The 113,186-nt window shown below is 65.3% G+C and carries 120 protein-coding genes (2 of these 120 cut by a window edge); 36 read left to right on the top strand and 84 right to left on the bottom strand.

Going from position 1 to position 113,186, the window contains the following annotated elements; genetic code table 11:
* The 21 genes from HBA99_RS08795 to HBA99_RS08695 all read right to left on the bottom strand — a co-directional run.
* Positions 1-298: the beginning of an MlaD family protein gene (locus tag HBA99_RS08795; protein ID WP_064408424.1), read on the bottom strand. Its footprint begins 902 nt before the window's first position; the window shows 298 of its 1,200 coding nt (coding positions 1-298); it begins with the start codon at positions 296-298; its stop codon lies off the left edge, out of view.
* Positions 295-1,440: an MlaD family protein gene (locus tag HBA99_RS08790; protein WP_070951231.1), complete on the bottom strand. Its 1,146-nt coding sequence runs from the start codon at positions 1,438-1,440 to the stop codon at positions 295-297. Before HBA99_RS08790 ends, HBA99_RS08795 begins: the two co-directional genes overlap by 4 nt.
* Positions 1,440-2,549, bottom strand: coding sequence for an MCE family protein (locus HBA99_RS08785; RefSeq protein WP_070951232.1), 1,110 nt, complete (start codon positions 2,547-2,549; stop codon positions 1,440-1,442). Before HBA99_RS08785 ends, HBA99_RS08790 begins: the two co-directional genes overlap by 1 nt.
* Entirely contained in the window at positions 2,546-3,562 is a 1,017-nt protein-coding gene (locus HBA99_RS08780; protein WP_070951233.1) for an MCE family protein, read from the bottom strand. Before HBA99_RS08780 ends, HBA99_RS08785 begins: the two co-directional genes overlap by 4 nt.
* Complete coding sequence (locus HBA99_RS08775) at positions 3,563-4,630, bottom strand: MlaD family protein (protein WP_070951234.1); 1,068 nt, start codon at positions 4,628-4,630, stop codon at positions 3,563-3,565. It lies immediately after the preceding gene.
* The gene (locus HBA99_RS08770) at positions 4,627-6,069 is read right to left on the bottom strand and encodes an MlaD family protein (RefSeq protein ID WP_109494310.1); all 1,443 of its coding nucleotides are present in this window, start codon (positions 6,067-6,069) and stop codon (positions 4,627-4,629) included. The genes HBA99_RS08775 and HBA99_RS08770 overlap by 4 nt, the downstream gene beginning before the upstream one ends.
* 67 nt (positions 6,070-6,136) lie before the next feature.
* Positions 6,137-6,931, bottom strand: coding sequence for an MlaE family ABC transporter permease (locus tag HBA99_RS08765; RefSeq protein ID WP_109494308.1), 795 nt, complete (start codon positions 6,929-6,931; stop codon positions 6,137-6,139).
* A gap of 62 nt (positions 6,932-6,993) precedes the next feature.
* Complete coding sequence (locus HBA99_RS08760; RefSeq protein ID WP_412457871.1) at positions 6,994-7,722, bottom strand: MlaE family ABC transporter permease; 729 nt, start codon at positions 7,720-7,722, stop codon at positions 6,994-6,996.
* Positions 7,723-7,859: 137 nt separating this feature from the next.
* A complete protein-coding gene (locus HBA99_RS08755; RefSeq protein WP_109494124.1) occupies positions 7,860-9,521 on the bottom strand; it encodes a fatty acyl-AMP ligase in 1,662 nt (553 codons plus the stop codon).
* Positions 9,518-9,760 carry an acyl carrier protein gene (locus tag HBA99_RS08750; RefSeq protein ID WP_030095215.1) on the bottom strand — a complete coding sequence of 81 codons (243 nt, stop codon included), beginning with the start codon at positions 9,758-9,760 and terminating at the stop codon, positions 9,518-9,520. The genes HBA99_RS08755 and HBA99_RS08750 overlap by 4 nt, the downstream gene beginning before the upstream one ends.
* A gap of 13 nt (positions 9,761-9,773) precedes the next feature.
* Positions 9,774-10,544: an ABC transporter permease gene (locus HBA99_RS08745; RefSeq protein ID WP_046253249.1), complete on the bottom strand. Its 771-nt coding sequence runs from the start codon at positions 10,542-10,544 to the stop codon at positions 9,774-9,776.
* Positions 10,541-11,479 (bottom strand): ABC transporter ATP-binding protein, encoded by a 939-nt coding sequence (locus tag HBA99_RS08740; RefSeq protein ID WP_070951236.1) that lies wholly within the window; start codon positions 11,477-11,479, stop codon positions 10,541-10,543. The genes HBA99_RS08745 and HBA99_RS08740 overlap by 4 nt, the downstream gene beginning before the upstream one ends.
* 2 nt (positions 11,480-11,481) lie before the next feature.
* Positions 11,482-12,234 carry a hypothetical protein gene (locus HBA99_RS08735; RefSeq protein WP_070951237.1) on the bottom strand — a complete coding sequence of 251 codons (753 nt, stop codon included), beginning with the start codon at positions 12,232-12,234 and terminating at the stop codon, positions 11,482-11,484.
* Positions 12,231-12,749: an SRPBCC family protein gene (locus HBA99_RS08730; RefSeq protein WP_046253246.1), complete on the bottom strand. Its 519-nt coding sequence runs from the start codon at positions 12,747-12,749 to the stop codon at positions 12,231-12,233. The genes HBA99_RS08735 and HBA99_RS08730 overlap by 4 nt, the downstream gene beginning before the upstream one ends.
* On the bottom strand, positions 12,746-13,456 hold the full coding sequence (locus HBA99_RS08725; RefSeq protein WP_070951238.1) for a hypothetical protein: 711 nt from the start codon (positions 13,454-13,456) through the stop codon (positions 12,746-12,748). The genes HBA99_RS08730 and HBA99_RS08725 overlap by 4 nt, the downstream gene beginning before the upstream one ends.
* Positions 13,453-14,961, bottom strand: coding sequence for a pyridoxal phosphate-dependent decarboxylase family protein (locus tag HBA99_RS08720; protein WP_070951239.1), 1,509 nt, complete (start codon positions 14,959-14,961; stop codon positions 13,453-13,455). The genes HBA99_RS08725 and HBA99_RS08720 overlap by 4 nt, the downstream gene beginning before the upstream one ends.
* A complete protein-coding gene (locus HBA99_RS08715) occupies positions 14,958-16,313 on the bottom strand; it encodes an aminotransferase class III-fold pyridoxal phosphate-dependent enzyme (RefSeq protein WP_070951240.1) in 1,356 nt (451 codons plus the stop codon). The genes HBA99_RS08720 and HBA99_RS08715 overlap by 4 nt, the downstream gene beginning before the upstream one ends.
* Positions 16,310-17,368: a fatty acid desaturase family protein gene (locus HBA99_RS08710; protein WP_070951241.1), complete on the bottom strand. Its 1,059-nt coding sequence runs from the start codon at positions 17,366-17,368 to the stop codon at positions 16,310-16,312. The genes HBA99_RS08715 and HBA99_RS08710 overlap by 4 nt, the downstream gene beginning before the upstream one ends.
* Positions 17,365-18,345, bottom strand: a complete 981-nt coding sequence (locus HBA99_RS08705) for an NAD-dependent epimerase/dehydratase family protein (RefSeq protein ID WP_070951242.1) — start codon at positions 18,343-18,345, stop codon at positions 17,365-17,367. The genes HBA99_RS08710 and HBA99_RS08705 overlap by 4 nt, the downstream gene beginning before the upstream one ends.
* Complete coding sequence (locus HBA99_RS08700) at positions 18,345-19,541, bottom strand: N-acetyltransferase (RefSeq protein ID WP_081347579.1); 1,197 nt, start codon at positions 19,539-19,541, stop codon at positions 18,345-18,347. The genes HBA99_RS08705 and HBA99_RS08700 overlap by 1 nt, the downstream gene beginning before the upstream one ends.
* Positions 19,513-20,595 carry a hypothetical protein gene (locus HBA99_RS08695; protein WP_081347711.1) on the bottom strand — a complete coding sequence of 361 codons (1,083 nt, stop codon included), beginning with the start codon at positions 20,593-20,595 and terminating at the stop codon, positions 19,513-19,515. The genes HBA99_RS08700 and HBA99_RS08695 overlap by 29 nt, the downstream gene beginning before the upstream one ends.
* A gap of 489 nt (positions 20,596-21,084) precedes the next feature.
* Between HBA99_RS08695 and HBA99_RS08690 the strand changes: the two genes are divergently transcribed.
* Both HBA99_RS08690 and HBA99_RS08685 read left to right on the top strand, forming a co-directional pair.
* The gene (locus tag HBA99_RS08690; protein ID WP_030095203.1) at positions 21,085-21,444 is read left to right on the top strand and encodes an ArsR/SmtB family transcription factor; all 360 of its coding nucleotides are present in this window, start codon (positions 21,085-21,087) and stop codon (positions 21,442-21,444) included.
* 35 nt (positions 21,445-21,479) lie between these two features.
* Complete coding sequence (locus HBA99_RS08685) at positions 21,480-21,872, top strand: Fur family transcriptional regulator (protein ID WP_272936713.1); 393 nt, start codon at positions 21,480-21,482, stop codon at positions 21,870-21,872.
* On the opposite strand, the gene HBA99_RS08680 is transcribed toward HBA99_RS08685, so the two are convergent.
* Genes HBA99_RS08680 through recO form a run of 3 tightly spaced genes read right to left on the bottom strand, consistent with a single transcriptional unit; the run spans position 21,869 to position 23,932 of the window.
* Positions 21,869-22,276, bottom strand: coding sequence for a hypothetical protein (locus HBA99_RS08680; protein ID WP_070951245.1), 408 nt, complete (start codon positions 22,274-22,276; stop codon positions 21,869-21,871). The two genes, HBA99_RS08685 and HBA99_RS08680, sit on opposite strands and share 4 nt — an antisense overlap.
* Positions 22,276-23,184, bottom strand: coding sequence for an isoprenyl transferase (locus tag HBA99_RS08675; RefSeq protein WP_030095200.1), 909 nt, complete (start codon positions 23,182-23,184; stop codon positions 22,276-22,278). Before HBA99_RS08675 ends, HBA99_RS08680 begins: the two co-directional genes overlap by 1 nt.
* Entirely contained in the window at positions 23,147-23,932 is a 786-nt protein-coding gene (gene recO, locus HBA99_RS08670) for a DNA repair protein RecO (protein ID WP_046253237.1), read from the bottom strand. The genes HBA99_RS08675 and recO overlap by 38 nt, the downstream gene beginning before the upstream one ends.
* Positions 23,933-24,005: 73 nt before the next feature.
* Here recO and HBA99_RS08665 point away from each other — a divergent pair, with 73 nt between their 5' ends.
* Positions 24,006-25,406 carry an amidase gene (locus HBA99_RS08665; protein WP_070951246.1) on the top strand — a complete coding sequence of 467 codons (1,401 nt, stop codon included), beginning with the start codon at positions 24,006-24,008 and terminating at the stop codon, positions 25,404-25,406.
* Between the two features lie 109 nt (positions 25,407-25,515).
* On the opposite strand, the gene HBA99_RS08660 is transcribed toward HBA99_RS08665, so the two are convergent.
* The 9 genes from HBA99_RS08660 to hrcA all read right to left on the bottom strand — a co-directional run bounded on the left by HBA99_RS08660 (position 25,516) and on the right by hrcA (position 33,645).
* A complete protein-coding gene (locus HBA99_RS08660; protein WP_070951247.1) occupies positions 25,516-26,364 on the bottom strand; it encodes a DUF559 domain-containing protein in 849 nt (282 codons plus the stop codon).
* A gap of 126 nt (positions 26,365-26,490) precedes the next feature.
* A complete protein-coding gene (gene era / locus HBA99_RS08655) occupies positions 26,491-27,405 on the bottom strand; it encodes a GTPase Era (RefSeq protein WP_046253234.1) in 915 nt (304 codons plus the stop codon).
* A complete protein-coding gene (locus tag HBA99_RS08650; protein ID WP_070951248.1) occupies positions 27,402-27,728 on the bottom strand; it encodes a cytidine deaminase in 327 nt (108 codons plus the stop codon). Before HBA99_RS08650 ends, era begins: the two co-directional genes overlap by 4 nt.
* On the bottom strand, positions 27,721-29,037 hold the full coding sequence (locus HBA99_RS08645) for a hemolysin family protein (protein ID WP_070951249.1): 1,317 nt from the start codon (positions 29,035-29,037) through the stop codon (positions 27,721-27,723). The genes HBA99_RS08650 and HBA99_RS08645 overlap by 8 nt, the downstream gene beginning before the upstream one ends.
* A complete protein-coding gene (gene ybeY / locus HBA99_RS08640; RefSeq protein ID WP_005060346.1) occupies positions 29,037-29,549 on the bottom strand; it encodes an rRNA maturation RNase YbeY in 513 nt (170 codons plus the stop codon). The genes HBA99_RS08645 and ybeY overlap by 1 nt, the downstream gene beginning before the upstream one ends.
* Positions 29,546-30,589 carry a PhoH family protein gene (locus HBA99_RS08635; protein WP_070951250.1) on the bottom strand — a complete coding sequence of 348 codons (1,044 nt, stop codon included), beginning with the start codon at positions 30,587-30,589 and terminating at the stop codon, positions 29,546-29,548. The genes ybeY and HBA99_RS08635 overlap by 4 nt, the downstream gene beginning before the upstream one ends.
* A gap of 46 nt (positions 30,590-30,635) precedes the next feature.
* Positions 30,636-31,436 carry a 16S rRNA (uracil(1498)-N(3))-methyltransferase gene (locus HBA99_RS08630; RefSeq protein WP_070951251.1) on the bottom strand — a complete coding sequence of 267 codons (801 nt, stop codon included), beginning with the start codon at positions 31,434-31,436 and terminating at the stop codon, positions 30,636-30,638.
* A 3-nt stretch (positions 31,437-31,439) separates the two neighbouring features.
* Positions 31,440-32,585, bottom strand: a complete 1,146-nt coding sequence (gene dnaJ, locus HBA99_RS08625) for a molecular chaperone DnaJ (protein ID WP_070951252.1) — start codon at positions 32,583-32,585, stop codon at positions 31,440-31,442.
* Between the two features lie 34 nt (positions 32,586-32,619).
* Positions 32,620-33,645 (bottom strand): heat-inducible transcriptional repressor HrcA, encoded by a 1,026-nt coding sequence (hrcA, locus tag HBA99_RS08620; RefSeq protein WP_030095190.1) that lies wholly within the window; start codon positions 33,643-33,645, stop codon positions 32,620-32,622.
* A gap of 124 nt (positions 33,646-33,769) precedes the next feature.
* Between hrcA and HBA99_RS08615 the strand changes: the two genes are divergently transcribed.
* Positions 33,770-34,078: a type II toxin-antitoxin system VapB family antitoxin gene (locus tag HBA99_RS08615; protein WP_030095189.1), complete on the top strand. Its 309-nt coding sequence runs from the start codon at positions 33,770-33,772 to the stop codon at positions 34,076-34,078.
* 6 nt (positions 34,079-34,084) lie between these two features.
* Here HBA99_RS08615 and hemW read toward each other — a convergent pair whose 3' ends face one another.
* Entirely contained in the window at positions 34,085-35,260 is a 1,176-nt protein-coding gene (gene hemW / locus HBA99_RS08610) for a radical SAM family heme chaperone HemW (protein WP_070951253.1), read from the bottom strand.
* Positions 35,261-35,349: 89 nt separating this feature from the next.
* Between hemW and HBA99_RS25090 the strand changes: the two genes are divergently transcribed.
* From HBA99_RS25090 to HBA99_RS08580, 7 genes are all read left to right on the top strand, one after another.
* Complete coding sequence (locus tag HBA99_RS25090) at positions 35,350-35,490, top strand: Ms4527A family Cys-rich leader peptide (protein ID WP_418039178.1); 141 nt, start codon at positions 35,350-35,352, stop codon at positions 35,488-35,490.
* 106 nt (positions 35,491-35,596) lie between these two features.
* Positions 35,597-37,279, top strand: coding sequence for a nitrite/sulfite reductase (locus HBA99_RS08605; protein WP_070951254.1), 1,683 nt, complete (start codon positions 35,597-35,599; stop codon positions 37,277-37,279).
* The gene (locus HBA99_RS08600; protein ID WP_070951255.1) at positions 37,276-37,989 is read left to right on the top strand and encodes a phosphoadenylyl-sulfate reductase; all 714 of its coding nucleotides are present in this window, start codon (positions 37,276-37,278) and stop codon (positions 37,987-37,989) included. The genes HBA99_RS08605 and HBA99_RS08600 overlap by 4 nt, the downstream gene beginning before the upstream one ends.
* Positions 37,986-38,915, top strand: a complete 930-nt coding sequence (cysD, locus tag HBA99_RS08595) for a sulfate adenylyltransferase subunit CysD (RefSeq protein WP_030095185.1) — start codon at positions 37,986-37,988, stop codon at positions 38,913-38,915. The genes HBA99_RS08600 and cysD overlap by 4 nt, the downstream gene beginning before the upstream one ends.
* 2 nt (positions 38,916-38,917) lie before the next feature.
* Positions 38,918-40,198, top strand: coding sequence for a sulfate adenylyltransferase subunit 1 (locus HBA99_RS08590; RefSeq protein WP_070951256.1), 1,281 nt, complete (start codon positions 38,918-38,920; stop codon positions 40,196-40,198).
* The gene (locus HBA99_RS08585; RefSeq protein ID WP_070951257.1) at positions 40,191-40,886 is read left to right on the top strand and encodes a sirohydrochlorin chelatase; all 696 of its coding nucleotides are present in this window, start codon (positions 40,191-40,193) and stop codon (positions 40,884-40,886) included. The genes HBA99_RS08590 and HBA99_RS08585 overlap by 8 nt, the downstream gene beginning before the upstream one ends.
* A 78-nt stretch (positions 40,887-40,964) precedes the next feature.
* The gene (locus HBA99_RS08580) at positions 40,965-41,117 is read left to right on the top strand and encodes a hypothetical protein (protein WP_057968846.1); all 153 of its coding nucleotides are present in this window, start codon (positions 40,965-40,967) and stop codon (positions 41,115-41,117) included.
* Positions 41,118-41,191: 74 nt separating this feature from the next.
* On the opposite strand, the gene HBA99_RS08575 is transcribed toward HBA99_RS08580, so the two are convergent.
* The 6 genes from HBA99_RS08575 to HBA99_RS08555 form a co-directional block, all read right to left on the bottom strand.
* A complete protein-coding gene (locus HBA99_RS08575; protein ID WP_070951259.1) occupies positions 41,192-42,211 on the bottom strand; it encodes a sulfate/molybdate ABC transporter ATP-binding protein in 1,020 nt (339 codons plus the stop codon).
* A 14-nt stretch (positions 42,212-42,225) separates the two neighbouring features.
* A complete protein-coding gene (cysW, locus tag HBA99_RS08570; protein ID WP_030095174.1) occupies positions 42,226-43,041 on the bottom strand; it encodes a sulfate ABC transporter permease subunit CysW in 816 nt (271 codons plus the stop codon).
* Complete coding sequence (cysT, locus tag HBA99_RS08565; RefSeq protein WP_070930528.1) at positions 43,038-43,850, bottom strand: sulfate ABC transporter permease subunit CysT; 813 nt, start codon at positions 43,848-43,850, stop codon at positions 43,038-43,040. The genes cysW and cysT overlap by 4 nt, the downstream gene beginning before the upstream one ends.
* An 80-nt stretch (positions 43,851-43,930) precedes the next feature.
* Positions 43,931-44,974 (bottom strand): sulfate ABC transporter substrate-binding protein, encoded by a 1,044-nt coding sequence (locus HBA99_RS08560; RefSeq protein WP_057968548.1) that lies wholly within the window; start codon positions 44,972-44,974, stop codon positions 43,931-43,933.
* A 132-nt stretch (positions 44,975-45,106) separates the two neighbouring features.
* Positions 45,107-45,202 (bottom strand): Ms4533A family Cys-rich leader peptide, encoded by a 96-nt coding sequence (locus tag HBA99_RS25085; protein ID WP_367398660.1) that lies wholly within the window; start codon positions 45,200-45,202, stop codon positions 45,107-45,109.
* A gap of 167 nt (positions 45,203-45,369) precedes the next feature.
* On the bottom strand, positions 45,370-45,630 hold the full coding sequence (locus HBA99_RS08555; RefSeq protein WP_057968547.1) for a hypothetical protein: 261 nt from the start codon (positions 45,628-45,630) through the stop codon (positions 45,370-45,372).
* Between the two features lie 60 nt (positions 45,631-45,690).
* Between HBA99_RS08555 and HBA99_RS08550 the strand changes: the two genes are divergently transcribed.
* From HBA99_RS08550 to HBA99_RS08530, 5 genes are read left to right on the top strand one after another with little or no spacing between them, the layout of a single operon-like run.
* Positions 45,691-47,241 carry a hypothetical protein gene (locus HBA99_RS08550; protein WP_070930490.1) on the top strand — a complete coding sequence of 517 codons (1,551 nt, stop codon included), beginning with the start codon at positions 45,691-45,693 and terminating at the stop codon, positions 47,239-47,241.
* On the top strand, positions 47,238-47,651 hold the full coding sequence (locus HBA99_RS08545; RefSeq protein ID WP_070951260.1) for a hypothetical protein: 414 nt from the start codon (positions 47,238-47,240) through the stop codon (positions 47,649-47,651). Before HBA99_RS08550 ends, HBA99_RS08545 begins: the two co-directional genes overlap by 4 nt.
* Position 47,652: 1 nt before the next feature.
* A complete protein-coding gene (locus tag HBA99_RS08540; RefSeq protein WP_070951261.1) occupies positions 47,653-48,810 on the top strand; it encodes a hypothetical protein in 1,158 nt (385 codons plus the stop codon).
* Positions 48,807-49,328, top strand: coding sequence for a hypothetical protein (locus HBA99_RS08535; RefSeq protein ID WP_070921661.1), 522 nt, complete (start codon positions 48,807-48,809; stop codon positions 49,326-49,328). The genes HBA99_RS08540 and HBA99_RS08535 overlap by 4 nt, the downstream gene beginning before the upstream one ends.
* Positions 49,315-50,568, top strand: a complete 1,254-nt coding sequence (locus tag HBA99_RS08530; RefSeq protein ID WP_070949203.1) for an FAD-dependent oxidoreductase — start codon at positions 49,315-49,317, stop codon at positions 50,566-50,568. Before HBA99_RS08535 ends, HBA99_RS08530 begins: the two co-directional genes overlap by 14 nt.
* Here HBA99_RS08530 and HBA99_RS08525 read toward each other — a convergent pair.
* From HBA99_RS08525 to HBA99_RS08505, 5 genes are read right to left on the bottom strand one after another with little or no spacing between them, the layout of a single operon-like run.
* Complete coding sequence (locus tag HBA99_RS08525; protein ID WP_070951262.1) at positions 50,558-51,343, bottom strand: hypothetical protein; 786 nt, start codon at positions 51,341-51,343, stop codon at positions 50,558-50,560. The two genes, HBA99_RS08530 and HBA99_RS08525, sit on opposite strands and share 11 nt — an antisense overlap.
* A 15-nt stretch (positions 51,344-51,358) precedes the next feature.
* Entirely contained in the window at positions 51,359-52,123 is a 765-nt protein-coding gene (locus HBA99_RS08520; protein ID WP_070951263.1) for a hypothetical protein, read from the bottom strand.
* Positions 52,120-54,090 carry a glycoside hydrolase family 15 protein gene (locus tag HBA99_RS08515; RefSeq protein WP_070951264.1) on the bottom strand — a complete coding sequence of 657 codons (1,971 nt, stop codon included), beginning with the start codon at positions 54,088-54,090 and terminating at the stop codon, positions 52,120-52,122. Before HBA99_RS08515 ends, HBA99_RS08520 begins: the two co-directional genes overlap by 4 nt.
* 40 nt (positions 54,091-54,130) lie before the next feature.
* Positions 54,131-54,313, bottom strand: a complete 183-nt coding sequence (locus tag HBA99_RS08510; protein WP_030095162.1) for a hypothetical protein — start codon at positions 54,311-54,313, stop codon at positions 54,131-54,133.
* Entirely contained in the window at positions 54,310-55,320 is a 1,011-nt protein-coding gene (locus HBA99_RS08505; RefSeq protein ID WP_070951265.1) for an NAD(P)H-dependent flavin oxidoreductase, read from the bottom strand. Before HBA99_RS08505 ends, HBA99_RS08510 begins: the two co-directional genes overlap by 4 nt.
* A gap of 55 nt (positions 55,321-55,375) precedes the next feature.
* Between HBA99_RS08505 and HBA99_RS08500 the strand changes: the two genes are divergently transcribed.
* Positions 55,376-56,140, top strand: coding sequence for a DUF899 domain-containing protein (locus tag HBA99_RS08500; protein ID WP_070930482.1), 765 nt, complete (start codon positions 55,376-55,378; stop codon positions 56,138-56,140).
* A 99-nt stretch (positions 56,141-56,239) separates the two neighbouring features.
* Here the strand turns inward: HBA99_RS08500 and lepA are convergent, their stop codons facing one another.
* On the bottom strand, positions 56,240-58,093 hold the full coding sequence (lepA, locus tag HBA99_RS08495) for a translation elongation factor 4 (protein WP_057968562.1): 1,854 nt from the start codon (positions 58,091-58,093) through the stop codon (positions 56,240-56,242).
* Between the two features lie 77 nt (positions 58,094-58,170).
* Between lepA and HBA99_RS08490 the strand changes: the two genes are divergently transcribed.
* On the top strand, positions 58,171-58,770 hold the full coding sequence (locus tag HBA99_RS08490) for a type II toxin-antitoxin system PemK/MazF family toxin (protein ID WP_030095158.1): 600 nt from the start codon (positions 58,171-58,173) through the stop codon (positions 58,768-58,770).
* A 19-nt stretch (positions 58,771-58,789) separates the two neighbouring features.
* Here HBA99_RS08490 and gplR1 read toward each other — a convergent pair whose 3' ends face one another.
* The 4 genes from gplR1 to HBA99_RS08470 form a co-directional block, all read right to left on the bottom strand.
* Positions 58,790-59,437: a TetR/AcrR family transcriptional regulator GplR1 gene (gplR1, locus tag HBA99_RS08485; protein WP_057964958.1), complete on the bottom strand. Its 648-nt coding sequence runs from the start codon at positions 59,435-59,437 to the stop codon at positions 58,790-58,792.
* A gap of 62 nt (positions 59,438-59,499) precedes the next feature.
* Complete coding sequence (locus HBA99_RS08480; RefSeq protein ID WP_057968536.1) at positions 59,500-60,339, bottom strand: transglutaminase family protein; 840 nt, start codon at positions 60,337-60,339, stop codon at positions 59,500-59,502.
* A gap of 56 nt (positions 60,340-60,395) precedes the next feature.
* On the bottom strand, positions 60,396-61,373 hold the full coding sequence (locus HBA99_RS08475) for an alpha-E domain-containing protein (protein ID WP_030095155.1): 978 nt from the start codon (positions 61,371-61,373) through the stop codon (positions 60,396-60,398).
* Positions 61,373-63,028, bottom strand: a complete 1,656-nt coding sequence (locus tag HBA99_RS08470) for a circularly permuted type 2 ATP-grasp protein (protein ID WP_057969648.1) — start codon at positions 63,026-63,028, stop codon at positions 61,373-61,375. Before HBA99_RS08470 ends, HBA99_RS08475 begins: the two co-directional genes overlap by 1 nt.
* Positions 63,029-63,272: 244 nt before the next feature.
* On the opposite strand from HBA99_RS08470, the gene rpsT reads away from it, so the two are divergent.
* Positions 63,273-63,533, top strand: coding sequence for a 30S ribosomal protein S20 (rpsT, locus tag HBA99_RS08465; protein ID WP_030095153.1), 261 nt, complete (start codon positions 63,273-63,275; stop codon positions 63,531-63,533).
* A 73-nt stretch (positions 63,534-63,606) separates the two neighbouring features.
* Here rpsT and holA read toward each other — a convergent pair whose 3' ends face one another.
* A complete protein-coding gene (gene holA, locus HBA99_RS08460) occupies positions 63,607-64,557 on the bottom strand; it encodes a DNA polymerase III subunit delta (RefSeq protein ID WP_070951266.1) in 951 nt (316 codons plus the stop codon).
* Between the two features lie 131 nt (positions 64,558-64,688).
* On the opposite strand from holA, the gene HBA99_RS08455 reads away from it, so the two are divergent.
* The 6 genes from HBA99_RS08455 (at position 64,689) to HBA99_RS08430 (ending at position 70,644) form a co-directional block, all read left to right on the top strand.
* Entirely contained in the window at positions 64,689-66,542 is a 1,854-nt protein-coding gene (locus tag HBA99_RS08455; protein ID WP_070951267.1) for a hypothetical protein, read from the top strand.
* Positions 66,539-66,697, top strand: a complete 159-nt coding sequence (locus tag HBA99_RS08450; protein ID WP_044104331.1) for a hypothetical protein — start codon at positions 66,539-66,541, stop codon at positions 66,695-66,697. Before HBA99_RS08455 ends, HBA99_RS08450 begins: the two co-directional genes overlap by 4 nt.
* 18 nt (positions 66,698-66,715) lie before the next feature.
* Positions 66,716-67,081, top strand: coding sequence for a hypothetical protein (locus HBA99_RS08445; RefSeq protein ID WP_030095150.1), 366 nt, complete (start codon positions 66,716-66,718; stop codon positions 67,079-67,081).
* Positions 67,078-68,403: a hypothetical protein gene (locus HBA99_RS08440; protein WP_070951268.1), complete on the top strand. Its 1,326-nt coding sequence runs from the start codon at positions 67,078-67,080 to the stop codon at positions 68,401-68,403. The genes HBA99_RS08445 and HBA99_RS08440 overlap by 4 nt, the downstream gene beginning before the upstream one ends.
* Positions 68,404-68,487: 84 nt before the next feature.
* On the top strand, positions 68,488-69,903 hold the full coding sequence (locus HBA99_RS08435) for an FAD-dependent oxidoreductase (RefSeq protein ID WP_070951269.1): 1,416 nt from the start codon (positions 68,488-68,490) through the stop codon (positions 69,901-69,903).
* Between the two features lie 6 nt (positions 69,904-69,909).
* The gene (locus HBA99_RS08430; protein ID WP_057968531.1) at positions 69,910-70,644 is read left to right on the top strand and encodes a maleylpyruvate isomerase N-terminal domain-containing protein; all 735 of its coding nucleotides are present in this window, start codon (positions 69,910-69,912) and stop codon (positions 70,642-70,644) included.
* Between the two features lie 7 nt (positions 70,645-70,651).
* Here HBA99_RS08430 and HBA99_RS08425 read toward each other — a convergent pair whose 3' ends face one another.
* The 10 genes from HBA99_RS08425 to HBA99_RS08380 form a co-directional block, all read right to left on the bottom strand.
* A complete protein-coding gene (locus tag HBA99_RS08425; protein WP_070952286.1) occupies positions 70,652-72,169 on the bottom strand; it encodes a ComEC/Rec2 family competence protein in 1,518 nt (505 codons plus the stop codon).
* A gap of 14 nt (positions 72,170-72,183) precedes the next feature.
* On the bottom strand, positions 72,184-72,978 hold the full coding sequence (locus HBA99_RS08420; protein WP_057964964.1) for a ComEA family DNA-binding protein: 795 nt from the start codon (positions 72,976-72,978) through the stop codon (positions 72,184-72,186).
* Positions 72,979-73,065: 87 nt separating this feature from the next.
* On the bottom strand, positions 73,066-73,902 hold the full coding sequence (locus HBA99_RS08415; protein ID WP_070923861.1) for a DegV family protein: 837 nt from the start codon (positions 73,900-73,902) through the stop codon (positions 73,066-73,068).
* 3 nt (positions 73,903-73,905) lie between these two features.
* Positions 73,906-74,649, bottom strand: coding sequence for a diglucosylglycerate octanoyltransferase (gene octT, locus HBA99_RS08410; RefSeq protein ID WP_070951270.1), 744 nt, complete (start codon positions 74,647-74,649; stop codon positions 73,906-73,908).
* Positions 74,636-75,301, bottom strand: a complete 666-nt coding sequence (gene gpgP / locus HBA99_RS08405) for a glucosyl-3-phosphoglycerate phosphatase (RefSeq protein ID WP_057964966.1) — start codon at positions 75,299-75,301, stop codon at positions 74,636-74,638. The genes octT and gpgP overlap by 14 nt, the downstream gene beginning before the upstream one ends.
* Entirely contained in the window at positions 75,298-75,711 is a 414-nt protein-coding gene (rsfS, locus tag HBA99_RS08400; RefSeq protein WP_030095141.1) for a ribosome silencing factor, read from the bottom strand. Before rsfS ends, gpgP begins: the two co-directional genes overlap by 4 nt.
* On the bottom strand, positions 75,708-76,337 hold the full coding sequence (gene nadD / locus HBA99_RS08395; protein WP_267888644.1) for a nicotinate-nucleotide adenylyltransferase: 630 nt from the start codon (positions 76,335-76,337) through the stop codon (positions 75,708-75,710). Before nadD ends, rsfS begins: the two co-directional genes overlap by 4 nt.
* A gap of 71 nt (positions 76,338-76,408) precedes the next feature.
* A complete protein-coding gene (locus HBA99_RS08390; protein ID WP_057964967.1) occupies positions 76,409-77,821 on the bottom strand; it encodes a vWA domain-containing protein in 1,413 nt (470 codons plus the stop codon).
* A gap of 31 nt (positions 77,822-77,852) precedes the next feature.
* A complete protein-coding gene (locus tag HBA99_RS08385) occupies positions 77,853-78,701 on the bottom strand; it encodes an AAA family ATPase (protein WP_070951271.1) in 849 nt (282 codons plus the stop codon).
* Between the two features lie 38 nt (positions 78,702-78,739).
* The gene (locus HBA99_RS08380) at positions 78,740-80,044 is read right to left on the bottom strand and encodes a glutamate-5-semialdehyde dehydrogenase (protein ID WP_057964968.1); all 1,305 of its coding nucleotides are present in this window, start codon (positions 80,042-80,044) and stop codon (positions 78,740-78,742) included.
* A gap of 56 nt (positions 80,045-80,100) precedes the next feature.
* On the opposite strand from HBA99_RS08380, the gene HBA99_RS08375 reads away from it, so the two are divergent.
* Positions 80,101-80,967, top strand: coding sequence for a ribokinase (locus HBA99_RS08375; RefSeq protein WP_075874199.1), 867 nt, complete (start codon positions 80,101-80,103; stop codon positions 80,965-80,967).
* 1 nt (position 80,968) lies between these two features.
* Here HBA99_RS08375 and HBA99_RS08370 read toward each other — a convergent pair whose 3' ends face one another.
* The 8 genes from HBA99_RS08370 to rplU form a co-directional block, all read right to left on the bottom strand.
* Positions 80,969-81,511, bottom strand: coding sequence for a hypothetical protein (locus tag HBA99_RS08370; protein ID WP_057968527.1), 543 nt, complete (start codon positions 81,509-81,511; stop codon positions 80,969-80,971).
* Between the two features lie 70 nt (positions 81,512-81,581).
* Positions 81,582-82,175 carry a hypothetical protein gene (locus HBA99_RS08365; protein ID WP_030095134.1) on the bottom strand — a complete coding sequence of 198 codons (594 nt, stop codon included), beginning with the start codon at positions 82,173-82,175 and terminating at the stop codon, positions 81,582-81,584.
* 171 nt (positions 82,176-82,346) lie between these two features.
* A complete protein-coding gene (locus HBA99_RS08360) occupies positions 82,347-82,970 on the bottom strand; it encodes a hypothetical protein (protein WP_044104327.1) in 624 nt (207 codons plus the stop codon).
* Between the two features lie 28 nt (positions 82,971-82,998).
* Positions 82,999-83,637 (bottom strand): hypothetical protein, encoded by a 639-nt coding sequence (locus HBA99_RS08355; RefSeq protein ID WP_070951272.1) that lies wholly within the window; start codon positions 83,635-83,637, stop codon positions 82,999-83,001.
* Between the two features lie 89 nt (positions 83,638-83,726).
* Positions 83,727-84,833: a glutamate 5-kinase gene (gene proB / locus HBA99_RS08350; protein WP_057968525.1), complete on the bottom strand. Its 1,107-nt coding sequence runs from the start codon at positions 84,831-84,833 to the stop codon at positions 83,727-83,729.
* Positions 84,830-86,278, bottom strand: a complete 1,449-nt coding sequence (obgE, locus tag HBA99_RS08345) for a GTPase ObgE (RefSeq protein ID WP_030095130.1) — start codon at positions 86,276-86,278, stop codon at positions 84,830-84,832. The genes proB and obgE overlap by 4 nt, the downstream gene beginning before the upstream one ends.
* A 55-nt stretch (positions 86,279-86,333) precedes the next feature.
* A complete protein-coding gene (rpmA, locus tag HBA99_RS08340) occupies positions 86,334-86,591 on the bottom strand; it encodes a 50S ribosomal protein L27 (RefSeq protein WP_030095129.1) in 258 nt (85 codons plus the stop codon).
* Positions 86,592-86,604: 13 nt separating this feature from the next.
* Positions 86,605-86,916, bottom strand: a complete 312-nt coding sequence (gene rplU, locus HBA99_RS08335; protein ID WP_030095128.1) for a 50S ribosomal protein L21 — start codon at positions 86,914-86,916, stop codon at positions 86,605-86,607.
* Between the two features lie 316 nt (positions 86,917-87,232).
* Here rplU and HBA99_RS08330 point away from each other — a divergent pair, with 316 nt between their 5' ends.
* Both HBA99_RS08330 and HBA99_RS08325 read left to right on the top strand, forming a co-directional pair.
* Positions 87,233-87,574, top strand: coding sequence for a hypothetical protein (locus tag HBA99_RS08330; RefSeq protein WP_070923922.1), 342 nt, complete (start codon positions 87,233-87,235; stop codon positions 87,572-87,574).
* 46 nt (positions 87,575-87,620) lie between these two features.
* Positions 87,621-87,953, top strand: a complete 333-nt coding sequence (locus tag HBA99_RS08325) for a heme-binding protein (RefSeq protein WP_057968524.1) — start codon at positions 87,621-87,623, stop codon at positions 87,951-87,953.
* Positions 87,954-87,967: 14 nt separating this feature from the next.
* Here the strand turns inward: HBA99_RS08325 and HBA99_RS08320 are convergent, their stop codons facing one another.
* From HBA99_RS08320 to HBA99_RS08295, 6 genes are all read right to left on the bottom strand, one after another.
* Entirely contained in the window at positions 87,968-90,808 is a 2,841-nt protein-coding gene (locus HBA99_RS08320; protein ID WP_081346932.1) for a translation initiation factor IF-2 N-terminal domain-containing protein, read from the bottom strand.
* A 410-nt stretch (positions 90,809-91,218) separates the two neighbouring features.
* Positions 91,219-91,629, bottom strand: a complete 411-nt coding sequence (ndk, locus tag HBA99_RS08315) for a nucleoside-diphosphate kinase (RefSeq protein ID WP_057964972.1) — start codon at positions 91,627-91,629, stop codon at positions 91,219-91,221.
* Positions 91,630-91,639: 10 nt separating this feature from the next.
* Positions 91,640-91,984 carry a DUF4233 domain-containing protein gene (locus HBA99_RS08310; RefSeq protein ID WP_101312220.1) on the bottom strand — a complete coding sequence of 115 codons (345 nt, stop codon included), beginning with the start codon at positions 91,982-91,984 and terminating at the stop codon, positions 91,640-91,642.
* A gap of 74 nt (positions 91,985-92,058) precedes the next feature.
* Positions 92,059-93,495, bottom strand: a complete 1,437-nt coding sequence (gene folC / locus HBA99_RS08305; RefSeq protein ID WP_070930467.1) for a bifunctional tetrahydrofolate synthase/dihydrofolate synthase — start codon at positions 93,493-93,495, stop codon at positions 92,059-92,061.
* Positions 93,492-96,131, bottom strand: a complete 2,640-nt coding sequence (locus tag HBA99_RS08300) for a valine--tRNA ligase (RefSeq protein ID WP_030095121.1) — start codon at positions 96,129-96,131, stop codon at positions 93,492-93,494. Before HBA99_RS08300 ends, folC begins: the two co-directional genes overlap by 4 nt.
* 125 nt (positions 96,132-96,256) lie before the next feature.
* On the bottom strand, positions 96,257-96,868 hold the full coding sequence (locus HBA99_RS08295; RefSeq protein ID WP_030095120.1) for a DUF937 domain-containing protein: 612 nt from the start codon (positions 96,866-96,868) through the stop codon (positions 96,257-96,259).
* 127 nt (positions 96,869-96,995) lie between these two features.
* On the opposite strand from HBA99_RS08295, the gene HBA99_RS08290 reads away from it, so the two are divergent.
* Together HBA99_RS08290 and HBA99_RS08285 are read left to right on the top strand one after the other, a co-directional pair.
* Complete coding sequence (locus tag HBA99_RS08290; RefSeq protein WP_070923856.1) at positions 96,996-98,150, top strand: FAD-dependent monooxygenase; 1,155 nt, start codon at positions 96,996-96,998, stop codon at positions 98,148-98,150.
* A 9-nt stretch (positions 98,151-98,159) separates the two neighbouring features.
* A complete protein-coding gene (locus HBA99_RS08285; protein ID WP_030095118.1) occupies positions 98,160-98,846 on the top strand; it encodes a VOC family protein in 687 nt (228 codons plus the stop codon).
* Between the two features lie 20 nt (positions 98,847-98,866).
* On the opposite strand, the gene HBA99_RS08280 is transcribed toward HBA99_RS08285, so the two are convergent.
* The 6 genes from HBA99_RS08280 to HBA99_RS08255 form a co-directional block, all read right to left on the bottom strand.
* A complete protein-coding gene (locus HBA99_RS08280) occupies positions 98,867-100,126 on the bottom strand; it encodes a YibE/F family protein (RefSeq protein ID WP_199253014.1) in 1,260 nt (419 codons plus the stop codon).
* A 5-nt stretch (positions 100,127-100,131) separates the two neighbouring features.
* Positions 100,132-100,698: a molybdenum cofactor guanylyltransferase gene (gene mobA / locus HBA99_RS08275; RefSeq protein ID WP_070951273.1), complete on the bottom strand. Its 567-nt coding sequence runs from the start codon at positions 100,696-100,698 to the stop codon at positions 100,132-100,134.
* Positions 100,699-100,799: 101 nt separating this feature from the next.
* Complete coding sequence (locus tag HBA99_RS08270) at positions 100,800-101,132, bottom strand: transglycosylase family protein (protein WP_030095115.1); 333 nt, start codon at positions 101,130-101,132, stop codon at positions 100,800-100,802.
* 766 nt (positions 101,133-101,898) lie between these two features.
* The gene (locus HBA99_RS08265; RefSeq protein WP_046255672.1) at positions 101,899-102,207 is read right to left on the bottom strand and encodes a hypothetical protein; all 309 of its coding nucleotides are present in this window, start codon (positions 102,205-102,207) and stop codon (positions 101,899-101,901) included.
* A 192-nt stretch (positions 102,208-102,399) separates the two neighbouring features.
* Entirely contained in the window at positions 102,400-103,497 is a 1,098-nt protein-coding gene (locus tag HBA99_RS08260) for a 2-oxoacid:ferredoxin oxidoreductase subunit beta (RefSeq protein ID WP_030095113.1), read from the bottom strand.
* Positions 103,494-105,455, bottom strand: a complete 1,962-nt coding sequence (locus HBA99_RS08255) for a 2-oxoacid:acceptor oxidoreductase subunit alpha (protein WP_057968516.1) — start codon at positions 105,453-105,455, stop codon at positions 103,494-103,496. Before HBA99_RS08255 ends, HBA99_RS08260 begins: the two co-directional genes overlap by 4 nt.
* 274 nt (positions 105,456-105,729) lie before the next feature.
* Between HBA99_RS08255 and HBA99_RS08250 the strand changes: the two genes are divergently transcribed.
* Together HBA99_RS08250 and fdhD are read left to right on the top strand one after the other, a co-directional pair.
* Complete coding sequence (locus HBA99_RS08250) at positions 105,730-108,066, top strand: FdhF/YdeP family oxidoreductase (protein WP_070952288.1); 2,337 nt, start codon at positions 105,730-105,732, stop codon at positions 108,064-108,066.
* Positions 108,059-108,880, top strand: coding sequence for a formate dehydrogenase accessory sulfurtransferase FdhD (gene fdhD, locus HBA99_RS08245; RefSeq protein WP_070951274.1), 822 nt, complete (start codon positions 108,059-108,061; stop codon positions 108,878-108,880). The genes HBA99_RS08250 and fdhD overlap by 8 nt, the downstream gene beginning before the upstream one ends.
* Here the strand turns inward: fdhD and HBA99_RS08240 are convergent.
* Complete coding sequence (locus HBA99_RS08240; RefSeq protein ID WP_193606310.1) at positions 108,877-109,563, bottom strand: guanylate cyclase; 687 nt, start codon at positions 109,561-109,563, stop codon at positions 108,877-108,879. The genes fdhD and HBA99_RS08240 overlap by 4 nt on opposite strands.
* 40 nt (positions 109,564-109,603) lie before the next feature.
* On the opposite strand from HBA99_RS08240, the gene HBA99_RS08235 reads away from it, so the two are divergent.
* Positions 109,604-109,780, top strand: coding sequence for a hypothetical protein (locus HBA99_RS08235; RefSeq protein WP_109494127.1), 177 nt, complete (start codon positions 109,604-109,606; stop codon positions 109,778-109,780).
* Here HBA99_RS08235 and HBA99_RS08230 read toward each other — a convergent pair.
* Positions 109,777-110,433 (bottom strand): TetR family transcriptional regulator, encoded by a 657-nt coding sequence (locus tag HBA99_RS08230; protein WP_070952289.1) that lies wholly within the window; start codon positions 110,431-110,433, stop codon positions 109,777-109,779. The genes HBA99_RS08235 and HBA99_RS08230 overlap by 4 nt on opposite strands.
* A 104-nt stretch (positions 110,434-110,537) precedes the next feature.
* Between HBA99_RS08230 and HBA99_RS08225 the strand changes: the two genes are divergently transcribed.
* Genes HBA99_RS08225 through HBA99_RS08215 form a run of 3 tightly spaced genes read left to right on the top strand, consistent with a single transcriptional unit; the run spans position 110,538 to position 113,069 of the window.
* Complete coding sequence (locus tag HBA99_RS08225) at positions 110,538-111,629, top strand: ferredoxin reductase (protein WP_070951275.1); 1,092 nt, start codon at positions 110,538-110,540, stop codon at positions 111,627-111,629.
* A gap of 23 nt (positions 111,630-111,652) precedes the next feature.
* A complete protein-coding gene (locus HBA99_RS08220) occupies positions 111,653-112,828 on the top strand; it encodes a fatty acid desaturase family protein (RefSeq protein ID WP_070951276.1) in 1,176 nt (391 codons plus the stop codon).
* Positions 112,829-112,838: 10 nt separating this feature from the next.
* The gene (locus HBA99_RS08215; protein WP_064408324.1) at positions 112,839-113,069 is read left to right on the top strand and encodes a hypothetical protein; all 231 of its coding nucleotides are present in this window, start codon (positions 112,839-112,841) and stop codon (positions 113,067-113,069) included.
* 48 nt (positions 113,070-113,117) lie between these two features.
* On the opposite strand, the gene HBA99_RS08210 is transcribed toward HBA99_RS08215, so the two are convergent.
* A protein-coding gene (locus HBA99_RS08210) for a GNAT family N-acetyltransferase (RefSeq protein WP_044104318.1) crosses the window boundary here: on the bottom strand, positions 113,118-113,186 show its final stretch. The gene runs 471 nt beyond the window's last position; 69 of the gene's 540 nt are visible here — the last part of the coding sequence; the start codon falls outside the window, past its right edge; its stop codon occupies positions 113,118-113,120.

Below are 113,186 nucleotides of genomic sequence, written 5' to 3'. Positions count from 1 at the left end.
CCGGGGACAGCCCGGACACCCGCACCGCCGCCGACGCGGGAACACGAACGCCGCTGTCGACGCTCACTGTCGCGTTGACGCCGTCGCCGGTAAAGGTCAGTGATTCGACCGAGCCGATGCGCACTCCGTGCAGCGTCACGTCCTGGTTCGGCAGCAGGCCGCCGGACTCGGCGAGCTGGATGGTCAGCGGGTAACTCGATGTCAGCGGCCGGACGTGCAGCACGCCCACCAACAGATAGGTGACCGAAATAGCCAGGGTGGCAACGAGTGACAGTCCACTGACCCACGCGCGGCTCATCGTCCGGGTTCCTGTACGTCGGGTCCCGCTGGCTGAGGACCTTGCGCTTCGGGGCCCTGCCCGACGACGCGCTCCTGCAACCGCCACAGCGTGTACTTGAAGGTCCCCACGAGCTTGGCCCAGTCGTATCGCTTGGGGCCGTGCAATCCAGGATCTCCCCCGAAACCAGCATCCGGTATGGCGCCCAGCACCAGTCGGTCGATACCGGCACTACCGGAGATAGCCGATCCCGCAGTGATTTTGATGAACGGCGCATACAGCCGGTTCAGCGAGAGCAGGCTGGTCTGCGGATCGAGCACCACGTCATTCCAGGACCGGGAGATCGCGTTGGCATCGGCCACCACGCTGCGCCCACTGGCATCAGTGCCCGCGATCGACGGGAACTTGCCCAGCTCGCGTGCGGTATCACCCAGCAGCAGCACCAGATCGGAGATCTGACCGGCATTGTCTTGCAAGGTCGCGGTGGCCGGGCCCGCCGCGTGCAGCACCTCGGCAAGCTTCTCACTCTTGCCGTCGAGGACCTCGGCCAGGTGGGTTGTCTCGGTCAGTGCGTTGTCCAGCTGTCCGGACCGCGCATTCAGCTTGCCCAGCAGCTCATTGGACTTGCCGATCATCCGCCCGAATGCCTGACCGTCCTGGCCCGCCGCCCTGCCCATACCGTTGACGACGTTGGTGAGATTGTGCACCGCTCCACCGTTCACCAGAATCGCCGCCGAACTGAGCACCGATTCCACCGTTGCCGCCGCGCCCGTCTGGTCGATGGTGATGGTGTCCCCGTCGCCGAGTGTCGCCACGACGGGTTGTTCGGGCGGCGTGACGGCCACGAAGACATCACCCAGCGGCGTGGCCGTACGCAACTGCGCCGTGCTGCCTACCGGAAGGGTGACATCGTGCCGGATCCGCAACGTGGTCACCGCACGGAAATCCTTGGCCGCCATCGATTCCACCTCGCCGATATCCGCACCGGCGAGCTTTACCTTGGCACGCTCGGGCAGATTGAGCGCGTTCGCAAAGACTGCGGTCAGCCGGTATCCCCCGGCACTCAGGCCCGGGGCCGGCAGCGGCAGGTCGGCCAGTCCTGTAGAGGAACACCCGGCGCACAGGAGCACCACCGCCACCAAGACCGATAGCTTGCGCCCCATCACTTCTGCCCCATCGCCGCGAGCCCGTCAAGCATGTAGGTGAGTCCGAAGTCGGGGCCGTAGTCCTGCAACGTCCCTGTGCTGCAGCCCAGTTGACGCAGTCCCATCAGATTGCAGATCTCCTTGGCCATCTGCCCGTCGAAGACCATGCGGTCGGCCAGGAAGTGGGCGCGTATCGCGCCGTTGCGTTGATCGATGGCGTTGTAGAGATTGTCGGCCATCAGCGGCAGCACATCGAAGAACTCGGCGACCTCCCGCTGACGGTCATACACCGACTGAATACTTTTGTTGCCATTGGCAATACCGCGATGGATGGCATCCCGATTGGCCTGCAGAATGTTTCCGGTCTGCTCGATCACCTCGTTGAACTGCCTCCCGGTACTGCCCGAACCGAAGTTCTCCTGGGCCAGGACATCGCTGAGCTGGCGCACAGTGGAACCGAACTCGCGCAGGCTCGCGTCGTTGCGGGCGGCTGCATCCAGCAGGCTGCTGACATTCTTGACGATGGCGGTCATCTGCTCACGACTGTGCTCACCACCGTCGGCGCCAAGCCGCAGCGCCCGCGATAGCTCATCGAGCGCCGTCTTGATCCGATCACCGTTACCCGCGGCCACACCGTCGCCGGCGTTGAGCACCGCGGCGATGGGCCCGCCTCCGGCGCCGTCGCCGTGCAGAGACCCGGAAAGCTTGTCGAGCATGCCGAGTACCCGATCGAATTCGACAGGGGTCTTGGTGCGATTCAGTCCGATGGTGTCGTGGTCGTGCAGCACCGCCCCGCCGCGGTACGGCGGCGTCAGCTCGATTTGGCGGTCGGTCAGGATGGACGTCGAGAGGGTGACGGCCTGGGCGTCGGCAGGAATCTTCACCTGCCGGTCGACCGTGAACTGCACCTCTGCGTATCCGCCCCGGGCGGTGATCTTGGAGACCTGGCCCACCGGCATACCCAGCACGGCCACCACATTGCCGGGGTACAGACCCGCAGCACTATCGAATTGAGCTGTGAGCGTGATGGTTCCACTCTCCCCCGTAACGGACCATGCCGCCCCGGCCGTCGTCGCGACGAGGATGAGTCCCACACAGGTCAGGACAATCTTGCGCATCGTGGTCACTGGCAGTCCTTGAAGTACTGGATCATCCCGAATTGCTTGGCGCGCCCGCTGATCGCACACATCCACGAGTCGATGAGCGCGCCGCCCGGCGGATTGCCCTCGATGGAGTTGCCAAGTCCGGTGGCGTTGGCGATCTCGCGAATGGGAACCGGCGCGATCTGGAGCAGGTTGCGCAACAAGGCATCCTGCTCGGCAAGCTTGCCGCTGAGTTCCTCCAGGGTCTGGATGACACCGTCGAGTGCACGGTGATCGCCGACCACGATGGTGCGCAGCGACGCCACGATGCTCTGCAGCGAGCGCATCATCGCGTGGAAGGCGGCCGAGCGCGCCACGAATTCGCCCACCAGCTCCTGTCCCTGCCGGATGAAGGTGCCGATATCGGACTGCTGGCGGCGCAGCATGCCGGTGACCTTCTCGGTGCTGGCCAGCAGGGTGCCCAGCTGTTCGCGCCGCTGCGCGATGACCGCGGACAGGGCGCGCACGTTCTCCATGGCCTGTGGCACCACGTTGGGCAGCCCGTCCAGCTGAGTGCCCAGAACACCCAGCGAGGAGGCAATGCGATCGGCGTCCACCTGCTCGAAGGTTCGGGTGGAGTCGGCCAGCGCTGCCTGCAGATCATAGGGAACCTCGGTGTGCTGCAGGCCGATCCGCCGCCCCGCGAGTGGCCCCGCACCCGCGGGGCGCAGATCGACATAACGAGAACCGAACAAGGTCGTGATCTTGATGGCGGCCCGGGACTCGGCGCCGACCGGCACGTTGTCACGCACCCGGAAGGTGACCTCCACGCGATCACCCGACAACCGCACCCCGGTCACCGAACCCACCTGCACCCCCGCGACGGCGACGATGTTGCCCGGCCGCAGCGCGGCGGCCTGCAGGAACTCTCCGGTGAACTGCCGGTATCCGATTCCCAATTCCTTCACCAGCAGCAGAGCACCGATGAGCACGGCGACGACGGCCACGGCGATCACACCGAGCCAGGTCTTGTTGTAGGAGTCCAGCGGTCTCATCATTTACCCACCGTCGCCTGCGTTCCTGCACCGCGCCGTGTGCTTGGCCTTACCGCCCGGAGTGGCTGCGTCGACGATGATCGGGACCACGTCGTTGAGCCCCGGGAAGAATCCGTAGGCGTTCACATCACAGGCGTAGGCGTTCATGTAGGAACCCTCCCCGAACATCCGGGCCAGTCCCTTGAGGAACAGCGGGGTGTTGAGTCCCGTGTAGGCGAGCTGCGGTTCGATGTTCAGCATGTGCCGGGTGTAACCCGGTTCCCGCGTGAGCAATTCGTGTACGGAAGGATTCACGTCCTTGGCGATCCGGGACAGGTTCCTGACCACCTCGGTCATCTTCCCGACCGAGGACACCAATTCCGGACGGCGGCTATCGAACTGGCCGACCACCTGGCGGGTGGCGGCGATGGCATCCTCGAAGTCCTTGTTCTGAGCCGCGAGGCTGCCCACCACGCTGTCCAGACTGCCGATCACATGATCCAACGCGTCATCGCGGCCGGTGAATGTCTTCGTCAGCGTCGATGTCTGGTCCACCAGCGTCGCGAATGCCGCGGTATCGCCCTGCAGCGACCCGATCACCGCCTGGGTGAGGTTGTTCACCTGAGCGGGGTCCAGCACCGCGAAAAGTGGCTCGTATCCGTTGAGCAGGGTACCGATGTCGAAGGAGGGTTCGGTCCGCTCGACCGGGATGACACCACCGGGCGCCAGCAAGGCGCCGCTTCCTGAGTGTCCCTGAGCCAGTGCGAGATATCGCTGACCCACGATGTTCTGATACGTCACCGATGCGGTCGTGCTGTCGGGAAGCCGCTGATCGTCCTGGACGGCGAAACTCACCTTCGCGAGCGTCCCGTTGAGCTCGACACCCTCGACTCTGCCCACACGAACCCCCGCGATCCGGACGTCGTCACCCTCGCGCAGTCCGAAGACGTCGGTGAACATCGCCGTGTAGGGCACCGTGGAGCCCCTGACGTCCCGGCGCAGCGTGACGTACACGAGCCAGGTGAGCACCGTGGCCATCACCAGGAAGACAATCAAACCGACAAGAGGGGCGCGTGTTGCCGAATGTCTCATTGGGCGCCTTCCTCGTTGTGCGCGTGCTGGTTACGGGTCACGGTCGTGCCGCGAGCGATAGGCCCGAGGATCAGCTGATCTGCCGCTGTGGCCGGCTGCCCGAGAATTCGGCCTAGCTGACCCCGCTCTTGCGCACTGCCGACGGGTCCCACGTTTCCACCGAAGGATGCCGGTGCGACGGCGATGTCCCCCGGGTCGGCGCTGCCGGGTACCGGTGGCGCCGGGGTGAGCCACGACGGCACCGGCGGATTGGGGTCATGCAGGTTGGGATTGGGGTTGACCAGGGGCGGCCCAACGGCGACGAGATTGCCATTGTCACCGACCACAGTTCCCGGCGGCGGCGCCAAGCTGGCCGGCGGATGATAGTTCTGCGGCAGCAATACCTCGGGCAAGTCCGGGCGCACCGCGATCTGGGGAGCGGTGAAACAGCTGGGTCCCTTGAGTTCCCCGTAGCGCGGGCAGTCGGCGCGGGTATAGGAGTAGGAGGGAGTGAACGACAGGTTCACTCGGCCCCGGGCCGTAGCCAGTTCCGGGTCCCAGACTTCCTGGAAAAAGGTGTCCGAGAACTTGGTGATGCGCTGGGTGATCGGCACGAAATGCTCGGCGTTGTCGGCCAGCACCCCCAGCACAGGCGTCAGATCGGTGGTGATCTGGATGATCTGGTCGGTGTGGTTCTGCAGCGAATCCACCGTGGTGCCGGTGGTGTGCACCCCGGCGCCGATGAATGTACGCAACTGTTCGCGCTTCTCGGCGAGAGTCTGCATGGGTTTCACCGCCTGATGCAGGGCATCCACCAGATCCGGCGCGGTCGCAGACAACCCGTGGGCAGCCTGCACCAATGCCGATACCGTCGAAGGCCCCTGGTCGGTCGCGACAATAGCGTTGAGCTGATCCAGTATGCGGTCGAGTTGCGCTGCACTGGTGAGTAGTTCGGCTCGGCGGTGATCTGTGGCCGCGCCAACCGCGGCCAGAACGCCCAGGGATTGATCTTCGCGGCCGCGACCTCCGGCGGTCAGGATCTCGCGCAGCTTGTTGACGGTGGTCTGAAACAGCACGGTCGGTAGGCGGGTGTCCTCGGCGATATGCCCGCCCTCACGGATGGGTGCGCCGGGTCCGTGGTCGACGAGTTGCAGGGCGGAGACCGCGAAGACATTGCTCGGGACCACACGGGCGGTGACGGTCCCGGGGATGGACGTGGCATACCCATGTTTGAGCCGCACGTGTATCCGGTTGGGTTGGGCACCGGCTGCCGGGGTGACGCTCTCCACGGCACCGACGAGCACGCCCCGATACTTCACATCGGAGCGCGGCGGCAGCCCGTCGCCGACGTTGCGGAGCTCGGCGACGATGTCGATGTACCGGTCCAGCACACCCGTCGACTTGATCAACAACGCCGATGTGATGGCGGCAACCGCGACCAACGCGGCACCTCCGCGCATCAGCAGCTGGCGACGGGTGAAGCGCACACCGTCCAGGTCGTAATGAATGCCAAGCTGATTCGTCACCTCATCCTCCGAACCTTGCGCCGGAGTCGACACTCCACAGCGCCATGGTGAGCAACATGTTGACGACGATCACTGCGGTGATGCTGGCGCGCATCGCGTGTCCCGCGGCGATGCCCACCCCTTCCGGCCCGCCGTCTGCGCAGAATCCGTAGTAGCACTGCACCGCCGAGGCTATCCAGACGAAGACGATGGCCTTGAAGACCGAGTAGGCGATATCCGTGCCGCTGGACAGCAGCGTGAAGTAGTGCAGGTACGGGCCCAGCGAGCCGCCGCTGACAATGCCCACCATCACCTGGCAGGACAGATAACTGATCGTCAGGCACGCCACATACAGCGGGATGATGGCGACCACGGAGGCCAATAGGCGGGTCGTCACCAGATACGGAATCGGTCGGATGGCAAGGGAATCCATGGCGTCGACTTCTTCGGCGATGCGCATGGACCCAAGCTGGGTGGTGAAGCGGCAGCCCGCCTGCACGGCGAAGGCCAACGCGGCCATGATCGGAGCCAGCTCACGGGTGGTCACCAACGAAGAGATGACACCCGTGGCAGGCCCCAGGCCCATCAGTTCCAGGAAGTTGTAACCCTCGATCGCCACCAGGGCACCGGTGGTGACACCCAGTACCAACACCACACCGGCAGTCCCGCCGCCGACAACGATCGACCCGTTGCCCCAGGTGATATCGGAAAGCAGGCGCAGGAACTCCCGCCGGTACCGGCGCAGCGCGATCGGGATCGCCAGGAAGGCGTGCAGGAAGAAGGTCACCATGTGGCCGAATCGCGCCAGCGGCCTCATCGCGGCATCGGCGTGGAAGGCCCGCGGAGGCAACGCCACCCGAGGCTCCGTCAGGGTCGCCGTCACAGCACCCCCCGTGGGAACAACATGGTGTAGACCTGGCTGACCACAACGTTGACGATCATCAGGAGCAGCACAGATTCCACCACTGCCGCGTTGACCGAGTTGGCCACCCCGGTCGGCCCGCCGTGTGCGGCCAGCCCCTTCTGGCAGGCGATCACCGCCACGATGGCGCCGTACACCGCGGCCTTCAACAGCGCCAATAGCAGATCTCCCGTGGACGCGAACGATGCGAAGGTCGCGACGAAACTCCCTGGGGCACCGCCCTGTACGTAGACGTTGAACAAGTAGCTGGCCAGGAACCCGACAAAGCAGACCACACCGGTCAGGGCAATACCGACAACGATCGCCGCCGCGAAGCGCGGCACCACAAGGCGCCGCACCACCGATACCCCCATGACCTCCATGGCCGCGGTCTCCTCGCGCATGGTCCGGCACCCGAGATCGGCAGTCATCGCCGAACCCACCGCCGAGGCCAGCAGCATCGCCGCTACCAACGAGGCGGCCTGCCGCACCACAGCCAACCCACTGGCCGCGCCCGCCAGCGAGGTTGCGCCGACCTGGCCAGCCAGCAGTGCGAATTGGATCGAGAGTGTTACCCCGATGGGCAGTGCCACCAGCACCGTCGGCATCACCGCCGTGCCCGCCATGAAGGATGCCTGCCGCACGAACTCTGCCCACTGAAAGCGGCCCGTCACCACATCGACCGCGAAATACCGCAGCGTGTGCATGCCAAGAACGAACTGCTCACCCACTGTGGTGAGTGCGGCAATCGGATGGCGCCGCAGATAGCCCGCACTTTGATCACCGAGTGGGCGAACCACTTTGGACATAAGAGAGCGGACACGGACCTGTTGTTCCCGTGTCGTCATCGGGTCGGTTCACACCTCGTCAGCCGTTCAGTGGTCGCTTTCCTGCGCAGCTTCCCCGAGGATGTCTTGGGGATCCATCCGGCGGGGACCACATGGACATCACGTGGGCTCACCCCCAGACTGCGGTAGACGCGGTCGGCCACTTCGGCCCGAATGCGTGCGCTCTCATCGCCGTCGGCATGCGACGCAGACTCCGCCACCATCGCGAACCCCTCGCCCGCCGCAGCGGTGGACAGACGCACCGCGGCGACACCGCCCGACCTCACGCCCGGGACTCCCACGACCGACCGTTCGATGTCCTCGGGGTGCACGTTGCGACCCGAGATGATCAGGATGTCCTTCTTGCGGCCGCAGATCACCGGCTGCCCATCCGCGGTGAGATACCCGATATCACCCGTGGACAGCCAGCCCTGCGCATCGAGCATCGATTCGAATCCCGCCGCGGTGCGGTACCCGGCGGTGACATTCTCCCCACGGATCTCGAGCTCACCGATCGTCCCTGTGGGCAGCACCGAGCGGTCCTCGGCCACCACCCGCACCTCACACCCCGGTAGCGGAAGCCCCAGCGCAACACGGGCGCTCGCCTCTTCTCCCGGGCCGGCGACCAGATCGGGATGCGGGGGCAATACCTGGAAACCCTCACCTCGGCGCACGAAGGAAACCGCCAGCGTGGCCTCCGCCATCCCGTAGGCGGGGACGATCGCGTCGGCCCGCATACCGAACCGGGCGCCCTCGGCCGCAAAGCGTTCCAGGGTGGCGACGTCGATGGCCTCGGCACCGCTGAGCGCGAACCGCAGTGAGGACAGATCGTAAGCACCGTCGGCGGCCTTACGCAGCCTGCGCGCCAGCAGTGAGTACGCGAAGTTCGGTCCGGCAGTCATGCTGCCCCGGTAGGTGCTGATCAGCTCGGCCCATAGCAGCGGGTTGCCTAGAAAATCCATGGGCGTCACGCTGACGGTGTTCATCCCCCGGCACATCGGGACGATGAGATACCCCATCATGCCCATGTCGTGAAAGAGGGGCAGCCAGCTCACCACCACATCGGATTCCGGATCGGCGCCCGAGGCAATCACCATCGCCCGCAGATTGGCTTCGATGTTGCGGTAGGTGATGCTGACCGCCTTCGGCGTACCGGTCGATCCGGAAGTCAACTGCAAGAATGCAATAGCGTCCTCGCTGGTATCGATGATCTCCCCCGGTGCGCCAGTCAGCAGGCCGGGCAGCTCCAGAGCGCGAGCGCCCACGGCCGCGAACTGGCCCGCGGCCGCCAGGAACGGATCACCGACCACCACGATCGTGGAGCCCACCGCGGCCAGCGCCTTGCCGGTGTCCTCGATCCACAGTTGCATGTCGGAGCGGTGCGTGGGCTGATGCAGCATGGTCACCGAGGCGCCGGACATCCATATGCCCTGCACCAACGGCGCGATTTCCCCAGGGGCACCGGCCAATACCGCCACCGCATCGCCGGGTCGCACACCCGCCGCCTGCAGGGAGCCCGCGATGAGCAGACCCCGCTGGTGTACGTCGGCCCACGACACGGCGCGCAGCTCCTCCAACCGCGAGGTCCCGTCGGGGTTGATCGGCGCGCAGGTGAGACCGCGCTCGGTGACCGCAGCACTGTCGCGCAGTCTGTCGATCACCGGGTTCGTCGTCTTCACAGGCGGCTCTCCACCAACTCGATCAACGCCCCGAGTGTCTTGCACTCGAAGACATCGTCCTTGGTCAGCTGAATGCCGAAGCGGCCCTTGATCTCCGAAACTCCTACCGCGAACGATAGCGAGTCGAATCCGAGATCACCCACCAACTCGGAGAAGTCGTTGACATCCCCGGTGGGCATCTCGAGTTCCTCGGCGATGAACTCGATGAGGAACTCGCGGACTTCTGACGTGGTTTCCATTATTTCCAAGCCTCTACTTGCCGATTTTCCGGCGGATCACCAGATGGATGGGGATTTGTAGCAGTGCGAACATGCCGATGGCCACCAGCGAACCCTTGACGACGAGCATCGCGTCGAATTCGCCGTACATGATCGTGGAGGCGGCGGACACGATGTGCGAGAAGGGGTTAGCGTTGATGCTGATCCTGAGCCAGTCGGACAGGAACACCGAGGGCATGAGGGCCTGGCTGACGAACAGCACCGGCAACGCCAGTGGCAGCATCGCCACCGGAGCCTGCGGATTGAGAGTGCGCAATGCCACCAGGTAGAACAGCGAGCTGTACGCCGCCGACCACAGGAACATCACCAGGACCAGGAAAACTCCGGTGAGCAGACCGGCCCGCAGTGGTGCGTCGAGGAAGGCCAGTAGTGCGATGACGATGACCGCCGCCGGCAGGATGCGGAACATCTCGAAGCCGATCTTGGCCGCCATGATCTGGCCGGTGGACACACCGTACAGCCGCAGCCGGTCGGTGAATCCCGATCTGATCTCGTCGATGAGTGTGCCGGCGCCATATCCGGCGCCGAGCATCGGGATGAGCATGATGAGCCCCGGCGCGATGTACGCGGTGTACGAGGACAGCGGGAATCCCGGAAGATCGGCGACGCGCTGGAACATGGAGCGTACGAAGATCACGAGAACGACCGGGAACACGATCGGGAAAATGAACCCGAAAACCGGCTGCCGCAAGCCCACTACGACATAGCGGCGGAAAAGTCGTGCCGTGTTGGACAAGGCGGTCACTGGGTTACCTCCAGGAATGCGTCGCGCAGCGAGGTGGATCGCACTTCGATATTGGCCGCGCCCAGACCGATCCGGCCCAGTTCGGCGCTCAGTGCCCCCAGCTCCGATGCCGATGCGGAATCCACTGTTGCGGAGAGGGTCCCGGTGTCCGTCCGCTGCACCGCGTAGCCCACGGCCGACAATTCCTTGGCCGTGTCTTCGGAGATGTCACCGTCGGCGGAGATTTCGATCGCGTAGCCGTGACTGCGGGTGAACTCCTGAGTGGAACCCGAGGCGACAAGCTGACCACTCTTGACAATGCCGACCTCGTCGGCGAGCGACACCGCCTCGTCCATATCGTGTGTCGTCAACACGACGGTGCGCCCTTCGGCGCGTAGCAGCCGGATGGCATTCCACACCTCCTGTTTCCCTTCGATGTCCAGCCCGCTGGACGGCTCGTCGAGGAACAACATCTGCGGGTTGTGGGCCACCGCCAGTGCGACATCGACGCGGCGGCGCATGCCGCCCGAGAGGGCACCCACCTTCCGGTTCAGGTAGCTGCCCAAGCCGAACTGCTCGACCAGTTCTTCCTCGCGGGACTTTCGCGTCCCCTTGGGCCAACCGGCGATTGCCAGGCTCATCCGGATCTGCTCGACCGGCGACATCCACAGATCGAGCGCCACCTCTTGCAGCGCCACGCCGATCAGCGGGCGCAGCTCCTTGGTCTTGTCGACCGGAATCCCGAGCACCTCAAGCTCCCCGCTGGTGGGCGCCAGCAGTGTGGTCGCCATGCGGATGGTGGTGGTCTTGCCGGCACCGTTCCTTCCGAGCAGGCAGTAGACGATGCCTTGCGGGATCATCAGATTCAGCCCGTCGACGGCTCGAGCCTCGGCGCCGGGATATTCCTTCACCAGGTCTGTCGCCCGCAGTGCGGGAGTGTTCGTATCTGTGGCCATGCTCAGCCCTTCACTCTCGGGAGGACGTGGCGTTCCAGCTTCTCGGCGAGGCTGATGCCCTGAGCCGTCATGTTCACGTCGATTGACGTGTACAGCGGGAAGCTGCCGACCGTGCTGTCCTTGGGTACCTCGTTGATCTGATGGATCTGACCGCTGCTTGCGCCGGTGACGGTGAGATCCAGGACGGTCCGTACGAGTTCAACCGGCTTATCGCGCCAATTCGCCTTGCGGGTGCCCTCGGGTTTGATGTGACCGTGGGCCTTGGCTCCCCCACCACAGGTGCCGCTGAGCTCACGCTCACTATCGATGTCGGACAGGGTGATTCCACCGTCGATGGTGCATTGCAGCGTCACCCGCGAATCCAGCGGGTTGACGATGGTGATGGCATCCAGGGTGCTGGGCTTACCTTCTCCGCCGGAGACGATCCCGGTCTCGTAGGGGAATCGGTCGCCCTGGTAATACTGTTCGATCTTCAGTTCCCCGCGCCGCGGGCCCGGGCCAATGGTCATGACACCGGCACCGGGTAGCGCGGTGGTCTCCCCGAGGTAGGTTACCGAGCCGGAGACCTCCAGCGCATAGTCACCGAAGGGTGATTTACCCTGCGGCTCGGATGCCGGATCTCCTTGTGCAGATGGATACTTCAACAGCGCGAAGGCATGCCCGACGGGCTTCCCGGCCTCCTCGTTCACCGGTGCGCAGGCGGCGGCCAGCGCGGCCGACAGCGCAACGGCGGCGGCCGTGCCCAGACGTCTCATCGCAGAGCCCCGGTGACGGACAGAGTCCGGCTCAGCCGCCGGTGCCGGTGCGCGAAGAAGGCCGCCAGAACCTTGCTCATCAATCTCCCCCATCCGGGGATCAAACCCAGCGGGGCCTGCGGGGCCAGGGTGATCTCGTCGGTCACCCGTGTCTTTTCGCCCGTCTCGGATGCCACCGGTTCCAGCGTGCGGTGGTGCACCCATACCCGCATACCGGTCATGAGCGACTCCTCACGGAACATCCGGCCGGGCTCGAGCCGGGCCACCGTGATGTCGTCGAACCCGAAGGGCAGAACACCGAACAACAGCAGGAAGCTCTTACCGATCCGGGTGCCCGGAGTGACGTCCGCGATGGACCGGCCCCGGAACTGCTTGGGCATCGTCATCTTCATGTACGGGCCCATCTCGTCGTTGATGCCCTCTTGCGTGGTCACCCGCTCCCACACTTTGTCTACGGGACAGTCGATCTCGCTGACCTTGCGAAAGACGTGTTCTTCGGTGTGAATCGATCTCATCTGGTTCTTTCCTTATCGGGGGACGGAAGTGCGGTAGTAGCGGTCAGCAGCGAGCCGTCTCGTACGGCGTCGGTAGCGTCGGGGACGAAGGAGCCACTGATGTCCAGAACGGCCGGCACGCTGTCGGCACCGATGTAGTCGGGCAGAATGTCGCCGATCTGGTGCAACCGGTGCGGCAGCAGGTGCTGGTACCAGTTGAACAACGGCACCACCAGCGCCACCGTCACAAACTGGACACCGTCGGCGGCCAGCGTTCCGAAGAATGCCTGCCAGATCTGCTCGATCATTCCGGCACGCCGGAACTTCTTGCGGACGCCCTGCGTGGCCAGCTCGGCGATACGCTCCGGATCCAGCTCCGCGAAGAACGAATCCCACTGCGGGTAAAGATAATTACGCGCCGGGCCACCGTGCCCTCGGAAGCTCCGGGCATCACGCAAGGTGCTGAAGCTGCCGAATCCGAGCTCGGGGTCGTATCGCAACGAACGCAATACACCAACAGGATGCTCGCGCGATTCCTCGGTGAAGCCGACGTAAATCTCCGAGGACCGCTCCCACGGGCGGTAATGCACCATCTCCCCCGCCGCGATATCGACACCTCCGGCGAAATCGTTCTCCAGGCCGAAAATCGTGAACTCGACATTCTTGGCCCAGGCAAAGCGGGCGTCGTCGGCCGACACACGCTCGACGCGTACCAACGGATTGCTCATACGGCGCTGGCCTCCGGGACGCGCGCAGACCAGATCCGGTTACCGTGGGCGGCTATCTCGCAGACCATCGCTGCCGCCATCGACGCCGTGACCAAGGGATTGACGAAGGTGAGCTTGATCGCCTGTCCACCGGCAGCACTGGAGCGGCCCACAATAGCCCGGCCGGTGCGCGCCAGCTCGGCGCGGACCGCGTCGTTGACGCGGTCGCACGCCTCGGACCCGATGCCCGGCTGCCGCCAGCGCAACACCACGGTGTTAGTACTCACCGGCGCCGCCAGCTCCAGGTCCGCATGTTCGGCCGCTGCCCGCGCCGCGGCGTGCGCCGCCGCACAGGTGGCATCGATCATCGCCGCGACATGCCGCTGTCCCACCGCACGCAGCGTGACCAGTACTTTCAGCGCGTCGAAACGCCGCGTGGTCTGCAGCGACTTACCCACAAGATTGAGGACATCGTGCTCGGAGTCACTTTCGGGGTTGAGGTAATCGGCATGTGCGGCAAGCACACCGAAGCTCTCCCGGTTGCGCACCAGCAGGGCGCTGCAGCTGATCGCCTGGAAGAGCAACTTGTGGAAATCCAGGGCAACCGAGTCGGCCGATTCGATACCGCGCAGCAGGTTTCGGTGCTGCTCGCTGAAGATCAAGCACCCACCCGCGCACGCATCGACGTGGCTCCAGATCCCGCGCGCACGGGCCATGGCAATGGGTTCTTCCAGCGGATCGATCGCCCCGAAGTCCGTTGTCCCGGCGGTGAGTACGAGCGCGAATACGGGTGTGGCGGCGCGGTCCGCCTCCTCCAGGATTTCCACTAGCGCCTCGGCGCGCAGCCGTCCGGCCTCGTCGGTCGGTACCTCGAGAACCGCGGCGGTCCCGAGACCCAACAACCGCAGCGCCTGTTGCACCGAGAAATGCGTCTGACGCGTGCACAGCACACGCCACGAACTGGCCTGGGGCGGCAGCCCCCGGGCGGCTATATCCCACCCATAGGTTTTGTAGGCGAACAGATCCCGCGCGAGCAACAAGGCCTGCAGGTTCGATTGGGTGCCCCCGCTGGTGAATGTCCCGTCCGATCCGGGACCGTATCCCATTCTGCTGCAGAGATATTCGACAACCTGCTGCTCGATCGCGGTGGCGGCGGGCGCTTGGTCGAAGGAGTCCATCGACTGATTGAACGCACTGATCAGTACCTCGGCGGCCAGGGACGGCAGCGCGGGCGGGCAGTGTAGATGCGCCAGGTACGCCGGATGCGTGACCACCACCGACTTCTCGGCCAGCAGCCCCGCTGCTTCATCCAGGGCGCGGCTCAGCCCGACACCCTCGGGGTCATCGAGGTCGAGTCGCCCGGCATCGTCTTTCAGCGCCGCATAACCCTCTACCAGGCCCGGTTTGGTGGCACCGCCCAGCACGACGCTGGCTCGGTCGGCCGCCAGCATGACGGCCTCGCGGTACACGTCTGCACTCTCCCCGGTGAGGAAATCACTCACGAAGGGACTTGGGGTTGGCGTCATCGAGATTCCACCAATGCCGGCTCGGCGGTCGCTCGAGTGCGCTCCACCACTGCCAGTGCCGACTCAAATGCATTCAGCGCCGCAGCGATATCGGATTCCTCGATGGTCAGCGGCGGCAAGAAGCGCACCACGTTGCCGTACTGGCCACCGGTCTCCACGATGAGGCCGTGGTGCAGGCACGCACGCTGAATCTCGGCGGCAAGCTCGGGCGCCGGGGCCCCAGCATCATCCCGCCACGGTAGATCGGGATCCACGATCTCCACACCCAGCATGAGCCCGACCCCGCGTACGTCACCCACCAGCTTCGAGCGGGATGCAATGGCATTCAAGCCATCCAGGAAGGTTTTGCCCCGCGCGGTTACCTGTGCACGCAGACCGTTCTCCCGTGCGAAGCGAATCACGGCACTGGCGGCGGCGAAGGCCATGGCGTTCCCGCGGAACGTCCCGGTGAAAGCACCGGGTTCCCACACGTCGAACTCTTTGCGCACCACCAGGACCGCGATAGGGATGCCGGATCCAAGCCCCTTCGAGATCACCACCATGTCGGGTTCGATACCGCAGTGCTGGAATGCCCACGCCGGGCCCGTGCGGAACATGCCCGCCTGCACCTCATCGGCGATCAGCGGAACCCCGAGGGTCGATGCGGTGCGGCGCAGCGCCTGTCCCCAGCGCGGCGGGGCAGGAATCACCCCGCCCTCACCGAGCACGAACTCGGCGATCAGCGAAGCCGGTGCCGTCACGCCACTGTGCGGACGCGCCAGCGCATCGGCCGCCGCGATGGCGAGCTCGACGCCTTGCTCCCCGCCCACGCCGAACGGGCTGCGATACTCCTGCGGGTAAGGCAGAAAGCTCGCCTGTGGCGACAGCACCACCGGCTGCTGGCGCAGCCCCCCACCGGAGCTCGCCGCGCGCGCGGCCCGCGTGCAGCCATGGAATCCGCCCTGTACCCCAACGTGTTCGCGGCCGCCGGTGGCAACCTCGGCGAGCATGAGAGCGGCCTCCACAGCGCTGGCCCCGCTGGGCGAGCACAAGTGGATGCTGGCATCGGCGGCAAGCCTCACCGGCAGGATCGAAAGCAGCTCCTCGACGAACCGGTCGCGGGACGGCGTGTGAAAGTCCAGTGAGAGCAATGGCTCCCCGGAGGACACCGTCTTCATGACGGCCTCACTGATGACCGGGTGGTTCCAGCCCAGCGACATGGCACCGGCGGCGGCGAGGCAATCGACGTACCAGCGGCCGTCGTCGGCACGCACCCGGGCACCCCGCGCCTCGACCGGCCGTATCGGCAACCGGCGGGAGTAGGTAGCCGCCCGAGATTCCCTTGCCGTAGAACTCAATTGATCGGCAGTCATGACGCCTCCTTGCGTGGGTGAGCCAGTAGCCGCCGCAACGATGAGGCAAGTGAACGATCTTCGGTGGTCCAGTACCCGGCATCGGGTGGAATAGCCGCCTCCAGCCGGCGACGTGCCTCCCCCAACTGGTGGTACGGCAGCTGAGGAAAGAAGTGATGCACCGCATGGAAACGCAGGCCAACGGGAGCCCATAGTGCACCCAGTACCGGCACCGAGGGGTGATCGATGGAGTCCAGGATCTGCTCGGGGAAGGTCATGCGTTCGGTCGTGCCCTCGTACCGGTGTGCCGCCAGTACCCGCAACCAGTTCACGAACAACGCCAGCGCCATCACCAGATACGCCTCCAGCAGCCGCATCGGCGAGTACGCGCCCAGGATCAGCAGCACCAGCATGGCCGATGTGTATGCGAAACAGGCGATTTCCTGTATCAGCCAGGAGCGGGGTGTACCCGCGGGCGGCAACGGGCGCTCGAAGTCGGCGTCGATCATGAGCGACGAGGCCCGCGTCAGCACCGCGGGCCTGATCGCGGGAATCAACCAGCTCAGCGGCCCCAACACCAAGAACCGGAAAACAAATGCCAGTGGCCCGACCGCCGCGGTGAACGGCAACAGGATGACGCGCCAGCGCGGCTCGCTGCCGTAGGCCACATACTCGCCGTCCTCGGCGGTGCCGTAGGTGCGCGACGCGTGGTGTTCGTGATGGAACTCGAAGGTGAATTTCGGTACCAGCAGCGGGATTCCGCATACCACGTGCCATACCACCGAGAACCAGCGCAGGTCACGCTCGGCATGCACCAGCTCGTGGACAAACAGCACCGCGCGGTAGAACGCGAAGGCCGCCACCACGACGCAGGCCGCGGCCGGGAGCGAGAGTAGATCGCCCGCCGGGCACAACAGGAACGCGGTGTACCCGACTGTCACACAGGCGGCCAAGTCCAGCCAATAGATCCATTGGCGGCGGGCAGCCAGGTCTGCCACCAGTGAGCGCGCATCGGCCATCGAAATGCCGAGCACTTCCTTGGAGCCGCCCTGCACCTGCCGTGCCTCGACCGTCATCGCACAAACTCCGCTATCAACTCGTGGGTGGATACCTGGGGAATGCCCAGCTCTCGCACCGCCCTGTCGGGCGCGTAGTACAGCTCGCGGGCCATCAGTTCGACGTTCTCGGGAATCAGCGCATCGTCGGGGTCGAAGCGCAAGGAGATATCGCGGACCAGCCTGTTGCCCTTGCCCACTGCCCGGAACAGTCCCATGGGCGCGGACCGCACCGGATGCTCGCGCCCCACCGCAGTCACGAGCAGCTCCCCGATCTGCCGGTAGGACAGATTGGCGGTGCTCAAGATGTACCGGCGCCCGTTGTCGCCCTTCGCCATTGCCGCGGTGATGCCCACCACGAAATCCTGTGCCGAGCACACGGCGGTCCCACCGGGTGGCACCACGCGCAGCAGGCCCTTGCGGGCGGCGACCAACAGTCCCTGCCAGGACCGGGCCGGCCCGGTGCCGGGCGCGAACACGGCGGCGGGGTTCACGACCACCACGTCCAGACCGCGCTCGGCGAAGTCCAGCATCAACCGCTCGCCGGCACGTTTGGTCGCCGAATACACGTTGTCCAGCACCGAATCGCGCAGGTCGAAGTCTTCATCGGCCACCACGCCGTTGCGTGGGTACCCGATGGCAGCGGTGGAGGAAACGTGCACCACGCGCTGCACGCCGTGTTCGAGCGCAGCGCGGGCCACGTGGTAGGTGCCCAGCACATTGGTCTGCCAAATCCTGTGTCCGAGTCGCGAGTTCGGCGATGCGATACCCGCCAGGTGATACACATGGGACACACCGCGCATCGCGTCGTCGATGCTCTGCGCGTCGGTGATGTCGGCGACGGCCACATCGACATGCGGGCGCAGCGCGTCACCAAGAACGGCGGGATCGTGCGGGTTCGTCAGGACCGTGACCTGCTCGCCGGCCTGCACCAAGGACGCGACGAGGGTGGAACCCAGGTACCCGGTAGCCCCGGTGACCAACGTCCGGCCGCCCATCACAGGGCCTTCTGGTAGACCCGATGGATTTTCTCCGGGTCTGTCTTCATTTGGGAGGTAAGCGAATTCGACCACACGTTGTCCTCGTGCACCCACGTGGTGGCCACCGACGAATAGCCGCTGCCGGTGATCGTCCGCACGATCTCCCCCGCCAGGATTCGTCCGATCCCGGCCCCGAACTGGGTCTGCACCGCGCCGATGAGCACCACCACAGCGGTGTCGATTCCCCGGATACGGCCGTGGCACCGGACCGCGAGCCGTGCCAGCAGCGCGGGGGTGAGCCGACCCGAGCGCCCGGTGACCTCGTTGACGTCCGGCAGCATCAGAAGGAATCCGACTGGGGTACCAGCGGATTCGACGATCCGCACGATGTTCGGGTCGATCAGCGGCCGCATCTCGGCGGCCATACCCGAGAACACCTCGCGACTGAGCGGGACATTCTCAGGATGATGGGCGAAGGAGTCGTTGTAGAGCCCACGCAACATCTCCAGTTCGTCGGCGTAGTCGCGCATTCGCACCGAACGCACCGACACTCCCTGATCACGCATCACCGCGTCGGCGCGCTTGAGCAGGCGCTGCTGGACTTGCGGGTTGCCGTCGACATGCCAACGGAAAGAGGCGGTATCGAACTTCTTGCGATATCCGGCCGCCTCCACCAGCTCCGGGTAGTACTGGGGGTTGTACGGCTGCATGACCGCCGGTGGCTTGTCGTACCCGGAGATCAGCAGGCCCACCTCCTCACGTGAGGTGTAGCTGAACGGGCCGACCATTTTGGTGATACCCCGACGCACGGCCCATTGCTCGGCCGTTCTCAGCAGGGCGCCCGCCACCGCTTCGTCGTCCTCGCTCTCGAAGAACCCGAAGAATGCGCAGTCGCCGTAGCGCTGTACGTATGCCGAGTCGATGCTGGCCGAGATTCGGCCCACGGGGTTGTCGCCGCGATAGGCGACGAAGTTCTCGATCTGCACCTCCCGGTGCAGGGGGTTGTGCTTGGCGTTCATCTTCGCGTGCATGACGCGGCGCAGCGTCGGGCGCCACTGCGGGTCGTCACCGTAGAGGCGCCAGGGCATCGAGATGAACTGCCTGGCATCACGACGAGACTCGACGCGACGCACCGAGACCGGCGGGCGCCCCTGCCGCTGCCCGGCGGGCTGCTGGATCAGTTCGTTATCCAGCACGGACAATTCCGAGGTCATGGGCCAATTCGGGATTGCCCTTGCTCTTCCACAGCGCGCCGTCCATGTAGAAGTGGTGCAGCACGAAGGTGAGCGGGACCGCGAAGATGACCGTGTCGAGCTGCCCGGCGAGGATGCCCAGCCCCCCGAAGAACGCGATGTACAGCGGCAGCGCCTTACGCGTCGAGAGCCGTGCCAGCAGCAGCTTCTTCTCACCCGGATCCTCGGTGTGCGCGAAACGGGTGTTGTTCCGCGTCCAGTTGATCAGGTGGTACTGCAGGCTGTGCGTTGTCGTCGCGATCAGGATGAGTGCGAAAAGGTCCGAGACCAGCAGGTAGGACAGGTTGTAGGACAGCGCCGCGATGATGAAGGTGGCCACCGCCATGGCCGGCAGCGTGCGCTGCCCGGCCCTCTTCAGCTGCACCTGCTCCCAGACGGCGATTCCCAACATGACTGCGGCACAGACGAATCCACCGATAACCAAGAATCCGGGAATGGGCGGCACCGGCACGCTCAGGTTCGAGAACGGCAGTCGGTGACCGAAGACCACATACTCGGAGAAGTTCAGGCCCTGGCTCGCCCGGTAGAGCACCGGAGCCAGGCAGACGGCGTACAGCGCGTACTTGATCCGGTTACGCGGGCCCTTGTAACCGTTCTTGGCCGCGTAGATGTTGATGATGCCGAAGTGCTGTTTGAGCACGTGGAACACCTGCCAATAGGCCCAGATGGCCAGCAGCGGCACCATCCAGCCGCCGAACCACAACGTGCCGACGATCGCGGCGACCACCACGAAGCTGATCACGTAATGCGCCCAGAACCGGGACCGCTCGCGAGGATCCATCCACACGCGCGCCGTCGTCGTCAGCACATGCGGTAGGTCGGACAGCAGGGAAAAGGTCACCGCTCCGATGAGGAATACGCCCTTGTGCCCGTCGGCCGCGAAGAGCACCGCGGACAACAACGCACCCAAACCGAAGACGAAGAGGATGTCGACGCGTCTGCTGACAAACCACCCTGGCCGGTTCACACCGTCGGTGTTCTTCAGCTCGTCGGTGCCGGTAGCAAAGGTGGCCATGGCGATCATCCTCAGGTAGGCGTCATAGACTTAGTTGGTAATGATTATCGTTTTCATAACGTAGAGACCGGGCAGCGCCGTGTCAACGCCGCGACCTGGGAGCGGGCTGTGACACTCCTCACCCACAACTGGCCGATTGAGGTGCATAAATCACGATGAGACACACCGGAAACCCCACTGGGACGACCTGGAGTGAACACCAGGACGCCGTGATCAAATCGCCGGCCATGCCTAGACGTACAGGCCCTTCTGCCCCACTCACTGCATCTGATGCTGACGAATTCGTGAGTTTCAGCAAATTTTTGAAGATTCGGCGGCACGGTACTGTGATGACCCGATTCGGCACCATCCCCAGGCCGCCACGGCGACACCCTTACCACCAGATCGGGAATCGGCCACTACCCTCAATAGATGGGCCCGGTTTGCCGCCGGACCCCATGTTGGGTCTCCGGACAGGCCGGGGCGTGATTCAGGTTGAGGTGAAGCGCCGTGGTGAACACCGTGCTTAGTTCCGCACATGCCGAGCCACCGCATGCTCCGCTGACACCGCCCGGGCCGCTGCCCCCGCGCGAGATCCTCGAACAGTCCGGTGAGCTGCTCCGCGCGCTTGCCGCGCCGGTGCGTATCGCCATCGTGCTGCAGCTGCGCGAATCGCAGCGCTGCGTCCACGAGTTGGTCGACGCGGTCGGTGTCGCCCAGCCGCTCATCAGTCAGCATCTGCGGGTGCTCAAGGCTGCCGGAGTGGTCTCCGGTGAACGTCAGGGACGAGAGGTCATGTACCGCCTCGTCGACGACCACCTCTCTCATATCGTCGTCGACGCGGTGGCGCACACCGAGGAACAGAGATGAACGTCCGCGAAGAGCGGGCAGCCTTGCCGGGCACCGTGCGGTCCACCCGCCAGCGGGCCGCCATCACCGCGCTGCTGAACCGGACCGATGAATTCCGGTCGGCGCAGGAGCTCCACGACGAACTCAAACGCACCGGCGAAGGCATCGGTCTGACCACCGTCTACCGGACCCTGCAGTCGATGTCGACGTCAGGCGAGGTCGATGTGCTGCGCAACGACACCGGCGAATCGGTGTACCGACGCTGTTCGGACGGACACCATCACCATTTGGTCTGCCAGAGTTGCGGTTTCGCTGTCGAAGTGCAGGCCGGCGCGGTCGAGGCGTGGGCCACCAATGTCGCCGAAGAGCACGGGTTCACCGCTGTCCACCACACGGTGGAGGTCTTCGGTCTGTGCAGTCGTTGCAGCGCCCTGCGCCGGAACTCCTAGTTACCCAGCGCCCTTCGCGCATCGGCCCCGGTGGCGAACACCATGAGTAAGAGCGTCACCAATGCCTCATCCGAGATCTCGGTGGCGGGAAAGTTGTAGCGCAGCAATACATCTGCCTTGCGCCCCTTCGCGATCAACAGAATGTTTCCGAACAGCGACTTCTGCGCCAACCCATCGACCAGATGCCGCGATTTCGCGTTGACCGCCACATCCCAGGCCAACACCTGCGACAGCGACACCACATCCAGGCCCGCCGCGATGGTGACCGCGCGGATCGAGGTGAGCGTGCCCTCGTAGTCGGCCCTCAGCGCGCCATCGGGCTCCTTGATGACCGGCAGCACCGGGTGCAGCACGCGGTACACGCGGTCCAGAATCTCGTCGGCTCCGTTATCGGGGTCGGTCATTACGCCGTACCGAATCGACGGTCGCGCTGCGCATACTCGAGGCAGGCCGCCCAGAGGTCGCGGCGGTCGAAGTCGGGGTACATCTTTTCCTGAAACACGAACTCGGCGTATGCCGACTGCCACATCATGAAGTTGCTCGACCGGAACTCGCCCGAGGGCCGCAAGAACAAATCGACGTCGGGCATGTCCGGCTCGTCGAGATACTTGGCGATGGTCTCTTCGGTGATGCGGTCGGGCTTGAGCTGCCCAGACTCCACCAGGCGGGCGATCCTGCGTGTCGCCTCGGCGATCTCGGCCCGGCCCCCGTAGTTGATGCACGTGGTCAAGGTCAGCGTGCTGTTGTTCTTGGTGAGCTCCTCGGTGATCTCGAGCTCCTTGTAGACGCTGCTCCACAGCCGCGTCTTCTGGCCCGCCCAGCGAAACCGCACTCCCATGTTGTTCAGGTCATGGCGTCGCCGCTTCACCACGTCACGGTTGAAGCCCATCAGGAATCGAACCTCGTCCGCGGGCCTTCTCCAGTTCTCCGTCGAGAACGCGTAGGTGGTCAGCCACGGGATGCCCATCTCGATGGCACCACAGACCATGTCCATCATGGTGGCCTCGCCCATCTTGTGCCCCTCGGTGCGCGGCAAGCCACGAGCCCGTGCCCAGCGCCCGTTGCCGTCCATCACCACCGCCACGTGCCGCGGTACCAGTTCCTTGGGGATGGCCGGCGGCACGGCACCCGAGGGATGCTTGGGCGCGGGATGTGGCCGGGTGCCACCGGGGCCCGATCCGGGCAGCAGCTTCGGGAAAACAGCAGGAAATACCGTCTTGTCCGGGAACGTCGGGGCGTAGCCGGGCGGGACGTCGGCCCAATCCGTGAAGTACTTATCCTGCTGCGGATCGGGCTGGCTGCTCTTCACCATGGGTCATATTTAACCTGGTCCCACGTTCGACGAGCGGGAGTGTCCGCAGCTTGCGCTCCAGGTGCCACTGCAAATGCGCCGCGATCAATCCGCTGGCCTGGGTGCGCTGGGTCTGCGGCACGTCATCGGTGGCCGCCCAGTCGCCGTCATGGAGCGCGGCCATCAGCTCCAGCACACCCGGCGGCGGGGTCGCCGCACCCGCGGGACGGCAGTGCACGCAGACGCTGCCACCGGCCGCCACATGGAAGGCACGATGCGGGCCGGGAGTGGCACAGCGTGCACACTCGCTAATGGCGGGTGCCCATCCGGCAATGCTCATGGCGCGCAACAGATATGCATCCAGAACCAGCTCACGCGGACGCTGCTGATCGGCGATGGCCCTGAGCGCGCCGACGGTGAGGCGGTGCAGGGCGACGGCCGGGGCGCGCTCTTCACCCGCGATCCGCTCGGCGGTCTCCAAGATGGCGCAGGCGGTGGTGTACCGGCCGTAGTCGCTGACGATGTCCGATGCGAAGGCGTCGATGGCCTGCACCTGCGTGACGATGTCGAGGTTGCGTCCCGGATGCAGCTGCACGTCGATATGCGCAAACGGTTCCAGCCGTGACCCGAACTTACTTCGGGTGCGGCGCACCCCCTTGGCCACCGCGCGGACCAGGCCATGCTGGCGGGTCAGCAGGGTCACGATGCGATCGGCCTCACCGAGCTTGTGCTGGCGCAGCACAACAGCACGATCCCGATAAAGCCGCATTCGAAGAGTTTCCCATCTGGTACCGACGAATCCCCGCATTGACGCACTATTTCGACGGCTTACCCTTCTCGTCATGTCGGGCTTTCCCACGCTGACGTCCCAGGCCTCCGCGCTGGTAGAGGGTTCGGTCAGCTCCGTTTCGTTGACCCTCGCGGCACTCAACGCGATCAAAGCCAGCCAGTCGACCCTCAACGCGTTCCGGGTGGTGTGCACCAAGAACGCCCTCGCCGACGCCGCAGTGGCCGACAAGCGGTTAGCTGCCGGTGAGCGGCTGCCGTTGCTCGGCGTGCCCATTGCCATCAAAGACGACACCGATTTGGCGGGTACCCCAACCGCATTCGGTACCGCCGGGGCCGTCGGTTCGGAATCCGAGGACGCCGAGCTGGTGCGACGGCTGCGGGCGGCGGGCGCGGTGATCGTCGGCAAGACCAACACGTGCGAACTGGGCCAGTGGGGCTTCACCAGTGGGCCCGGCTTCGGCCACACCCGCAACCCGTGGAGCCGCAACCACACCCCGGGCGGATCCTCGGGCGGCAGCGCCGCGGCGGTGGCAGCCGGGCTTATCGCCGGGGCCATCGGCTCGGATGGGGCTGGGAGCGTGCGGATTCCCGCCGCATGGACACATCTGATCGGCATCAAGCCGCAGCGTGGCCGGATCTCCACCTGGCCACTGGCCGAGGCGTTCAACGGGATAACGGTGCACGGGCCCCTGGCCCGCACGGTCGCCGACGCCGCGCTGTTGTTGGATGCCGCGTCGGGAAACGTAGCCGGCGATTTGCACCAGCCACCGCACGTCCGGGTGCTGGATGCCGTCCACGAAGACCCGGGGCAGCTGCGCATCGCGCTGTCATTCAAGGTTCCGTTCTCGGCGTTTCCCGCCAGCATTCACCCGACGATCGAAGCCGCCACCCGTTATGTGGGCCATCAGCTGCGTTCTCTCGGGCACATGGTGTCCGAGGGCGACCCGGACTACGGCATCGGGCTCGGCATGAACTTCCTGCCACGCGCCACCGCGGGACTGCTGCCGTGGCGCGACCGGCTCGACGCCGGGGCGAACTGGGACCAGCGCACCGTGACGAACATGCGCACGGGCCGACGACTGGCCGGCTGGGCGCTGCGGCGGGCGCGCGCGGCCGAGCCGCGGTTGCAGGCACGCGTCGGCAAGATCTTCGGCAGCTTCAACGTTGTGCTGGCGCCGACAACTGCCCAACCGCCAACCGGTATTTACGATTTCGACGATGTTGGCAGCATTGCCACGGATCGCGGACAGATCGCCGCCTGCCCCATGACGTGGCCGTGGAATGTGCTCGGATGGCCGTCGATCAACGTCCCCGCCGGGTTCACCCAAGACGGGCTGCCCGTCGGCGTGCAGCTGATGGGCCCGGCGAACAGCGAGCCGCTGCTCATTTCGCTTGCGGCGCAGCTGGAGTCGATCAACAACTGGGCATCGGAAACCCCGGACCCCTGGTGGTGAGTGCCCCCGCGCCCGCCCCTGCGCCGCGCCCCGCGCCGACCCGTGCGCCGAAACCGAGGTTGTGGCGGTTTCGTCTCGCACACATTCGCCACAACCTCGGTCTCGGCGACTAGGCCGCTCTTGCCGCAGCGCTCAGCGCAGCTCGAACGCGATGGACGACCGCCAACGGTTGATTGATGAGCTGGTCCCGACTAACGCGCACCAACCGCCAGCCCATCGAGGCGATCGTCTCTTGCCGTTCGATGTCGCGCCGATGCTGCACAGAATCACCCCAGTGCTGCGCCCCGTCGAACTCTGCCGCCACCCGCTGTTCCCGCCAGCCCATGTCGAGACGAATCGTCCGCCCGTCGGGACCGCACAGCTCGATCTGGGTTTCCGGACGCGGTAATCCGGCACCGACAAGGCACATCCGCAAGCGCGTCTCCTGAACAGATTCGGAGCCAGGGTCCGCCAACGACAACACATTCATCAATCGCCGGATACCCCGTGCGCCCCTGTGCCGCGAGGCAACCTCATGTACCTCGCTCACCGAACAGTCTCGGAGAAGCACGTCGATCAACTCGACCGCACGCGAGGTGTACACCCGGCGCCCGATATCGAACACCGTCCTGGCGTGTGCAGTGACCAGGACCCCGCCGATCACCGTCGACTCGTCGGGGCACAGCGTGTCCGCATGCACGATGATCCCCTGGGGCGCACTGCGCCATTCGCGAATCAGCTCGGCTGGACGGTCGGCCGATATCCACGGATTGCCGTGCAGCGCTGCAGCCGAGGCGCCACACACCACGGCGCTCCCGCCGGACCACAAGAAGGCAGCCTCAGCACGGATACGCGCGGTGAGCTCCACCCCGATGGGTAGATAGACATTGCGATAAATGCGTCGATAGCCGGTGCGCAGCTCGTGACGTGTCAGCAGGCCAGACGCAATAGCCGTACTCCCCGTGACCAGGTTCCCCATGTCGCGACCATGCCATGCACCTCTGACACGTACGCGAGACCGAGGTTGTGGTGAATTTGTGCGAGACGAAACCGCCACAACCTCGGTCTCGGCGCGAAAAGGGTCTCGGCGCGAAAAGGGCCGCCGCTAGAAGCCGAGCTTGCCGAGCTGCTTGGGGTCGCGCTGCCAGTTCTTGGCGACCTTGACCCGCAGATCCAGGAAAACCTTGGTGCCGAGCAGCTTTTCGATCTGCTTGCGCGCGTTGGTCCCGACCTCGCGTAGCCGCGCGCCGCCCTTACCGATGACGATGCCCTTTTGACTGTCCCGCTCGACATAGAGAATCGCGTGCACATCGATCAGCTCCGAGCCCTCGGGCCGACCCTCGCGTTCGTTCACCTCGTCGATCACCACTGCCAGCGAGTGCGGCAGCTCATCGCGGACGCCTTCGAGCGCCGCCTCGCGGATCAGCTCGGCCATGAGCACCTCTTCGGGCTCATCGGTCAGTTCGCCGTCGGGATAGAACGCGGGCCCCGGCTGCAGCTTGGACGCCAAAACCTCTGTCAGCACCTCGACTTGGGCACCGGAGACAGCGGACACCGGCACGATATCGACATCCGGCCCGACGAGCTGCGACACCGACAGCAGCTGCTCGGCCACCCGCTCCTTGCTCACCTTGTCGATCTTGGTGACGATCGCGATCAGCGTGGTACGCGGTGCGACGAGCTTGATCTGCTCGTAGATCCACTTGTCACCCGGCCCGATGCCCTCATCGGCCGGGATGCACAGGCCGATCACGTCGACCTCGGAATATGTATCGCGCACAAGGTCGTTGAGCCGCTGCCCGAGCAACGTGCGCGGTCGATGCAGCCCGGGAGTGTCGACGAGCACGATCTGGAAATTCTCGCGGTGCACGATGCCGCGGATCGTGTGCCGGGTGGTCTGCGGCCGGTTCGACGTAATGGCGACCTTCTGGCCGACCAGCGCATTGGTCAACGTCGACTTACCGGTATTGGGCCGCCCGACAAAACAGACGAAACCAGAACGGAATTCGGGCGAGGTCACAGCTGCCCCGCAGGCACGCCGGTGCGGTCGGTGACGATGACCGTCGCCGACGGCGAAAGCTCGCGCACCGCCGCGAGGCCCGGATCCTCGTGTGAACCGCCGACCAGCACGGCCGCCTCGATGACCGAGGCTCCACTGGACACCGCCGCCGCCACCGCCGCCTGCAACGCCGTCAACGACAGCGCCGAAAGCGACACCGGCGCACCGGCGTAGGTGCGGCCGTCGCCGTCGCGCACCGCGGCCCCCGCCTTCGCTTCGGCACGCCCCATCGCTCCACGGGCCAGCACGACGAGCTTGTTGTCTTCCGCATCCAACTCAGTCATCTTTTTCCTCCGTTTTCTCGTCGTCTGCCGCCGTGCCGCTGTCGGGGTCGGGTTGCACCAGGATCGTGCCGATGCGCACCCGGCCGCGCGTGTCCGGACCGCCCTCGGCCTGTAACAAAAGTCCGTGCGAGGCAGCCGTTGCCCCGGGCAATGGAACGCGCCCCAGCTCGAGCGCCAGCAGTCCGCCGACGGTCTCGACGTCCAGGTCCTCGTCGAACTCGATGTCGTACAGCTCCCCCAGGTCCTCGATCGGCAGCCTGGCGGAGACACGAAACACTTTGTCGTCCAGATCTTCCACCGGGGCGACCTCGTCATGGTCATACTCGTCGGCGATCTCCCCGACGATCTCCTCCAGCACGTCCTCGATGGTCACCAGCCCGGCGATCGCCCCGTACTCGTCGACCAGCAGCGCCATATGCTTGCGGTGCTGCTGCATCTCACGCAGCAGCGCATCCAGCGGCTTGGAGTCGGGGATGAAGACCGCGGGCCTCATCACCTGCGCCACGGTGACGTCGCGCCCACCATTCACCGAGTAGTACGTCTGCTGGACAAGGTCTTTGAGGAAGACCACGCCGACGACGTCGTCCACGTTCTCCCCGACCACCGGAATGCGGGAGTGCCCACTGCGCACCGCCAGAGAGGTCGCTTGACCAGCCGTCTTGTCGGATTCGATCCACACCATCTCGGTGCGCGGCACCATCACCTCGCGGGCCGGCGTATCGCCCAGCTCGAACACCGACTGGATCATCCGGCGTTCGTTATCGGCCACCACACCGCGCTGCTGCGCCATGTCGACCACCTCGCGCAGCTCGATCTCGGAGGAGAACGGTCCGTTACGGAAACCGCGTCCGGGCGTCACCGCGTTGCCGAGCAGAATCAGCAGCCGCGAAATCGGGCCCAGCAGCACCGAAATCACCTGCAGGGGAACGGCGGCGCCCAGCGCGATCGAGTACGCGTGCTGACGTCCCAACGTGCGCGGGCCCACCCCGATGGCCACGAAACTCGTCACCACCATGACAATCGCGGAAATCATCAGCGCCGCACCAAGGCTCATCCGCGCGGTGAGATAGCCGACCAGGAACACCGTCGACAAGATCTCGCAGGTGGTGCGCAACAGCACCACCAGGTTCACGTAACGCGGACGCTCCCGGATCACCACCGAAAGCCGCACCGCACCGGGCCGCTCCTCGCGGACCAGCTCGTCGACACGCGCCGAGGACACCGTGTTGATGGCCGCATCGATAGCCGCGAACGCGCCGCCCAGGCCGACGAGCGCGATCGCCGCCAGCAGCAGCCCTATGCCAGACATCACTCGTCGAAGTTGCGCGACTTGTCGAGCAGACGGCTATCTCGGTACAGCTGGGCCTGCTGCTCGTACCAATCCTGCAGCAGCTGGTTCTGCAGCGCGAACATCTCGCGCTCTTCCTCGGGCTCGGCGTGGTCGTAGCCGAGCAGGTGCAGCACCCCGTGCACCGTCAGCAGCGCCAGCTCGTGCGCCAACGAATGTCCGGCAGCCTCAGCCTGTTCGGCCGCGAACTGCGGGCACAGCACGATATCGCCCAGCATCGACGGCCCGGGCTCGGGCGCGTCAGGACGTCCGCCAGGCTCCAGTTCGTCCATCGGGAACGACATCACATCGGTAGGGCCGGGCAGGTCCATCCACCGCATGTGCAGGTCGGCCATCGCCGCCAGGTCGACAAGCATCATCGAAAGTTCGGCGGCCGGATGGACATCCATTGCCGCAATGGCGAATCGTGCGACGCTGACCAACTCGCCCTCGGCGACGTCGATACCCGACTCGTTGACTACCTCAATGCTCATCGGTGCCGGCTCCGGTTCCCCGACGCGCGTCGCTGCGCGCGGTTGCCTGTCAAGTCCGAGTCCTCAAACCGCGCGTAGGCATCCACGATCTCCGAGACCAGCCGGTGGCGCACCACATCGGCACTGGTCAACTCCGAGAAGTGAATTCCCTCGATATTGTCGAGGATGTCCATGGCCGCGCGCAGCCCGGAACGGGCGTTGCCGGGCAGGTCGACCTGAGTGATGTCACCGGTCACCACGATCTTGGAGCCGAAGCCCAGCCGGGTGAGGAACATCTTCATCTGCTCGGCGGTGGTGTTCTGCGCCTCGTCGAGAATGATGAACGCGTCGTTGATGGTCCGGCCTCGCATGTAGGCCAGCGGCGCGACCTCGATGACCCCGGCATCCATCAGCTTGGGAATCAGCTCGGGATCCATCATGTCGTGCAGCGCGTCGTACAGGGGCCGCAAGTACGGGTCGATCTTCTCGCTGAGCGTGCCGGGCAGGAATCCCAGCCGCTCCCCCGCCTCCACGGCCGGGCGCGTCAGGATGATGCGAGTGACTTGCTTGCTCTGTAAGGCGTTGACCGCCTTGGCCATTGCCAGGTACGTCTTACCGGTACCGGCCGGGCCGATGCCGAAGACGATCGTGTTGGCGTCGATCGCGTCCACATAACGCTTCTGGTTCAACGTCTTTGGCCGGATCGTCTTGCCGCGCCGCGACAGGATGTCCAGGCTCAGCACCTCGGCGGGTGATTCGTCCCCATCGCCGGTCAGCATCCCCGCCGTGTGCCGCACGGTCGACGGCGTGAGCTGCTGACCGCGCCGGGCGATCACGATCAGCTCGGAGATCACCCGCTCGGCAAGCGCGATATCGGCGGGCTCGCCCGTGAAGGTGATGGTGTTTCCGCGGGCGTGGACATCGACGGGAAGGACGTCCTCAAGCTCTCGCAGGTTTTCATCGGCTGAACCCAGCAGGCCCATGATGAGGTCATTCGGAATCTCGACGCTGCTGCGTACTTCCGAAGCCGGCGCAGCGGCACCTTGTTCTCGGCTCGTCACGTGGTTACGGTCGCCTGCTTTCTTGGGTTGTGAAGTTGCTTCGAGTTTACCGCTGGCAACCGTCAGCCTCCACGCCTTTGTGCGTCAGCGGACCGCCCGCCCACCGATCCGTGAGCACCCCGAGCGCGCCCAGCGCGACGGCAGCGGCACTGGACGTGCGCAACACCGTCGGACCCAAACGCACGGCGGCCGCGCCCGCGTCGGTCAAAACTCCCAGCTCCTCGTCGGCGACACCCCCCTCGGGGCCCACGATCAAGACCACCGACGACGACGCGGACAGCCGCTCACCCAAAGCACTCAGCCCGGAATCAGCCGATTCATGCAGCACCAGCACGATGGCGCCGTCGGCGATCCGCGCCCGAACCAGCTCAGCCAGCTGCGCGGTGGAGTGCAGTTCGGACACCGTCGGCACGAAGGCCCGCCGGGACTGGCGCGACGCCGCCCGCGCCACCGCCTCCCAACGCTGCTGCCCCTTCGCCGCCTTTGCGTCCCAGCGCGACACACATCGCTGCGCCTGCCACGGGACGATCTCGTCGGCACCGGCCTCCACCGCCAGGTCGACAGCGAGCTCGGAGCGATCGGATTTGGGAAGCGCTTGCACCACAGTCACTTTGGGCGCCGCGGCGACCACGCCCCAGCGTCCGGTCACCTCGATCGACAATGTGGCGCGCTCAACGGAGGCGACCACGCCGTCACCGACCTCGCCCGCGCCATCGCACACCATGACCGGCTCACCGACCCGCATGCGCAGCACCCGCGTCGCGTGATGACCCTCATCGCCGTCGAGGATTATCCGTTCACCGGCGGCGGGGACGTGGTCAACGTAGAAGATCGTGGCTGCCGCCATCGATTACCGGCCCGTGAACGCCTCGCGCAGCCGCGAGAACACCCCGCCGGATGCGGATTCTGCCCACACGACCTCGGCGCCGTCCTTGTGACGGGTCCGGAAGTCCTTCAAGAGCTCACGCTCCTTGGAGTCCAGCCGGGTTGGCACCACCACGTCCAGGTGGGCGTGCAGGTTGCCGCGTACACCGGTGCGCAAATGGGGCATGCCCTTACCGCGCAGCGTCACCACCGATCCGGGCTGCGAGCCTGGCTCGACCTTGATGGTGGTGTCGCCGTCGAGGATGGCGTCGACGGACACGCTGGTACCCAGCGCCGCCTCCACCATCGGGACGCGGACCGTGAAGTGCAGGTCGTCCCCGTCACGAATGAACACGTCATGTGGCTTCTCGTGCACCTCGACATACAGGTCACCGGCCGGTCCGCCACCGGGGCCGACCTCACCCTGCGCAGCAAGGCGCACTCGCATACCGTCGCCGACACCGGCCGGGATCTTGACCGTGATCTCGCGACGCGCGCGCACCCGGCCGTCGCCACCGCACTTGTGGCACGGATCGGTGATGACCTCTCCGGCCCCCTGGCACGTCGGGCAGGGGCGCGAGGTCAACACCTGGCCAAGCAGGGACCGCTGGACTGTCTGCACCTCGCCACGTCCACCACAGGTCTCGCAGGCGCTCGGTGCCGAGTTTCCGTGGGTGCCCTTGCCCGCACATCCGTCGCACAGAATCGCGGTGTCGACCGTCACCTGCTTGCTGACGCCGGTCGCGCATTCCACCAGTTCCAGGCGCATCCGCAGCAGAGAGTCGGACCCGGGCTGCACCCGGCCGCGCGGACCACGTGATCCGCCGGCCGAACCGCCGAAGAAGGCCTCGAAGACGTCGCCCAGGCCACCGAAGCCCGAACCGAAACCGCCGAACCCGTTGCCACCGCCGCCGTTCTCCAGCGGGTCGCCTCCGAGGTCGACGACGCGCCGCTTCTCCGGATCGGTCAGCACCTCGTAGGCGATGCTGACCTCCTTGAAGCGCGCCTGCGCCTGCTCGTCGGGGTTGATGTCGGGGTGCAGCTCGCGGGCGAGCTTGCGGTACGCCCGCTTGAGCTCGCTGTCGCTGGCACCCTTGCTCACCCCGAGGATGCCGTAGTAATCACGCGCCACTGTGCCTGTTACGTCCTGTCTAGTTCACATACTGCTAGCGATTGGCTAGCACTTCGCCGATATACATGGCAACCGCCGCGACGTTCGCGATGGTTCCCGGGTAGTCCATCCGTGTGGGCCCCAGCACACCCATACCGCCGAACACCGCTCCGCCCGCACCATACGGGGTGGAGACAACGGAGGTGCCGATCATCTGCTCAGCAGCGGTTTCATGACCGATGTGCACGGTGACCCGGCCGGCCTCCTGCTGTGCGGCGAGCAAGCGCAACACCACCACCTGCTCCTCCAGCGCCTCCAACACGGTGCGCAGCTGGCCGCCGAAATCGCCCGCGTTGCGGGTCAGGTTGGCGGTGCCGCCGAGCAGCAGGCGTTCCTCGTGATGCTCGACGAGCGTTTCCACCAGCACCGTCGCCGCGCGCGTGAGGGGATTGCGCAGGTCATCGTCGGACTGTTCGGCCAGCTCGGCAACGGCCACCGAGGCCGCCGACAACTTCTTGCCGTCCAGGGCCGCGCCCAGCAGCACCCGAAGGCGGCCGAGCTGCTCGTCGTTGATGACGTCGCCCAGCTCGACAATCCGCTGATCAACCCTTCCGGTGTCGGTGATGACCACCAACAACAGCCGGGCCGGGGTCAGCAGCACCACTTCCAGGTGACGCACGCTCGACGAGGACAGCGTCGGGTACTGCACCACGGCAACCTGACGAGTCATCTGCGCCAGCAGCCGCACCGCGCGGCGCAACACATCATCCAGGTCGACGCCGCCTTCCAGGAAGTTCAGGATGGCCTTGCGTTCGGCGCCCGAAAGCGGTTTGACGTCCTCGAGCCGGTTGACGAATTCGCGGTAGCCCTTTTCCGTTGGAATGCGTCCTGAACTGGTGTGCGGCTGCGCGATGTAGCCCTCTGCCTCCAGTACTGCCATGTCGTTGCGGACGGTGGCGCTGGAAACCCCGAGTCCGTGCCTGTCGACCAGGGCCTTGGAGCCGATCGGCTCCTTGGTGGTGACGTAATCGGCGACGATGGCGCGCAGCACCTCGAAGCGTCTGTCATCGGCACTGGCCATGGTCACCTCCCTCGGAGCAGCGATTTGCCTCTCATTTTACGGGGCCAGGCTGCCCCAACCCTCCACCACGGCCGTCCACGCTAACCTCAGGTGTTATGGCGGGATCATTACGGAGTGGTTTGCGGTGATCTTCAAAGGTGTCCGTGAGGGGAAGCCGTATCCAGAACACGGGCTATCGACCAGGGATTGGTCACGCATCCCGCCCCGGCAGATCCGACTCGATGAACTCGTCACCACCACCACGGTGCTCGCCTTGGACCGGCTGCTCAGTGAGGACTCCACATTCTACGGAGACCTGTTTCCGCACGCGGTGAAATGGCAGGGTGTCACCTACCTGGAGGACGGGCTGCATCGCGCCGTGCGCGCCGCGCTGCGTAATCGGGTCGTGTTGCACGCCAGGGTTTTCGATATGGATCAGCTACGGTCTGTTTAGCCGGCGCTAGTCCAGGATGGTGCGCACCACGCCATCGGCCAGCAGGCGCCCCTGATCGGTGAGCACCAGCCGGTCATCCACCAGTCGTGCCAGTCCCCCGGACACTACCGCAGGCACCCGGCCACGCTCCTCAACAGTCAAGTCCGCCAAGGCGATTCCCGTATTCAGCCGCACCGCCAGCAGCACATCCTCGGTGTGCCGTTCGGCCGGGCCGAGGACCTCGTGCCCGCCGACGGGAAGCTGCCCCTCACCCAGCTGCTTGGCGTAGGTGTTGGGGTGCTTGACGTTCCACCACCGCACCCCGTTGACGTGTCCGTGCGCACCCGGCCCGGCACCCCACCAGTCGCCGCCGGCCCAGTACCCGAGGTTATGACGGCACTGCCCCCCGGGGCGTGCCCAGTTGGACACCTCGTACCAGCTCAGTCCGGCCTGCGACAGCGCCGTGTCCAGCAGCTGATACCGGTCGGCCAGGGCGTCCTCATCGGGATTAGGCAGCTCGCCGCGCCGCACACGCCGGGCCAGCGCGGTGCCCTCCTCGACGACCAGCGCATACGCCGACACGTGGTCCACCCCGGCGTCGAGCACCGCATCGATGGACCGGCGCAGGTCATCGTCGGTTTCGCCCGGGGTGCCATAGATGAGGTCGAGATTGACGTGCTCAAGACCGGCCGCACGCGCTTCCCGCGCCGCCGCCACCGCCCTTCCGGGCGCATGCACCCGGTCCAGCGTCGCCAGCACATGCGGGGCCGCGGACTGCATGCCCAACGAGACCCGGGTGTATCCGGCGGCCCGAATCGTCTCGAAGAACGCCGGCGAGGTCGATTCGGGGTTGGCCTCGGTAGTGACCTCGGCACCCGGTGCCAACGTGAAGTGGGCTCCGATCGCGGCGAGCACCTCTGCGAGCCCGGAACCACCCAACAGCGAGGGCGTCCCGCCCCCGACGAACACGGTTTCCACCGGCGGTTTTCCGTCCAGGGTCCGTGCGGCCAGGCCGAGCTCGGCACGCAGCGCCTCAAGCCAGCCCGCGGGCGAGGTGCCGTCGCCGAGTTCGTCGGCGGTGTAGGTGTTGAAATCGCAGTATCCGCAGCGTGTGGCACAGAAAGGAACATGCACATAGATCCCGAACGGGCGTCCCGGCGCCGGCACCAGGGCCGGCAGGGCGGCAATCGTTTCGGGTCTCACCGGTCCAGTGTGTGCCAGGGTCGACGGCAGAAAAAATCTGCGCGGTCAATAGCGGGAATCCCCCAAGCCCAATAGAGGTTTTGCTCACAATGAGCGGAATTACGACCCGGTCGTGTGGGGTGCCAGTTTCTCATGGCACAATTGGCCGGGTGAGCACACATCAGGTCCCTCTTGTCGCGCGGCGACACATCGACCTGAAGCGTGTCTGTAGCGCGTGTTGTCTCCCTTAGTGACGTAGTCCTACCCGTCTGCCACCCAAACGGTCGTGAGGATTTGCGCCTCCGGTCAGCCCCCGGTGTGTCGCCCACGACTGTGCCTGCCTTTCTGAGGAGCACCATGACCACCAGCGAGACCCGGCCCGCTCGCCCGAAGCAACAGCGCAGCGAGGGCCAGTGGGCCCTCGGAGAACACGAGCCGCTGAACCCCAATGAGCAAGCCAAGAAGGACGATCACCCGCTGAACGTGCGGGAGCGCATCGAAACCATCTACGCCCACAAGGGCTTCGAGAGCATCGACAAGACCGACCTGCGTGGCCGCTTCCGCTGGTGGGGTCTGTACACCCAGCGCAAGCCGGGTTTCGACGGCTCCTGGACCGGTGACGAGAACACCGACATGCTCGAAGACGATCACTTCATGCTGCGGGTGCGTTCAGACGGCGGCGCATTGACGACTCAGGCGCTTCGCACCCTGGGTGATCTGTCCACCACGTACGCGCGGGACACCGCCGACCTCTCGGACCGCGAGAACGTGCAGTACCACTGGATCCGGGTCGAGGACATGCCGGAGATCTGGCGCCGTCTCGACGAGGTGGGTCTGCACACCACGCAGGCCTGCGGCGACTGCCCCCGCGTGATCCTGGGCTCGCCGCTCGCCGGTGAGTCCCTGGACGAGGTGCTCGATCCGACGCCGGCCATCGACGAGATCGTGCGCCGCTACATCGGGAAAAAGGAGTACGCGAACCTTCCCCGCAAGTTCAAGACGGCCATTTCCGGTCTGCAGGATGTGGTGCACGAGATCAACGACGTCGCCTTCATCGGCGTGGTGCACCCCGAGCACGGCCCGGGCCTGGACTTGTGGGTGGGCGGCGGCCTGTCGACCAACCCCATGCTGGCGCAGCGCCTCGGGGTGTGGGTGCCACTGGATGAGGTTCCCGACGTGTGGGAGGGCGTCGTCAGCATCTTCCGTGACTACGGCTACCGCCGTCTGCGCGCCAAGGCCCGGTTGAAGTTCTTGGTCAAGGACTGGGGCGTCGAGAAGTTCCGCGAGGTTCTCGAGACCGAATACCTGAAGCGCCCGCTCATCGACGGGCCCGCCCCGGTGCAGCCGCTGCGGCCCATCGACCACGTCGGTGTGCAGCGACTCAAGAACGGGCTCAACGCCGTTGGTGTCTCCCCCATCGCGGGCCGAGTGTCCGGCACCATCTTGTCGGCGGTCGCCGACATCGCCGAGAAGGCGGGATCCAACCGGGTCAGGTTCACGCCGTACCAGAAGCTGATCATCCTCGACGTCCCCGATGAGAACCTGGCGGAGCTCACGGCAGCACTGGACGCGCTCGGGTTGCCGTCGCGTCCGTCGCACTGGCGCAAGAACCTGATGGCCTGCACCGGTATCGAGTTCTGCAAGCTGTCGTTCACCGAAACCCGCAAGCGGGCACAGGATCTGGTGCCCGAGCTGGACAAGCGGCTGGACGATCTCAACGCGCAACTGGATACTCCGGTCACCATCAACATCAACGGCTGCCCCAACTCGTGCGCGCGTTCGCAGGTCGCAGACATCGGCTTCAAGGGCCAGATGGTCGATGACGGCGAGGGCAACAGCGTCGAGGGGTTCCAAGTGCACTTGGGCGGAAGCCTTGGCCTGGATAGCGGATTCGGCCGCAAGCTGCGTCAGCACAAGGTCACCAGCACCGAACTCGGCGATTACATCGACCGGGTGGTCCGCAACTTCGTGAAGCAGCGCACCGACGGAGAGCGCTTCGCGCAGTGGGCAGTTCGGGCCGAGGAGGCGGATCTGCGATGAGCGTGCTGGAGGGCCAGAAGAACCTCGACCAGCTGCGCGAGCTGGCCGAGCGCGGCGCTGCCGAACTGCAGGATGCCTCTGCCGAGGAACTGCTGCGCTGGACCGACGAGAACTTCAGCGGCGAGTACGTCGTCGCCTCCAACATGCAGGACGCCGTACTCATCGACCTTGCCGTACAAGTGCGTCCGGGCGTCGACGTCTTGTTCCTGGACACCGGATACCACTTCGCCGAGACGATCGGCACACGCGACGCCGTGGAATCGGTGTACGACATCCACATCGTCAATGTGGCTCCCGAGCAGACGGTGGCGCAGCAGAACGAGCTAGTGGGAAAGGACCTGTTCGCGAGCAACCCCGGCGAATGCTGCCGTCTCCGTAAGGTTGTGCCGCTGCGCAAGTCGCTCTCCGGATACTCCGCGTGGGTGACCGGGTTGCGCCGCGTCGACGCCCCGACGCGCGCGAACGCACCGCTGATCAGCTTCGACGAGGCGTTCGGGCTGGTGAAGATCAACGCGATCGCCGCATGGACCGACGAGGACATGCAGAAGTACATCGACGAGCACGGCACCCTGGTGAATCCGCTTGTGGACGAGGGCTATCCGTCGATCGGCTGTGCCCCGTGCACGGCCAAACCGGCACTGGGCGCCGACGCGCGCAGCGGCCGCTGGCAAGGCATGGCCAAGACCGAATGTGGGCTGCACGCCTCATGACGACAACGGAGACCGAAATGGAGTCTGTGTTGAATCAGACGGAAACACTGACCGACCTCGAATCCGAGTCGATTCACATCATTCGTGAGGTGGCCGGCGAGTTCGAGCGCCCGGTGCTGCTGTTCTCCGGCGGCAAGGATTCGACGGTGCTGTTGCACACCGCGCTCAAGGCCTTCTGGCCCGCACCGCTTCCCTTCGCGCTGCTGCACGTCGACACCGGACACAACCTGCCCGAGGTGCTGGACTTCCGCGACGAGATCGTCGAACGCCACAACTTGCGCCTGGTCGTCGCGAAAGTAGAGGACTACCTGGCCGACGGCCGCCTGACCGAGCGGCCCGACGGAATCCGCAATCCGTTGCAGACCATCCCGCTGCTCGAGGCCATCACCGACAACAAGTTCGACGCGGTGCTCGGTGGAGGACGTCGCGACGAGGAGCGCTCGCGCGCCAAGGAGCGCATCTTCAGTCTGCGCAACGCGTTCGGCCAGTGGGATCCCAAGAAGCAGCGTCCCGAGCTGTGGAGCCTCTACAACGGCCGGCACGCCCCGGGCGAGCACGTCCGGGTGTTCCCGATCAGCAACTGGACCGAGTTGGACGTGTGGCGCTACATCGCTCGCGAAAACGTACAGCTGGCCGACCTCTACTACGCCCACGAGCGCGAGGTATTCAACCGCGACGGCATGCTGCTGACCCCCGGACCCTGGGGTGGACCACGCGACGGCGAAGAACTGCAAACACTTTCGGTGCGATACCGCACCGTGGGCGACGGCTCGACCACCGGCGCGGTGCTCTCGGATGCCGCCGACGTCCATGCCGTGCTCGCCGAGGTGGCCGCATCGCGGATCACCGAACGCGGCGCGACCCGCGGCGATGACCGAGTGTCCGAGGCGGCCATGGAAGACCGCAAGCGAGAGGGCTACTTCTGATCATGAGCGATCTTCTGCGCATTGCCACCGCCGGCAGTGTCGACGACGGTAAGTCCACCCTGGTGGGCCGGCTGCTGTACGACACAAAGTCGGTACTCATCGACCAATTCGATGCCGTCACAAAGGCTTCCGAGTCACGTGGGCTCGATGCCCCCGACCTCTCGCTGCTTGTCGACGGCCTGCGCGCCGAGCGCGAGCAGGGCATCACCATTGACGTGGCGTATCGGTACTTCGCCACCCCGAAGCGTTCGTTCATCCTCGCCGACACCCCCGGGCACGTGCAGTACACCCGAAACACGGTGTCGGGGGCGTCGACCGCACAGCTGGTGATCCTTCTCGTCGACGCCCGCAAGGGTGTCATCGAGCAGACCCGCCGTCACGCGGCGGTGCTGGCACTGTTGGGGGTGCCACGACTGGTGTTGGCGGTCAACAAGATCGACCTGGTGGCCGATAGCGCCCGCATCTTCGAAGCGATCAGCGCCGAGTTCAACGAGCTGACCAGCTCGCTGGGCTGGAAGCCCGAGAACGTCGTGGAGATCCCGGTCTCGGCGCTGCATGGTGACAACATCGCCACCCGCAGCGAGCGGACCGGTTTCTACAGCGGGCCCACCCTCATCGAATATCTGGAATCGATTCCGGCACATGAGGAGTCGAGCACCGTAGGCCTGCGTTTCCCGGTCCAGTATGTGATCCGTCCGCGTACCGCCGAGTACCCCGACTACCGCGGTTACGCCGGGCAGGTCGCCGCCGGTGTGGTGCGGGTGGGCGACGAGGTGGTCATATCCCCCGCCGGGCAGCGCACCACGGTGGCGGGCATCGACACCGCCGATGGGCCGCTCGAGGTCGCCGAGGCAGGCCGCAGCGTGACATTGATCCTGGCCGACGATGTGGATGCCTCACGGGGCGATCTGATCGCAGCTCCCGACGTGTCCGAGCCGGTGTCGGAGATCGAAGGCACCGTGTGCTGGCTGGCCGACAAGCCACTGACGGCCGGGGCGCGCCTGCTGCTCAAGCATGGCACCCGCACCGTTCCCGCGATCGTCGGCGAGCTGGTGGAGCGCTTCGACGAGCAGAACCTATCGGCCGATCCCGCACCGGAATCGTTGAAGCTCAACGACATCGGACAGATCAGCATTCGCCTCGCGGAAGCGATCAGTGTGGACGAGTACGTCGATGACCGGACCGCGGGGAGCTTCCTGCTGATCGATCCGTCGAGCGGCAACACGCTGGCGGCGGGACTGGTCGGCGACGCGCTACGCGCCGTCGAACTGAATCGTGCCTAATCCGACGCTCCTTGCCGTCGCGCACGGAAGCCGCGACCCACGGTTCGCGGAGAATGCGCGCCGACTGGTAGCGCAGGTGCGGCTGCTCCGGCCCGACCTTGATGTTCGGCTGGCGTTTCTGGAGCTCTCCGAGCCGAATCTGGTTGACGTGCTAGGCGATCTGAGCGGCGAGGCGGTGGTGGTGCCGCTGTTGCTGTCCGACGCCTACCACGCCCGCATCGACCTGCCGACGGTGCTGTCCTCGGCGCCCTCGCGGTTGCGAGTCACCCAGGCTCCCGTGCTCGGGGCAGATCACCGGCTGCTGCGCCTGGCCCGGCGCCGGGTGGCCGAACTCGGCAACGATAACCCCGGCGTGATCCTGTCCGCGGTCGGATCCTCGGACTCCACAGCCAACGACCGCACCCGCTCGCTCGCTCTGCAGTGGGAGATCTCAACGACAGTTTTCGCCACCGGCGAATCGACCACCCTTGCCGGCGCCGCGGACTCGCTGCGTTCCCGGGGCGCCACGGAAATCGTTGTGGCGCCGTGGTTCCTGTCCTCCGGCCTGCTACTGGACCGGGTGCGCACCGAGGCCGCAGACGCGGGTATCCCCGTGGCAGCACCTCTGGGCTCGAACCGGCTGGTCGCCGAGGTCGTGGTGCATCGGTACGCGTCGGCGGCCGCGGCACCGGTCCCGGTAGCGCACTGACAAAACCCACAGCACGTCCGCGCCACACCCCGGACGAACGCATTGTTATATGCGCATGTCTGCCGTAGGGTCGAATGTGTGACCAGCACCGAGCACAAGACCCACGACCACCCCGACCACGTTCACGGCCCTGACTGCGGCCACGAGGCAGTTGCTCACGAGGACCACGTGGATTACATCCACGACGGGCACCGCCACGCCCCGCACGGCGATCACTACGACGAGCACTAGAGCGCGATAGACAAAATGGCCCCCGGAGAACCGGGGGCCATTTTCGTGTCAGCTTTCGAAAACGCGGGGACGCCCTAGGACGCGACCTCGGCCAGATCGCCCAGATCGGGAACGCGAGTCACGCGCACATACACCTGGTCGCCTTCGTGCAACCCGAGTGCCTCAGCGTCTCCGCGGGTGATCTGCGCGGTGAACTGTTCCCCGGTCGCGGCACTGGTCAACTCGACCCGCACCTCGAAACCGAGGTGCACGACGCGTCCCACCGTCGCCTTCGTCACCCCGGTGGTCTCGCCGGTACCCTCCGCCGCGGCGCGGGAGAGGTCGGCGTTGCGCCCCACACGAATATCGTGCGGGCGCACCAGGATTCCGTTCAGCTTGGCCACCGGCCCCAGAAAGGACATCACGAAGCTGTTCGCCGGACGGTCGTACAGGTCGTCAGGAGAACCCACCTGCTCAATGCGCCCCTTGTTGAGCACCGCGATCCGGTCCGCGACATCGAGGGCCTCGGCCTGGTCATGGGTCACCAGCACCGTGGTGACGTGCACCTCCTCGTGTAGCCGGCGCAGCCAGGCCCGCAGGTCCTCGCGCACCTTGGCATCGAGCGCACCGAACGGCTCATCCAGGAGCAGCACTTCCGGATCGACGGCAAGCGCTCGGGCCAGCGCCATGCGTTGACGTTGACCACCGGAGAGCTGGTTGGGGTAACGGGTGTGAAAACCTGCCAGCCCCACCACTTCCAGCAGGTTGTCGACCTTTTCCTTGATCTCGGCCTTCGGCTTCTTGCGAATCTTTAGTCCGAACCCGACGTTTTCACGCACGGTCAGGTGCTTGAAGGCGGCGTAATGCTGGAACACGAAACCGATGCCGCGCCGCTGTGGCGGCACGCCAGTGACATCACGCCCGTTGATGGTGATGGTGCCGGTATCGGGCTGGTCCAGCCCGGCGATGGCCCGCAACAACGTCGACTTGCCCGAACCACTGGGCCCCAGCAGTGCGGTCAGCGAACCCGACGGCACCTCGAAATCGATATTGTCCAGCGCGGCGAAGTCGCCGTAATGCTTGTTCGCGCCGCGAACGGTAATCGCGTCAGTCATTCTGTGGCTCCTTGCTATTCGCTATTGGCTTTTGCTCGTCGCGCATCGATGACGACCTGGACTACCAGGACGATCACCGCAACAGCCATCAGTAGCGCCGAGATGGCATAGGCGCCGTACTCGGCACCGCGCTGATGACGATCGGACACGAGCAGGGTCAGGGTCTGCGACGTCCCCGGCAGGTTCGACGACACCATGATCACCGCGCCGTACTCACCGAGCGTGCGCGCGATGGTGAGCACGATGCCGTAGGTCAACCCCCAGCGAATCGACGGCAACGTGATACGCCAGAACGTCTGCCACGCAGTGGCTCCCAGCGTGGCAGCGGCCTCTTCCTGCTCGGTGCCCAGCTCATGCAGCACCGGCTCGACCTCACGAATGATGAACGGAATCGTGACGAAGATGCTGGCGAGCACGATGCCCGGGAACCCAAAGATGACCTTGAGTCCGAAATCGTTCTCGACAAACCCGAAGACGCCCGCCGATCCCCACAACAGGATCAGCGCGACACCCACCACCACGGGTGAGACGGCGAACGGAAGGTCGATGATCGCCTGCAGCACGGCCTTACCGCGGAACTTGTTCCGCGCCAGAACCAGCGCCGTGGGAATGCCGAAGATGACGTTGAGCGGCACCACAATCGCGACCACCAGCAGCGACAGCTGCAAAGCCGATATCGCGGCGGGGGTGGCGATCGACTCGAAGAACGCACCGACTCCGGGCTCGAACGTGCGCCACAAAATGAGGCCCACCGGAACGATCACCAGGATGCCGATATACAGCAGCGCCGCATAGCGGGCCACATATTTGACGAGCGGTGACGGCGTCACTGCGCCAGCTCCTCTCGCTTGGCCGCACGCGAACCAATGGTGCGTAGGACAAACAACACGACAAACGAAATGATCAGCAGCACAATCGAGATCGCCGCGGCACCGGTGCGGTCGTCGTTCTCGATGAGCGTCCTGATCCACTGCGAGGACACCTCCGTCTCGCCGGGCACCGCACCGCCAATCAGCACCACCGAACCGTATTCGCCGATAGCGCGCGAGAACGCCAGTCCCGCACCCGATAACAGCGACGGGAGCAGTGCCGGAAGGATCACCGCGCGGAAGATCGTCCAGTTGTCGGCTCCTAGAGAAGCGGCGGCCTCCTCGACGGACTGGTCGAGTTCCAAGAGGACCGGCTGCACGGACCGCACCACGAACGGCAGGGTGACGAACAGCAGCGCAATCCCGATACCCCACTTGGTGTGTTGGATGTGGATGCCTACCGGGCTGCCCGGGCCGTACAGCGCGAGCATCACCAGACTCGCCACGATCGTCGGCAACGCGAAGGGCAGGTCGATCACGGCGTCAACCAGCCGCTTGCCCGGGAAGTCGTCACGAGTCAGCACCCAGGCCACCAACAGCCCGAAGAACAGGTTGATGACGGCCACCCCGAAGGAGACCCCCAGGGTCACCTTGAACGAGCTCACCGCGGCATTGGAGGTGATCGCGTTCCAGAACGCGGTCCATCCGCCACCGGCCGACTGCCAGACAATTGCGGCCAGGGGTAGCAGCACGATGATGCTGAGCCAGATCGATGCCGCACCGACCCGCAGCGAGGTGCTGCCGTAGCGGCGAGTCAACAATCCCCCCATCTGCCCGGCACCGACCTTACGGTCGGGCCGGGCAGACGATTTCGGCTCGGAGGCCGGTTCCGTCGATTGTTCGGTCGCTGTCATCCGGTGGCCTTCTTGTAGATCTTTGTGATGCTGCCGTTTTCCTTGTCGAACAACGCGGGGTCAACTGTCTTCCAGCCACCCAGCTCGGCGATGGTCCACAGCTTCTCAGGCGTCGGGAAGTCCTTGGCGAATTCTGCCGTAACGGCCGGATCGACGGGGCGGAAACCTGCCTCAGCCCAGAGCTTCTGTGCCTCCGGGGTGTACAGGAAGTTCTTCAGGGCGTTCACCTTGTCCTGGTGTGCGCTGCCCTTGACCACGGCGACAGGGTTCTCGATCTTGAACGTCTGCGGCGGGTTGACGTGCTCGACGTCCTTGCCCTGACGTTCGACGTTGATGGCCTCGTTCTCGTAGCTGATCAACACGTCACCGCTGCCCTGTAGGAAGACGTCGGTGGCCTCGCGCCCGGAACCGGGACGCTGCTTGATGTGCTCGCCGACGAGCTTGCTGACGTAGTCGATGCCCGCCTGCTCATCGCGGCCGCCATTGCTCTTGGCCGCATAGGGAGCCAGCAGGTTCCACTTGGCCGAGCCCGAGCTCAACGGGCTGGGCGTGATGACCGTGATACCAGGCTGAAGCAGGTCATCCCAGTCCTTGATGTTCTTCGGGTTGCCCTTGCGCACCACCAGAGAAACGACCGAGCCGAACGGCACACCCTTGGTGGCGTCGGCATTCCAATCCTCGGAAACCTTGCCCGCCTTGACCAAGCGGCTCACATCGGGCTCCACCGAGAAGTTGACGATGTCGGCCGGCTTACCGTCGACCACGGCCCTGGACTGATCGCCGGACGCACCGTAAGAAGTAGTGACCGCGACACCCTTGCCCTCGGCGGTGTTCGCGAATGCCGGAATGATCTTCTTCCAGCCTGGCTCCGGCACCGCATAGGCGACGAGAGTCAAGGTGGTGTCGGCATCGGAATGCGACTCGCCCCCGGCGACATCACTGGATCCCCCACCGCAGGCGGCGAGAACTGTTGCCGCTGTGGCAAGAACTCCGATGTGGTGCCACCGGCGGGCACCTACCGTCTTCGCGATCTTGAGCATGAGGACCTTTCGTGGGATGACGATTACCTGGGACAGATATCTCATGGAATCCCGTGACGACAGAAAGGCAGCGAAACAGCCAGTGGGCTTCAAACTAGCCGCTACCGACACCAAACCGCGGACGGGATGGGTCTAGCGACAACAGTGAACGTCAGCGACCGCGCATGTACCGACCGCGATGAGCGCCAGGATGTGGCGCACGCGGTTACCCCGGGCGGCGGAATGCATGAGCGGAAGCGTAGCAGAGCCCCTTAATGCCGTCTTTACGGCTGAATCGGCAGGTAGAAGCACTATTGCGTCAACAGTCAGTAACTACCGGCTCAACAGCCAGGCGACTATGACCAGAACGGCCAGCGCAACCAGCGCCAACGTGACGCGCGACTGCGGCATGCCGCTCATGAAAGGTCCGCCTGGGTGGCCGGGGCTACCCGATTTTCCGCGGCGTGGCGACGCGCGGCCCGGTACCACCGACCGAGCCGATTCGACAGGCTGAGCAGCAGAAACAAGACCTTGTCACCGGCCACGGCCATCGCGTAAGCCAGCACCAGCACAACCGGCATCACGATGATTGTTTGAAGGATGAACCCGCGTCCGCTGAGCCACAGCTCCACGCCGTCCCACCAACTCAGGAGGCCGATCACGCTGTCGCTGTTCACGCGGGCCAGTTTAGGCGGACCATGCCGCGGGCCTTTCGGCGCAGGGCAGACTGGATACCGATGAGTCATTTGCGCGCGAAGTGCCTGTTCTTGGTGCTCGCATTCTCCGCACTGTTCAGCGGGGCCCACATCGCGGCGGCGGACTCCGCCGTCGCGGGCGCGGACGTGCAGGTCGCACAGAGCCTGGGTGACCGCGAGCTCACCGTGGTGGCCCGCCGGGTGACCAGCATTCCCGGCCCGCTACGTGTCGATCTGATCGCTCACCGGGGCACCGCGGCCGGTCCACTGCGCGTGCAGCTCGTGCCCACGGGCGCCAGCACCGATGAATACCAGCCCGCGCCGGGTGTGCCCACCGCAACGGCGCTGGTCGTGCTCGGTGAGAAACCCGGCCCGTACGGCGCGACTCTCGACGTGGACCGCCCAGGGCCCACCGACCTCACCATCAGTGACGGTGTCCACACCGCCCGGATCCCGTTGGTCCTGGTCGGTCAGGCGATGTCGCCACCCGAGCGGGTGGCCTATCTGGGGCTGGCGGCCACCGGACTGCTACTGGTGGTCTCGCTGGTGGTCGCGACCCGGGTGCGCCGCGGGATATGGATCGCGGTGCCCGTGACCGCGACCGTGACGGCCCTGGCGATCGCCATCACTGCGGCGGTGCTGTCCACGTCCGCCCCGCCACCGCCCGAGCCGGGCCCGCAACGCGATCCCACTGTCGACAACGCCGCCAACCCCTACCGCCTTGACCGCCCCGCGGTCACCGACTATTCGCGGCCTTCGGCCACGCTCATCGCCGAACGGCCGGACGTGGATTCGGGACGCACGACGGACATCGATTTCTCCCTGATCGACACCGCGACTGGACTGGCCGCCGATGACCTTGTCATCCACGACAGCGCGTTGATCCATCTGCTGGTGGTGGCCCCGGATGGGCGGCTATCTCACCTACATCCGATAAGGGTTGCACCGGGACGCTATTCGGTGCAGTTGTCACCCGAGGTGGCCGGCAGGTACGCGGTCTCGGCAGAGTTCGTGCGGCGCGGGGGTGGCGTACAGACGGTACGCCTGCCGGGTGGACTGACGTCACGTGGCGGAAAACCCACGGCTCCGGCGCCATTCGAGGGTCCCGGTATGCGCATGCTCGACGGGCAGCATGTGCACGTGAGCGCCGTCGGACTGCGTGCGGGACGGCCGACAACGCTCTCGGTGACCATCGGGGCCGATCCCGTTCTGCAACCGTGGCTGGGCATGCTCGGCCATCTGGTGATCGCCGGCCCCATCCCGCGCGATGTCCCCGCCGGTGAACTCGGTACAGCGGTGCAGGATTCGGCGGTATGGGCCCACGCTCATTCCATGGGCGGGCATGGCGGTACCGACATGCCCGGCATGGACCACAGCACCGGTCATGTGCCCACGCAAGATGATGCGATGCCACCCATGGTGGGGGCACCACCGCTCAACGGTGACAGTCCACCCGACGAGACAGTGGCCGCCTTCGGCCCGGACGTGCCGTTCACCTTTACGTTTCCCAAGCCGGGTCGGTACCTCGCCTGGATTCAGGCACAGCGCGACTACCGGGTGCTGACGATCCCGGTACGACTGGACATCTCATGACCCGTCAGGTGTGGGCAGGGCTCGCGCTGATCGTTGCCGCCGTGCTGGGGCTGGCGTGGATTGCCTGGCCCAGCGCCCCCGAGACCGTCACGCTGCACTCGGGTACCGAGCACTATGTCGTCGCCGTGACGGTGGATAACCCCCGCGTCGGGATGACCGCTCTGGAAGTCGCCATCACCAAAAGAGAGGATGACGGTTACCCCGAATCTCAATCGGTATCAGTTGAATTGGCGATACCACTGATGGGCCACGCCATGCCGCCGCTGCGCGAGGTGATATCGGGCCGCACGAAGTTCGACCAGGTGATGCTGTCGATGGCGGGACCCTGGGACATCATCGTGACCGTCACGCCACCCTCCGGCGATCCCGATGAACGCACGACGATGCCACTATGGGTGAGTGGAGGTTGACATGAACGCCGAGACGAGCACCGCAGGCACCGACGCCGAACAGACGCCGCGGATCACCCACGCCGTCATCGAGAAGTACGCGCCATTGGGTGCCTACGGCGTGCTGCTGGGCAGCGTGGTAGGCGCGGTGGGGACCACCTGGGATGTCGAATGGCACGACGATGTGGGTCCCGATACGTTCTTCACGCTGCCACATCTGTTCCTGTACTCGGGTAGCGCGATCGGCGGAATCACCAGCCTCGTCATGGTTTTGATGGTCACGGCCGCACAGCGCGCGGGTGAGGAAGTACCCCGCTGGGTGGGCGGCGTACCGATCCGGGTGTTCGGGGGCAGATTCACCGCTCCCCTGGGCTTCCTGCTCTCCGGCTGTGGCGCGGCCTCGTTTCTCATGTACGGGCTGTTGGATCTGTGGTGGCATACGGTCTACGGGTTCGACGCCGTCCTGGCCTCTCCCCCACATTTCGCATTGTTCGTGTCCGGAACCGTCACCGACCTCGGCAGTATCGTGACCTTTGCGGCGGCACGCCGATTCCGTTGGGGTGTGGTGGGTTTGATGGCCCAAGCCTCACTGGTGGCGGCGATGACTGCCATTCCGTTCACGGCGCTGTTCCTCTTCAAGTTCGATTTCAACCCGATTTCGCTGGGCTCGGCGTTCATCGTTCCGCTCGTGCTGCTGCTCATCGCGGGCGTCGTACGCTCGACGCTGGCGCCGCTCGGGGTCGCGGTGATCATGGGTGCCATTCAAGCCATCTTCTGGTGGTTTTCTCCCTGGGCCGCACACGAATACGCCGCGGCAGTCGGGTTGCCGTTGCGCGACGATCTCTGGGGCGGGCCACCCACAATCCCGGGAATGATGCCCATGTTCCTCGCGATCTTCGCAGTACTCGCCGCAGGGATGCTGCACCTGGCCGGGGACCGGAAATGGCAGCGGTGGCCGACCACCGTCATCGGCGCGATCCTGGGTTCGGTGGCGGGCATGGGCTATCTGCTGCAGGGCGCAATGCTGTATCGGCAGGGCACCGAAACCGCGAGCAACTACGTCACCGTCGGCGTGGCGGGACTGGTGTTGGGCGCACTCGCCGGATTTCTGGCGCAGCGCATCGCACTGATGTTGCGGGTGCCCGGAAGCGATGCCGAGACTGCGGGGGTAGCCGCGTGAGACACATTCGAATCCTGTTGTCACTCATCACAGTCATCGGCCTGTCCCTGGGCCTTAGCGTCCCTGCCAACGCCTACGCACCCGTAAATGTGGTGCACACCGAACAGGTCACCGTCGGCCCCTATCCCCTGACCGTCGGGTTCTCGACCTGGCCGCTGCGCGCCATGCAATCACTGGACTTCACGTTCATCCCCGCCGGCGGGATCGCCGATAAATCGGGCACGCTCACCATTGTGTCGCCCGACGGGAAGCAAGGGCATGCCGAACGGCTGGCACGCCATCCGCGCAAGCGGGAGGTCTGGGGGCTGGATGTCCGGGCACTGCAGGAAGAAGGCCGTCACCAGTTCATCTTCGATATCACCGGACCACAGGGGCCCGGGCAGGGCATCCTTGATCTGGAGGTGCTGCCCCAACCGGGACCACCGCTGGCCCTGAGTTGGATCGTCTCGTTGATACCGGTGTTCGCGTTGGCAGCAGTTTTGATCGTGGCGTGGAGGAGAACTCGTGACCAAACCTGAACCCTCGCAAAGCACCACCTGCGCTATCGCCGGCGGCGGACCGGCCGGAATGATGCTGGCGCTGCTGCTCGCACGCGGCGGAGTCGACGTCACGGTGCTCGAGAAGCATCCCGATTTCCTGCGCGACTTCCGTGGAGACACGGTGCACGCCAGCACACTAAATCTGCTGGATGAACTGGGGCTCGGCCCGAAATTCGCGGCCATGCCCCACAACTTGGTCGAGCAAGTCACCGTCGACCTCGGGGAGCAGACATATCGCCTGGGCGATCTCAACCGACTTCCGGGACCGCACAAACACATCGCGATGGCACCCCAATGGGACTTCCTGGAGATGCTGGCCAGTGCCGCGGCCACCGAGCCCACCTTCACCTTGCTCCGCAGCACCGAGGTGACCGGGCTCCTGCGCGCCGGCGACCGCATCACCGGCGTCGAATATCGCACCGCTACAGGAGAAACCGGGCAGCTCAAGGCGGACCTGACAGTGGCCTGCGACGGTCGCGGGTCGGTACTGCGCGCCGCCGCGGGCATGCGGCCGCGGCAGTTCGGTGTGCCCATCGACGTCTGGTGGTTCCGCCTTCCCAAGCATCCCGACGACCCTCAGGGACCACGCGCCCGGGTGGGTACCAACCGATTCATGGTGATGCTCGATCGTGGCGACTATTTCCAGTGCGGGTATCTGATCGGAAAGGGCACCGACTCGCAGATGCGCAGCGGCGACGTGCAGGTGTTGCGCGACCGAATCGCCGAAATGGTGCCGTGGCTGGCTGACCGCACCGATGCCATCACCACCTGGGATGACGTGAAACTGCTTGATGTACAGCTCAACAGACTTCGCAAGTGGTATCGCGAAGGCCTACTGTTCATCGGCGATGCCGCCCACGCCATGTCTCCCGTCGGCGGGGTCGGTATCAACCTCGCGATCGCCGATGCGGTGGCGACTGCCCGCATCCTTGCCGAGCCGCTGCGCACCGGATCTCTGACCACCGCCGATCTTCGCAAGGTACAGCTGCGCCGGTGGGCCCCCACCGCACTGATCCAGCGGGTGCAGCGCGCCGTTCACCGGCGAGTGTTCTCGGCAGTGGGGTCGAACACCACCGTCACTCCCAGCAGCAGAGTGGCATCGGTGTTGTCCGTTGCCACCAAATATCCATGGCTACAGGCAGTTCCCGCCTACGGGGTGGCGATCGGGCCGCTGCCCGAACACGCACCGGATTTCGCGCGGCGTCCGCCTACTGGCTAAGAATCGTCTGCATCCCGGGAGCCACCCGATCGCGAATCTTCGCCCACGGCACGGTAACCGGCACATAATCTCCGGCGACGTGGGGAACGGAGACATAGAAAGTCAGACCGGTAGGTACGGGAAGCCAATGCAAAAACTGCTCAGACTTCATATCCCCGGCCGCCTTGATCCGATCGGGCGGCCCAAGCTCCTGAACCAACTTCCGTAACTGCTCCCGTGCCGCCCCCTGGTCCGCGAACACATCGCCGAACATGATCGGCTGCGCCGTATCGGTGTTGATCGTGATGGTCGCGACCCTGTTGCTGGGGTACGGGCCGCCGCTGTTCGAAAGGAACACGGCGACTCCCGACAACACATGCGGACCGATGAACACGACCCGACTCGATTCCCCCGCCTGCAGCTGCCCGTCACCCACCGTCGCGGGCTTCGCCGCCTTCGGATCGTCCAGGCTGCGCACGACGTCTTTCAGCGCCACGCGCATGCCGTCGTTGAATCGGTCTCGGGCACCGGCCTTATCGCCGGTGACCTGAGGCAGTTTGACGTTGTAGTCGACCTTGCCTTGCTTTCCGCTCTCCTGCTGCAGCGTGGGACCAAAACCGAAGGCAGGCTTCGCGGTCGGCGGTGCTTGCGCCGGGGTAACGGACACAACCGGTGTGGATGGGGTCGTGGTGGACGGCGGAGCCTCGGGCGTCTGCGTGGGTTGGTCGGGTGGTTTGAGGCAACCGGCAGCCACGCCGCAGGTCACCACCAGCATCAACGCAAGACCACATCTCACAAGCCGCCCCCCTTGTTACTGGCTCAGCACCGGAATGATTTCAGGCGCCACCTGATCACGAATCTTTTCCCACGGCACGGTAATCGGAACGAAATCACCGGCAGCATGTGACACCGGAACGTAGAACCGCAACCCGGCCGGCACGGGTATCCATTGTTCGAGCCGCCCGTTGACGGTCTCCTGGCGCACCCGCGCGGTCGGGTCCAGATCGGGTAGCACCTGCCGCAGCCGTTCCAGGGCGGCATATTGGTTGGGGAACAGATCGTCATAGGTAATCGGTTGCGCGGTATCGCTGTTGACGACGAACGTCGAGACCGACTGATTCGGATGTGCACCGCCCGCGTACCAGAGATACACCTGGATGCCCGCCACCACGTGCGGTCCGATCATCGCGACACGAGTGCTCTCCCGCTCAGGACCGATATCGCCCTCGCTGATCGATACCTGCTGGCTCTTGGCGGGACCGGACAACGTGTCGATCACGTCGCGCAGCGCGCTGCGCATCCCGTCGTTGAATCGATCGCGGACGGCGGGTACTCCGCCGGAGAGCTGCGGCAGTGGCACGTCATAGGTCACCATCCCCTCGGCACCCTTGACCGGCTCCAACACCGGCGTGTATCCAAAGGCCGGGGCGGGGCTCGCCGGAGTCGCCGATGACGTTGTCCCCGAGGAAGGCTCGGTTGTGGTGGGAGCCTGCGCATCCGTATCGGCGGCGCGTCCGCATCCGGACGCGACCACGCACATCACCACAGCGACCGCGGCGGCGCCCCGGATGCTCACGTGGGCGCGTTCGCAGGCTGGAAGGTGCCGCTCATGTCCGCTTCCTCCTCGGCCCGGATGACGTGCACGACCGCGTTGATCAACGCCAGGTGGGTGAAGGCCTGCGGGAAGTTGCCCAGATGCCGACCGGTACGCGGGTCGATCTCCTCGGCGTAGAGCTGCAGCGGGCTGGCGAAGGACAGCAGTCGCTCGCACAGGTGGCGAGCCCGGCGTACCTCACCGATCTCCACCAACGCCGACACCAGCCAGAACGAACAGATGGTGAAGGTTCCTTCCTCACCCGAGAGTCCGTCGTCGGTCTCCTCCACCCGGTAACGCAGCACCAGGCCGTCATGGGTCAGCTCATCGGCGATCGCCAGCACCGTCGCCCGAATCCGCGGATCGTCGGACGGCAGGAAACGGTTCAGCACCGCGAGCAGCAGCGAGGCATCCAAAGCCGTTGAGCCGTAACGCTGTACCAACACCCCGCGTTCATCGACGCCATTCTCCAGGATGTCGTCCTTGATCTCGTCGGCGACAGCACGCCACTGCTGGGCATAACTCTTCTCACCATGCATTTCGGCAAGTTTCGCGCCGCGGTCCATAGCGACCCAACACATGATCTTGGACGAGGTGAAATGCTGTGGCTCCCCGCGTACTTCCCAGATGCCACGGTCGGGCTCACGCCAATGCCGTGCCGCCTCTTCGGCCTGGTTCTTCAGGATCGGCCACAGCGTCGCAGGAATCTGCTCCCGCGACCTGGCGTGCACGTACACCGAATCGAGCATGGTGCCCCAGATGTCGTGCTGGATCTGATCAAAGGCACCGTTACCAATGCGCACCGGCCGTGCCCCGTCGTACCCGGACAGGTGGGGCAGCTCCCCCTCGGTCAGGGTGCGTTCGCCACCCACGCCGTACATGACCTGCAGCGGATGTTTCTCGCCATTGTTCGCACCCGAAGCATCGGCGATGAATGAGAAGAAGTCGTCGGCCTCACGGTCCAGACCCAGCGTGTAGAGACCCCACAGCGCGAAGGTGGAATCTCTCACCCACGAATAGCGATAGTCCCAGTTACGCACTCCCCCAGGGGTTTCCGGTAGCGATGTGGTCGAGGCTGCCAGCAGCGCGCCGGTCGGCGAGTACGCCAGGCCCTTGAGGACCAGCGCGCTGCTCTGCAGGTACGAGCGCCACGGATGGTCGGGAAATTCACCGATGTTGATCCATTGCCGCCAGGCCTCGGCGGTCTTCCACATTTTGTCGGCGGCCTCCGCATATGTCTGCGGCACAGGATGTTTGGACCAACTCAACGCGACGAACACGTTGTCGCCCTCGGTGAGCCGGGTGCGGGCACGCGCTTCCCGGCCCTCCAGCCCCAGCCGAAGATTCGTGGTCAGCTTCAGCGTCGGATTGGCGTCGGGGTTCTTGGTGGCCCGGCAGGTCGCCTCGCCGTAGCCGTCGCCGGAGTACTCCCAGGAGGCACCCTCACGGTGATAGTCGAACGCGGGCTCGCAGTTCATGAGCACTTCGACCGTCCCGCTCACACAGCGCACGGTGCGTAGCAAGATGTGCTCGGCATCCCAATCCGTCGGGGTGCGCTTATGGGTTTTCGACCGGGAATCGACGTCGTGCCAGGGCCCCAGCACCAACGCGTCGCGGACGGTCAGCCATCCGGTCTTGGTCTGCCACGTGGTTTCCACCATCAGGCTGCCCGGCAGGTAGCGGCGCGAGGCCGGCACGTTGTGCCCGTATGGCGCGATCCGGAAATGCCCCGCCCCACGATCAAGGATCGCCCCGAAGATGCTCGGCGAATCCGGCCGCGGAACGCACATCCACTCCACCGATCCGTTGGCGGCGATCAGGCAGGTGTTCTCCCAATCCGAGAGAAATGCGTAGTCGGCGATGGGCGGAAACGGGCCGCGCCGCTGAACAGGAGACTGACTGGAAAGCAGTCCTTCTAGCGACAGCTCGGGATCAAGAGACGACACCATCCGACCATCGTAGGTGCGATCTGGCTACCCGCCCGGCTCATTAGCGCCTGCGAAGCAGGTAGATGCCGAGTCCACCGAAGAGCAGCAGGTTGAACACCAAGAGCGACACAAGGACACCGGTGGACCCTCCGCTACGCGGACCTGCCAGGTAGATCACCAGGTCGATGCCGACTAGCAGGCATGCGGCGACAAGTGCGGTCCAGATCAGGGTGGTCGGTTTCATGCTGTCTCCTGACCCCGTGCCGCGTCCAGTTCGCCGGCCAATACCGACATCAGTTCCGCCACCGGCAGGGCCCGGGCCCGATGATGTTCGGTGCCAGCCCACAGCGACATCACGTCCGGATCTCCGCTTGCCCGCAGCTCCTTGGTCGCCGAGTTCAGCGCCGGGAAGCTCACCGGGGCAACCGATTCCATATCCCGCTGGAACGCATTCGAGATGCTTCGCGCCGGGCGGCCCGAGAAGACCCGCGTCACCACCGTTTCGGCCGGTTGCAGCAGGGCGTCTTTGTAGACCTGTTTGGCACCCGACTCGTCGGTGACCACCAGCGCGGTGCCCAACTGGGCGGCCGAGGCTCCCGCGGCGAGTACCCGGGCGATGTCGGCGCCGTCCATGATTCCGCCCGCTGCCACCAGCGGTAACGCGGTGACCGCCCGCACGTTCGCGATCAGATCGGCCAGCGGTTCTTCGGGGGCACCGGCATCGAAACTGCTGCGGTGACCGCCGGCCTCGGGGCCCTGGACAACCAGCGCGTCGGCACCGATGCCTTCGGCGATCGTGGCCTCGACGGCACTGGTGACGGTGATCCACACCTCGGATCCGGCCTCGCGCAGCCGGTGCGCGTCCTGCGCGGACGGCACGCCAAACGTGAACGACACCACCGGGACAGGATTGGCCACCAGATACTCGATCTTGTCGGCATACGCGTCGTCGTGCCAGACCGGATCGCCCGGAGCCACCTCGAGTTTGTCGGCCCAGATCTTCAGCTTGTCCAGGTACTCACCCAGGTCGGCCCCGAGGTCTGGCGTGGGAACGAAGACGTTGAAACCGAAGGGAAGACCGCCCATCGCCTCGCGGTCCTGGTCCAGCTGCTCGACGCTGCGGTACCCCGCAGGCAACAGACCGAAACCGCCGGCCGCACTCACCCCGCGCGCCACCGCGGGAACGGTGATACCGCCGGCCATCGGGGCGCCGACGACTGGAAGACGAAGCCCGGCAAGCACGGTACTCATGCCGCTCAGCGTATCGACGCGATGAGTTTTCCGGCCGGGGTGGGTCGGTATCGGTATGACAACCTCATCCGCCTATCCCACCGCCGTCACCCGCGAGGAATGGCTGACGGCCCGCAAGCAACTGCTGGCCCGCGAGCGCGAGGTCACCCATCTGCGCGATGCCGTCAATGCCGAACGCCGACGCCTTCCCATGGTGAAAGTCGAGAAGGACTACCTCTTCGAAGGCCCTGACGGGCCGGTGCGGCTGCTGGACATGTTCGAGGGCCGTCACACCCTGTACATCCACCATTTCATGTGGATCGACGCCGCCGACCGCGGATGCCCCAGCTGCACCGGCGCGGCCGATATGACGTTCACCGAACGAGATCGCGCGTTGTTGACCGACAAGGGCGTCACCTTCGCCTGCGTGTCCCGTGCGCCGTATGCCAGCATCGCCCGTTACCGCGACGAACACGGGTGGACGTTCCCGTGGTACTCCACCAACGACGGCGATTTCAGCTACGACTTCCACGTCACGCTCGACCCGTCGCGCGCGCCGATCGAGTACAACTACAAGTCGCTCGAGGAGTTACACGCCGACGGATTCAGCGAGGAAGACCTGCGCGGGGATTGGCCCGGCGCCAGTGTCTTCCTGCGCCGTGGAGCCGAGGTATTTCACACCTATTCGGCCTTCGCGCGCGGGCTGGATCATTCCGCGGTCGGGTATCCGTTCTTGGACCTGACACCGTATGGGCGTCAGGAGCCGTGGGAGGAATCGCCCGCGGGCTGGCCGCAGGGCGGGGCCGTCGTCGGGATGCCGAGTCAGGACTGCGAGCACTGAGCCCGAGTGTGCCGATACGGTCGAAATTCACGGAAATATCGACACTATTCGCACACTCGGCGAGGTTGGGTCACCCTCCGCGAGAAGCCTGCGCCAGGACTACTTCTTCGGTTTGTCCGCCGTGGACTCGGTGGACAGCGCCGCCACGAAGGCCTCCTGCGGCACCTCGACCCGTCCGATGGTCTTCATGCGCTTCTTGCCCTCCTTCTGCTTCTCCAGCAGCTTGCGCTTACGGGTGATGTCACCGCCGTAGCACTTGGAGAGCACGTCCTTACGGATGGCCCGAATGTTCTCACGCGCAATGATTCTCGAGCCAACAGCGGCTTGCACCGGCACTTCGAACTGCTGGCGCGGAATGAGCTCCTTGAGCTTGACGGTCATCTTGTTGCCGTACGCCGAGGCGCCGTCCTTGTGCACGATGGCACTGAACGCGTCGACCGCCTCACCCTGCAGCAGGATGTCGACCTTGACCAGGTCGGCTTCCTGCTCGCCGGCCTCTTCGTAGTCCAGGCTGGCGTAGCCGCGAGTGCGCGATTTCAGCGAGTCGAAGAAGTCGAAGATGATCTCGCCCAACGGCATTGTGTAACGCAGCTCGACACGCTCCGGCGAGAGGTAATCCATGCCGCCGAGTTCACCGCGTCGTGACTGGCACAGCTCCATGATCGAACCGATAAACTCGCTCGGTGCGATGACAGTCGTCTTGACGACGGGCTCGAACACCGAACGGATCTTGCCCTCGGGCCAGATGGACGGGTTGGTCACCATCATTTCGGTGCCGTCCTCCTTGACCACGCGGTACACCACGTTGGGTGCGGTCGAGATCAGGTCGAGGTTGAACTCACGTTCCAGCCGCTCACGGGTGATCTCCATGTGGAGCAATCCCAGGAAGCCGCAACGGAATCCGAAGCCCAGCGCCACCGACGTCTCCGGCTCATAGGTGAGCGCCGCGTCGTTGAGCTGCAGCTTGTCCAGCGCCTCACGAAGATTCGGGTAGTCGGATCCGTCCACCGGATACAACCCGGAGTACACCATCGGCCGCGGTTCGCGATAACCGGTGAGCGGTTCGGTCGCACCCTTGCGCGCAGAGGTGACGGTGTCACCGACCTTGGATTGGCGCACGTCCTTCACGCCGGTGATCAGGTAGCCCACCTCGCCCACCCCAAGGCCCGCAGAGGGTTTGGGGTCGGGTGAGACGATGCCCACCTCCAGCAGCTCATGGGTGGCGCCCGTTGACATCATCGCGATCTTCTCGCGCGGGGTGATCTTGCCGTCGACGACGCGGACGTAGGTGACGACGCCCCGGTAGATGTCGTACACCGAGTCGAAGATCATCGCGCGCGCCGGAGCATCCGGATCACCCTGTGGCGCAGGAATGAGCCGCACCACCTCGTTCAGCAGTGCCTCGACGCCCTCGCCGGTCTTGCCGGAGACCCGCAGCACATCGGAGGGCTCGCAGCCGATGATGTGCGCGATCTCCTCGGAGTAGCGCTCGGGGTCGGCCGCGGGCAAGTCAATCTTGTTGAGGACCGGAATGATGGTCAGGTCCTTGTCCAGTGCCAGGTACAGGTTGGCCAGCGTCTGCGCCTCGATGCCCTGCGCGGCGTCCACGAGCAGCACCGCGCCCTCGCACGCCTCCAGCGCCCGCGAGACCTCGTAGGTGAAGTCCACGTGCCCGGGGGTATCGATGAGGTGCAGGACATAGTCCTCGGGCCCGTTCTCGCCCTTGAGCTGCCAGGGCAGCCGCACATTCTGTGCCTTGATGGTGATGCCGCGCTCACGCTCGATATCCATGCGGTCCAGATACTGGGCACGCATGGACCGCTCATCGACCACGCCCGTCAACTGCAGCATCCGGTCGGCCAGGGTCGACTTCCCGTGGTCGATATGGGCGATGATGCAGAAGTTACGGATAAGCGCCGGGTCCGTGAACGTCGTGTCGGCAAAACTTGGCACGGCACCATGCTCCCATGCCGCGCGCCATGCTCCTGACACACACGTCGTGAGGGACTACCGGTCAGTATGCTCGCAGCATGGCGTCACAGTGGCAGACGCTCGGGCGGAAGCTCGGGAAGATCGCGGTGGACACTCTTGAACAAGTCGTGTTCCGCGAAGGCCCGAAGGTGCTGCGGCAACTACAGGGGTCGGAATTCGTTCAGCGGGGGCTGCAGCGCGGGCTGGAAGCGATCGGCGTCGTGGAGACAGAGCAGCAGACCGCCATTCCCGGGCGTCCGGTCACCAACCGCAGCGTGCCCACGGCCCATCGGGCCCGTCGCATCGAATACACGCCCGACCTGGACGGTCGCGCCGATCCCGGCGAAATCGTCTGGACCTGGGTGGTCTATGAGGATGACCCGTCACAGGGCAAGGATCGTCCGGTGCTCGTGGTGGGACGGGATGGCTCGGTGCTATTGGGCCTGATGCTCTCGAGCCAGGAGCGCCACGACACCGACCCGGACTGGGTGGCGCTCGGCAGCGGCAGCTGGGATTACGACGGTCGCCCCAGCTGGGTGCGCCTGGATCGCGTGCTCGATGTTCCCGAAGAAGGAATCCGGCGCGAGGGCGCCATTTTGGACGTGGAGCGATTCAACATCGTTGCGATGCGCCTGCGCACGCACTTCTCCTGGAGCTGATCGAACCGATCAGCGCAGCTCAGTGCTCTACGGAGTTGCGCACCGGCAACGGCGTGAACATGGCCTGGTCAACGAACTGTGCGGTGTACTCAGCCAGTTCTTCACGCTCAAGACGCAGCCGTCCGTCGAGCCATGCCAGCACGGTGCCCGCGACACCGGCAGCCAGGGCTTCGGCCTGCACAGCGGTGTAGTTGGGGTCGGCATCCGGATCGAACTCGGCGCGCGCGGCACCGAGCATCAACGCCATGTAGTGCGTCAACCGCATGCGGCGACGAGTGAGCCGCTGGCTGCCCATCGCCTCGGTGGCGATCACGCGGGCGCGCCGGGGATCGGCGGTCAGTGCGGTCACCGCACCCACGACACCGGCATGCACCTGCGAGCGTGAGTCCTTCTCGGCAGCGGCCATCGCCGACCCTGCGGTGGCGATGCTGTCCTCGATGATCCAGTCGAAAACGGCGACCAGTAGCTCGTCGAGGCCGTCGAAGCACTCGTAGAAGTAACGGGTGTTCAGTCCGGCGGTCTTGCAGATCTCCCGAACCGTTGTCGCAGCCCAGCCGGAGCTGGCCATCACCTCGAGCCCCGCCTCAAGAAGGCGTCGCCTCCGCTCCGCGCGGCGCTCGTCTGCCGTTCGTCCGCCGTATAGCCCGGTAGCTTGTTTGGTCACCATGGTCTACGCATTATTACTCTTCTTGCCAGACACCTGTGCAATAACTGGCTTTTCTGCGGTGTTTAGGCGAGTCGTGTGACTTCGACCACGACGTCCAAATCGGTCGAGCCACCCCCCGAGTAGATGCCCTTGAGGGGGCTGACGTCCGAGTAGTCCCGGCCGACGCCCACGGTGATGTACTGCTCGTTGATCTCGCTGTCATTGGTGGGGTCGTAATCCCACCACGCGCCGGCCCAGCCCTGGATCCAGGCGTGGCTCTGTCCGTCCACCGTCTCGCCCACCGCCGCGTCGCCCTTGGGGTGCAGGTATCCCGAGACGTAGCGCGCCGGGATCCCCATGCTGCGCAGCAGGACCAAGGTCAGGTGCGCGTAGTCCTGGCATACACCTTTTCTCTCACGCAACGCATCCAGCGCCGACGAATGTACACCGGTGGTTCCGGGCACGTAGTCGAGCTCCGAGTGCACCCATTTCGATGCCGCGACAATGGCCTCGGCGGGACTGGCATCCTTGGCGATCCGCTTGCCCACCGACTGCACCTTCTTGCTGTGTGGGACGTACGCGCTGGGCGACAGATACTCGTCGAATCGGTCGATGACGGCGTCGGCGTGGATGTCATCCCAGCTCACCGTTTCCTCCGGCTTCTCCGCGACATCGGTCTCCACCACCGACAGACCTGTCACCTCCAGTTCGGTATGGGGTGCGTGCAGGTCGAATGTCGTGACGGCGGTACCCCAGTAGTCGACGTACCGATACGAGCGGGTGGCCGGCACCGTCTCCACGCGATTGAGAATGACGTTCTGGCGACCGTCACTGCGCGGTGTCAGCCGCGCCTCGTTGTAGGAGGCGGTCACCGGCGTCTTGTAGGCGTAACCGGTGGCGTGGACGACTCGCAAGCGCCACATCTACTTCTCCTCTTCGCGCACGTTGGGGGTACCTCCCGCGGGTGGGGGCCACATCGTCAGATCTCGCCTTCTTCAATGGGATCCACATCGTGGCGGCCACCGGCATCGGTCCACGCCACCCACGGCGCGGCGTGGAAGTACTGCAGCGCCACCGCCTCACCCAGTTCCCGGCAGGTCTGTTGCAGGCCGGCCAGTCGTGTCGGCAGATCCTCCAGCAGCACTCCGGGACGCATGAACTCCAACTCACTGCGGGCCCGCCCCAGCAACCGCTGCGCCTCGGCACGCGCACCGACTCGGCTGTGCGGCTGGTGATCCAGCTCCTCCAGGCTCAGCTCGGCCTGGCGCAGCGAGTGGAACACCGAGCGCGGGAACAGCCGGTCCAGCAGCATGAACTCGACGACCCGGCTCGCGTCCAGGACCCCGCGATAGGTGCGCAGGTAGGTGTCGTGCGCGCCCGCGCTACGCAACAGCGTGACCCAGGCGGGTGAGGACGCACGGTCACCAACACGGGACAGCAGCAGCCGCACCGTCATATCCACCCGCTCGATGGACCGGCCCAGCACCAGGAATCGGTACCCGTCGTCACGGCTGAGTGTGGAGTCGGCGAGCCCCGCGAATTGCGCGGCGCGCCCCTCCACGTAGGTGAAGAACTCGTGGGGTCCGAGTCTGCGGGCGGCGCGCTCGCGATCGGCCAGCGCGTTGTAGGTGGTGTTGAGGCACTCCCACATCTCGGTGGACGTCACTTCCCGTGCGCCGCGCGCATTTTCACGCGCCTCGGAGATGGAGTCGACGATCGACCCACCCTGCACTCCCCTGCTGAACGCGACCAGCTCGGTGAGTGACCACACATCGAGCACGGTGTCCGGCGCGTCGATGCCCAGCACGCGCAGCAGCACGCGGGAGGCATGATCGGGATCCACGCTGGCATCCTCGAGCAGCTGGTGCACCGTGACATCGAGGATGCGCGCGGTGTCATCGGCACGCTCGACGTATCGGCCAATCCAGTAGAGCGACTCCGCGTTTCGCGCCAGCATTAGGACATCACCTGCTGTTGTTGTTGCTGCTGTTGCACCTGCAGACCCGCGGTGGCCGCCTCGGGCCCCTGTTCCACCTCCGCCGCCTTCGGCAGCTCCGGGACCACCTCGGCCCCCGAGAGCTCACGCTCGGCGACAGAAGCACGCGAGGCCAGCACCCAGGTGTCCTTGGAGCCGCCACCCTGACTGGAGTTGACCACCAGCGAGCCTTCCGGCAATGCCACCCGGGTGAGACCACCGGGTAGCACCCAGACGTCGTCACCGTCATTGACCGCGAATGGGCGCAGGTCCACGTGCCGCGGCACCAGTTGGTCGCCGACCTTTGTGGGCACCGTGGACAACTGGACCACGGGCTGGGCCACCCAGCCGCGCGGGTCAGCTCTGATCTTCTTGGCGATCGCGGCGCGTTCCTTCTCGGTGGCGTCGGGGCCGAAGACGATGCCGTACCCGCCGGACCCCTCCACCGGCTTGATGACGAGCGCGTCGATGCGGTCAAGCACTTCCTCGCGCTCGTCGTCGAGCCAACATCGGTAGGTATCCACGTTCGCGACTATGGGTTTCTCGCCGAGGTAGTACTCGATGATGGTCGGCACGTAGGTGTAGACGAGCTTGTCGTCGCCCACTCCATTGCCGACGGCGCTGGAGATGACGACGTTCCCAGCGCGTGCGGCGTTGAGCAGACCCGCGACACCGAGCACCGAATCGGGACGGAACTGCATGGGGTCCAGGAAGGTGTCGTCGATGCGGCGGTAGATGACGTCGACCTGACGCTCACCCTCGGTGGTGCGCATGTAGACCTGGTTGTCGCGGCAGAACAGGTCGCGTCCCTCGACAAGCTCCACTCCCATCTGGCGGGCCAGCAGGGAGTGCTCGAAATAGGCCGAGTTCGCGACACCCGGTGTGAGAACCACCACGGTCGGGTCCGCCTCATTGGTGGCCGCCGACTTACGCAGGGCGCGCAGCAGATGTGAGGAGTAGTCGTCCACCGCGCGCACCCGGTGGGTGGCGAACAGGTCCGGGAAGACCCGCGCCATGGTGCGACGGTTCTCCATCACGTACGACACCCCGGACGGGGACCGCAGATTGTCTTCGAGTACCCGGAAGGTGCCTTGCGCGTCGCGCACCAGGTCGATACCCGCGACGTGGATACGCACCCCGTTGGGCGGATTGATTCCGGCGGCCTCGCGGTGGAAGTGCTCGCAGGACGTGACCAGGGCGCGCGGGATCACCCCGTCTCGCAGGATCTCCTGATCGCCGTAGATGTCGGCCAGGTACATCTCCAGTGCGCGGACCCGCTGAGCGATGCCCCGCTCCAGCCGTGACCATTCGGCCGCGGCGATGACGCGCGGCACCAGGTCCAGCGGAAACGGGCGTTCCTGCCCCGACAGCGAGAAGGTGATCCCCTGGTCGATGAATGCTCTGCCCAGCGCGTCGGCACGCGCGGCAAGGTCGGCGGCATCGGTGGGCGCCAGCTCGGCGTAGATCCCCTTATACGGCCCGCGCACGTTGCCATCGGCGTCGAACATCTCGTCGAAGGCCTTGGCGTAAGCACCCTTCTCGGACACCAGTTCGCGGTAACCGCCGAATATCTGGTCATCTCGCCGGGTTAGCCGTGGCGTTGCCGCCGTGCGTGTGGGTCGCCCCGAGTTCGGCATCACTGTTCGCAGGCTCACCTTGCCTATGCTGCACCAACTCGCCGGATTCGGCAGTGCGTGCGCGCGTATCGCCGATACTTGCTGGATACCTGGACGCAATCTGGCGTTGTGCGGCCACCCGCCGGTTTCAGGTTTCGGCCAGACTCCTGGTAGTCTCTTCCCTTGCGGCGCTGCTCAGCTGCCCCGGATCCAATGATCTGGAGGCCGCCGCCCTACCAGACGATTTACCGAAGGACTTAGACGCGTGGCCAATATCAAGTCGCAGGAAAAGCGCATCCGCACCAACGAGCGTGCCCGGTTGCGCAACCAGGCGACCAAGTCATCCCTGCGCACGGCCGTCCGCGGTTTCCGCGACGCGCTCGCCGAGGGTGACAAGGAGAAGGCGGGCGAGCTGCTCGTCTCGACCAGCCGCAAGCTGGACAAGGCCGTCACCAAGGGTGTCATCCACAAGAACCAGGCCGCCAACAAGAAGTCGGCGCTCGCCCTGGCTCTGAACAAGCTCTGATCTAATTTTCCGATCAACGCCGAGCGCGCGAGCGCGCTCGGCGTTTTTCGTGTCGTGAGGCAGCCCCGCGGGCTCAGGTGTTCACCAGCTCGGCCACCTTGCGCACCGCCGATTCCAGGGCGTAGTCGGCATCGGCCGCCACCCCCTTCACATCGGCGTTGAGCGCGGCCACCACCCGGATGGCCTCGGCCACCGCGTCACGCGACCACCGGCGCGCTTGCTTCTGTGCCTTTTCGATACGCCAGGGCGGCATCCCGAGTTCGGACGCGGCCGCGTAGGCGTTCTGTTTGATCGGCCCCACCCGGGCGATGGTGTGCACCGCCTCGGCGAGCGCATCGGCCAACAGCACATGCGGAACACCCTGCTGCATCGCCCAGCGCAGCGCCTCCGTCGAGCCGGCGACATCACCCACGACCGCCTTGTCGGCGATATCGAATCCGGAGACCTCCGCACGTCCGGAGTGGTAGCGGCGCACCGCGGCCTCATCGACGTTGCCGTCGGTGTCCGATACCAACTGAGAGCACGCGGCGGCTAGTTCACGAATATCGGAGCCGACGGCATCGATCACGATCGCGACCACATCGGCGTCCACCTTCTGCCCCAGGCGGCGGAATTCCTTGTGCACGAAGTCGGCTCGCTCGGCGGCCTTGGTGATCCGCGCGCAGTCGTGAACCGCGGCACCGAGCTTCTGCAACGTGGCGGCGAGCGCCTTCGCACGTCCACCCCCCGAATGTTGAACGAGCAGAAAGGTTCCCGGTGGAAGATCGGCAGCCGCCTGCTCGATGAGGGTGACGGAGTCCTTGCCCGCCTCGGCAGCGGCCTCCACGACGATGACTCTTTCATCGGAGAACAGCGAGGGGCTCAGCAACTCGGCCAGCTCCGCCACGTCGACCTGCCCCGCACGCAGCCGATTGACGGGGATGTCCGCACCCGCCTTACCGCGCACCGCGTGCAGCACCGAGGTCACCGCACGCTCGATCAGTAGTTCTTCGTCCCCCAGGATCAGGTGCAGCGCATCGGTCACGGGACGATCGTCCCATGCCGCGGGGACAGTGAGTGATTAGCACGTACTCCTGTTTGAGCCGAGAAATTCTGGAAACATTACCGACCAGTAGCACTGTTGCTCCCCCACTCAGCGGACAGGATGGCCGGCCAATGACAACGGAGTCTCTGCACATCATCGCTGCTGCCGACGAAGGCGGTGGCGCCGCGCTCGACCAGGTGATCGGCATGTCGGTGGCCGCCACGATCGTCTCGGGCGGCCTGCTGTGGATCGGGTACCTGCACCGCCAGCGACGCATCACCTGGCTCCAGAACCTGGCAGACAAGATCGGCAACAAGTTCAATCGACCACCCTGGGTGGCCCTGCAGATCTGCCTGTTCGTCTCGACCATCGTCGCCGCGCTGTTCGGTTTCATCTGGGACGTCAGCCTGCACATCGGCAAGGGCCGCGACGCGGGCCCGCTGGCCAACCCCGCGCATTACTTCATCCTGTTCGGGTTGTTCCTGCTGTTCATCGCGGGCACGCTGGCGATAGTTCTGCCCTATGACAGGCCCGGTTCGGCGGCGGTGCGCATCACCCGCACCTGGTACGCGCCGGTGGGCGGACTGCTGATGGCGATGTGCGGCCTGTATGCGTTGATCGGGTTCCCGCTGGATGACATCTGGCACCGCATCTTCGGCCAGGACGTCACGCTGTGGGGTCCCACGCACCTGATGCTGATCGGTGGTGCCGGACTGTCGCTGGTCTCCGTGCTGATCCTGGAATACGAAGGCCGGCGTGCCATCGGCTTCAATGCAGATGACGACACCAATTTCGTGAAGTTCTTGCGTTACTTGTCCTTCGGTGGCTTGTTCATCGGGCTGTCGGTGTTCCAGATCGAGTACGACTTCGGTGTCGAACAGTTCCGGCTGGTCCAGCAGCCCATGATGATCGCCGCGGCCGCCGCCTTCGCCGCGGTATGCGCGCGGACCGTGATGGGACGCGGCGCGGCCATCATCGGCGCCCTGCTCGCCATCGTCCTGCGTGCGGCGGTCTCACTACTCGCCGGACCCATCCTCGGCGGACCGACGAGTTGGTTCGCGCTGTATCTCGGGCCGGCCCTGGTCGTCGAACTCATCGCACTAACCCCGCTCATCAAGCGCCCCATCCTGTTCGGCGCCATTGCGGGCCTCGGGGTGGGCACCGCCGGCCTGTGGCTGGAATCGCTCTGGATCGGGGCTGTCTATCGTTACCCGTGGCCACTGAGCATGTGGCCGGAAGCGCTGGCGATGTCGGTGCCTGCCGCCATCGCCATGGGCGTCTGCGGCGCGCTGCTGGGCATGGTGCTCACCGGCCAGAAGCTGCCGAAACGATCGGTGAGCATCACGGCAGTCGTGCTGACGGTGCTGGCGCTGGGTGCCGCGGTGGCCAACGGCCTGCGCACCGAGGTGCCCGAACATGCCACCGCGACAATCACATTGAGCGAACTGTCCAACGACGGCGGTAAGCGGATGGTGTCGGCGGACGTAGTGATCAACCCGCGCGACCTCATCAGTGACGATCCCGAATGGGTGACAATTCTGTCCTGGCAGGGCGGCCTGGCCAATGATCATGGTCTGGCCATCAACAGGCTGCAGAAGATCAGTGAGGGCCACTACCGTTCGACACAGCCCATTCCGGTGTATGGGTCGTGGAAGACGCTGCTGCGCGTGCAGGACGGCACCACCATGACCGGGGTGCCGATCTTCCTTCCCGCCGATCCCGGCATCGGCGCACCGGAGACACCGGCGTTGACGTCAAGCACCCGTCCGTTCACCCAGGAGCTGACGATCCTGCAACGTGAACGCAACCAAAACCATCCCTCGTGGCTGTTCAACGTGGCATCACTGGTGGTGCTGTTCTGCACGCTGGTGCTCATCGCCGCCTTGAGCTGGGGCGCCGGGCGTATCAATGGCACCGAAACTCGCAGCGCCAGTGACGCATTGCCGACTCCGGATCCCAAGGAGCCGGTGTCTCACGGCCCATGACCGTCGAATACCTGGCCGACCACTCACTGCTGTTGGCGTTGCCCGCGTTCGCACCCGCGGTTGTGGTGGCGGGTGTCGTCATCTGGGTGGCGATGCGAGACCGGCGCCAGGCCGACGAGGACGATCCGCTCGGCGAGGAAGAACACCCCGATTAGGAGGAATCAAGGATGACGATGAGAGCCCTGACCGCGATCACCATCGCAGTGCTGGCGTGTGCCGGGTGCACCACTTCGACGAAGGCTCCGGCCACCGACTCCAGTGCGCCGCCGGCACCGCTGACCGTCAGCGTCACCATCAAGAACGGAGTCGTCACGCCAACCAATGCCACGCTGCAGACGCGCGTCGCCGAACCCATCGTGATCCGCGTAGACAGCGATACCGCCGACGAGTTGCACGTTCACTCGACTCCCGACCACAGCTTCGAGATCGAGCCGAAGAGCGGCCAGACGTTCCAGTTCAGCGTCAGTGTGCCCGGAAAGGTCGATGTCGAACTTCACAAACTCAAGAAGACGATCGCGACGATCTCCGTCCAGCCGTGACGGCCGATCGGTCGACGGCGGTACTCGCCCACGGACTGGGCGGTTCGTCCGATCTTCCGATCCCCTACTCCTACGCACTGATTGGCGCGGCGTGGGCGTTGACGTTCACCTTCGCCGTGGTCGCACTGGCCTGGAAAAAGCCCCGGTTCGACGCGAGTCGGCCCGGGCGACCGCTGCCCGACTGGGTCACCGCCGCCGCCGATAGCCCGGTCACCCGCCGGGCCGGCACCGCGCTGGTGCTCCTGGCAACCGCGTGGATCGGCGTGGCCGCGACACTCGGCCCACAGGACGCCACGAATCCGCTGCCCGGTGTCTTCTACGTTCTGCTGTGGGTCGGCGTGGTCGCGCTGTCGCTGCTGTGCGGGCCCGCCTGGCGGGTGCTGTCACCCGTGCGCGCCGTGTACCGAGTACTACCGTTCTCGCGCCGGCCGCCACCCGCCGATTACCCACAGCGATGGGGATATTGGCCCGCGGCTGCGGGTCTGTACATGTTTGTCTGGCTCGAGCTGGCCAGTACCGACCCCGGATCGCTTGGTGCGGTGAAGATCTGGCTCCTGGTATACGTGGCGATAACCCTCGCCGGCGCGCTGGCCTGCGGTACCCGCTGGTGTGCGCGGGCCGATCCGTTCGAGGTCTACAGCATGGTGGCCTCGCGGTTGTCACCGTTGCGGCGCAACGCCGATGGCCGCATCGCTGTCGGCAATCCGTTCGATCATCTGCCGTCACTGCCGATTCGGCCGGGCATCGTGGCGGTGCTCGCCGTGCTGCTGGGTTCGACCGCGTTCGACAGTTTCTCGGCCATGCCCGGCTGGCGCGCGTTTGTCGACGAACTCGCCGGTGACTCGACAGTTGCGGCCGTGACGATCCGAACCGTCGGGCTGGCGGTCTTCGTGGCCACCGTTGCCACCACCTTCTGGCTCGCCGCGCGCGCGACCGGCGGCGTCGATGCGTCCACTCGCCGCGCTCTGCCGGGCCTGCTGGCACATTCATTGATCCCGATCGTGATCGGATACGTGTTCGCTCACTATCTGACTTATCTCGTGGAGCGGGGTCAGCAGACGCTGCTGCGGCTCGCCGACCCTCTCGGGCGCAGATGGCTCTCCGATGTCGACGTCTCCTACGTCTTGTCGATGCACCCCGCGGTGCTTTCCACTCTCAAGGTGGGATTCGTACTGGCCGGGCACATCGCGGGTGTGGTCGCCGCCCATGACCGGGCGCTGCGTGTCCTGCCCAAGAAACACCAGGTGACGGGCCAGCTCGCGATGATGCTGGTGATGGTGGGCTACACCTTCACCGGGCTGTACCTGCTGTTCGGTGGCTAACGGCCGGCTCATTCAAATCTAAGGCTTTTCTAAGAAATTAAGAGGTTAGTAAGAGTAGGGTGCATCGGGACGAAAGGATCGGCGATGACACCTGACAAGCGGGAACACAGAGATCACGCGGTAGTCCTCGGGGCCGGGATGGCCGGACTACTGGCAGCCAGGGTGCTGTCGGAGTCGTACGAAATGGTCACCGTGGTCGAGCGCGACGACCTTAAGACCGCCGCCGCACGCAGCGGGGTGCCCCAGGGGCGGCACATTCACATGTTCATGAGCTCCGGCACGCAAGGACTGGAGCGGTTGTTTCCCGGAATCCGCGACGAGCTCCAGACCAACGGCGCCACGGTGTGCGACGAGGGTGACCTGTCACGCATCACGATGCTGATCGGATCTCGCGAGATCTTCCCTCGATCAGGGAAGTTCCGCGACCCAGAAACACTGCGGCTCTACCTCGCGACCCGACCGTTTCTGGAAATGCATGTACGGCAACGTGTTCAACGCCTGGACAACGTGAAATTCCTGGACGGCCACGACGTCATCGAGCCGATGACCGAAGGGCATCGCGTGACCGGCGTTCGGGTGGCGCGGCGATCCACCGGCCTGGTGACGACGTTGATCTCGGACCTGGTAATCGATGCCACCGGGCGCACGCCGCGGACCCAAACCTTCCTCGATCGGCTCGGCTACCCCCGGCCGGCCACGGTCCGCGCGGAATCACCGGTGACGTACGCGAGCCAACTGCTGCATGTCTCCGACGACACCGACATGGACAAGCTCACCTTCTTCAACCCGGCGCCCAGACGCCCGTACGGCGGAGCCATTGCGCGCTGCGAGAACGGCACCGTGATGCTGACCCTGGGCAAGTTCAATCTGGACGAACCGCCCAGCACTTTCGATGAAATGATCTCTTTTGCAGCACAATTCGTGCCCGAAAGACTCCTGGACACCATCCGCTCGGCGGTACCGATAGGTGATGTGCACGTCTTTAGGTACCGCGAGGCGCTCTGGCGACGCTACGACCAGATGGAGCAGTTCCCCGAGGGCCTGCTGGTGATAGGTGACGCGATTTGCAGTCTGGACCCCATCAAGGGCCAGGGCATGACCATGGCGCTGCTGGAAGCGGTCGCGCTTCGGGACTGCCTCTTCGAGGGCGACGCCCAGCTGGCCCGCCGGTACTTCCGCACCGTCGGTCGGCACATCAACACGGTGTGGCAGCACAACAAGCTATCGGCACCGCTGTTCACCGCAATGCCTGCCGACATCCCCCTCACCCAGCGCGTGCTGTGGAAGCTGACGGCGTGGTGGTCGGACAGGGTCATGATCGCAGCGCGCAACGACATTCAGATCACCGAAACGATTCTGCGTGTTAACAACATGCACGATTCACCGTTGTTGATGCGGCGGCCCGCGTTCCTAGTACGGGTACTGCGTCACTGCTGGCGTCGTCACGACACACACGTAACGACGGCACCCGAGCGTCAACTCGTCCTTGCCGGGACGTAGCCCGCGGTGCCCACCGACGAGCGGCCGCCGGCACTACGGCCGGGTGGTGAGGCGGTCGCCGCGTACCGCCTTGTCTACCAACGTATTGACGCACTTCTTCGAGAGCGCGCCCAGATCGCCGAACTGCCTGTGCCCGCATGCCCGGCCTGGACCGTGCGCCAGACGCTCGCTCACCTCGCTGGACTCGCGCAAGACATCGTGTCGTTCAATCTGGAAGGTATAGGTACCGAGGCGTGGACCCGCGCGCAGGTTGATCGCCTGGCAGGTAAGACTATCGATGAGTTGCTCGATCTCTGGAGCGAGGCGATCGACACGGTGATCGAGCGGGTGGGCCAGGATGGACTCGAAGCGCCAGCCGCCCAACTCGTCTTCGATTCCCTCACCCATGAGCACGACATCCGCGGCGCACTCGGTCAACCTGGCAACCGCACCGAGGATCCGGTCTTCGCCGTCACCCTGGAATTCCTGATGATGAGATTCGACGGAATGGCTCGACAGAACGGGGGACTGACTCTCATGCTGAACACCCCGACGACCGGTTCCGTACAACTCGGCGAACCCGCCACGGCCACAGATAGACTCACCCTCTCGATTCCGGACTTCGAGGCGCTCCGCGCCTTTGGCGGGCGACGTAGCGTGCGACAACTGTCGGCCCTCCCCTGGCATGGAGATCCGGGGGATCTTCTGGCCACCCTCGGTAACGAGTCCATCCGGCCGCCGCGCAACGATCTGATCGAATGACGACTACTCAACCCGACAATCTTGCCGAGATAACCAACGCGAATACGCACAGCGCTGCGGACCAGGCCAACGCTCGAAACCACCTTCGGCGCCACAGCCATACCGAAATACCAAGCAGCACAGCAATCATAATGAAGCCAACCGCTCCCGAGGGCACCGGAATCGCCGTCGATCCACCCGCGGCCGCGTAATCGGCGACGCGCAGCAGCCACCATAGTTCCGGGCCACAGAACCGCAGCAGCACACCTGCGGTCGGCGGTGAGATGACGGCAAGCCCCGCAGCTGCGGTGCCGAGGATGGTGATGGGCGCGATCACGCACCCGGCGACCAGATTCGCCGCGATGGACGCCACGCTGACACTTCCCGATATCGCGGCGATCAGCGGTGCGGTAACCACCTGTGCGGCCACCGCGATGCACAACGCGTCGGCCAAGGGCTTGGGCCAGCCCCGCGCGGTCAGACGTAGCGACCAGCGCGGCGCCAACACCACCAATGCGGCCGTGGCGACCACCGACAGGGCAAAACCGATATCGACGGCAAGACCGGGTGACATGGTCAGCAGAATCAAAGTCGTTGCCGCCAAGGCGGGTATCGCTTGTCGGCGCCGCGCGGTCAACACGCCGAGCAGCCCGATGGCGCCCATTACCGCGGCACGCAACACACTCGGTGAGGGCCTGACGAGGATGACGAAGCCAACCAGGACGAGCCCCGCCAACACCACCGAGGCACGCAGCCCGATCAGCCGTCCCAGCAGCAACATGGCCCCGCACACGATTGACACGTTGGCCCCGGATACCGCCATCAGATGGGTGAGTCCCGATGTCCGGAACATCGCCACGGTGCCCGCGTCGAGCGCACCGGTGTCCCCGAGCACGAGAGCCGGCAGCAATGCGGCTTGGTCGGCGGGCAGTACAGTTCGTGCCACCTCGACAAATCGATCGCGAACACCATTGGCCGCCCCATGAATTGGTGAGCGATCGATAATCCTAGGCTCTCCCGTGGCGTTGAGCATCGCGACAGTCAGGTCACGGCGGGTGGGGCGCGTGACCACCGCACGCAGCTGTACGGTGTCACCGACGGCCATCGCACCCAGTAGCGACACCGACCCGAAGACGATCACGGGCCCGGCGCTCGGCAGTGCGGGATCCCCCAGTGCGACAAGGTCGGCGCGCAGCATCGCCCGGCCCCCGGCGATCGACCTCGGGTCATCGGAGACCCGCAACTGCACCGCCACAACATCTCCCACGCGCGAGCGCAAAGGATGGCTCTGCACTCCGTCGCGCCGTATGCCCGCGGCCACCGAGAATCCAACACCGGCAACCAGGACGACGAGCGCCGCACCGGCGAAGGCCTTGTTCAGGCGGTGGCGGGACACGTGCACCGCGAGTGCCCCGACTCCCAGTACGGCAGCACTGAAATACCCTATTGGCCACATGATTCCCGCGGCGGTCGCCGCCCAAGCGGCGAGCGCGGGAGGTACCAGCCGCAGATCCAGGACAGTGTCTTCGGGCTGAACCTCGTTCACCGGATTGGTTTGAGTCACAGCACGACGAGGGCGCGCAGCTTGTCCAGACGCGAGGGGCCTATCCCGTCTACTTCCGAGAGCTGGTCGATGCTGGTGAACTTGCCATGCTCGGATCGCCACCGCACAATCGACGCCGCCATGACCGGCCCCACGCCGGGCAACTCATCCAGCTCGGATTCCGTTGCCGTGTTGAGGTTTACCCGCCCCGGCGGTGCCGCCCCGCTGGCTGCGCTACCGGCAGATGGCGATTGCCCGGCGGCGATGATGGAACTCGCCATCCCCGCGGGCTGACCTGCTGCCGGGGCCAGGCCGACCACTATCTGGTCGCCATCGGCAACCGGCCGAGCCATGTTCAGCGTCACGATATCGGCGCCGTTGGCCGCCCCGCCGGCCGCCGTCACCGCGTCGGCGACCCGTGCGCCGCTGGTCAACGTGACCAGGCCCGGTCTTGTCACCAAACCGGCCACACTGATGACCAACGAACTAGGTGCCGACACAGAACTCGATGAAACCGGTTGCACCGGAGGCAGATGTGCACTCACCGGAGGCGGCGGCTGACGCATCACGGTGAAGACGGTGACCAGCACTGCCAGCACGCCGATCGCGCCCAGGGCGACGACCCCGGCACGACCAGGGTCGGTACGGACGGACTCCAGCCAACTCCGCGCACCGTCTGTCGTCAGTGAATCCGGAAGCCAACGCAACGCGGAATCCGGTTCCGCACCTGTCGCCGCCCCCACGTCGTCGTCATCCTCATCGGGCTCGCGCCCGGGCGGTGCGAGGCGTCGGTGCAGCAGCTCGGAATCCATATCTCGACGCTAGAAAGCGCCCATGCATCCGGCCAGGGACGACGCGTGATCTGTGGATGAATACGGAACTGTGGAAACCGGACGGCGTCAATCCACAGGTTCGGCGCACACCCCGACGGCACCAGGGCCCACATGCACCGCCAGCACCGGCCCCATCTCCGAGATCACCGGATCATGAGCGGTGAGCAATCGCGAGCACACCAGCTCGTTGACCTTCTCCGCGGTTTCGGTGTTGTCGACATGGTGGATCGTCACCGAGACACGGCGCTCCCCCACGAACTCGACGATGTTGTCGACCATCGCCCCGATCGCCTTGGTGGCGGTGCGAACACGCTGCGCCAGCACCAGCTTGCCGTCATCGTCGATCTGCAGCACCGGCTTGAGCGCCAGCGCGGTGCCCAACCACGACGAGGTGGCGCTGATACGCCCGCTACGCCGCAGATGATCCAGCTTGTGCACCACCATGACGCATCGACTGCGCCCGACCGCATCCCGTGCCGCCTGGTATGCCGCACTCAGATCGGCACCGGCCGCCGCGGCCCGCGCCGCGGCCAGCGCGACGAAACCACTGCCCATCGCGGCCGACCGCGAATCAACGACATGCACGCGATCGCCGTACTCACGGGCGGCATGTTCGGCAGCCTCGAATGTGCTGGACAGTCTGCCGGACAGATGGACCGCGACGACGCCGTCACCGCCGCTGTCGATCAAGGCCTGCCGATACACCTCGCTGAGCTCGGCGGGCGAGGCGCCAGCGGTGGTGGCACGGCCCTTCTCGTACACCGAGGCGGGGATCGGATCCACACCGTCGCGCAGATCCTGCTCACCGGTCAACACGTGCAACGGCACTAGCCGAATACCCAGCATGCCGGCATCTTGCGGCTGCAGTCGCGCCCCTGAATCCGTCACCACCACGACCGGCATGGGTCACCGAACCCCAAGCTCGGGCAGCACACTCCGTAATGCGTTGATCATCAATTCGGCAACGCGCTCATGTGCGACAAAGTTCCAGTGGATCCCGTCCGGGTTTCCCCGGCCTGAGAAGATCTCCTCGCCGACGGCCTCCTTGAGGTCCACCACGGGCAGCTCGTGTTCGGCCGCCCAGGTCTGGATCGCGGTCGCGGTGGCTTCCCTGCCGGAGTGCACACGACCGTACGACTCGGCGATGTGCACCGATGGCAGCGAGGCGATCATGGGCAGCCCGGGGCGATTAAAATCGAGTGCACCACGGGTCTTTTCGAGATACTCCACGGTGAGCTTGGGTGGCAGCGCCACCCGCGCGATCGGTGAAAGCCGCGGCTGCAACCAGCCATAACCGTCACGGACCCAGCTCCGCAGCCGCGGTGGACGGATCAGTCTGATCGACTCGCGCAGCGCCGTCGGGAGCGGGGAGGGCAGGGAATCCATGCCGCTGGTCGCAAAGATGACGGCCCCGGCATGCGGGACCGCCGCCCACGCGCGTGGGTCCTGGATGGCCGCCCACCACACGTCCCGGCAGGTCCAGCCGATGCGCGCGATCAGTTCGACATCCCAATCGAGATACCGCCCAACGATATTGGGCCAAATTCTGGGGTCATCCGCGGGTAGGCCCCCGGTGGGCCCGTAATAGGACAACGAGTCCGCGAAGATCAGTAGCTTCTTACGCCCTGCACCTTCCTCAGAGGACGTCATTGGTCACCTGCGCCGAGGCGTTCCACACATCCAGGCGCCACCGGATGTCCTCGAATCCGGCGCCGTCGGCCGAATGTCCGCCCAGCTGAACCCAGCTCGCATTGCCCATCCCGCCGAGCACCGGCCAATTGCTGACGTCCAGCCGCAGCAGTGCGGCGGTCAGCGCAGCGATCAGACCACCGTGAGCGACAAGAACCACCGGGTGATCGCGCTCGTCTGTTCCCCATTCCGTCACCGACTCAACAAGTTCGGCGACCAGGGGTACGCTGCGATTGGCCACATCGATGCGGCTCTCGCCGCCGTGCGGAGCCAGCGTCGCGTCATCGCGCCACTCGGCCCGGGCACCGGGGGCAATGGCGTCGACCTCGTGATGGGTCAGGCCCTGCCAATCGCCGAGATGTGTTTCGCGCAGCCGCTCATCGACGGATACCCCCACATGGCAGCGGTCCGCGAGGGCAGTCGCGGTGTCGTACGCCCGCTGCAGATCCGAGGACACAATCACCAGCGGGAGCCTCTTGGCCAGCACCTCGGCCGCAGCCACTGCCTGCGCCCGGCCCAGATCCGACAGCCCGGTATCCAGCTGCCCCTGCATTCGGCTATCGGCGTTGAAGGTCGTTTGCCCGTGCCGCAGTAACACCAACCGGCGGATCATGCGCCGTCCTCCGCATCGGCGTCGCCATCGACGGAAAGATCCGCCGGCAACGCGTCCAGGTCCACCGCAATGGTCGGGCAGTCACGCCAAAGCCGTTCCAGTGCATAGTAATTACGTTCGTCTTCATGCTGGACATGCACCACCACGTCCACATAGTCCAGAAGTGTCCAGCGCCCCTCGCGGCCACCTTCGCGGCGCACCGGCTTCTGTCCGGCCCGACGCAGCACCTCCTCGACCTGGTCGACGATCGCGTTCACCTGACGCTCGTTGGAGGCGGATGCGATGACGAAACAGTCGGTGATGACCAACTGTTCGGAGACGTCTATGACGACGACGTCGGTGGCGAGCTTGGAGGCGGCGGCCTGTGCGGCCAGCGTCGCCAGCTCAACGGCGTCTGTTGCGGCGGTCATGCGTGGACTCCTCGATCTTCCTTGTTTCCGCCGTAAAGGCGATGTTTGGCGACGTACTGCACCACGCCGTCGGGCACCAGGTACCAGATCGGGCGAGCCTGCCCAGCCCGGATTCTGCAGTCGGTCGACGAAATGGCGAGCGCGGGCACCTCGACGAGCGAGAGCCCGTCGGGCGGCAGCTCGGCATGGGCGATGTGATCGGAGCTCAGTTCGTACCCTGGCCGACTGACCCCGATGAACTTGGCCAAGGTGAACAGCTGCTCCCAGTTCTCCCACGACAGGATCGATGCCAACGCATCCGCACCGGTGATGAAGTACAGGTCCGCATCGGGATGCGCGTCACGCAGATCGACGAGCGTATCGACGGTGTAGGTCGCGCCGCCCCGGTCGATATCGGCCCGGCTGACGGTGAACCGCGGATTCGACGCCGTGGCGATAACGGTCATCAGATACCGGTGCTCGGCGGCGCTGACCTTGCGCCCCTGCTTCTGCCACGGCTGACCCGTCGGCACGAAGATGACCTCGTCGAGCTCGAATCGGTCGGCGACCTCGCTGGCGGCAACCAAGTGACCATTGTGGATGGGATCGAATGTCCCGCCCATCACCCCGAGCCGGCGCCGCTGCACTGAGCCGCTTGCGCCAGGAACGTCGGGGTCAGATTGCACGAATTGCCAGCTTACTGGACCAACGACCGGAGCTAGACCGGCAGCAGGTTGTCGATCACCGTGGCCAGCTGCTTGGCCGATCGGCATTCGTGCATGGCGATGGCGTCCTGGTACCGCGTGGCGGCCGAATCACCGGTTCCCCAGTGGTTCTTGGGCTCGGGGTTGAGCCAATGGGCGTGCCGGCTGGAAGAAACCATCGTCGAGAGCACCTCGACGGCCGGATTGCGGTAGTTGGTGCGTGCGTCCCCCAGGATGAGCAACGCACTGCGCGGGGAAAGGACCGTCGGGAACTTCTCGACAAACGTCTTGAACGCGTGCCCATAGTCGCTATGCCCGTCGCCGGTGAACACCTGGGCCTCCCGGGTGATCCGCACAATGGCCTCGGCCAGGTCGGTATCGGGCGTGAACAGGTGGGTCACCTCGTCGGTGGTGTCGATGAACGCGAAGACGCGCACCCGCGAGAACTGCTGACGCAATGCGTGCACAAGAAGCAGCGTGAAATGCGAAAACCCTGCCACCGACCCGGACACATCGCACAGCACTACCAGCTCGGGCCGCGCCGGGCGTGGCTTCTTCTGCACGACATCGATGGGCACACCGCCGGTGGACATGGACTTACGCAGCGTGCGACGCAGATCGATCTGACCGGTGTGCGCACGCCGGCGCCGTGCCGCCAGCCGGCTGGCCAGCATCCGTGCCAACGGGTGCACCACTCGGCGCATGTTGCGCAGCTGCTCCCCCGAAGCACGCAGGAACTCCACGTTCTCGGCCAGTTGCGGCACCCCGTATGCGGTCACGCGCTCGCGCCCCAGCTGTTCGGCGGTGCGACGCTTGGTCTCCGCCTCGACGAGCTGACGCACCTTCGAGATACGTTGTTTGGCAATCGCTTTCGCGACGGCTTCATCCGAGGGTGATGCATCGTCGCCACTGCCGAGCAGGCCCAGCAGCAGCTTGGCCTCGATCTGGTCCAGGGACAGCGACTTCATGGCCTGGTACGCCGAGTACGACGTTCCCCGGGTGGAGTTGTACTTGCCGTAGGCCTCCACGATCTGCGCGATCAACGAATTCAGTGGCAGGTCGCCGGCATCGGAGGCCAACAGGTCCACGAGCTGATCACGCACCTGATCGATGTCCTGAATATCAACGCTGTCGTCGTCGACCTCGACGAAACGGGCACCGAGCGCGGGCGGGAACCACAGGTCGAACAACACATCGAATGTGGGCCGGTGATCGGCGCGGCGCAGCACCGCACATGCCAGCCCTTCGCGCAGTTCCGTGCGGCTCTGCAGCCCCAGCACCGTCATGACTCGGCCCGCGTCCACCGTCTCCGACGGACCCACCGAGATGCCTTGTTCGCGTAACGCTTCCACGAAACCCACCAGATGCCCCGGCAGACCGTGCGGCGCCAGGGGCAGCACCACCTTCGCGGGCTTACGCGCGGGCATTAGTGCCGTCTCTTCTTCGCTCGAGCGCTCATCAGTTCAGCCTCAGCTCTCCCGCGGCCCGCTGCTGGTCGGAGTGATGTTTGAGAATCACACCGAGCGTCGACGCGATGACGGCGTCGTCGAGGGTGTCCAGGCCGAGCGCCAAGATGGTGCGCCCCCAGTCGATGGTCTCGGCCACCGAGGGGACCTTCTTGAGCTGCATGTTGCGCAGCACACCGATGATGCGCACCAGCTCCTCGGCCAGCGCGGCCGGCAGCTCGGGCACCCTCTTGAGCAGGATGCGCCGCTCCAGTTCGGCATCGGGAAAGTCGATATGCAGGAACAAGCAGCGCCGCTTGAGGGCCTCGGAAAGCTCGCGGGTGGCGTTGGAGGTCAGCAGCACGAAGGGCTGCCTGCTGGCCTTGATGGTGCCCAGTTCGGGAACCGTGACGGCGAAGTCGCTGAGCACCTCCAAGAGCAGGCCCTCGACTTCGATATCGGCCTTGTCGGTCTCGTCGATGAGCAGAACCGTCGGATCCTCGCGGCGGATCGCCGTCAACAGCGGCCGTGAAAGCAGGAACTCCTCGGCGAAGACATCGGTCTTGGTCTCATCCCAGTCACCGGATCCGGCCTGGATACGCAGAATCTGCTTGGCGTGGTTCCACTCGTACAGGGCACGTGCCTCGTCGACACCCTCGTAGCACTGCAGACGTACCAGACCCGAGCCGGTGGTTTGTGCCACCGCCCTGGCCAATTCGGTCTTGCCGACACCCGCGGGGCCCTCCACCAGGAGGGGCTTGCCGAGCCGGTCGGCAAGGAATACCGCTGTCGCCGTGGCAGTGTCGGCAAGGTATCCGGTCTCGGCCAGCCGGGCGGTCACGTCGTCGATGCTGCTGAACATCGGCGCGGTCTGCGTTCGGTCCACTCGTACTCCAGGTGTTAGGCGGGGCGGATCTGACCGTCTCCGAGGACGATCCACTTGGTGGTGGTCAGTTCGGGCAGCCCCATGGGGCCACGGGCATGCAACTTCTGGGTGGAGATGCCGATCTCGGCACCGAACCCGAACTGCTCGCCATCGGTGAACGCGGTGGAGGCGTTGACCATCACGGCCGCGCTATCGACACGGTCGGTGAACTCCTGGGCCGCACCAAGATTCGCGGTGACGATGGCATCTGTGTGGCCGCTGGAATGCCGCTCGATGTGACGGATCGCAGCGTCAAGGTCATCGACGACGGCGGCCGCGATATCCAGGGACAGGTATTCGGTGTCGAAGTCCTCCGCCGTCACCGGAACGACACCCGGTACCGCAAGATCGGCGTGAACCGTGACCCCGGCGGCCTGCAGTGCGCCGACCAGTCGCGGCACCGCGACCTCGGCGATGGTCCGGTCGATCAGAAGCGTCTCCGCGGCGTTGCACACGCTGGGCCGACGGGTCTTGGAGTTCAACAGGATGCGCTCGGCCAGGTCGAGATCGGCATCGGCATGCACGTACACGTGGCAGTTGCCGACCCCGGTTTCGATGGTGGGCACCTGCGCGTCACGGACCACGGCATCGATGAGACCCGCTCCGCCGCGCGGAATCACCACGTCGACAAGGCCGCGGGCCTGGATGAGGTGGGTCACCGTCGCCCGGTCCCGGCTGTCGAGCAGCTGCACGGTATCGGCGGGCAGCCCACTGGCGATCAGCGATTCACGCAGCACCCGCACGAGTTCGGTATTGGAGGTTGCGGCCGAGGAGCTGCCACGCAGCAGCACCGCGTTGCCCGACTTGAGCGTCAAGCCGAATGCGTCGACCGTGACGTTCGGGCGCCCTTCGTAGACCATGCCGACCACCCCGAGCGGCACTCTGACCTGACGCAGCCGCAATCCATTGGGCCGGGTGGAGCCCCGCAGCACCTCGCCGACGGGGTCCGGCAGGCCCGCGACCTGACGCAGTCCCTCGGCAATACCGACGATCCGGCGATCGTCCAGCGCGAGCCGATCAAGCATGGCCTCACCGATACCGGCATCGCGTGCGCGCCGCAGGTCATCGGCATTGGCCGCGATGATCGAGGCGGTGGCGCCCACGATCGCGTCGGCCGCCGCCAGCAGTGCGGAATTCTTCGTATCGGCGGTCAGCCTGGCCAGGTCGCGGGCCGCGACCCGTGCCCGCCGGGCGGCATCATGAACGTCCGCGCGCAGATCCGTGGCGACGCCGGAGACGTCCGCCGTGGGTGCGGCCAACTCGTTGGTTGAAACGCTCATCGTGTCAGGGTATCCGGGTGCCCGAAATGTAGCTGCGCCAGGACTAGCCTAGTCGGGTGACTGAGTTAGCCACGGTATGTGTCCTCGGCAGCGTCAACATGGATTTGACGTTGCGGGTGGAGGAGCTGCCCGCCCCGGGCGCGACGGTGCTGGCGACGTCGGCCTTGCCCGCTCCGGGCGGTAAGGGCGCCAATCAAGCCGTTGCCGCGGCTCGCGCGGGCGCCTCGGTGCAGTTCATCGGCGCAGTGGGCTCTGACGGTGCCGCACCGATGCTGCGATCTCACCTGGCAGACAACAACATTGGCCTCGACGGGCTCGTCGAAGTCGACGGGCCCAGCGGAATGGCCGCCATCACCGTGGAGGACTCCGGCGAGAACAGCATCGTGGTGGCCCCCGGCGCCAACAGCGCGTTCACCTTGGACGAGAAGCTGCACAAGGACATCATCTGTTCGCACGATGTGTTGCTGTGCCAGCTGGAGATCCCGGTGCAGGTCGCGCTGACCGCGGCGCGGTGGGCCGCCGAGGCCGGAAAGCAATTCGTACTCAACGCCTCGCCAGCCCCCGTGCGCTCACCGGACCTGGCCGAGCTGGCCTTTCGCGCGAGCGTGGTCGTCGTCAACGAGACCGAGGCCAAATCCTGGCTGTACCCGTCGCGGCACCTGGTGACCACGCTGGGCGACGAGGGATCGCGCTACCGCAGCCCTCAGGGTGAGATCACGGTTCCGTCGTATCCGGTGCGCCCCCTGGACACTACCGGCGCCGGCGATGTGTTCGCCGGTGTGCTGGCGGCCTGGTGGCCGCACGGAGCCGAGACGGCACTGCGCCGGGCCAATGTCGCCGGTGCACTTGCGACCCTGCGGTCGGGCGCCGGGAACTGCGCGCCGTCGGCCGCCAGGATCGAGCTGTCGCTCAAAGGAGCCTGAGTCAGCGGACCGTCAGCACGGGGTTGCAGTAGCGCCAGGCGTCACGCTCGTAGGTCAGGTACCAGTCGGAGGTGGCGGTCTTGGGCGCGTCGTTGCCCCACACCGACGACGTGGTCACCGTCGCCGTCGCGTTCTTGGCCTCGATGACGTTGATCTTGTCGATGTTGGTGACTGTCAGGTGCGCGTTCTCGCGCACTACCTGCACCGATGCCTGCCGGAAGGCGGCGGCGTCCTTGCGCTTGGCGGCGTCGAGCAATTGGTCGAGAGTCCCTTGCGAGAGCTTGGGGAACTTGGCGTACAGGTCCGACGGCTTGACGAAGTCGTCCCAGGTGGGGATTCGCGACTCGTTGTTCGCCATTTCGCGATCGCGATACTTATCGCAGGTCAGGTCACCGATCTTGTTGGTGTCGACATCGTTGTAGGCCTTTTCCCAGGCCCGCACATGTTCTGTCACCGCGTCGCGGTTGGGTGCCGCATCGGCAATGGGAACGACGAAAGTTGCCAGTGCGGCAGCCGCTGCGGTGACGACGAGCGTGCGCTTCACGGTTCCCTCCCCTGGTTGGCAGTACTTCATGACGTTATCGCCGCAGGACACCGGGTCCGTTACGTGTGGGCTAGGCACCGCCGGTCGGCGGCGCGCAGTCCAGCCACTTTCCGTCTTCCTTGACGTACTTGACGGTCTGCTTCTCCTCGGAAGGTGTCTTGTTCCCGGAGGTGGTGGTGATCGTGATGTCCGCGGTGGCCTGGTCGCCCTTGACTTCGATGTTCTGGACATCGGTGACCTTGACGGTGATGAGCGATTTCAGCAGATTGCGCATCGCCGCTTGATAGGCCTGCTCATCCTGGGCGACGAGGCTGTCGACCACTGCGTTGATGACATCTTGCGGCACCGTCGGGAACTTCTGGGCCAGCAACCCCCGCAACGCATCCCCCGCACCGGGCACCGTGGCGATCTCAGGCGGTGCGATTTCGCTCATGGGCGGGATGGGCGGTCCGCTCTGGGCGGTCGCATCCCGATACTTGGCGCACTTGGTCTCGGCCAGCTTCGCGAAGTCAAAGCTGGCGGTGTAGGTGTTCTGCTGCGCAATCAGCGCCTTGATCTGATTCTCGTCGCGCGCGGTCGCGAGCGCCTCAGCGTTGGGCTGACCGTCTCCGTCCACCGTTTGCGTACACCCCACACCACCGAACAACAGTGCCACCAACAGCACCGCTCCGGTCCATCTCCGGCAAACCATGACAACCCTCGCTCGTATCGCCCACTCGTCTCCGAGCTAATTTCTATCAGTACAGATCAGCTCGTGCACCCTCACCGAGCAAACTTACCAGTGAATACGGTGCGCGGATCGTGCTCATGGGCGCCCCGACCGAGCGGGAGCTTCTTAGCCCTCGGCGCCGGTTAGAGCCTCCAGCAGAGGCTCATCGTTACCGATCGCAGTCTCAGTCTGCGTCGCTTCGGGTGTGCAGTCCTTCCAGAAGCCGTCCTCGTGCACGAACTTCCTCGGCTCGTTCCCGCGTCCAACGGTGTTACGGAACGCGATGGTCGCCTTGGCGGTATCGCCGGTCACCGTCACCTTGCTGACCTTGAAGGTCAGGTGCGCGAAAGTCTCCACCCAGAAGCGGTGCCAGGCCGCCGACAACGCCTGCTGGTCCTGGTTGTCCACCGCGGTCACAAAGTCCTCGACGGCGGTATCCGAGGCGAGCGGGAACACCTCGTGAACCTTCGCGCGCAGCTTCTTGAGGTTGGCCCCCTCCAACCGGCCGACCTCCGGCGGGGTGAAGGACTGCTCCCAATCCGATTCGATCTTGTCCCGGACATCGGCGCAGAAGAACGACGCGTACTGGATCGCATCTACCGCCTGCAATGCCGAAAGCCGTCCGGCGGTGACATCCCGGATCTCGGTCTCATCGGCCGGCGCGGCACTTGCGACCGCGGTCTGTGCGACCAGCCCGATGGCTACGAAAAACGCGGCCAACCATGTGAAGACGCTCCTTGACACGATCATTGTCCTCCGATCTGGAATTTTCTGGTCCCTATCCCGCGGCACGCACATCGTCGATCGCACCGAGAAGCCCTTGGGGCGCTTCGCCCTTCAATGACGGCACCGCCGAGTCGGATTCGACAGGAGGCGCCGTGCAGTCCTTCCAGTCGCCGTCCTCGCGAAGGAACTGCCATTGGACCGTGCCCGAGGCCCTGCCCAATCTGGCTTGAACCGTCACGTCCGCCTGGTCGCCGGTGATCTCCACCTGTCGCACCCGATAGGAGTAGTGGGAGAACTCTTCCCGAAGAATCCCCAGCCACGTCCGGAGATACGCGTCGCGGTCGCCGTCGGCGACGGCGTCGACGAAAGCATTGATCGCGGCATCCGACACCGACGGGAAGTTCTTGCGCAGCACCGACGTCAGACGCTTCGAGTTGGCGCCCTCAAGGTCCTCAAAAGGCGGCGGCGTGATGTTGCGTTGCATCCACGCTTCGTATGCGTCGCGGTGCTCGGCGCAGAAACTCTGCGCGTAGGCGGCAGGATCGAGCGCCCGCAGCGCGGTCAGCTCGGCGGCGACAACCTGCCGGATCTGGCTTTCGTCCGTCGATGTCGCGGCGGCCACTGCCGGCGGGCTCAGCACTCCAAGCACGAGTGCCACCGCACTCACGAATCCGGTGAATCGCCTAGCCATCGATAGCCTCCCCAAGCTGTGAACCAGCTGACAAGTTCTATCAGGCGCGGTTGCAATGCGCCACTCTTTGGAGCAAATGCGCGAAGCGCTCAGGTGACGAGGTCGTCGGCGTGTACTGCCGGGCGCCGCAGGTCCTCGGGCAGCTCACCGCTGGATCGGCCCAGCATGGTCGCCAATTCGGCCGCGTCATAGGCCACCACGCCACGGCCGACCATGGCGCCCTCAGCATCGCGAAGTTCGACGACATCGCCGCCGTGGAAACGCCCGGATACCTCGGTGATCCCGGCGGGCAGCAACGAACGTCGTGAGGCCACCACCGCACGCACGGCGCCCTCGTCCAGGGTCAGCGATCCGGTCGCCTCGGCCGCGTACCGCACCCAGAACTTGCGCGACGACATGCGTTGCGGTCGCGCGGCGAAGACCGTTCCGCAGGAGCCGTCGCCCAACGCGGCCGCCGCCTCGGTCGCCGAAGCCAGCAGCACCGGGACACCGGCGTCGGCGGCCAGTAACGCCGAGGAAAGTTTCGAGGCCATTCCGCCGGTGCCACGGGAACCACCCGGCCCGGCGATCACACCGTCCAGATCTTCCGGATCGGCTACCTCAGAAATGAAGCGGGCGTTCCCCTTTCGAGGATCAGAGTCGTAAAGCCCGTCGATATCGGAGAGCAAGATGAGCGCGTCGGCACCCACGAGATGGGCGACGAGCGCCGACAGCCGATCGTTGTCACCGAAGCGAATCTCGTTGGTGGCCACGGTGTCGTTCTCGTTCACGACAGCGACCGCGTGCAGCGCGCGCAGCTTGTCGAGCGTGCGCTGCGCGTTGGTGTGATGCACGCGCATCGAAATGTCGTGTGCCGTCAACAGCACCTGGCCCACGGTGCGCTGATAGCGCGCGAACGCCGCGCTCCAGGCACTGATGAGCGCAACCTGTCCCGCGCTGGCCGCCGCCTGTTTGGTCGCCAGATCTGTTGGGCGCTTGGTCAGTCCAAGCGGAACCATGCCGGCCGCTATGGCTCCCGAAGAAACGATCACCACATCGGATCCGGCCTTCATCCGGCCCTCGATGGCCTCGACGAGGTATTCCATCCGGTCGGCACTGAATGTTCCGGTCGCATCGGTGAGGGCAGCGGTGCCGACCTTCACCACGACGGTGCGTGCCGCCTGAATTGCCTGGCGCGCGTGCACACCTGTGGTCACTCCGGCTCCACCTGCCCGCGGCGTACCCTCCGGGCCTGTCGGCGCTCGGCCGCGCCCACACGGTCGGTCTTGTCGATACGGGCATCGGTGCCGCGCCCACTCATGGTCACATCGACACCCGCCGGGGTCTGTGGCTCCCAGTCAAAGGTCATATCGCCGATGGTCACCGCGCAGCCGGGCTGTGCCCCCAGCTTGAGCAGCTTGTCTTCCACTCCCAGGCGTGCCAGCCGGTCACCGAGATAGCCGACGGCCTCGTCGTTTTCGAAGTTGGTCTGACGGATCCAACGCTCGGGACGCACTCCGCGGACCACGAACCCACCGGGGTTCTGCGGGTCGGGAGTCACCGAGAAGCCACTCTCGTCGACCGGGATAGGCCGAATGACGGGGCGGGTCTTCACCGGCGCGGGCTGTGCCGCACGGGCCGCCTCGATCATCTCCCACAGCGCGAAGGTCAACGGACGCAATCCATCACGGGTCAGCGTGGACACCTTGAACACCGGCCAACCACGCTTGGAGACCTCTTCGGTGACGAAGTCGGCAAGCTCAGCAGCTTCGGGCACGTCAACCTTGTTGAGCACCACCGCGCGAGGCCGGTCGGCCAGATCACCCAGCACAGAATCAGCTTGCAACGTCGGCTGGTACCGCGCCAATTCATTTTCCAGGGCGTCGATATCGGAGACGGGGTCACGGCCCGGTTCCAGTGTCGCGCAGTCGACGACGTGAACCAGCACCGCGCAGCGCTCGATGTGCCGCAGGAACTCCAGACCCAGTCCGCGCCCGTCGGCAGCGCCGGGAATCAAGCCGGGGACATCGGCCATCACAAAGGAGTGCTCGCCGGTGGTGACCACGCCCAGGTTGGGCACCAATGTCGTGAACGGATAGTCGGCGATCTTTGGCTTGGCCGCCGAAAGGACCGAGACCAGCGAGGACTTACCGGCCGACGGAAATCCGACCAGCCCGACGTCGGCGACGGTTTTCAGTTCGAGGGTGAGATCGGCTTCGGCACCGGCCTCACCGAGCAGGGCAAATCCGGGGGCCTTCCGGGCGCGGGACGCCAATGCGGCGTTTCCCAATCCGCCCCGGCCACCAGCGACCGCGTCGAAACGTGTACCGGCCCCGACCAAGTCCGCGAGGATACGGCCGTCATCGTCGAGCACCACGGTGCCGTCGGGCACCTTGAGAATCAGGTCGTCGCCGTTGGCGCCGCTGCGGTGGCCACCCATGCCCTGCGATCCGTTGGGTGCCTGCACGTGCGGATGAAAGTGGAAGTCCAGCAGGGTATGCACCTGCGGGTCCACTTCCAGAATCACGCTGCCGCCGCGACCGCCGTTACCACCGTCGGGCCCGCCGAGTGGTTTGAACTTCTCACGGTGCACCGAAGCACAGCCGTGACCACCGGTACCTGCCTTGGCATGGATGACAACGCGGTCAACAAAACGAGGCATGAAGCCTCCTTCACACTGTTCTGCGTCCGGTCATACACCGAACACAGAACACCAATTAAGCGTCGACCGGGAGGATGTTGACGACCCGGCGACCGCGGCGAGCGCCGAACTCGACGGTGCCCGCAGAGGTCGCGAACAGGGTGTCATCGCCGCCACGCCCGACATTCACGCCCGGGTGGAAGTGGGTGCCGCGCTGACGGACCAGGATCTCGCCGGCCTTGACGAGCTGGCCACCGAACCGCTTGACGCCAAGCCGCTGTGCGGCGGAGTCACGACCGTTGCGCGAGCTGGACGCGCCCTTCTTGTGTGCCATGTGTCAGACGCTCCTACTTGATTCCGGTGACCTTGAGCACGGTCAGCCGCTGACGGTGACCCTGCCGCTTGTGGTAGCCGGTCTTGTTCTTGAACTTGTGGATGCGGATCTTCGGGCCCTTGGTGTGCTCGACGATCTCGCCGGTCACCGAGACCTTGGCCAGCTTGTCGGCATCGGTGGTGACGGTGGCGCCGTCCACGACCAGGGCGACGGGCAGCTGCACCGAGGAGCCGGGCTCCGACTCGATCTTCTCGACCTTGACCAGGTCACCAACGGCAACCTTGTACTGCTTGCCGCCGGTCTTGACGATTGCGTAGGTCGCCATCGTTGCGTCTACCTCTGCTCTGCTGTTCGGACGCGCGCAACCAGGTCGGCTGACGCATCTGGATCGTGGGGTGGGCCCGCTCGGTTGTTCCACTGGGCCACATGCCGCGGGCCGGAAGCCTCGCGACAACTGCTCAAGGCTACGTGACCAGCGGGCTAAGGGTCAAACCGACACCCTCCGCGCAGCGCTCTCGCAACCCGTTTGCACTCTCACGGGCCGTGATCGGAACTACACTCACCTCACCGAGCCCGGGATGCCGCTGATCAGCCTATAGGTCAGCCGGCGATCAGCTCCTCTGAGTGCGGAGGTAATGACGGTGCGCATGATCCGGCCCTATCTCTCGGCCGCCCTGGTGGCAGCCCTGCCCGCATTGAGCCTGACCGCGGCACCGCCCTCCGTCGCCGACTGCGTGAACGCCAACGGCACCACCTTGTGCGCACAAGGCGATGTGCGCGGTGGTGGCAGCACCACATCGTCGACGCCGTATGTCCCCTACCCCTGCGAAAACGACTGGTACTGCGACAACTGGGGAATGGACGTCATCCTCGGATCCGAATACAGACCCCCCACCGTCAATCCGTCGCCACCCCCCGATTTCGGGCGCCCCGGCCGACCGGGAGGCGGTGGTGGAGGAGGCGGCATCGTCGGTCCACGTTGATCAATATTGTTCTCGCAGTGAAGAATTCGATTGCAGAGGAGTCACGATGACAGCATGGACCGCGGGCAGGGCAGCCGTGGTGGTACTCGGCGGGGTCGCCGCGCTGGCGCTGGGCGGACCCGCCATCGCCGCGGCCGATCCACCGCCCAACTGCACCGCCGCCGACATGGCAGGTGTCGCAACGGGGGTATCGGCGGCCACGTCGACATACCTGTTCACACACCCCGACGTGAACGAGTTCTTCACGAGCCTCAAGGGCCAGCCCAAGGACCAGGTCCGCGACAAGGCACGGCAGTACCTCGACGAAAATCCGCAGGTCAAGGCGGATTTACAGGAGATCCGTCAGCCCCTCGGCGATTTCCGGGAGCGCTGCAAGTAGTCGCAGGCCCGGGCCTAGTGCTCGACCGGAGGCCCAGCCGCACGTGCGGCGGAACGCCTGCGACGGGGCCGGGTGGGCGCCTTGGCAGCGGGCTCGGGTTTGGCTTCGGCCACCGCGGGCTCATCTGAGTCTTCGGAAGAAACCTCGGGCACGTCTTCGGCCTCGGTGTCCTCCGCGACGTCACTGTCGGCGGGCTCGGGCGTCGTTTCCGGATCGCCCGGAGTCGGCGCGCTCTGGACGATCTCGACAATCTCGTCGACCTCGTCGATCACGTCGTTATCCGGCACGTCCTCCGCCGAGGCGCCCTCTTCGTCGTCCTCGTGGTGGCCGTTCGCCGCCGCCATCGCCTTGAACATCGGGTGCTCGCCCTGCGGGTGCGGTGGGGTGCGGGCGACCACTACTTCGGGCTCATCCGCCTTGCCCTTGCGGGAACGCTTGGCACGCCGCCCGGTCTCAGGCTTCTTGGCGCCGGTCGCCGCGGTGCCGGCGTTATCGACCGGGTCGACATGCAGCACGATGCCGCGCCCCGCGCAGTGCGCGCAGGTCGACGAGAACGCCTCGATGAGGCCCGTGCCGAGTTTCTTACGAGTCAGCTGCACCAGGCCCAGCGATGTCACTTCCGACACCTGGTGGCGGGTGCGATCGCGGCCCAGCGCCTCGGTCAGGCGCCGAAGCACCAGATCTCGGTTCGATTCCAGCACCATGTCGATGAAGTCGATGACGACGATCCCGCCGACGTCGCGCAGGCGCAATTGCCGAACGGTTTCCTCGGCCGCTTCCAGGTTGTTGCGGGTGACCGTCTCCTCCAGGTTGCCGCCGGCACCCGTGAACTTTCCGGTGTTGACGTCGACAACCGTCATGGCCTCGGTGCGGTCGATGACGAGCGTGCCGCCGGAGGGCAACCACACCTTGCGGTCAAGCGCCTTGGCCAGCTGCTCGTCGATGCGGTGCACCGCGAAGACATCCGGACCGTCGGCGGGCTCATACCGGTTGATACGCGAAAGAAGATCTGGAGCAACGGTTTTCACGTATTCGTCGATGGTTCCCCACGCCTCATCACCTTCGATGATGAGCTTGGAGAAGTCCTCGTTGAACAGGTCGCGGACCACCTTGACCAGTACATCGGGCTCCTCGTAGAGCGCCATGGCGGCACCGGATGCTTTAGCGGAAAGGTCCGCCGAGCTCTGCTCGATGCCCTGCCACTGTTCTTGCAGCCGCTGCACGTCGGCGCGAATGTCCTCTTCGCGCACGCCTTCTGATGCGGTGCGAATGATGACGCCGGCATCCGAGGGGACAATATCGCGCAGGATCTCCTTGAGACGCTGCCGTTCGGTGTCCGGGAGCTTGCGGCTGATTCCGGTCGAGGACGCACCCGGCACGTACACCAGGTAGCGACCCGCCAGCGAGATCTGGGTGGTCAGTCGGGCGCCCTTGTGCCCCACCGGGTCCTTGCTGACCTGGACCAGGACGTAGTCGCCCGACTTGAGTGCCTGTTCGATCTTGCGGTTCGAACCGCCCAGACCGGCAGCGTCCCAGTTGACCTCACCGGCGTACAGCACGCCGTTGCGACCACGGCCGATGTCGACGAAGGCGGCCTCCATCGAGGGAAGTACGTTCTGCACCACACCGAGGTAGATGTTGCCCACCAGCGAGGCGGACGCCGCCGACGTCACGAAGTGCTCGACGAGCACACCGTCCTCCAGGACGGCGATCTGTGTGTACCGGGCGCCCTCGTGCGGCGACTCGGTACGGGTCTTGTCCCGAACCACCATCACCCGGTCGACGGCCTCACGCCGGGCCAGGAACTCCGCCTCGGTCAGGATCGGTGGACGGCGCCGTCCGGCATCCCGTCCGTCGCGGCGGCGCTGACGCTTGGCCTCCAGGCGGGTCGACCCGGAAATACCCTGAATCTCGTCGCCTCGCTCGGCGCGGGGTTTGCGCTCATGCACCACGGTGTTCGGCGGATCGTCTTCCGATGCGCTGTCACCCTCGTCACCACTTCCGGCCTTGCGCCGGCGCCGGCGACGCCGCCGACGGCTGGCGCCCTCGGGCGTGTCGCCGTCCTCGGCATTCGATTCATCGGCGTCTGCCGCAGCGACATCGCCATCAGCGTTGTCGGCAGCGTCCTCGTCGTCGGCGCTCTCGCCACCCTCGGCTGCGGAGTCCTCCGAGGATTCGTCGGAACCGTCGCCACCGGCCTGCTCACCACGGCCGCGTCCGCGCCCGCGACGTCCGCGCCGCCTGCGCCGGTTGGCCGGGCGGTCACCGTCGCCCTCGGCCTCGGGATCGTCTCCGTCACCGGAGTCCTCATCGACATCCTCGGCGCTCGCCGCTACGGCGGGCGCGGGGCGATCCTCCTGCGGCTCGGGAGCCTGTGGGGCCACGAAGAGCGGCCCGTAGTCGTACGCGGTGGGTCCCGCGGTCGCCGGTGCCGGTACTGCCGCGGCCTCGATGATGGTCGGCTCCGCGACCAGGATCGGCGCGGTCGGTGGGTTGTCGGGGTCCTCGGCCGGGCTTTCGGCGACAACCTTCGCCGGGGCCTCGGTCTGTGCCGGTGCCACGGTCTCCGCGGCAGCGGTCGGTTCCGCCTCGCCGGCAAGCGCCTCACGAACCTTCGCGGCGTCCTGCTTGTCGACGTTCGAATGGGGGCTGCGGGCGCGCCCGTCCAGCTTGGACAGCGCGTCGAGCACGCGGCGGGTGGAGGTCCCGAGCACTCGCGCCAGGGTGTGCACCCTCAGCTTCTCGGGTAATTCTCCCTGCTCAGCAGGGGCTTGCGGGGTGTCCGGCGCTAGCGCGGCGTTGTCCCCTTCTGGAGCGCTGGTGTGTAGGTCTTCTGGTAGCTCATAATCGGCCACTTATTCTCCTCAAGCCCCCGGGCGCGTCCTTCAGACGCGGCCACGCGAGGGCTTTTCTCTCTATGTACCCGGGCTAGGTCCGGGTTTGTGGGGGTCTTGCTCCGAGCGATCCGTAGCTGCGATGCCGCAGTTCCGAACCCACCCAGTGCCTGGCTGGAATGATGGCTTGACGTGCTGCAATGGTAATCGCGCTCGCCGTGTCGTCATTCGGGCTTCCGGCCGGCCCCTATTGGGGTCGAAGTGCCGTGGCCCACACTCAGTATCCCATACGAATCAGACGGTGGGCACCAAGCCTGGAACCCGCGCGATCCGCAGGGTCACAAAACGAAGCGAGTGTGCGATTTACGTCGAGATTTCAGGAGAAACCGGCGCAAACCGCACACTCGCGGATTCAGATCAGATGGATTGGGTCAGAGGGCCGGGAACCAGAGCGCGATCTCACGCGCTGCCGACTCAGGTGAGTCGGATCCGTGCACCAGGTTCTCCTGGGTCTCCAGGGCGAAGTCGCCGCGGATGCTGCCGGTCGCAGCCTTCTCGACGGGATCGGTGCCACCGGCGAGCTGACGGAAGGCGGCGATGGCACGCGGCCCCTCCAGCACGGCTGCCACCACGGGCCCCGAAGTGATGAATTCCAGTAGCGAGCCGAAGAACGGCTTGTCCTTGTGCTCGGCATAGTGCGCGCTTGCCAGCGACTCATCGACGTTCTTGAGCTCGAGGGCAGCCAGCGTCAGGCCCTTGCGCTCAATACGGTTCAGCACCTCACCGACAAGTCCCCGCCGCACACCATCGGGCTTGATCAAAACCAGCGTCCGCTCAGTCACGGGCGACAGCCTACTGGTCGGTAGTAGTCCCCCGCTGACCCGGCAGCTCCCCGCGGCCCTGACGGTCACGAACCTGGTTGCGCATGTACCAGATCAGCAACCAGACACCCAGAAACAACAGCCCGACGAAGCCGATGGCGGCGTGCACGAAGAAACCTGCCACCAGCACCACCTGGAGTGCCAAGTTGGCCTGAAGCGCCCACGGCCGGCCCTGCATGCCCGAGAGCAGGATCATGGCGACGGCGACCCCGATGAGGTAGATCAGCGACAGCGGCGAAAGCCCGCCGCCCACCATCTTGACCACCGGTACCGCCAACAACACCACGATGGTCTCCAGGATGAGCGTGCCCGCCATCACCCCACGAAATCCCCGCCAAGGGTCAACCGGAGCTTGGCCGTCGGTCTCCTGATCCTCGCCCTCGGGGTTGCTCACTGCGGGTCCTTTCCGAACAGTGTCCGTGCCGCACCCGCGGTGACGACCGACCCGGTGACGACGATGCCGGTGCCGGAAAAACCTTCCGCTCCCCCATCTTCGGCAGCCTCCTCCACCATCGCGGTGGCGGTTTCGATGGCGTCGAGCAATGTGGGCGCAACGACAACGCGGTCCTCTCCGAAGAGTTCCAGAGCGATACCGGCCAAGGCATCCGTCTCCAATGCACGCGGAGAACCGTTGTGTGTCACCACGATCTCGTCGAACGCAGGCTCGAGGGCGGCGAGAATCCCGGGCACGTCCTTGTCGGCCATCACACTGATCACACCGACCAGACGCCGGAAATCGAACTCGGACTGCAGGGTGTCCGCCAACGCGGCCGCACCATGGGGATTGTGCGCGGCGTCCAGGAAGACCGCGGGCGCACTGCGCACTCGCTCAAGCCGCCCGGGAACGATTACCGACGCGAATCCTGCTCGTATCGCATCGATATCGAGCTGACGGTCGCTGCCCGCACCGAAGAACGCCTCCACCGCGGCCAGCGCGACGGCCGCGTTATGCGCCTGATGCTCACCGTGCAGCGGCAGAAATATCTCCGGGTAGACCCCGCCGAGCCCCTGCAGTTCGAGCACCTGCCCGCCCACGGCGACCTGGCGCGACAACACCGAGAACTCAGAGCCTTCGCGAGCCACGGCCGCATCCGCTTCCACGGTTTGGCGCAGCAGCACCTCCATCGCCTCGGGGGCCTGCTGGGCGATAACGGCAACCGTATCGGGACCCGCTTCACCGGTCATCGCATCAAGCTTGTGCCGCTTGATGATTCCGGCCTTTTCATTGGCAATGGAGGCAAGGTCCGGGCCCAGGAACTCGACATGGTCGATACCGATCGGAGTGATGACGGCGACCGGGGCGTCGATGATGTTGGTGGCATCCCAACGCCCGCCAAGCCCGACCTCCACCACGGCGATATCGACGGGCGCGTCCGCGAACGCCACAAACGCCATGGCGACCAGCACCTCGAACTTGCTCATCGCGGGCCCGCCCTGCTCCTGCGAGCGCTTGTCCACCAACTCCACGAACGGCTCGATCTCGGAATAGATCTCCACGTACTTCGCCGGTGAGATCGGTTGACCGTCAATGGCGATGCGTTCGACAGCCGACTGCAGATGTGGGCTGGTGGTGCGTCCGGTGCGCCGGTGCAGTGCCGTCAGCAGCGCGTCGATCATCCGCGTCACCGACGTCTTGCCATTGGTCCCGGCGACATGGATACACGGATACGCCCGCTGGGGAGAACCCAGCAGTTCCATCAGCGCGACGATGCGGTCGGTGGACGGCTCGATCTTCGTTTCGGGCCAGCGCTGGTCAAGCAGATACTCGATCTGCAGCAGGGCCGCGATCTCGTCGGGAGTGGGCTCGATGCCCAATGACTCGCTCACGCCAGCCCTGCCAAACGCGCGGTGATCCGCTCGACCTCCTCGGTGGCCACCTGCTGACGAGCCCGAATCTTCTCGACGACGGCGTCAGGCGCCTTCGCCAGGAACGCATCGTTGCCCAGTTTGCTTGTGGTGCCGTCGAGTTCCTTGCGCGCGGCAGCCAGATCCTTCTCCAACCGTCGCCGTTCCGCCTCGACGTCGACGGTGCCGGAGGTGTCGACCTCGACGGTCACGGTGGCGCCGGACAGTCGGACCTCCACCGAGGCCGTCGGGCTGAAACCGTCCTCGGCCGGGGTCAGCCAGGCCAATGACGTCACGGCGGCGAGCTGGCCGTCCAGGCCGGCAGCCGAGACACCGGCGAGGCGGGCCGCGACCTTCTGCCGGTCGCCCAGACCCTGATCGCTGCGGAACCGGCGGACCTCGGTCACCAGCTTCTGCATGTCGGCGATGCGTTGCACGGCAACATCGTCCAGCTCGATACCGGATTCGGTTGGCCACTCAGCGATGACCACCGACTCCCGGCCGGTGACCGTCTTCCACAGCACCTCGGTGACGAACGGAATCACCGGATGCAGCAGCCGCAGCAGGGTGTCCAGCACCGTCGCCAGCACAATGCGGGTGCTGTCGGGCTTCTCAGCCAACTGCACCTTAGCCAATTCCAGGTACCAGTCACAGAACTCGTCCCAGGCGAAGTGATACAGCCCCTCGCAGGCCACGCTGAATTCGTAGCGATCGAGCGCGGTGTCCACCTCGGCCCGCACCTGTTCGAGGCGGCCCAGGATCCACCGGTCGGCGTCGGTGAGCTCGGCGGCGTCGGGCAGCTCGCCCAGCGCGGCACCGTTCATCAACGCAAATCGGGTGGCATTGAACAACTTCGTGGTGAAGTTGCGCGAGGCGCGTGCCGCGTCCTCGCCGATGGACAGGTCACCGCCGGGGCTGGCGCCACGGGCCAGAGTGAAGCGCAAAGCATCCGCGCCGAACATCTCCACCCAGTCCAGCGGGTCGATACCGTTTCCCTTGGACTTGCTCATCTTCTGGCCGAACTGGTCGCGGATCAGACCGTGCAGGAAGACGTTGTCGAAGGGCACCTTGCCCCCGTGTAGCACCGGGTCGCCGGCCACGAAGGTGCCGAACATCATCATCCGAGCCACCCAGAAGAAGATGATGTCGTATCCGGTGACGAGAACGCTTGTGGGATAGAACTTCTCCAGCTCCGGGGTGGCATCGGGCCATCCCATGGTGGAGAACGGCCACAGCGCCGAGGAGAACCAGGTGTCGAGCACATCGGGGTCCTGCACGTAACCTTCGGGCGCGGTCTCGTCGGGTCCCAGACACACGATCTCACCGTCCGGGCCATGCCAGATGGGGATGCGGTGGCCCCACCACAGCTGGCGAGAGATGCACCAGTCGTGCATGTCGTCGACCCAGGCGAACCAGCGCGGCTCCAGGCTGGCCGGGTGAATCACGGTGTCACGGTTGCGGACCGCATCGCCGGCGGCCTTGGCCAGCGACTCGACCTTGACCCACCACTGCAGGGAAAGGCGTGGCTCGATCGGTTCACCCGAGCGTTCCGAGTGGCCGACGCTGTGTAGGTACGGGCGCTTCTCGGCAACGATGCGCCCCTGCTCAGCCAGGGCCTCGCGCACCTTCACCCGCGCCTCGAACCGGTCCATCCCGTCGAATTGCGTTCCGCTGTCGCAGATGCGGCCATGGATGTCCATGATGGTGGGCATCGGCAAGCCGTGTCGCAAGCCGATCTCGAAGTCGTTCGGGTCGTGGGCGGGCGTGACCTTGACCGCGCCGGTGCCGAATTCGGGGTCGACGTGGGTGTCGGCGACGATCGGGATGCTGCGGTCCTGGAACGGATGCGGGAGCTCGGTGCCGACGAGATGCCGGTAGCGCTCGTCATCGGGATGCACAGCGATCGCGGTGTCACCCAGCATCGTTTCCAGACGCGTGGTCGCCACCACCAGGTACGGCTCATTGTCGTCGAGGGAGCCGTATCGGAAGGACACCAGCTCGCCCTCGACCTCGTCGTACTTGACCTCTAAGTCCGATATCGCGGTCTTCAGCTCGGGCGACCAGTTGACCAGCCGCTCGGCCCGGTAGATCAGCCCGGCGTCGAAGAGCTTCTTGAAGATGGTGCGCACCGCGCGGGACAGGCCCTCGTCCATGGTGAATCGATCGCGGCTCCAGTCCACACCGTCACCGAGACGACGCATCTGCCCGCCGATGGTGCCGCCGGACTCACGTTTCCAGTCCCACACCTTGTCGATGAACAGCTCGCGACCGAAGTCTTCTTTGGTCTTGCCGTCGGCGGCCAGCTGCTTTTCCACCACCGATTGGGTGGCGATCCCCGCATGATCCATGCCCGGCAACCACAGCACCTCGTAACCCTGCATACGTTTGCGGCGGGTCAACGCGTCCATGAGGGTGTGGTCGAGCGCGTGGCCCATGTGCAGGCTGCCGGTGACGTTGGGGGGCGGCAGCACAATCGAGTAGCCAGGCTTGTCGCTGGTGGGATCGGCGGTGAAGTATCCGGCGTCCACCCAGCCCTGATAGAGATCCGCCTCTACCGCTCCCGGGTCCCATGAGGTGGGCAGGGAGCTGGCGGCGTTCGTATCAGGGCTTTGGGTCACCCATCAGATTCTAGGGTTGTCTGTCGCGCCCATTTTCACGGGCGTTTTCACACGCCCAGAGATGACGAAACCACCCGGCGAACAACGCACCGGGTGGTTTCGTGTGAAGGTGTGCGGCGGTGCGGCTACTTCTTGCCGCCGAGGAGCCCGCCCAGGATGCTGCCGAGGGCGTCGCTGCCGCCCTTGCTGCCGAGCACGCTGCCCAGGATGCTGCCGAGCGGGTTGTTACCGCCCGCGGCGGCCCCGCCACCGACGGCGCTGCCGAGGATGTTCCCCAGGATGTCACCGATGCCACCGCTGGCCGCGGGGGCCTCGGCGGGCGCGGGCGCGGCGCCGCCGCCGGTGAGCTTCTTGGCCACGAAGGCCAGGACGATCGGGGCGAGAATCGGGAGCAGCTGCTTGATCAGGTCGCTGTTACCCGCACCGGCACCGGCCAGCTTCTGGGCGACATCGTCGGCGTTGTTGTCGCCGAACAGCGAGGCGACCACCGCGCTGCCCGCGTTCTGGTCGACGTCCTCAACGTTGACTCCGCCGTCGAGGAGAGTGCTCGGGGCGCTGCTGACATTGGCCTGCAGATCGGCGGCCTTGTCCGGATCGTCCGCATTGGCCTGCAAACCGCCGACCAGCAGCGGAACCACGGATTTGATCGCCTTGTCGGCCGTCTCGCTGTCGACCCCGAGCTTCGCTGCGATCTGGTCGGTGGGAATCTCGTTGAGCAGCTCGTCGAGTGTGGCCATGGGTCTCCTCCTAGATAACTGGGGTTTGGTAAACCTTAGCCAAGCAGATCAGCCCCGAGTGAACGAATGCCGAACATCACAACCCCAGACCCTTTACCGCTGTGGGGTCCACCCATAACGTCGAGCTATGAGCGACTACATCGTCGTGGTTGGTGCCGGTATCGCCGGCCTTGCCACCGCAGTCGCGTTACAACAGTCCGGACGTGATGCCGTCGTTCTCGAGGACCGCGACGGCTCCTCTGCCGGATACGCGATTACCTTGTGGCCCAACGCACTAGCAGCCTGCGATGCCCTCGGCGTCGGGGATGATGTACGTGATGTGAGCGCGCGCGTGGAGGCCGGCATGGTGCGCTGGCACGACGGACGAATACTGCGAGAGCCCCCGAACGGACAGCTCACCAAAGCCGTGGGCGAGCCGGTGGCGGTCACCGAACGCAATCAACTCCTGGCGATTCTGTCCGCCCGGCTGGCACCCGGGACGGTGCGCTACGGCGCCCGGGTGAGCAACGTTCGGGATGGGCTGCACGGAACTTCTGTCGAGCTTGCCGACGGTCATTCACTGACCGCCGCAGCGGTCGTCGGAGCCGACGGAATCGGATCGTTGGCCGCGCAGTATCTCAACGGGCCGCTGTCCTTCCGATACTCCGGATACACCGCGTGGCGCGGCATCGCCGATATCGCGATTTCGGATGAGCTGGCCGGGATCACCGTAGGCCCGGGGATCGAGTTCGGCCACCTGCCGATGCCCGGCGGCCGCACTTACTGGTTCGCGGGCGAACGATCACACGAAGCACAACGCGCATCTGGCCGCGAAATCGACTATCTGACAGGAAAGTTCGCCGAGTGGGCGAAGCCCATACCTGACCTGCTGAGCCAGAGCGGCGAGTCCTCGGTGCTGCGTGGCGATATCTACGATCGCGGACGACTGCGGCGAATCACCGGCGGCAGGGTGGTGCTGGTGGGCGACGCCGCGCATCCGATGCGACCGCACCTGGGTCAGGGCGGATGCCAGGCGCTCGAGGATGCCGCGGTACTCGGTGCGGCGGTATCCGAACGATCCTCTCTCCCCAGCGCTTTCCGTGAGTACGCGCGCAGACGAAAGTCGCGCACCCGCACGGTGGTTGCCCGTAGCCGCCAGATCGGACACGCGACATACGCACGGCCCGCGGCGTTGAGTGGGTTGTTGATGCGCGCTTCGGGACGGATACCCGCCTCCTTGTTCTGGCGACAGCTGCAGAACATCGCGGGATATGACGCATCTGACATCACGGTTCACCCATAGGATTCCCTTGTGTCCCACCCCGAGCCCGCGCCCAGCGCCAGCCTCAAGGACTTCTGTATCGACGCGATACAGCCCGTTCCCGTCGCCAAGTTCTGGGCGGCGGCCATCGGCGGCGAGGCCGATATCGACGAGGCCGGTGAGGCGCTGATCCGGCGCGGCAAAGACGTGGACATCTGGGTCAATCGCGTCCCGGAGGCCAAGTCCGTCAAGAACCGTGTGCATTTCGATGTCTACGCCCGTGCTGCCGAAGATCTCGTCGCGTTGGGCGCGACGGTGCTGACGCAGGAGCCGGAATGGGTCGTGATGGCCGACGTAGAGGGCAACGAGTTCTGTGCGTTTCTGGACCCCGAACTCGAAAGTGATACGCCTGCAAAACTTTTCGCGGTGTGCACCGATAGTGACAAACCCGTCGAAATCGCTCAGTGGTGGCATGGGCTCGTGGGTGGAACGATTACACCCGGGCCCGACGGCACACTGCGGTGGCTGCGTGGCGCCGCCGGCTGGGGTGAGCTGATCTGGAAATTTGTCCGGGTTGCCGATGAGCGCGTGGTGAAGAACCGCTGGCACTGGGATGTTCGCGCCGATGCCGCTGAATTGGTGCACGACGGCGCCCGCGCGCTGCGCGGTCCCGATACCGATATCCGCTGGACCGTGCTGACCGACCCAGATGGAAACGAGTTCTGCGCCTTCGGTTAGGCCGCCATGCCCGCCTTCGGTTAGGCCGCCATGCCCGCCTTCGGTTGGGTGCGCTTGCCCGGAGTCGCCAGGGCCGCTGCGATCGCGGTCGTCAACGGAACAGACAGCACCAAGGCGATACCACCGACCGCGGATCGGGCGATCTCGATCGCCACACCCTCACTGGTCAGCACATCCCCCAGGGATCGATTGGCGACACTGAACAACAACATGAGCGGTAGCGAGTTACCCGCATAGGCGAGCACGAGGGTGTAGACCGTACTGGCGATGTGATCGCGCCCCACCCGCATGGCACCGAGGAACACGTCCTTGCGCGTAGAACCGTCGCCCAGCTCTGCCAGTTCGAAGACCGTTGAGGCCTGGGTGACGGTCACATCGTTGAGGACACCCAGCGAACCGATGATGAACCCGGCCAGCAGCAGCCCCGATATCGACACTCCCCCCATGTACGCGGCGACTTCGTTGTTCTGCTCGTCGGACAGACCGGTCAGGTGCGTCACCTCGATGACGGCCCAGGACAGGGCCGCCGCGAAAAGCATCGCGGTGAGCGTGCCCAGGAGCGCCGCACTGGTACGCATGCTGACACCGTGGGCAAGGTAGATGACCACGAACAGGATCGTCGCCGACGCGACCAGGGCCAGTGGCAAGGCGGGCCCGCCGTCCCGCAGCGCCGGAAGCAGGAACACCGCCAGCACCAGGAACGCCACCAGGATGCCCACCAACGCGCGGAGCCCACGCCAGCGCGCCACCAGGCAGATGACGATCGCGAACGCCGCGGCGACAGCGACCAGCGGCCAGGTGCGTTCGTAGTCGTAGAAGCTGTAGGTGGTGGCGCCCTGCGCGTCGACCTGTCTGGTGATCCGGATGTGCTCGCCCGCGGCAAGAGTCGGTTGTCCCCCGCCAGAGGTGAATTCCAGCTGGGTCTTCGCACCCGAATTCGGGCCGGACGTGATGGCGATCAGGTCGAGCGCACATGTTGATTCGGGGGTCTGTCCCCCGGTGGGATCGGCGGTCAGCACCTGCCCGGTGGATGGACTGCCGCATTCGCCGAGGCGCGTCGAGAGCACCGTTCCCGACTCCGTGGTCACCGCGCCACCGTGCGCGTTTTGGTAGGGCAGCGGAATGTCCACGGTGCGGTGCTCAGGCCACAACGTCACCAGCCCGATGAGAACCGCGACACCCATCGTGGCGAGCAGGCCCACCACGATCCGGGCCGCGTTGGATCCGAGAGGCGCCGGCCCAGTCGACATCGCGTGGGAATGGCTATGAGAATGCGACACGCCTGTCAGGGTAGAGGTGGCAACGCGTTCAGCTCCGCCTCTGTGTTCACGTTCACGACCCAATTCGGGTCGGATATCGAAATTCGTTGCGCACCAACGTGCTCAACGAGTGCACCGAGTCGGCGTTCCCCGGCATTGGTCAATTCATCAATGGTGTCGCATAGGCCTACGTCGTAGACGGCGGCCAGGTAGTGATCCCGGCCCTCGGCAGTGGCAAGGACGATGCGGCCGGTGCCGGTTGCGAGCTCCTCGATGAGTGCCGCGCGCACCAGCGGCATATCGACGGCGCAGACAAAGGCTCTGCGCGCGCCCACGTGCGCGGCGGCCCGTAGCCCCTGCCCCAGCGCCACCAGTGGACCCTGGCCGGGCTCACGGTCGGCGATGATGACCGCGTCCACATCGGCAATGTCCTGAAACGGCGCGCGCACCACGATCACCGGTGCGCATCGTGAACCCACCGTCTGCACGATGCATTGTGTCAGCGTCTGCCCACCCCAGCGGATGGCCGCCTTATCGCGCCCCATACGGCGCGACGCCCCGCCGGTGAGCACCACCGCCGCGAGTTGGTTCATGGAAGAAAGGTACGCACAGATGCCAACAAGCCACCAAGAGGCGGGTCACCGAAGGTTCCGCTCTTGATGGCTTGTTGAAATAGATCTCTGTTGCTCGGGGTCTAGCCGCGCCGTCCGCAGACGGGCCATGCGCCGATGCCCTGACGGGCCAGCACGTTCTCGGCAATCCGGATCTGCTCCTCGCGCGAGGCGAGGTGCGGGGAGCCGGAGCCGCCGTTGGCACGCCAGGTGCCCATGTTGAACTGCAGACCGCCGTAGTAGCCGTTTCCGGTGTTGATTCCCCAGTTGCCGCCGGACTCGCAGTTGGCGATGGCATCCCAGTTGACCGGATCCGCACTCGCTGTTCCAGCCAGTGCCAGCGGAGCCGCGACAAGTGCAGCAGCCAGGGCCCCGAAAGCAGCACGCGTGGTAAGCGTTTTGCGGATGTAATTCATGTCGTTCCTCTCGCCGGGTACGCACCGAACACCACCCGCCAGCGGATACCGCAGCGGGCCTGGTTCACCTCCAGGCGAGGTGGACATCTTCGTCGGATCGCGCCGTCTCGGTCGGGCGCGACAAGGGAGGCGGCTGCTGCCTCACCGGCTCGTGGTGGCCGGCGGCCAGACCGCCTCGCGGCGTTCTAGGCCCCATTTGCACACAGGGTTCACGGTTCGGAGTTTTGCTCCGATTTGTAGACGTGTCGGACCGTACGGAACCACTCAGCGAAAGTCATCTCACGACACGCACATCCCAAACCAATAACGAAACAATTACAGAGCCAATCTTCAGCGACTAACCCCAGGTCGCTTAGGAAATTCTCAGGTTCTCTTAGGATCGCCTCCACCTGCGAAAAGTGAGTCAGATCACGCAGATTTTGTGAGCCGCGCCACGAATGCGGCAAATCACTCAAGTAACATTAGGAACTTTAACAACACACGGCGTGGCGAATTGACAAGTTTACTCTATTCACTCTGTTATCAATTGCACCACTATTTGCCATTTATCAATTGCGGCACACTATTAACGAGGAAACAATGCGCCCATTCCCCCGCCTTGTTGGCCAATGCAAGTGAGACACGCTGATATGCAGACTGATTCGCCGCACGGATGCCAAAAGCCCAGTGCGCGAGCACCATACGCGACGTGACTGCCGCAGCGGCGGCATTTACCGCTGTGCCGCTCAGAACTACTTGCAGCAGAGGCCTTTTCAGCGCTACCGGGCTAGCAGCGCAATGCGACGACAGCGATCTTGCGCGAAGTCACCGGGACGGTGGTCGGATAGTTCTGCGCATCGCGGCCCGCCCCCACATCCGTCACCGGGGACTGCTTCTCCACAGAGGTGACCGTGCACTTGCTCAGGTCGCCACCCCCGCTTCGAGTGATGATCACCCGATACCCGTTGGCCTTGAGCTCGTTGATGACATCGTTGGCGTTGCCACCCGACGGAGCGGCTGCCGCGGTGTCTGCGCCCCCCAACGAGACACCGATCATCGCCACTACTGCTGCTATCGCAATCAGCGACTGCCTCACGGCCTTCTCACCTCGCATCTAGGGCATGAAGGTTGCGTTCCACACCGGCGGCCCGGAACATCAACGTCCCTGCATCCTACGAGAGCAACCGCACATTGCGCGCGAGGAGACGCCGAAGCATCCGAACGAGCGGACGACAAAGAAGCCAAAATGCGTGCTGCCGACGCTATTTCCTCGGCAGCACGCCAGCACCTAGCTGACGGTCCAGGTGTCGCGACCGGTCAGCAGCGCCTGCAGCGCCGCGGTGTCGCTCGGCTTGGCGGCCGCAGCGGTGGTCAGCTGCTCACGGGCCAGATCGTCGTACGTCGGCCGCTGCACGCTGCGGAACACACCCATCACGGTGTGCTCCAGATCCTGCTCGGACAACCGCGACAGCGCGAAGGCGTAGGCCGGGTCATCCGAGTGCGCGTCGTGCACCACAATGTCCTCGGCCTTCACATCCGCGGTCTTGGCTACTTCGAGTCCGAAACCCGAACGGATGACGCAGAGTTCGCCCTCAGCACCGAAGGTGATCGGCTGGCCGTGGCTCACGTTGATGACGCGCTGCTCGGCGCCTTCCTTACGCAGCAGGTCAAAGGACCCGTCGTTGAAGATCGGGCAGTCCTGCAGGATCTCGACCAGGGCCGAACCGCGGTGCGCGGCCGCGGCACGCAGCACCTCCGAGAGACCCTTCTTATCCGAATCCAGGGCCCGTCCCACGAACGTGGCCTCGGCCCCCAGGGCCAGCGACACCGGGTTGAAGGGGTAGTCCAGCGAACCCATCGGGGTCGACTTGGTGACCTTGCCGGTCTCCGAGGTCGGCGAGTACTGGCCCTTGGTGAGGCCGTAGATCCGGTTGTTGAACAACAGGATCGTCAGATTCACGTTGCGGCGCAGGGTGTGGATCAGATGGTTACCGCCGATGGACAGCGCGTCACCGTCACCGGTCACCACCCATACCGAAAGGTCCTCTCGAGCCAGCGCCAGGCCCGTCGCGATGGCCGGGGCACGCCCGTGGATCGAGTGCATACCGTAGGTATCCAGGTAGTACGGGAACCGGCTCGAGCAGCCAATGCCGCTGATGAACACGATGTTCTCGCGCTTGAGCCCGAGCTCCGGCAGGAATCCACGGATGGTGTTGAGGATGACGTAGTCACCGCAACCGGGGCACCAGCGCACTTCCTGATCCGAGGTGAAGTCCTTCGACTTCTGCTCCACATCGGTGGTCGGCACCAGAGCATTGGCCGTCAGGCCCAGATCGGTACCGGCCAGGCCACTGATTCCGTTGATTCCGTTCAAAACGTCAGTCATGCTCGATCCCCTACGGCCACCGCGGATTCACGCGCGAGAACGGCCTTCTGGCTTTCCTTTTCGGCGAGCGACCCGTCCAGGGCCGCATCGATGATTTCTTCGACCTCATCAGCGAGGAAGGCCATACCCTGCACCTTCGTCACCGACTGCACATCCACCAGGAACTTGCCACGCAGCAGCAGCGACAACTGTCCGAGGTTCATCTCCGGCGCGACGACCTTCGGGTACTTGCGCAGCACCTCGCCCAGGTTCCCCGGGAACGGATTGAGATGGCGCAGGTGAGCGTGAGCCACCTTGAGTCCCTTGCGGCGGGCGCGCCGGCATGCCTCGCCGATGGGGCCGTAGGAGCTGCCCCACCCGATCATCAGCAGTTGTGCGTCACCGGTGGGATCATCAACCTCCAAGTCCGGCACGGTGATTCCGTCGATCTTGAGCTGGCGCAACCGCACCATCAAGTCGTGGTTGGCCGGGTCGTAGGAGATGTTGCCCGAACCGTTGGCCTTCTCCAGGCCACCGATACGGTGCTCCAGGCCCGGAGTGCCCGGAACGGCGAACTGGCGGGCCAGCGTCTCCGGATCTCGGTTGTAGGGTGCGAAGTCCTGGTCGGGCGAGGCGAAGGTGTGCTCAATCGCCGGATAGCTCGCGATGTCCGGGATCGCCCACGGCTCAGAGCCGTTGGCGATCGCGCCGTCGGACAGGATCATCACCGGGGTCCGGTAGATCAACGCGATGCGCACCGCCTCGATGGCGATGTCGAAGCAGTCCGAAGGCGAACGCGGTGCGAGCACCGCGATCGGCGATTCACCATTGCGGCCGTACAGCGCCTGCAACAGGTCGGCCTGCTCGGTCTTGGTGGGCAGGCCCGTCGACGGTCCGCCGCGCTGCACGTCGATGACCAGCAGCGGCAGCTCTGTCATGACCGCCAGACCCACGGCCTCGCTCTTGAGCGCCACACCGGGGCCGGAGGTGCTGGTGACACCCAGGGCACCACCGAACGAAGCCCCCAGAGCCGCTCCGATTCCGGCGATCTCATCCTCGGCCTGGAAGGTCAGCACATCGAAGTTCTTGTACTTGCTCAGCTCGTGCAGGATGTCCGACGCCGGGGTGATCGGGTAGGTGCCCAGCACCACCTTGGTGTTCGCGAGCCGGCCCGCCGCCACAACGCCGTAAGCCATCGCGGTGTTACCGGAAACCTGTCGGTACTCGCCCGGCGGCAGCGATGCCTTGGCCACCTCGTACGTGGTGCCGAAGGCTTCCGTGGTTTCGCCGTAGTTCCAGCCGGCACGGAAGGCCAGGATGTTGGCCTCGGCCACATCGGGCTTCTTCGCGAACTTCTCACGCAGGAACTGCTCGGTGCCCTCGAGTGGGCGGTGGTACATCCAGGACAGCAGCCCCAACGCGAACATGTTCTTGGTGCGTGCGCCGTCCTTCTTGGAGACTCCGGCAGGCTCGACGGCGCCGAGCGCCAGCGTGGTCATCGGAACCTGGTAAACGACGTAATCCGACATGTCGTCGTGCTCCAGCGGGTCGGACTGATAGCCGACCTTGGCCAGGTTGCGCTTGGTGAACTCATCGGAATTGGCGATCACCATGCCGCCGCGCGGCAGGTCGCCGATGTTGGCCTTGAGCGCCGCCGGATTCATCGCCACCAACACGTCGGGCCGGTCGCCCGCAGTGAGGATGTCGTAGTCGGCAATCTGGATCTGGAAGGACGAAACACCCGGGAGCGTGCCCTGAGGAGCCCGGATCTCTGCGGGATAGTTCGGCTGGGTCGCGAGGTCATTGCCGAAGACGGCAGCCTCAGAGGTGAATCGGTCTCCGGTGAGCTGCATACCGTCACCAGAATCTCCAGCAAACCGGATGACGACCTTTTCCAGCTTCTCCGATACGGCTCCGTCGCCCACCGGTGACCTACCTTTCACGACGAACTCTGGCGGTGACGGTACGTACGCCACCATTCCGCAGAGTTTTCTGTCACTCTCGGTACCGATTATTGCACTTTCATACCGTTGACCTTGACGAGGCCATAGCGGCAGGCATAAAACTTGACACCTGTCGAGTTCTGCCCTGCCGCCTGGCCTGTGCCGTTGCCCCACTACCCGCCAGTAGACGTGAGGCAAATCACAGGGAGGGGCCAAGCATCTGCTTGGTTACCTTGTGGTGCCGTCACCGCAGGCCGGCCATCCGAGGGTTGTGACACCCCGGCTCGACAACGGGTCCAGAATGGGAAGCATGACCGGGCACCGGATACCGACGGTTGGCCAGCACGAGGAAGCCGGGCCAGCCGAGATCGGCGAACCCGATATCGCCGTCACCGGCGCGAAGGACGTCGCCGCGGGAATGACCGCGGTCGGCGTTTCCCTGCAACGCGGCCTCGAACAGATGGGTCCATTGCGCACCGTCGCAACGCTGTCCAAGCTGAATCAACGTCACGGGTTTGACTGTCCCGGATGTGCCTGGCCTGAAACCCCGGGGCACCGCAAACTTGCCGAGTTCTGTGAGAACGGCGCCAAGGCAGTCGCCGAAGAGGCCACCAAACGCACGGTCACCCCTGAATTTTTCGCCCAGCACTCGGTCGAGGAACTCCGCGAACTACCCGAGTACTGGCTCAGCCAACAAGGCCGTCTCACCCACCCCATGGTGCTGCGCCCCGGCGAATCCCATTACCGGCCCATTGATTGGGACGACGCGTACGCGCTCATCGCCGATGAGATCAGGGCGGCCGCCGATCCGGACCGGCTGGTTTTCTACACCTCAGGGCGCACCAGTAATGAAGCCGCGTTCTGCTACCAGCTGCTGGTCCGCAGCCTGGGCACCAACAACCTGCCCGACTGTTCCAACATGTGCCACGAGTCCTCGGGCACCGCGCTGACGGACTCGATCGGAATCGGCAAGGGCTCGGTGTCGGTACCCGATATCGAGCACGCGGACGTCATTCTCATCGCCGGCCAAAATCCTGGCACCAACCATCCGCGCATGCTTTCGGTGCTGGAGAAGGCAAAGGCGAACGGCGCCAAGATCATTGCCGTCAACCCGCTCCCCGAGGCCGGACTGCTCCGGTTCAAGGACCCGCAGAAGGTCAACGGCGTGGTCGGGCACGGTGTGTCCATCGCCGACGAGTTCGTACAGATCCGGCTCGGCGGCGACATGGCGCTCTTCGCAGGGCTTGGCAGACTGCTGCTGGAGGCCGACGACGCGAACCCCGGCAGCATCGTCGACCGGCAATTCATCGAGGAGCACTGCGCAGGATACGAGGAATGGGCCGCGCGGACACGGACGGTTGATTGGGACACCGTCACGCAGGCAACGGGTATCGACATGGAGCAACTGACCACGGTTGCCACACTCCTGGCCGAATCACAGCGCACCATCTTCTGCTGGGCCATGGGCCTGACCCAGCACCGGCATGCGGTCGCCACCATCGCTGAGGCGACCAACCTGCTGCTGATGCGCGGCATGATCGGCAAGCCGGGTGCCGGGGTGTGCCCGGTGCGCGGTCACTCGAACGTCCAGGGTGACCGCACCATGGGCATCTGGGAGAAAATGCCCGAATCCTTCCTAGCTGCATTGGATTCCGAGTTCGGCATCGAGACTCCCCGCAAGCACGGGCTCGACACGGTGGACGCGATCCGGGCCATGCGGGACGGCAAGGTCTCGGTCTTCATCGGCATGGGTGGAAATTTCGCCTCTGCCACCCCCGACACCGCTGTCACCGAATCCGCGCTGCGCAATTGCGCACTGACCGTGCAGATCTCCACCAAGCTCAATCGCAGCCATCTGGTGAATGGGCGCACCGCGCTGATCCTGCCCACTCTCGGACGGACCGATCGCGACATCCAAGAGACGGGTAAACAACTTGTCTCCGTGGAAGATTCGATGTCCATGGTGCACCTCTCACGGGGCAGTCTGCATCCGCCGAGCACTGTGCTACGCAGCGAGGTCGCCATCGTCTGTCAACTGGCGCGCATCGTCCTGGGGCCGGTACACCCGGTGCCGTGGGAGAGGTTTGCCGACGACTACGACACCATCCGCGATGCCATCTCGCGGGTGGTACCCGGATGCGCCGACTACAACACCAAGGTCCGCCAACCGGATGGGTTCGCATTGCCGCATCCACCGCGCGACGATCGCCAATTTCCCACGCACACGGGTAAGGCCAATTTCTCTGCGGCACCACTGGAGTGGGTGCCGGTACCGGCAGGCCGTCTGGTGCTGCAGACACTGCGCAGCCATGACCAGTACAACACCACCATCTACGGCCTCGACGACCGCTACCGCGGCGTCAAGGGCGGCCGCCGGGTGGTCTTCGTCAATCCCGAAGACCTTGCCGCATTTGGGTTATCCGAGGGCGCGCGAATTGATCTGGTGTCCGAGTACCCGGGCGCCGATGGAGCGCTCGAAGAGCGGCGCGCCGAGGACTTTCTGGTGGTGCCGTACTCCACCCCGCGCGGTAACGCCGCCGCCTACTATCCAGAGACCAATCCACTTGTGCCCCTAGACCACGTTGCAGAACGGTCCAACACCCCGGTGTCGAAGGCCGTCGTTATCCGTCTGGTGGCTCGTGGGTAGGGTCACCGACAGGCGCAAGATACGCCGCATCGACGGGGTCGGACGGGGCGAGCGCAGCGAGACTCTCGTCGTCGAGGAGCCCCTGGAGATCCGGGTCAATGGGCAGCCAGTAGCCGTCACCATGCGCACCCCTGGATCGGATGTCGAACTCACCCAAGGATTCCTGCTCACCGAAGGGGTCATCGCCGGCCGCGACGATCTGCTGACCGTGCGCTACTGCCAGGGCGAAGGGCCCGACGGCCTGAACACCTACAACGTCCTGGATGTGACCCTCGCCCCTGGCGTTCCCGCCCCCGACCCGGCGGTGACGAGAAACTTCTACACCACCTCGTCCTGTGGTGTCTGCGGCAAGGGATCGCTGGAGGCGGTGCGCACCATCAGCCGCTTCTCCCCCGGCGACGACCCGTCCACCATCGAATCGACCACGCTGGCGGGACTGCCCGACAAACTTCGCTCGGCGCAAAAGGTTTTCGCGACCACCGGCGGGCTGCATGCCGCGGCACTGTTCACCACGGACGGCGCCATGTTGGCGGTCCGCGAGGACATCGGCCGGCACAACGCGGTGGACAAGGTCATCGGGTGGGCTCTCGAAAACGGCAAGGTGCCCCTCACCGGGACCACACTGTTGGTCAGCGGGCGGGCCTCCTTCGAGCTCGCCCAGAAGGCCACCATGGCGGGCATTCCCATCCTGGCCGCGGTGTCGGCGCCGTCCTCGTTGGCTGTGGATCTCGCGGCACAGTCCGGGATGACGCTGGTGGCGTTCCTGCGTGAGGACAGCATGAACGTTTACACCCGGGCGGATCGGGTGCTCTAAGCCTCCGGCACCTCGACGGCGATCTCCCTGCCCAGTGAGTAGCCCGGCGCCAGCGGTAGATCATCACCGCTCCAGAACGACCCCGGATCGAAGTAGTTCGAGCGCTTCTCGGTGATGAGCAACCCCATCTCCTCGAGAGTGATCGCCACCGTCTCGGCGCAGAACGCCGTCTCCAGCCCGGCTTGCCGTTTTTTCGTGATGTCCCGCTCGGCCACCTCGCGAACCTTCTTGTGCACGAAGGGAAGTCCCCGCGTGAGATCGCTGACCGTAGGAAGCCGGCCCCGCATCCAGCGACCGGTCAGCCGCGCGGTAGCCGGAAATGGCGTCCCGTCCATCCGGGCCACCACGCGCAGTGCGATGTCTTCCTGCTCGCGGGTTATCCGCGGGCTCAGCTGCCGCAGCCAGCACCGCTGTCCATACACGTGCGCCCATCGCTCGATCGCCTCACGCGCATCGTGCAGTTGCACCCCCCGATGGTTATCGCCGGTCCAGACATCGGTGAGCTTGTTACCGAGTTCGGCATGCCACATCAGCGGCGGCAGATCATCGATGGCGACCGTCATACCGACATGGTTGACCGGGCTGTTCGACAAGGTCTGGATAAGGCGATCGGGACCCGACCGTCCACGGAACACCCAGATGTCGCCCGTCCGCGTCGCATCGAGCGCCTCGTCGATCGACACGGCTCCTATCTCACTCATTCCCGCACCGTAGCCTGGAGCGATGGCCAACATGTGGAAGTGGCTCGGGCTCGCCGGGGCTGTCGGGGTGGCAGCGGGAGGCGTGCTGGTCGCCCGCGATCAACGCAAACGCGAGGCGTACACGGTCGATGAGATCCGCGACCGGTTGCACCAGCGACTCGGTGAATCGGGCGCTGGGACTAGCGGGCCCTCACACTAACTGGAGCGCCAATTCTGCAGGCCGACGAAGGCCATGGTCAGGGCGCTGGTGGCGCTGTCGACGACATCGTTGGTGTCGGCGTCGGGCTGCACCAACTCGGCCACCGCGTTGGCGCCGATCGATAGCAGCAGGCTGGCGGCCGTCGTGAGATCGGCCGAATCCCAGAGCCGCATCTTTTCGCGACGCGCCAGGTCGATCGCCAGCTCGCCGGCGAGCAGCCGCATCTCGATGTTCACGGCCCTGCGCACCTCGGTGGGTGCGGTGTACCGCTCGGTGACGACAAACCGCAGCTGATCAGGGCTTTCCTGAACCTGCTCGGCAAGGATGCGCATGGCTTCGGCCAACGTCGCCGGTTCGCGCCGGCGTATCTCCCGGGCGATCCCCCGGGCGATGCGCATTCCCTCTTCGGCCAGCGCGACACCCAGGTCATCCAGGGAAGCGAAGTGCCGGTAGAAGGCCGTCGGCGAGATTCCCGCGCCACGGGCGACATCACGCAGGCTCAGTCCCGAGAACGCCTGAGTACGCGAAAGCTCAAGGGCGGCTTCCATCAATGCGGTGCGGGTGCGCAGTTTCTGCTCACCGCGAACCGAGTCACGTCGCGCGGAGGCGCCCGCATGAGAGCTCCGCTCTCGACGACTGGTCATGGCGATCACTGTATCGCTGTGATGACCGACACGGTGATTACGGCTTGACTCAGTGGGGGCAAGTTGGTTCACAATTTCAGTGTACATTCGTTAACCTAACGGAGGGAGTTCGAATGACATTTCTAACTAAAGCCACCCGACGAATCCTCACTCCCGAGTCATCACTGGGCCGGTTGTTGACCGCCGCCCTCACCCCGCACGCCGTCGACCGGTATCTCGAACTGGTCGACCCGATGATCACCTGGGAAGAGGCTCGCGCCCGCGTCGTTCGCGTGCAGCGCCGCACCACCCGATCGGTGACCTTGACCTTGCGCACAACCCACCAGTTCAAGGGCTTTCGTGCAGGTCAGTTCGTACAGCTGGGTGTCGTGATCGATGGCGTGCGCCACGTCCGCTGCTTCTCGCCGTCCGGCGCCGACGACACCCGCGACCTCATCGAGCTGACCATTGCCCGCAGGCCCGAAGGGCTGGTGTCGAACTACCTGTACAAGCACGCCGCAGTGGGTGACGTGTACAGCATCACTCCGGCCGCCGGCACATTCGTCCTTCCCTCGCCGCGCCCCATTCGGACAGTTCTAATCGCCGCGGGTAGTGGGATTACACCCGTTCTCTCAATGGCGAGAACTCTCATCGGCAATGGATACCCCGGGCAGCTCGCGGTGCTCTACTACGCGCCGACCGCCGCGGAAAACGCCTACGCACGCGAGCTCACCGCTCTCGGCGAGGTGCCCTCGGTGACGGTGCACACGGTGTACACCCGTGAGGGCGGCCGGCACTTCAGTGCCGAGCAGCTCGATGCGCTCGCGCCCTGGAGCGCCGATGCCCAGACGTTCCTGTGCGGGCCGCCCTCGCTGCACGACGCGGTGAGCACCCTGTACTCCGAGCGTGGACTCTCCGACCGTCTGCACACCGAAGAGTTCTATGTCACCACGTCGAGCACCACTGGGGAGGCCGGAGGCGTGCTGCGATTCGCCACCTCCGGCATCACCGCCGAAAACGACGGCAGGCCGATCCTCGAACAGGCCGAGGCCGCCGGACTGCAACCCGAATTCGGCTGCCGGATGGGGATCTGCTTCGCCTGCACGGCGGTCAAGACATCCGGATGCACCCGGAACCTGCGCACCGGCGATGAGAACGACGACCCCGATCAGCACATCCAGCTCTGCATCACCGCCCCCGTCGGTGACGTGTCGATCAACCTCTAACAGACCCCAAGGAGGGCAACCAGATGCCAAGCAACGAAATCACCATCAGCGCATCGGATATCGAGGCGCTGGGCAGGGATCTCGATGAATTGCGCGACCGCATTGTCGCCGATCTGGGCGAGCGTGATCGCGAGTACATCTACTCGATCATCAAGACACAACGCGGCTGTGAGGCCGCCGGGCGCGCCCTGATGTACCTGGGGTTCATCCCGCCCGTGTGGCTCGCCGCGGTGGGCGCACTGTCCGTCTCCAAGATCCTCGACAACATGGAGATCGGCCACAACGTCATGCACGGCCAGTACGACTGGATGCGCGAAAAGGGCCTCAACTCACGCGAGTTCGAATGGGACACCGTGTGCCCCGCCGACCAGTGGCGACACTCGCACAACTACATGCACCACACCTACACCAACATCGTCGACATGGACCGCGACGTGGGTTACGGCATCCTGCGGATGGCGCCCGAGCAGAAGTGGAACCCGTACTACCTGGGCAACCTGGCCTGGGCGACCGCCCTGATGGTGTTCTTCGAGTGGGGCGTCATGGTGCACGAGCTTGAGGCCGAGAACATCGTGAGGGGCAAGCGCAAATGGTACGACCTCAAGCCGTTGATCAAGGGCATGTGGCGCAAGGCCAGTAAGCAGGTTCTCAAGGACTACGTGATCTTCCCGGCGCTGACCGGCCCGCTGTTTCCGATCACCTTCCTGGGCAACTTGTCCGCCAACTTCGTGCGCAACGTGTGGACGTTCTCGATCATCTTCTGCGGGCATTTCCCGTCCGGCACCCAGACCTTCTCCAAGGAGGAGACCGCCAACGAAACGCGCGGCGAGTGGTACATCCGGCAGTTGCTTGGTTCGGCGAACATCGAGGGCAGCAGGCTGTTTCACATCATGAGCGGCAACCTGTCCCACCAGATCGAGCATCACCTGTTCCCGGATCTGCCGGCCAATCGCTATCCGGAGATGGCCACCGAGGTGCGCGAGCTGTGCCAGAAGTACGGCCTGCCCTACAACACGGGGGGCCTCTTCGCCCAGCTCTCGTCCACCTGGAAGAAGATCGCTCGCCTGTCCTTGCCTAACGGCTGGTTCCGCGACGACGAGGAGCTCGTCGTGCACATCGAGCGGGACAAGCGCAAGGAAGCGGCCGCCGAATCAGAGGTCGTTGTCGTCGACGAGCGCGGTGAGCTGGTCGACGCGTAAGTTAGGTGACGTGGTGAGCAAGTTCGAACGCAACAAGGACCTGGCCCAAGAGGTCGTGTCGTCAACCGCCGAGCACGTCGGCGAAATCGCCAAGATCATCACCAACGCGGTGGTTGATGTCACCCGGCAGATCGGCGAGATCGCCACCGACGCCTTCGAGATGCGCGAGGCGGCCAAGCGCGCCGAGCAGGATCAGTCTCGGGACGCCGTGGACGTTGACGAGGATCCGGCTACGCACTGATCGGTCATCGGCTGAGCGCGACGTTCCACTTCGCAGTGGACGTCGCGCTCAGTCGGAGGCGTCTCGCCAGTCGGCGGCGGTGATGGTGAAGTACACGTAATCCTCCAGCGCGCCGTT

The sequence above is a fragment of the Mycobacteroides chelonae genome (assembly GCF_016767715.1).
GTDB lineage: Bacteria > Actinomycetota > Actinomycetes > Mycobacteriales > Mycobacteriaceae > Mycobacterium > Mycobacterium gwanakae.
The sequence above is the reverse complement of the archived record's forward strand: the minus strand, read 5'-3'. Positions and strand labels throughout refer to the sequence as shown.

Coding starts and splice junctions, on each gene's coding strand:
- HBA99_RS08790 (WP_070951231.1), bottom strand. CDS start 1,440: ATGGGGCGCAAGCTATCGGTCTTGGTGGCGGTGGTGCTCCTGTGCGCC.
- HBA99_RS08780 (WP_070951233.1), bottom strand. CDS start 3,562: ATGATGAGACCGCTGGACTCCTACAACAAGACCTGGCTCGGTGTGATC.
- HBA99_RS08775 (WP_070951234.1), bottom strand. CDS start 4,630: ATGAGACATTCGGCAACACGCGCCCCTCTTGTCGGTTTGATTGTCTTC.
- HBA99_RS08770 (WP_109494310.1), bottom strand. CDS start 6,069: ATGCGCGGAGGTGCCGCGTTGGTCGCGGTTGCCGCCATCACATCGGCG.
- HBA99_RS08765 (WP_109494308.1), bottom strand. CDS start 6,931: ATGAGGCCGCTGGCGCGATTCGGCCACATGGTGACCTTCTTCCTGCAC.
- HBA99_RS08760 (WP_412457871.1), bottom strand. CDS start 7,722: ATGCACACGCTGCGGTATTTCGCGGTCGATGTGGTGACGGGCCGCTTT.
- HBA99_RS08750 (WP_030095215.1), bottom strand. CDS start 9,760: ATGGAAACCACGTCAGAAGTCCGCGAGTTCCTCATCGAGTTCATCGCC.
- HBA99_RS08740 (WP_070951236.1), bottom strand. CDS start 11,479: ATGGCCACAGATACGAACACTCCCGCACTGCGGGCGACAGACCTGGTG.
- HBA99_RS08735 (WP_070951237.1), bottom strand. CDS start 12,234: ATGAGACGTCTGGGCACGGCCGCCGCCGTTGCGCTGTCGGCCGCGCTG.
- HBA99_RS08730 (WP_046253246.1), bottom strand. CDS start 12,749: ATGAGATCGATTCACACCGAAGAACACGTCTTTCGCAAGGTCAGCGAG.
- HBA99_RS08725 (WP_070951238.1), bottom strand. CDS start 13,456: ATGAGCAATCCGTTGGTACGCGTCGAGCGTGTGTCGGCCGACGACGCC.
- HBA99_RS08720 (WP_070951239.1), bottom strand. CDS start 14,961: ATGACGCCAACCCCAAGTCCCTTCGTGAGTGATTTCCTCACCGGGGAG.
- HBA99_RS08715 (WP_070951240.1), bottom strand. CDS start 16,313: ATGACTGCCGATCAATTGAGTTCTACGGCAAGGGAATCTCGGGCGGCT.
- HBA99_RS08710 (WP_070951241.1), bottom strand. CDS start 17,368: ATGACGGTCGAGGCACGGCAGGTGCAGGGCGGCTCCAAGGAAGTGCTC.
- HBA99_RS08705 (WP_070951242.1), bottom strand. CDS start 18,345: ATGGGCGGCCGGACGTTGGTCACCGGGGCTACCGGGTACCTGGGTTCC.
- HBA99_RS08700 (WP_081347579.1), bottom strand. CDS start 19,541: ATGACCTCGGAATTGTCCGTGCTGGATAACGAACTGATCCAGCAGCCC.
- HBA99_RS08695 (WP_081347711.1), bottom strand. CDS start 20,595: ATGGCCACCTTTGCTACCGGCACCGACGAGCTGAAGAACACCGACGGT.
- HBA99_RS08680 (WP_070951245.1), bottom strand. CDS start 22,276: ATGACCGACCCCGATAACGGAGCCGACGAGATTCTGGACCGCGTGTAC.
- HBA99_RS08675 (WP_030095200.1), bottom strand. CDS start 23,184: ATGGTGAAGAGCAGCCAGCCCGATCCGCAGCAGGATAAGTACTTCACG.
- recO (WP_046253237.1), bottom strand. CDS start 23,932: ATGCGGCTTTATCGGGATCGTGCTGTTGTGCTGCGCCAGCACAAGCTC.
- HBA99_RS08665 (WP_070951246.1), top strand. CDS start 24,006: ATGTCGGGCTTTCCCACGCTGACGTCCCAGGCCTCCGCGCTGGTAGAG.
- HBA99_RS08660 (WP_070951247.1), bottom strand. CDS start 26,364: ATGGGGAACCTGGTCACGGGGAGTACGGCTATTGCGTCTGGCCTGCTG.
- HBA99_RS08650 (WP_070951248.1), bottom strand. CDS start 27,728: ATGACTGAGTTGGATGCGGAAGACAACAAGCTCGTCGTGCTGGCCCGT.
- HBA99_RS08645 (WP_070951249.1), bottom strand. CDS start 29,037: ATGTCTGGCATAGGGCTGCTGCTGGCGGCGATCGCGCTCGTCGGCCTG.
- ybeY (WP_005060346.1), bottom strand. CDS start 29,549: ATGAGCATTGAGGTAGTCAACGAGTCGGGTATCGACGTCGCCGAGGGC.
- HBA99_RS08630 (WP_070951251.1), bottom strand. CDS start 31,436: ATGGCGGCAGCCACGATCTTCTACGTTGACCACGTCCCCGCCGCCGGT.
- hrcA (WP_030095190.1), bottom strand. CDS start 33,645: ATGGCCAGTGCCGATGACAGACGCTTCGAGGTGCTGCGCGCCATCGTC.
- HBA99_RS25090 (WP_418039178.1), top strand. CDS start 35,350: ATGAGCGGAATTACGACCCGGTCGTGTGGGGTGCCAGTTTCTCATGGC.
- HBA99_RS08605 (WP_070951254.1), top strand. CDS start 35,597: ATGACCACCAGCGAGACCCGGCCCGCTCGCCCGAAGCAACAGCGCAGC.
- HBA99_RS08600 (WP_070951255.1), top strand. CDS start 37,276: ATGAGCGTGCTGGAGGGCCAGAAGAACCTCGACCAGCTGCGCGAGCTG.
- cysD (WP_030095185.1), top strand. CDS start 37,986: ATGACGACAACGGAGACCGAAATGGAGTCTGTGTTGAATCAGACGGAA.
- HBA99_RS08590 (WP_070951256.1), top strand. CDS start 38,918: ATGAGCGATCTTCTGCGCATTGCCACCGCCGGCAGTGTCGACGACGGT.
- HBA99_RS08575 (WP_070951259.1), bottom strand. CDS start 42,211: ATGACTGACGCGATTACCGTTCGCGGCGCGAACAAGCATTACGGCGAC.
- cysT (WP_070930528.1), bottom strand. CDS start 43,850: ATGGGGGGATTGTTGACTCGCCGCTACGGCAGCACCTCGCTGCGGGTC.
- HBA99_RS08560 (WP_057968548.1), bottom strand. CDS start 44,974: ATGCTCAAGATCGCGAAGACGGTAGGTGCCCGCCGGTGGCACCACATC.
- HBA99_RS25085 (WP_367398660.1), bottom strand. CDS start 45,202: ATGCATTCCGCCGCCCGGGGTAACCGCGTGCGCCACATCCTGGCGCTC.
- HBA99_RS08550 (WP_070930490.1), top strand. CDS start 45,691: ATGAGTCATTTGCGCGCGAAGTGCCTGTTCTTGGTGCTCGCATTCTCC.
- HBA99_RS08545 (WP_070951260.1), top strand. CDS start 47,238: ATGACCCGTCAGGTGTGGGCAGGGCTCGCGCTGATCGTTGCCGCCGTG.
- HBA99_RS08540 (WP_070951261.1), top strand. CDS start 47,653: ATGAACGCCGAGACGAGCACCGCAGGCACCGACGCCGAACAGACGCCG.
- HBA99_RS08515 (WP_070951264.1), bottom strand. CDS start 54,090: ATGGTGTCGTCTCTTGATCCCGAGCTGTCGCTAGAAGGACTGCTTTCC.
- HBA99_RS08510 (WP_030095162.1), bottom strand. CDS start 54,313: ATGAAACCGACCACCCTGATCTGGACCGCACTTGTCGCCGCATGCCTG.
- HBA99_RS08505 (WP_070951265.1), bottom strand. CDS start 55,320: ATGAGTACCGTGCTTGCCGGGCTTCGTCTTCCAGTCGTCGGCGCCCCG.
- HBA99_RS08500 (WP_070930482.1), top strand. CDS start 55,376: ATGACAACCTCATCCGCCTATCCCACCGCCGTCACCCGCGAGGAATGG.
- HBA99_RS08490 (WP_030095158.1), top strand. CDS start 58,171: ATGGCGTCACAGTGGCAGACGCTCGGGCGGAAGCTCGGGAAGATCGCG.
- gplR1 (WP_057964958.1), bottom strand. CDS start 59,437: ATGGTGACCAAACAAGCTACCGGGCTATACGGCGGACGAACGGCAGAC.
- HBA99_RS08480 (WP_057968536.1), bottom strand. CDS start 60,339: ATGTGGCGCTTGCGAGTCGTCCACGCCACCGGTTACGCCTACAAGACG.
- HBA99_RS08475 (WP_030095155.1), bottom strand. CDS start 61,373: ATGCTGGCGCGAAACGCGGAGTCGCTCTACTGGATTGGCCGATACGTC.
- HBA99_RS08470 (WP_057969648.1), bottom strand. CDS start 63,028: ATGCCGAACTCGGGGCGACCCACACGCACGGCGGCAACGCCACGGCTA.
- HBA99_RS08455 (WP_070951267.1), top strand. CDS start 64,689: ATGACAACGGAGTCTCTGCACATCATCGCTGCTGCCGACGAAGGCGGT.
- HBA99_RS08450 (WP_044104331.1), top strand. CDS start 66,539: ATGACCGTCGAATACCTGGCCGACCACTCACTGCTGTTGGCGTTGCCC.
- HBA99_RS08445 (WP_030095150.1), top strand. CDS start 66,716: ATGAGAGCCCTGACCGCGATCACCATCGCAGTGCTGGCGTGTGCCGGG.
- HBA99_RS08435 (WP_070951269.1), top strand. CDS start 68,488: ATGACACCTGACAAGCGGGAACACAGAGATCACGCGGTAGTCCTCGGG.
- HBA99_RS08420 (WP_057964964.1), bottom strand. CDS start 72,978: ATGGATTCCGAGCTGCTGCACCGACGCCTCGCACCGCCCGGGCGCGAG.
- HBA99_RS08415 (WP_070923861.1), bottom strand. CDS start 73,902: ATGCCGGTCGTGGTGGTGACGGATTCAGGGGCGCGACTGCAGCCGCAA.
- octT (WP_070951270.1), bottom strand. CDS start 74,649: ATGACGTCCTCTGAGGAAGGTGCAGGGCGTAAGAAGCTACTGATCTTC.
- gpgP (WP_057964966.1), bottom strand. CDS start 75,301: ATGATCCGCCGGTTGGTGTTACTGCGGCACGGGCAAACGACCTTCAAC.
- rsfS (WP_030095141.1), bottom strand. CDS start 75,711: ATGACCGCCGCAACAGACGCCGTTGAGCTGGCGACGCTGGCCGCACAG.
- HBA99_RS08390 (WP_057964967.1), bottom strand. CDS start 77,821: ATGCCCGCGCGTAAGCCCGCGAAGGTGGTGCTGCCCCTGGCGCCGCAC.
- HBA99_RS08385 (WP_070951271.1), bottom strand. CDS start 78,701: ATGTTCAGCAGCATCGACGACGTGACCGCCCGGCTGGCCGAGACCGGA.
- HBA99_RS08380 (WP_057964968.1), bottom strand. CDS start 80,044: ATGAGCGTTTCAACCAACGAGTTGGCCGCACCCACGGCGGACGTCTCC.
- HBA99_RS08360 (WP_044104327.1), bottom strand. CDS start 82,970: ATGATCGTGTCAAGGAGCGTCTTCACATGGTTGGCCGCGTTTTTCGTA.
- HBA99_RS08355 (WP_070951272.1), bottom strand. CDS start 83,637: ATGGCTAGGCGATTCACCGGATTCGTGAGTGCGGTGGCACTCGTGCTT.
- obgE (WP_030095130.1), bottom strand. CDS start 86,278: ATGCCTCGTTTTGTTGACCGCGTTGTCATCCATGCCAAGGCAGGTACC.
- rpmA (WP_030095129.1), bottom strand. CDS start 86,591: ATGGCACACAAGAAGGGCGCGTCCAGCTCGCGCAACGGTCGTGACTCC.
- rplU (WP_030095128.1), bottom strand. CDS start 86,916: ATGGCGACCTACGCAATCGTCAAGACCGGCGGCAAGCAGTACAAGGTT.
- HBA99_RS08325 (WP_057968524.1), top strand. CDS start 87,621: ATGACAGCATGGACCGCGGGCAGGGCAGCCGTGGTGGTACTCGGCGGG.
- HBA99_RS08310 (WP_101312220.1), bottom strand. CDS start 91,984: ATGGCGGGCACGCTCATCCTGGAGACCATCGTGGTGTTGTTGGCGGTA.
- HBA99_RS08295 (WP_030095120.1), bottom strand. CDS start 96,868: ATGGCCACACTCGACGAGCTGCTCAACGAGATTCCCACCGACCAGATC.
- HBA99_RS08290 (WP_070923856.1), top strand. CDS start 96,996: ATGAGCGACTACATCGTCGTGGTTGGTGCCGGTATCGCCGGCCTTGCC.
- mobA (WP_070951273.1), bottom strand. CDS start 100,698: ATGAACCAACTCGCGGCGGTGGTGCTCACCGGCGGGGCGTCGCGCCGT.
- HBA99_RS08270 (WP_030095115.1), bottom strand. CDS start 101,132: ATGAATTACATCCGCAAAACGCTTACCACGCGTGCTGCTTTCGGGGCC.
- HBA99_RS08260 (WP_030095113.1), bottom strand. CDS start 103,497: ATGACTGACGTTTTGAACGGAATCAACGGAATCAGTGGCCTGGCCGGT.
- HBA99_RS08255 (WP_057968516.1), bottom strand. CDS start 105,455: ATGGTGGCGTACGTACCGTCACCGCCAGAGTTCGTCGTGAAAGGTAGG.
- HBA99_RS08250 (WP_070952288.1), top strand. CDS start 105,730: ATGACCGGGCACCGGATACCGACGGTTGGCCAGCACGAGGAAGCCGGG.
- HBA99_RS08235 (WP_109494127.1), top strand. CDS start 109,604: ATGGCCAACATGTGGAAGTGGCTCGGGCTCGCCGGGGCTGTCGGGGTG.
- HBA99_RS08225 (WP_070951275.1), top strand. CDS start 110,538: ATGACATTTCTAACTAAAGCCACCCGACGAATCCTCACTCCCGAGTCA.
- HBA99_RS08220 (WP_070951276.1), top strand. CDS start 111,653: ATGCCAAGCAACGAAATCACCATCAGCGCATCGGATATCGAGGCGCTG.